Origin of the sequence: Murimonas intestini (assembly GCF_024622195.1) — a bacterium.
Lineage (GTDB): Bacteria > Bacillota > Clostridia > Lachnospirales > Lachnospiraceae > Murimonas > Murimonas intestini.
Window position 1 is genome coordinate 1 of the sequence record NZ_JANKBI010000020.1, and the last position, 108009, is coordinate 108009.

At 44.0% G+C, this 108009-nt stretch carries 84 protein-coding genes, 1 pseudogene and 3 CRISPR repeat arrays; of the genes and pseudogenes, 13 read left to right on the forward strand and 72 right to left on the reverse strand.

Annotated features, from left to right (window positions below; all coding sequences use genetic code 11):
* Positions 1-791: 791 nt before the first annotated feature.
* The 12 genes and pseudogenes from NSB28_RS25035 to NSB28_RS21190 form a co-directional block, all read right to left on the reverse strand.
* Positions 792-1223, reverse strand: a pseudogene (locus NSB28_RS25035) (lysine--tRNA ligase); the annotation flags it as partial.
* A 187-nt stretch (positions 1224-1410) separates the two neighbouring features.
* A complete protein-coding gene (locus NSB28_RS21140) occupies positions 1411-1821 on the reverse strand; it encodes a HEPN domain-containing protein (RefSeq protein WP_257497796.1) in 411 nt (136 codons plus the stop codon).
* Positions 1814-2149 carry a nucleotidyltransferase domain-containing protein gene (locus NSB28_RS21145; RefSeq protein ID WP_109748500.1) on the reverse strand — a complete coding sequence of 112 codons (336 nt, stop codon included), beginning with the start codon at positions 2147-2149 and terminating at the stop codon, positions 1814-1816. The genes NSB28_RS21140 and NSB28_RS21145 overlap by 8 nt, the downstream gene beginning before the upstream one ends.
* 85 nt (positions 2150-2234) lie before the next feature.
* Positions 2235-2468 carry a nucleotidyltransferase domain-containing protein gene (locus tag NSB28_RS21150; RefSeq protein WP_257497797.1) on the reverse strand — a complete coding sequence of 78 codons (234 nt, stop codon included), beginning with the start codon at positions 2466-2468 and terminating at the stop codon, positions 2235-2237.
* A gap of 234 nt (positions 2469-2702) precedes the next feature.
* Positions 2703-3585: a CRISPR direct-repeat array (repeat unit 31 nt; unit sequence ATTTCAATCCACGCCACTATGCAGTGGCGAC).
* Between the two features lie 189 nt (positions 3586-3774).
* Positions 3775-4065 carry a CRISPR-associated endonuclease Cas2 gene (gene cas2 / locus NSB28_RS21155; RefSeq protein ID WP_109748501.1) on the reverse strand — a complete coding sequence of 97 codons (291 nt, stop codon included), beginning with the start codon at positions 4063-4065 and terminating at the stop codon, positions 3775-3777.
* 8 nt (positions 4066-4073) lie between these two features.
* Entirely contained in the window at positions 4074-5105 is a 1032-nt protein-coding gene (cas1c, locus tag NSB28_RS21160) for a type I-C CRISPR-associated endonuclease Cas1c (RefSeq protein WP_109748502.1), read from the reverse strand.
* Positions 5102-5767, reverse strand: a complete 666-nt coding sequence (gene cas4, locus NSB28_RS21165) for a CRISPR-associated protein Cas4 (protein ID WP_109748573.1) — start codon at positions 5765-5767, stop codon at positions 5102-5104. The genes cas1c and cas4 overlap by 4 nt, the downstream gene beginning before the upstream one ends.
* Complete coding sequence (gene cas7c / locus NSB28_RS21170) at positions 5767-6657, reverse strand: type I-C CRISPR-associated protein Cas7/Csd2 (protein WP_109748503.1); 891 nt, start codon at positions 6655-6657, stop codon at positions 5767-5769. Before cas7c ends, cas4 begins: the two co-directional genes overlap by 1 nt.
* Position 6658: 1 nt before the next feature.
* Positions 6659-8440: a type I-C CRISPR-associated protein Cas8c/Csd1 gene (gene cas8c / locus NSB28_RS21175; protein ID WP_109748504.1), complete on the reverse strand. Its 1782-nt coding sequence runs from the start codon at positions 8438-8440 to the stop codon at positions 6659-6661.
* Positions 8437-9096 carry a type I-C CRISPR-associated protein Cas5c gene (cas5c, locus tag NSB28_RS21180; protein WP_109748505.1) on the reverse strand — a complete coding sequence of 220 codons (660 nt, stop codon included), beginning with the start codon at positions 9094-9096 and terminating at the stop codon, positions 8437-8439. The genes cas8c and cas5c overlap by 4 nt, the downstream gene beginning before the upstream one ends.
* 119 nt (positions 9097-9215) lie before the next feature.
* A complete protein-coding gene (cas3, locus tag NSB28_RS21185; protein ID WP_109748506.1) occupies positions 9216-11345 on the reverse strand; it encodes a CRISPR-associated helicase Cas3' in 2130 nt (709 codons plus the stop codon).
* 264 nt (positions 11346-11609) lie between these two features.
* A CRISPR array of direct repeats spans positions 11610-14175; the repeat unit is 31 nt; unit sequence ATTTCAATCCACGCCACTACGCAGTGGCGAC.
* A 208-nt stretch (positions 14176-14383) separates the two neighbouring features.
* The gene (locus NSB28_RS21190; protein ID WP_109748574.1) at positions 14384-14620 is read right to left on the reverse strand and encodes a kinase; all 237 of its coding nucleotides are present in this window, start codon (positions 14618-14620) and stop codon (positions 14384-14386) included.
* A gap of 578 nt (positions 14621-15198) precedes the next feature.
* Here NSB28_RS21190 and NSB28_RS21195 point away from each other — a divergent pair.
* Entirely contained in the window at positions 15199-15960 is a 762-nt protein-coding gene (locus tag NSB28_RS21195) for a Fic family protein (RefSeq protein ID WP_109748507.1), read from the forward strand.
* Between the two features lie 373 nt (positions 15961-16333).
* Here the strand turns inward: NSB28_RS21195 and NSB28_RS21200 are convergent, their stop codons facing one another.
* Positions 16334-16612: a transglutaminase domain-containing protein gene (locus tag NSB28_RS21200; protein WP_257497815.1), complete on the reverse strand. Its 279-nt coding sequence runs from the start codon at positions 16610-16612 to the stop codon at positions 16334-16336.
* A gap of 621 nt (positions 16613-17233) precedes the next feature.
* Here NSB28_RS21200 and NSB28_RS21205 point away from each other — a divergent pair.
* Positions 17234-18097: an AraC family transcriptional regulator gene (locus NSB28_RS21205; RefSeq protein ID WP_109748508.1), complete on the forward strand. Its 864-nt coding sequence runs from the start codon at positions 17234-17236 to the stop codon at positions 18095-18097.
* 6 nt (positions 18098-18103) lie between these two features.
* On the opposite strand, the gene NSB28_RS21210 is transcribed toward NSB28_RS21205, so the two are convergent.
* The 13 genes from NSB28_RS21210 to NSB28_RS21270 form a co-directional block, all read right to left on the reverse strand.
* Complete coding sequence (locus tag NSB28_RS21210) at positions 18104-19429, reverse strand: MFS transporter (RefSeq protein ID WP_109748509.1); 1326 nt, start codon at positions 19427-19429, stop codon at positions 18104-18106.
* 376 nt (positions 19430-19805) lie between these two features.
* Positions 19806-20831, reverse strand: coding sequence for a ribosome small subunit-dependent GTPase A (gene rsgA, locus NSB28_RS21215; protein ID WP_109748510.1), 1026 nt, complete (start codon positions 20829-20831; stop codon positions 19806-19808).
* A gap of 416 nt (positions 20832-21247) precedes the next feature.
* Complete coding sequence (locus NSB28_RS21220) at positions 21248-22609, reverse strand: putative ABC transporter permease (RefSeq protein WP_109748511.1); 1362 nt, start codon at positions 22607-22609, stop codon at positions 21248-21250.
* A gap of 104 nt (positions 22610-22713) precedes the next feature.
* Positions 22714-23790, reverse strand: a complete 1077-nt coding sequence (locus NSB28_RS21225) for an FUSC family protein (RefSeq protein ID WP_109748512.1) — start codon at positions 23788-23790, stop codon at positions 22714-22716.
* A gap of 99 nt (positions 23791-23889) precedes the next feature.
* Entirely contained in the window at positions 23890-24333 is a 444-nt protein-coding gene (locus tag NSB28_RS21230; RefSeq protein ID WP_257497798.1) for a MarR family winged helix-turn-helix transcriptional regulator, read from the reverse strand.
* A 166-nt stretch (positions 24334-24499) separates the two neighbouring features.
* Positions 24500-25438 carry a N(4)-(beta-N-acetylglucosaminyl)-L-asparaginase gene (locus NSB28_RS21235; protein ID WP_257497799.1) on the reverse strand — a complete coding sequence of 313 codons (939 nt, stop codon included), beginning with the start codon at positions 25436-25438 and terminating at the stop codon, positions 24500-24502.
* Between the two features lie 29 nt (positions 25439-25467).
* Complete coding sequence (locus NSB28_RS21240; protein ID WP_109748514.1) at positions 25468-26190, reverse strand: glucosamine-6-phosphate deaminase; 723 nt, start codon at positions 26188-26190, stop codon at positions 25468-25470.
* Positions 26191-26241: 51 nt separating this feature from the next.
* The gene (locus tag NSB28_RS21245; RefSeq protein ID WP_109748515.1) at positions 26242-27624 is read right to left on the reverse strand and encodes a family 4 glycosyl hydrolase; all 1383 of its coding nucleotides are present in this window, start codon (positions 27622-27624) and stop codon (positions 26242-26244) included.
* 56 nt (positions 27625-27680) lie between these two features.
* Entirely contained in the window at positions 27681-28820 is a 1140-nt protein-coding gene (locus NSB28_RS21250) for a uroporphyrinogen decarboxylase family protein (RefSeq protein WP_109748516.1), read from the reverse strand.
* Positions 28817-29890: a dienelactone hydrolase family protein gene (locus NSB28_RS21255; protein ID WP_109748517.1), complete on the reverse strand. Its 1074-nt coding sequence runs from the start codon at positions 29888-29890 to the stop codon at positions 28817-28819. Before NSB28_RS21255 ends, NSB28_RS21250 begins: the two co-directional genes overlap by 4 nt.
* 10 nt (positions 29891-29900) lie before the next feature.
* Complete coding sequence (locus tag NSB28_RS21260) at positions 29901-30791, reverse strand: carbohydrate ABC transporter permease (RefSeq protein WP_109748518.1); 891 nt, start codon at positions 30789-30791, stop codon at positions 29901-29903.
* 11 nt (positions 30792-30802) lie between these two features.
* Positions 30803-31747 (reverse strand): ABC transporter permease, encoded by a 945-nt coding sequence (locus NSB28_RS21265; protein WP_109748519.1) that lies wholly within the window; start codon positions 31745-31747, stop codon positions 30803-30805.
* A gap of 152 nt (positions 31748-31899) precedes the next feature.
* Entirely contained in the window at positions 31900-33600 is a 1701-nt protein-coding gene (locus NSB28_RS21270; RefSeq protein WP_257497800.1) for an extracellular solute-binding protein, read from the reverse strand.
* Between the two features lie 231 nt (positions 33601-33831).
* On the opposite strand from NSB28_RS21270, the gene NSB28_RS21275 reads away from it, so the two are divergent.
* The gene (locus NSB28_RS21275) at positions 33832-34785 is read left to right on the forward strand and encodes a helix-turn-helix transcriptional regulator (RefSeq protein WP_109748522.1); all 954 of its coding nucleotides are present in this window, start codon (positions 33832-33834) and stop codon (positions 34783-34785) included.
* A gap of 7 nt (positions 34786-34792) precedes the next feature.
* Here NSB28_RS21275 and NSB28_RS21280 read toward each other — a convergent pair whose 3' ends face one another.
* The 13 genes from NSB28_RS21280 to NSB28_RS21340 all read right to left on the reverse strand — a co-directional run bounded on the left by NSB28_RS21280 (position 34793) and on the right by NSB28_RS21340 (position 48246).
* Positions 34793-35419, reverse strand: a complete 627-nt coding sequence (locus tag NSB28_RS21280; protein WP_109748523.1) for a flavodoxin family protein — start codon at positions 35417-35419, stop codon at positions 34793-34795.
* A gap of 129 nt (positions 35420-35548) precedes the next feature.
* Positions 35549-36601, reverse strand: a complete 1053-nt coding sequence (locus NSB28_RS21285) for an RpnC/YadD family protein (RefSeq protein WP_330665418.1) — start codon at positions 36599-36601, stop codon at positions 35549-35551.
* Between the two features lie 439 nt (positions 36602-37040).
* Entirely contained in the window at positions 37041-37757 is a 717-nt protein-coding gene (locus NSB28_RS21290) for a FadR/GntR family transcriptional regulator (RefSeq protein ID WP_109748524.1), read from the reverse strand.
* Positions 37758-37768: 11 nt separating this feature from the next.
* A complete protein-coding gene (locus NSB28_RS21295) occupies positions 37769-38890 on the reverse strand; it encodes an alpha/beta hydrolase (RefSeq protein WP_109748525.1) in 1122 nt (373 codons plus the stop codon).
* Positions 38871-41042, reverse strand: coding sequence for an ADP-ribosylglycohydrolase family protein (locus NSB28_RS21300; RefSeq protein WP_257497801.1), 2172 nt, complete (start codon positions 41040-41042; stop codon positions 38871-38873). Before NSB28_RS21300 ends, NSB28_RS21295 begins: the two co-directional genes overlap by 20 nt.
* A 1-nt stretch (position 41043) precedes the next feature.
* On the reverse strand, positions 41044-42033 hold the full coding sequence (locus NSB28_RS21305) for an ADP-ribosylglycohydrolase family protein (protein ID WP_109748526.1): 990 nt from the start codon (positions 42031-42033) through the stop codon (positions 41044-41046).
* 117 nt (positions 42034-42150) lie between these two features.
* Entirely contained in the window at positions 42151-43587 is a 1437-nt protein-coding gene (locus tag NSB28_RS21310) for a type 2 periplasmic-binding domain-containing protein (RefSeq protein WP_109748527.1), read from the reverse strand.
* Complete coding sequence (locus NSB28_RS21315; RefSeq protein WP_109748528.1) at positions 43584-43847, reverse strand: hypothetical protein; 264 nt, start codon at positions 43845-43847, stop codon at positions 43584-43586. The genes NSB28_RS21310 and NSB28_RS21315 overlap by 4 nt, the downstream gene beginning before the upstream one ends.
* A gap of 85 nt (positions 43848-43932) precedes the next feature.
* Complete coding sequence (locus NSB28_RS21320; RefSeq protein ID WP_109748529.1) at positions 43933-44802, reverse strand: carbohydrate ABC transporter permease; 870 nt, start codon at positions 44800-44802, stop codon at positions 43933-43935.
* 13 nt (positions 44803-44815) lie between these two features.
* A complete protein-coding gene (locus NSB28_RS21325; protein WP_257517605.1) occupies positions 44816-45742 on the reverse strand; it encodes an ABC transporter permease in 927 nt (308 codons plus the stop codon).
* Positions 45743-45760: 18 nt separating this feature from the next.
* Complete coding sequence (locus NSB28_RS21330; RefSeq protein WP_109748530.1) at positions 45761-46081, reverse strand: DUF4387 domain-containing protein; 321 nt, start codon at positions 46079-46081, stop codon at positions 45761-45763.
* Positions 46082-46102: 21 nt separating this feature from the next.
* Positions 46103-47488 carry an acyclic terpene utilization AtuA family protein gene (locus NSB28_RS21335; protein ID WP_109748531.1) on the reverse strand — a complete coding sequence of 462 codons (1386 nt, stop codon included), beginning with the start codon at positions 47486-47488 and terminating at the stop codon, positions 46103-46105.
* Between the two features lie 206 nt (positions 47489-47694).
* Complete coding sequence (locus NSB28_RS21340; RefSeq protein ID WP_109748532.1) at positions 47695-48246, reverse strand: TetR/AcrR family transcriptional regulator; 552 nt, start codon at positions 48244-48246, stop codon at positions 47695-47697.
* Between the two features lie 243 nt (positions 48247-48489).
* Here NSB28_RS21340 and NSB28_RS21345 point away from each other — a divergent pair, with 243 nt between their 5' ends.
* Positions 48490-49461: an alpha/beta hydrolase gene (locus tag NSB28_RS21345; protein ID WP_257517606.1), complete on the forward strand. Its 972-nt coding sequence runs from the start codon at positions 48490-48492 to the stop codon at positions 49459-49461.
* A gap of 15 nt (positions 49462-49476) precedes the next feature.
* Here the strand turns inward: NSB28_RS21345 and NSB28_RS21350 are convergent, their stop codons facing one another.
* A complete protein-coding gene (locus NSB28_RS21350; protein WP_109748533.1) occupies positions 49477-51759 on the reverse strand; it encodes a bifunctional diguanylate cyclase/phosphodiesterase in 2283 nt (760 codons plus the stop codon).
* Between the two features lie 260 nt (positions 51760-52019).
* Here NSB28_RS21350 and NSB28_RS21355 point away from each other — a divergent pair, with 260 nt between their 5' ends.
* Positions 52020-53486, forward strand: a complete 1467-nt coding sequence (locus tag NSB28_RS21355; protein ID WP_109748534.1) for a GntR family transcriptional regulator — start codon at positions 52020-52022, stop codon at positions 53484-53486.
* 9 nt (positions 53487-53495) lie between these two features.
* Here NSB28_RS21355 and NSB28_RS21360 read toward each other — a convergent pair whose 3' ends face one another.
* From NSB28_RS21360 to NSB28_RS21380, 5 genes are read right to left on the reverse strand one after another with little or no spacing between them, the layout of a single operon-like run.
* Positions 53496-55499 carry an ADP-ribosylglycohydrolase family protein gene (locus tag NSB28_RS21360; protein WP_109748535.1) on the reverse strand — a complete coding sequence of 668 codons (2004 nt, stop codon included), beginning with the start codon at positions 55497-55499 and terminating at the stop codon, positions 53496-53498.
* Between the two features lies 1 nt (position 55500).
* Positions 55501-57225: a hypothetical protein gene (locus NSB28_RS21365; protein ID WP_109748536.1), complete on the reverse strand. Its 1725-nt coding sequence runs from the start codon at positions 57223-57225 to the stop codon at positions 55501-55503.
* A 35-nt stretch (positions 57226-57260) separates the two neighbouring features.
* Positions 57261-58106: a carbohydrate ABC transporter permease gene (locus NSB28_RS21370; RefSeq protein ID WP_257517612.1), complete on the reverse strand. Its 846-nt coding sequence runs from the start codon at positions 58104-58106 to the stop codon at positions 57261-57263.
* Between the two features lie 5 nt (positions 58107-58111).
* Positions 58112-58999, reverse strand: a complete 888-nt coding sequence (locus NSB28_RS21375; RefSeq protein WP_257517607.1) for a carbohydrate ABC transporter permease — start codon at positions 58997-58999, stop codon at positions 58112-58114.
* Between the two features lie 29 nt (positions 59000-59028).
* Entirely contained in the window at positions 59029-60411 is a 1383-nt protein-coding gene (locus tag NSB28_RS21380; RefSeq protein ID WP_109748539.1) for an ABC transporter substrate-binding protein, read from the reverse strand.
* 235 nt (positions 60412-60646) lie between these two features.
* Here NSB28_RS21380 and NSB28_RS21385 point away from each other — a divergent pair, with 235 nt between their 5' ends.
* Positions 60647-61408, forward strand: a complete 762-nt coding sequence (locus NSB28_RS21385; RefSeq protein ID WP_187374163.1) for a response regulator transcription factor — start codon at positions 60647-60649, stop codon at positions 61406-61408.
* On the forward strand, positions 61405-63186 hold the full coding sequence (locus NSB28_RS21390; protein WP_109748541.1) for a sensor histidine kinase: 1782 nt from the start codon (positions 61405-61407) through the stop codon (positions 63184-63186). Before NSB28_RS21385 ends, NSB28_RS21390 begins: the two co-directional genes overlap by 4 nt.
* On the opposite strand, the gene NSB28_RS21395 is transcribed toward NSB28_RS21390, so the two are convergent.
* The 8 genes from NSB28_RS21395 to NSB28_RS21430 form a co-directional block, all read right to left on the reverse strand.
* Positions 63183-64238: an amidohydrolase family protein gene (locus NSB28_RS21395; RefSeq protein WP_109748542.1), complete on the reverse strand. Its 1056-nt coding sequence runs from the start codon at positions 64236-64238 to the stop codon at positions 63183-63185. The two genes, NSB28_RS21390 and NSB28_RS21395, sit on opposite strands and share 4 nt — an antisense overlap.
* Before the next feature lie 12 nt (positions 64239-64250).
* Positions 64251-66314 carry an MBL fold metallo-hydrolase gene (locus NSB28_RS21400; protein ID WP_109748543.1) on the reverse strand — a complete coding sequence of 688 codons (2064 nt, stop codon included), beginning with the start codon at positions 66312-66314 and terminating at the stop codon, positions 64251-64253.
* A gap of 74 nt (positions 66315-66388) precedes the next feature.
* The gene (locus tag NSB28_RS21405; protein ID WP_109748544.1) at positions 66389-67654 is read right to left on the reverse strand and encodes a hypothetical protein; all 1266 of its coding nucleotides are present in this window, start codon (positions 67652-67654) and stop codon (positions 66389-66391) included.
* Between the two features lie 29 nt (positions 67655-67683).
* Entirely contained in the window at positions 67684-68637 is a 954-nt protein-coding gene (locus NSB28_RS21410; RefSeq protein WP_109748545.1) for an ABC transporter ATP-binding protein, read from the reverse strand.
* 19 nt (positions 68638-68656) lie between these two features.
* Positions 68657-69667, reverse strand: a complete 1011-nt coding sequence (locus NSB28_RS21415; protein ID WP_109748546.1) for an ABC transporter ATP-binding protein — start codon at positions 69665-69667, stop codon at positions 68657-68659.
* 48 nt (positions 69668-69715) lie between these two features.
* On the reverse strand, positions 69716-70600 hold the full coding sequence (locus NSB28_RS21420; protein ID WP_109748547.1) for an ABC transporter permease: 885 nt from the start codon (positions 70598-70600) through the stop codon (positions 69716-69718).
* The gene (locus NSB28_RS21425; RefSeq protein ID WP_109748548.1) at positions 70593-71564 is read right to left on the reverse strand and encodes an ABC transporter permease; all 972 of its coding nucleotides are present in this window, start codon (positions 71562-71564) and stop codon (positions 70593-70595) included. Before NSB28_RS21425 ends, NSB28_RS21420 begins: the two co-directional genes overlap by 8 nt.
* 76 nt (positions 71565-71640) lie before the next feature.
* Complete coding sequence (locus NSB28_RS21430; protein ID WP_109748549.1) at positions 71641-73212, reverse strand: ABC transporter substrate-binding protein; 1572 nt, start codon at positions 73210-73212, stop codon at positions 71641-71643.
* A gap of 379 nt (positions 73213-73591) precedes the next feature.
* Here NSB28_RS21430 and NSB28_RS21435 point away from each other — a divergent pair, with 379 nt between their 5' ends.
* Both NSB28_RS21435 and NSB28_RS21440 read left to right on the forward strand, forming a co-directional pair.
* Positions 73592-74491, forward strand: a complete 900-nt coding sequence (locus NSB28_RS21435; RefSeq protein WP_109748550.1) for a LysR family transcriptional regulator — start codon at positions 73592-73594, stop codon at positions 74489-74491.
* A gap of 45 nt (positions 74492-74536) precedes the next feature.
* Entirely contained in the window at positions 74537-75403 is an 867-nt protein-coding gene (locus tag NSB28_RS21440) for a LysR family transcriptional regulator (RefSeq protein WP_109748551.1), read from the forward strand.
* A gap of 20 nt (positions 75404-75423) precedes the next feature.
* Here NSB28_RS21440 and NSB28_RS21445 read toward each other — a convergent pair whose 3' ends face one another.
* Positions 75424-77229 carry a hypothetical protein gene (locus NSB28_RS21445; RefSeq protein WP_109748552.1) on the reverse strand — a complete coding sequence of 602 codons (1806 nt, stop codon included), beginning with the start codon at positions 77227-77229 and terminating at the stop codon, positions 75424-75426.
* Between the two features lie 383 nt (positions 77230-77612).
* Between NSB28_RS21445 and NSB28_RS21450 the strand changes: the two genes are divergently transcribed.
* A complete protein-coding gene (locus tag NSB28_RS21450; RefSeq protein WP_109748553.1) occupies positions 77613-79181 on the forward strand; it encodes a hypothetical protein in 1569 nt (522 codons plus the stop codon).
* A 94-nt stretch (positions 79182-79275) separates the two neighbouring features.
* Here the strand turns inward: NSB28_RS21450 and NSB28_RS21455 are convergent, their stop codons facing one another.
* The 9 genes from NSB28_RS21455 to NSB28_RS21495 form a co-directional block, all read right to left on the reverse strand.
* On the reverse strand, positions 79276-80688 hold the full coding sequence (locus tag NSB28_RS21455) for an FtsW/RodA/SpoVE family cell cycle protein (RefSeq protein WP_257517608.1): 1413 nt from the start codon (positions 80686-80688) through the stop codon (positions 79276-79278).
* Positions 80685-81020: a PadR family transcriptional regulator gene (locus NSB28_RS21460; RefSeq protein ID WP_109748555.1), complete on the reverse strand. Its 336-nt coding sequence runs from the start codon at positions 81018-81020 to the stop codon at positions 80685-80687. The genes NSB28_RS21455 and NSB28_RS21460 overlap by 4 nt, the downstream gene beginning before the upstream one ends.
* A 167-nt stretch (positions 81021-81187) precedes the next feature.
* A complete protein-coding gene (locus tag NSB28_RS21465; protein WP_109748556.1) occupies positions 81188-82636 on the reverse strand; it encodes a response regulator transcription factor in 1449 nt (482 codons plus the stop codon).
* Positions 82602-84410 (reverse strand): cache domain-containing sensor histidine kinase, encoded by a 1809-nt coding sequence (locus NSB28_RS21470; RefSeq protein WP_109748557.1) that lies wholly within the window; start codon positions 84408-84410, stop codon positions 82602-82604. Before NSB28_RS21470 ends, NSB28_RS21465 begins: the two co-directional genes overlap by 35 nt.
* Positions 84411-84454: 44 nt before the next feature.
* Positions 84455-87748: a hypothetical protein gene (locus NSB28_RS21475; protein ID WP_109748558.1), complete on the reverse strand. Its 3294-nt coding sequence runs from the start codon at positions 87746-87748 to the stop codon at positions 84455-84457.
* Positions 87745-88581 carry a carbohydrate ABC transporter permease gene (locus tag NSB28_RS21480; RefSeq protein WP_109748559.1) on the reverse strand — a complete coding sequence of 279 codons (837 nt, stop codon included), beginning with the start codon at positions 88579-88581 and terminating at the stop codon, positions 87745-87747. Before NSB28_RS21480 ends, NSB28_RS21475 begins: the two co-directional genes overlap by 4 nt.
* On the reverse strand, positions 88581-89444 hold the full coding sequence (locus NSB28_RS21485) for a carbohydrate ABC transporter permease (protein ID WP_109748560.1): 864 nt from the start codon (positions 89442-89444) through the stop codon (positions 88581-88583). The genes NSB28_RS21480 and NSB28_RS21485 overlap by 1 nt, the downstream gene beginning before the upstream one ends.
* Before the next feature lie 136 nt (positions 89445-89580).
* A complete protein-coding gene (locus NSB28_RS21490; protein WP_257517609.1) occupies positions 89581-90888 on the reverse strand; it encodes an ABC transporter substrate-binding protein in 1308 nt (435 codons plus the stop codon).
* A gap of 394 nt (positions 90889-91282) precedes the next feature.
* Positions 91283-92478: a CRISPR direct-repeat array (repeat unit 31 nt; unit sequence ATTTCAATCCACGCCACTACATAGTGGCGAC).
* Positions 92479-93034: 556 nt separating this feature from the next.
* Positions 93035-94192, reverse strand: a complete 1158-nt coding sequence (locus NSB28_RS21495) for a M20 metallopeptidase family protein (RefSeq protein WP_257517610.1) — start codon at positions 94190-94192, stop codon at positions 93035-93037.
* Between the two features lie 122 nt (positions 94193-94314).
* Here NSB28_RS21495 and NSB28_RS21500 point away from each other — a divergent pair, with 122 nt between their 5' ends.
* Complete coding sequence (locus tag NSB28_RS21500) at positions 94315-95187, forward strand: LysR family transcriptional regulator (RefSeq protein WP_109748562.1); 873 nt, start codon at positions 94315-94317, stop codon at positions 95185-95187.
* 193 nt (positions 95188-95380) lie between these two features.
* Here the strand turns inward: NSB28_RS21500 and NSB28_RS21505 are convergent, their stop codons facing one another.
* A complete protein-coding gene (locus NSB28_RS21505; protein ID WP_109748563.1) occupies positions 95381-95959 on the reverse strand; it encodes a DUF1349 domain-containing protein in 579 nt (192 codons plus the stop codon).
* Positions 95949-97148 carry an MFS transporter gene (locus NSB28_RS21510; protein WP_109748564.1) on the reverse strand — a complete coding sequence of 400 codons (1200 nt, stop codon included), beginning with the start codon at positions 97146-97148 and terminating at the stop codon, positions 95949-95951. The genes NSB28_RS21505 and NSB28_RS21510 overlap by 11 nt, the downstream gene beginning before the upstream one ends.
* 323 nt (positions 97149-97471) lie before the next feature.
* Here NSB28_RS21510 and NSB28_RS21515 point away from each other — a divergent pair, with 323 nt between their 5' ends.
* Entirely contained in the window at positions 97472-98458 is a 987-nt protein-coding gene (locus tag NSB28_RS21515; protein WP_109748565.1) for an AraC family transcriptional regulator, read from the forward strand.
* Here the strand turns inward: NSB28_RS21515 and NSB28_RS21520 are convergent.
* The 6 genes from NSB28_RS21520 to NSB28_RS21545 all read right to left on the reverse strand — a co-directional run bounded on the left by NSB28_RS21520 (position 98423) and on the right by NSB28_RS21545 (position 106630).
* Positions 98423-100009, reverse strand: coding sequence for a response regulator transcription factor (locus tag NSB28_RS21520; protein WP_109748566.1), 1587 nt, complete (start codon positions 100007-100009; stop codon positions 98423-98425). The two genes, NSB28_RS21515 and NSB28_RS21520, sit on opposite strands and share 36 nt — an antisense overlap.
* Before the next feature lie 5 nt (positions 100010-100014).
* A complete protein-coding gene (locus NSB28_RS21525; protein WP_109748567.1) occupies positions 100015-101805 on the reverse strand; it encodes a cache domain-containing sensor histidine kinase in 1791 nt (596 codons plus the stop codon).
* Positions 101771-103501 carry an arylsulfatase gene (locus NSB28_RS21530; RefSeq protein ID WP_109748568.1) on the reverse strand — a complete coding sequence of 577 codons (1731 nt, stop codon included), beginning with the start codon at positions 103499-103501 and terminating at the stop codon, positions 101771-101773. Before NSB28_RS21530 ends, NSB28_RS21525 begins: the two co-directional genes overlap by 35 nt.
* A 4-nt stretch (positions 103502-103505) precedes the next feature.
* Complete coding sequence (locus NSB28_RS21535) at positions 103506-104345, reverse strand: carbohydrate ABC transporter permease (protein ID WP_109748569.1); 840 nt, start codon at positions 104343-104345, stop codon at positions 103506-103508.
* Positions 104346-104349: 4 nt separating this feature from the next.
* The gene (locus tag NSB28_RS21540) at positions 104350-105231 is read right to left on the reverse strand and encodes a carbohydrate ABC transporter permease (protein ID WP_187374167.1); all 882 of its coding nucleotides are present in this window, start codon (positions 105229-105231) and stop codon (positions 104350-104352) included.
* Positions 105232-105292: 61 nt separating this feature from the next.
* Complete coding sequence (locus NSB28_RS21545) at positions 105293-106630, reverse strand: ABC transporter substrate-binding protein (RefSeq protein ID WP_109748571.1); 1338 nt, start codon at positions 106628-106630, stop codon at positions 105293-105295.
* Between the two features lie 211 nt (positions 106631-106841).
* On the opposite strand from NSB28_RS21545, the gene NSB28_RS21550 reads away from it, so the two are divergent.
* The gene (locus NSB28_RS21550; RefSeq protein ID WP_109748572.1) at positions 106842-107624 is read left to right on the forward strand and encodes a class I SAM-dependent methyltransferase; all 783 of its coding nucleotides are present in this window, start codon (positions 106842-106844) and stop codon (positions 107622-107624) included.
* A 150-nt stretch (positions 107625-107774) separates the two neighbouring features.
* On the opposite strand, the gene NSB28_RS21555 is transcribed toward NSB28_RS21550, so the two are convergent.
* Complete coding sequence (locus NSB28_RS21555) at positions 107775-107930, reverse strand: J domain-containing protein (protein ID WP_257517611.1); 156 nt, start codon at positions 107928-107930, stop codon at positions 107775-107777.
* Between the last annotated feature and the right edge of the window lie 79 nt (positions 107931-108009).

Genomic DNA, 108009 nt, shown 5'->3' on the forward strand with positions numbered 1-108009 from the left:
GAATTGTCATATCTTAATTCTTACCAAAAAGGAGTCATTTTTTTCAAAAGACACAAGTTTATTTACACTACCATCCACGCCACTACATAGTGGCGACAAGATAAAGTCCATATTCACCTCTGAAAATAGTTCTAATTTCAATCCACGCCACTACATAGTGGCGACGCGGAATACAAGGACACAGGGGAAATTATAAAGGATTTCAATCCACGCCACTACATAGTGGCGACAGCAAAAACATCCAAAAATCAACTTCAACATTTGTATGTTTTCTGTAATTTTAACACAAAAAGTTCTTCATTTAAAGGTTTTTATTTTATTTTTCTTGCTCTGCACCAACAAAATAACACATTTTTTGGTGCGAATCCCCCTAGGATTTTATGTTCACTTAAGATTCGCACCAGAAAACAGCGCTAACATATACTTAGAACTTCAACCTTTCCACCTGTATACGGCACTTTCCAATATATCCGCTTCATACAGTCATCTTTTCCAAGGATTGTCTGATCACATCAAGATCAGATATAGATATTATAATTCATCTCATAATAATCAATAATCCAACACACTGTAACAAAACCTCCCCGAGGCTAACACTGCAATATATATAACCTTACTGCCGCTATGTGATATGACAGTAGGAGTTAAATACCTCTCATCTATTTATGCATATATTATCGTGCGAAGCATCCCCGTCTATAGGATCTAAATTATGAGATGCATGGAGGTCTATACCTTTTAAGAAAAAAGCCGCGGAATATATTCGTTCCATGAACTTTTCTTGTATTTCTATACAACTTTGCTCCAGCCGAAATCCTGTCATCTGCCATCAATAAATTCAGACCTTCTCTTCCATCTTCCTCATAAACTACTGAAATCAACATTCCTCATAAATCAATTCCCATTATTGTTTTTTTGCGGCAGATTTATGATTGCGATACAAGTTTTCCAGCCAATTCTTGCTGGGCGTAATACTCGTGAATACCGCTTAAAATCATGCCTTCAACATCCGTCCAATCACCAAGAACGAACTTCAGAAGCTTCTCGCTCTTCGCTACAGTTACGCAGGCCTTTACCTTAACAGCTCTGAGATCCAACTTACTGAAGGTTTCAAAATCTAACATCTCTTCAAAAAGCGGTTCGATTTTTACGTTAGAAAAATCAATCTTCTCCGGCGCTTTCTCATCCTGCGCAGCAACTGATTTTTCCGGTGCGGCAGCCTTTTAGAAGCGTCAGCTCCACCGCTGCTCTTCATTGTCAGGAGACTGGGAACACCTTATTCAACAGATCTGTGTTGTCCTCTAAAGGTCTGTTTTATAAGGAATCAGGTATTCTCAGAGACTTTATAAGTCTATTGAAACCTACAACATTTTATACCAGTTGGTACAAAACTGGTACAATCGTGTTGTACTATTCCTTCAACAATTCTTCGATATATTTACTGAGTAATCTAAATATATATTCAGCATTTGCAATTTGTTCTTCTGTATCTGATCTGCTAGCGAGAAACATGTCATCATAATCCGATGCGTTCCTTATTGTAAATGCAGAGCCTATCATTTTAGATACTTCAATTGGGAAAACCCCCTCTTTTATATATCTTCTGCGAAATTCTGCAATGACACCGCTATGTTTACTGGAATCAAAATTATCAAAAACTAATACAGCTCTCATAGCATGAAATACCGTATAATATGCTCTATTATTTGCTATGCGGTAATTGCCGGAATTAAACAACAAATATGCTGCCTCCAAATCTTCTTTCGCCCGCTCTATACGATATTTTGCATAATCTTTTTGCAACGAACTATATTCAGGCAATCTGAACACCCTCTTTCTGTACATTCTGGTAGAACTTAGATACTGGCATATACTTCTGATATATTCTGTAATTTAGGAAAACAGGTGTCAATACAACATCATAATCCCAATCAAGTTTATCCGCCACATCTAAAATACGCTTTCTCTCCAGACCAATTGTTTCTTGCGGAACATCCAGCAGAACCATAATATCAATATCGCTGTCCTGTTCATAGTCTCCACGAGCACATGATCCATATAAAATAATCTTATATAATTTTTCTCCATAGATTTCCTTTGCTGCCTCTGAAAACTTAGCCATCACTTCTTTAATCTTTTCTTCCGTCATATAGTCACCGTCCCTACCTGTTTTTAATCTACTTTATGCCATTTGTACACATTCCATTCATCGCATATATCGCTGATACGCTGCATCAAATAACTTCACTCCCTATTTTTTCAACATTAACAGAGAATGGATATATCTGTATCAACTTATTAGAATACTCTTCTCTTTTTGCTATGGCCTTAATGTCAATCTCTGAATCCCTTGTATAATCACTTCTGGCATAAGTCCCATACAGAATAAAAGATTTTAAATACGTTCCATATATTTTTGTTAATGCTTCTATATATTGGTTAAGTAAGGGCTGAATTGTTACTAGCATAAATTTCTCCCATCATAATAATTTGTAGTATTCAGGCAAACCGAACACCCTCTCTCCCCACTCTGGCTTATCCCATACCCCTAAAATGCGTTTCCTTAACAATCCAATCGTTTTCTGTAAAATACTAAGCAAAACTATGATATCAATATCGCTGTTCTGTTCATAGTTACCAAGGGACACATAAGCCACTACTTAATGGCAATCAGGTGCAATTAAAGCTCCTATGATGATGACGATTTAATCCACGCCACTACATAGTGGCGACCTGACAAGTATAATTGTTATGATTCTCTTAAATCAATTTCAATCCACGCCACTATGCAGTGGCGACCGGGTAGGCCCTCGTGGAACTATGTGAAGACTATCATTTCAATCCACGCCACTATGCAGTGGCGACGTGGCGCGTGCTGCACAGATAAGAAAACCAATTACCATTTCAATCCACGCCACTATGCAGTGGCGACATCGCTACACGAATCTCTTTTGATGTAAAAAATGAATTTCAATCCACGCCACTATGCAGTGGCGACGGCAATTAATAATACCAATGTCTTTTTAGAAGTAATTTCAATCCACGCCACTATGCAGTGGCGACCTTCGTGTTCAATGGTTGCCTTGAACAGTTCAACATTTCAATCCACGCCACTATGCAGTGGCGACTATAAGTATTGGCATTTGTTTCCCAACCCGCCGGATTTCAATCCACGCCACTATGCAGTGGCGACAAAACAGTTTATCCGGCTATACCTTCCCTGAAGAGATTTCAATCCACGCCACTATGCAGTGGCGACTATTTCGTCCCTTGTACCATAATGTCATAGTCTTTATTTCAATCCACGCCACTATGCAGTGGCGACAAGTTCAATGGCCCTGGTGAAGCAGTATACAGGAATTTCAATCCACGCCACTATGCAGTGGCGACGTTTCTAGATATTCGCAGATTAATAGAGTACAAGATTTCAATCCACGCCACTATGCAGTGGCGACGAAACATGCTGATGCTGATACGAGCACTGGCAGAATTTCAATCCACGCCACTATGCAGTGGCGACCCACAAGCCTGCGTACATAAAGGTTTATGGTTGGATTTCAATCCACGCCACTATGCAGTGGCGACAGCAAAAATGCACAAAAAACATTCCTCAATATGAATACTTTTTATACATACATCTAATTTTCACAGCTTTTATCCAAATCCTGCAAGCCTTTGCTTATTTTTTCTTGATCATTTTTATCAAATTTTAGAATTCTTTGGTGCGAATCCCCTGATAATTTTATGTTCACTTAAGGTTCGCACCAGACTCTTTTAGAATATCAAAGGTTTATCAACTTCTACTCCCTTGTTTACTCCTATATGTTCTACCTTAGTCTTATAATGATTACCTAGGTAATAAAACCTAAGACTGTCTACCTCTTCATTGATTATATCCTTTAATATTGATTTTAACATTATACACTGGGCATTGTCCAGTATACATTCAAAAACAGAATTCTGCACCCGCCTGCCATAATTCACGCATTGTTTTGCAACTTTCCTTAAGCGGGTTTTACCAGCTGAAGTCTCCGTATTCACATCATATGTAATTAGTACCAGCATAATATCGCCTACTTCCAGAAAAATGGGGGATATTCGTCAATATCTCCGCGAAGATACCTTGCAAGTAACATTGCCTGGCAAAACGGTATCATACCCCATTCTATTTTTTCATTCAGGTAAGGATGAGTTATAACATCTTTTTTCTTATTTTGCCACTCCGTCAAAAGAGTTCTCCTGGCATCATCCTTAATAATGACTGCTCCATCCTCTTTCTTAGAAAAATCTTTTCCTGTGAGTATTTTTTTATTAATAATAGTCAGCACAAAGCGATCAGCCAAAACTGGACGCAACTCTTCAATTAGATCCAGCGCCAAAGATACTCTTCCGGGACGGTCTGTATGCATATAACCAACATATGGATCAAGACCAACTGTCTCTAAAGCAGATGCTATCATATTTGTGAGTAATGTATACACAAACGACAACATTGCATTAACATTATCCATAGGAGGTCTTTTGTTTCTGCCCGAGAAATTAAAATCTTTCTTCTGCTGTAGAATCAGTTCATTAAAAACTCCAAAATATACACTTGCTGCCTCACCTTCATAACCTCTTAATTGTGCTACATCCTGACATGATTTAATGCTTTTAAGTGACTGCTGCAAAAAACCTGAAGCTTTCTTTACTCTTTCTAAATCTATCTGCAAACCGTGATCTCTTGCTGCCCTTTCCAAAATCCATCTGGCATTAAATACTTTGCCCAGAATACAGTTTCTTGCAATGCCCAGGCTGATTTCTTTATCATTGGATATTTCGTATTGTCTTTTTCGAAGGGTTACATTTCCTCTGACATCCCCTGTCACTCTAGCCAAAAATCTGCCTTGCGGAGTCATAAAGCAAAGTGATATATTACGTTCTGCGCAGCCTCCCATCAATGCCGGGCTTACGCCTCTGTAACCAAAAGACACTATTGCTTCCAGATTATGGAGCGGAATACGCCCTTTCTCCTCCTCCTTATCCCAAATCACAACATTTTCTCCATCCAATGAAAGATAACTGTCAGGTGAAGTAATGTATAATGTATTCAACAGTTTTCTCATTCATCATCCTCCGCTATCATGTTCTGGATGTAATCCTTTACCGATTGTGCTTTGCCCAGCTTAGGAAGGCATATATCCCTCAGAGAACAGGCATTACAGCTTTTAGACCATTTTACCTTTGGTGTATACCTGCGTTCAAAAAGCTGGTGCATTTCCTCAAAATTACCTCTTACCTTTTCTTTCAGATCAGCTGTAAACAAAACCTGCTCCCTGCGGCGGATCTCTCCATAGTATAAAGCACCCTCTTTAATTTCGGTCTGGAGCATTTCTTCCAGGCACATGGCCTGTGCAGTTAATTGTAGAATATCTATTTCTGTATCTTTTGGTCTACCCCTTTTATATTCTACCGGATATACCTCAAACATCCCTCTGTGTCCATGAAGAGGCACCCCATTTTCCGCTTTTCTGAATTCAACTATATCGCATACACCGCTAATCCCCATTGACCTTGAAAAGACAGGCAGACCTCTGCTTATAATAACATCATTTCTTTTCTCCGACAGATAAGGATCATGCGCCCTTTTATGCAGCAGTTCTCCCTCTACAGTATGCACATTTTCTTCCCACTGCTGCTCAATATGAATCAATGCCCACTGCCTTCTGCAAAATGCAAAATGCTGTATACCAGAAAGCATCAGAAAATCGTCCTCTTTATATTCCATCATATTTTTCTCATTATCTCTACAGTATCAGGAATCAAATCTTCATGGATGGTTACTGTATAGTCTGCATATTTTCTTGAATACATAACGTTTTCTTTTCGTTTAACTTCAACTGCATCAAAAAGCTTATACGCCGGGCAGTCCCCCAGTTCTTTACTATGTTTAAATACAATCAGCTCTCTTACTGCCATTTTTCCACGAGCTGCTGAATGATCATGTTCAAACATATTGATAATAGCTTCCCACAAAAGCTCTAAATCTTCTTCTGAAAATCCTGTCACCTTCCTGGCCAGATTTGCTGATATGTACCCTTCAACTCTATATAAAGCATATGGAATAATATTTTTTCGGCCCATCTCGGTTTTCTTATTCTCCGCATCCTGTTCTGTTGTAATAGCTACCCTCGTGATTGTCACTTCCTGACTTATGATGGGATCGATACTTCTGGCAAATCCCAACTGTACCGGACCTCTGACTTGTCCGCAGTTTAGCGATGCTTTTACAAAGGTAGTCATGACGGCGCCAAATGTCCGGATGTCAAAAAAATTCTGGCACATATAATCCCTTATCTTTACATCAACATCAGGATCTTTTTTCTTTAGTTCCTTGATTCCTTTATCATCCGTTTTCAAAAACTGATATGCCAGATTATCACTTCTGTTCAAAGGAACTTCCTCTTTAATATAAATCTTATATCCGTCTTCATCTTCTTTCACCGTCTGAACATAATTCCGGATTTTTCGTTTGAGGCACACATCTGTCACAATTCCATACCCGCTTTCCGGGTCTATTCTCGGAAGATTTCCCGCATCGGGATCCCCGTTTGGATTTCCATTTTCCACATCAAATAGTACAACAAATTCATATCTGTTTTTAATTATTTCTGACATTTTATGCCTCCTCCTTTTCCTTCTTTTCATATAGTTTTTGTGTCTGGTGATAGTATCCAAGCACAAACAGCCCCTGTTCCTCCAAAGACAAACGCCTCGGATAGGCATTAATTACACTGCCGTCTTCTACCACTATTTTATCCTGAAGCTCACCCAGCATAGTTTCATAGTAAATCTCTTTTCCTTTACTGCTAATCTTTTTAATATGGCTGTTTTTGAGTTTAAATAATATGGGAAAAATGGTTGCCGGTGTTGCTGATGCTGAGTTAAAATACCTGTCTTTAATTGTTGCATTTATCTCTGGATTTGCATCTTTCTGTATTTTCTCAAGTACAGCAAAAATTCTTCCAAGTGTATAAGCTATATTCGTACTGTTTTCGTTTAATGCCACTGTCACTTCCCCCTCTTCTAATCTTTTATTTCTCAGCAAATATGCCTTAATAATAGCCGTACGTCCCCGCGTAACTTTATAAATATGCAAATCTTTATTGTCCTGATCTGCACGGATCCTGCCCATAACCGCCTGATAAACAGAGTCCGGGTAACGGCTTCCGGAAACGACTGCCCTGTATACTGCCCCGGCCATATTAGCGGAAGGTTTTTTATCCCTGGATTTCTTATTGACTGTTTCCTGCAGCATCCTCCAAATCCCAAGATACTGTATTCCATCCACAGCTGTTTTGACAATCTCCATTCTTTTATAGTGCTCCCGAAGATTTTTTAAAATATTGCCAAAACTGTCCTGATAAAAAAAGCGAACAGCAATTCTTGCCGCATTTGGAGACAGGCCCAAAATATAAAATCGCTGATCCATTGATATATTTTCCTCAGCCTCACCAATATTTATCGCCTTTCCAGAAACCAGATTTTTAAAAATACCATCCACAATTTCCTGATTGTCAATTGTCGGTTCAGAAACTGCTGCAAAAACATTCTGGCATGCTTCTTTTCCATCTTCTGACCAATATACAATCATCGTGTCGCCGATAGAGGTGGCATGTTTTTTATCAGCCAGAAGATAATTAAGTGCCGTCGTATAAGCATAGACTGCAAAAGTGCTGACAGGTGCATTAAAGCTCTGTTCTTTTCCAAAAGATTCAAATGCCGGCGCATTAAACGAAACAAGTGCCGCACCGCTGGACTGAGCCCCCGGAACTCCTTTGATAGTCCCGTGGATTCTGGCTATTTCCATCCGCTTTCCCGTTACTAAGCAGATTCCCTCTGCACCTTTTTCCGATTCTTCCAGGTATACATTCCATGCATTTTGTATATCTTCATCATCCTGTGCATAAACATCATTAATTGAAAAAATCAAATTTCCCCCAGCCAAAATATCATCCAGATATGGCTTTAATATAGGATTCTCTCCGGCTTTTCCAGGATCCCATTTTTCGAAATACCTGCGTACTGCCGCTGCTGAGTCAGAGCTTACATTTTTCAAAATCTGAATATGCTTTTCTTTTGCATGTTCAAAACATTCTAAAGACCGCTCCGGCTTTCCTTTTTTATCTATACCTAACAGATAACTTGAATTATCACACAAAAAATTTGATAAAACACCTGAAGATCTTGGCACCATTTCAGGAACATCCAAATTCTGCGGAACTTCAACAGATTTTTTCCCTCTCTGTTCTGGCTTCTTAAGTGGGATAACACCCAAAAGTTCTCCATCCCCGGAGATATCTAAAGCAAAAGAAATTTTTGCTTTACACCAGCCTGGCCGTAGTACATCGCCTCTCTTCTCCAGGATTTCATAATACTGTACAAGTGACTGTAATATCATCGGATCACCTCACAGTCCCTCACGTCCAATATTCCATTCTTTAATATTGCCCTGAAAAACATAGGCTGTATATCATTAGGATTTGAATAATCAAAGTCATAAAGCATAAATCCCAAGTCTTTTTCCACATCTGGATACGCTGTTTGAATTTCCTCTTCTTCATACGCGTCAAAATAAACCGGAAATTCTCTGCACCCAAAATATGGCGTATGGTAACACTTTCCATTTCTCAAACGTCGCATCATCATATCCTTAAATTTCCCCGGATTATCTGACTTATTAGCATTATCTGTCATATCAAAATGTGCTTCAATAATATATTCCACATCTTTTAATAACAACGACGCTCTTTGTACTATTTCATCCCTGGTACTGATAAAAAGTGGTTTGGCTGAACCATTGATTGCACTTAAGACATTTGATGCAAGCACTTTGCTTTTTACCTCGTTTCGTCTGATGCTGGTAAACTGAATTGGTTTCATTACATATATTTTATCTATTACCCAGCGCATACCCGGATGCCATAGAATTGCCTCCAGTATACCGCGTGCTGCTGAAGGCGTAATCATATCATAACTGCATCTCTCTACTTTCATTTCTGGTCTGGAGAATAATGCCATATCCCCCCAGACCCTGACCCGTACTCCCATACTCATGCTCCTCCTTTCCAGAATCAATATTATTTCAATCCACATAATAAGCTCATATCAGTGGCGGATTTCTCCCTTAATATATTGAATCCTATAGATAAAGAATAACGTTTTTAAATAGTTCATCAAAACATCACTGCATCCCCTCTGCTCACTTCCATCTTCAATCCAGATTCTTCCGTATAATCCGCTTCATTTCTTAACAAATAATAATTTGTATCCAGATTTTTTAAAAGTCCGGCACCGTTTAGATTTTCAAAATCATTCTTATAGATATTTATGCAATACTGACCTGCTTCGCGCATTAATTCACGAGATTGTTCTCCCCTTTGTATTCTTTTAACTATCTCTTTTGCCTGTTCTTCCTTGTCTATCAAAATAGTCACCGTATTGCTTTCTATTAATTTAAACTGTTCTGCCACTGATTTAAAAGGAAAGCTGTAACTCTTCATACCATCTTCAAATTGTTTCACAATATACTTAACATCTAATCCTGAGCCCTTGTAATAATATAAAAGTTCAAAATATTCCTTAATTGCATCTAAGGATGAAATATCCTCATATTTCCTGACTATTTTTTTAGCCATCTCAATCGGCAATTTTAACTCTGCCGGTACTCCCATGCTGTCATCTTCTATTGTAAATACAATTGTCTGGCAGGCATTTTTATTCTTCTTTCCTTCCCTGTTACATCTTCCTGCTGCCTGAATTACAGAATCCAGTCCTGCAAGTTCACGGTATACTGTATTAAAGTCAAAATCTACCCCTGCTTCAACCAGGCTCGTAGCAATAACGAGGCATTTCTCTCCTTTTTTCAGACGACTGCGGATAGTATCTAAAATCCTGCTTCGATGTTTTGGATACATAAATGTTGATAAATGGAATATACCTTCACCACTCAAATTTTCAAAGATTCTCTGCACACGTTTTCTATTATTAAGAATACAAAGTGCCTGATGTTGATGTTCAAACTCTTTTATGAGACTTTCTTCTGTATATTCACCTTTAAAGATAACTTCTGTCCTTTTGAAAAATTGATACTGTTCTTTAACATCAGGGCAAATTTCCACTGCTTTTAACTGACTGATAAAAAAGTTCTGGAGTGCCGGCTGGGTAGCTGTACAGATAACCGCCGTACAATGATAATTCCAAACCAACTCATTAATCGCCTGTATACAAGGCTTTAAATAATTTACAGGAAGCATTTGTGCTTCATCAAATATAATTACACTTCTCGAAATATTATGCAGTTTCCGGCATTTTGAAGTCTTATTATGATACAATGATTCAAAAAACTGAACATTTGTAGTGACCACAACTGGCAGGTCCCAATTCTCCGCTGCCAACTGTTTCAATTCCAGTTCTTCCCCGTCCTCATATACAACATTACTGTGATCTTCCAGAACATTAAAAACTCCCAGTATTTTCTTAAATATCAGGGAGTTTTGTTCTATTATACTTGTATAAGGTATTACATATATAATTCTATCCATATGATTTCGTACAGCATGTTTCAGGGCAAAGGCCAGCGAAGAAATCGTTTTTCCGCCGCCAGTGGGCACCGTTAAACGATACAATCCCTGGGCACCGTCTCCCTTTTCCATACATGTGCGAAGAATTTTTGTTCTTCTTCCATTGACTGTATTAGAATCATCATTTTCCAGCCAAGGCTTTACATAATCCAAAAGTTTCTGTAACAGAACCTCCATAGAATCATATTTGCCTCTGACAATCCTGCCATCTGACATAAACTCTTCTGTATCAAGATAATCTGCATCTACCAGGCATGAAAACAACATTCTGATAAAAAACGACACACTATATCCACCATTTCCAATAGGTTTTAATGGAATATCATGAAACGCCGGAATCTCTATTTCTTTGTGAAAATCCTCATAGTCCTCTATATTTTTGGCCATTCTGCCATAAAATGAAGATGAGGCATCTCCTTTTGTTCCACCATCGGGCAGGCCTGAATGGTGCCCTGCTACACAATATGCTGCCAATATATTACCATTACTGTATAATTCCTTTGCTCCGGCAGTTGCATGGTCTACCTTTATACCACAATTCAAAAGCCGCTTTTGGAATCCTTTACTGTACTTTCCAATGTCATGTACTAAACCACATCCATATCCCCACTCCCTGCAATCAAAACTTGAGGAAAACTCACCACATAGAATAGCTGTACCATTTAAATGTTCACATACTGACTGTTTTCTTGCTTTATCTTTGCTAATATGTGCTAAATACATAGACTCCTCCCACACTTTATTCAGTTATCAAGTTACACGACTCATTCATTTTTAAGTATAGCACTCTTTTGGTGATTTTCAACTATTTTTTGACTAATTTCCTTATGTTTTTGTATCTTTTTGTATCTTTTTGCATTTATCATGATGTACTTTCAGATAATATCAATCTTTTGCAGTAAAAGCATCACTTTATACCAACAGGTTTAGTCCCTATCTATATAGTGGCGACTCGGAACTCCGAAAGTTATGCCTTGCCTTATCAATATTTCAATCCACGCCACTACGCAGTGGCGACATTCTGGCTCTATGCCATTAAATCCAGCCTCAAAATTTCAATCCACGCCACTACACAGTGGCGACGTTATTGGAGCACTTGGTTCATTTGCTTGCTCAAAATTTCAATCCACGCCACTACACAGTGGCGACAACGCAAAGCCGCCAGAAGACCCTTGTGAGGTTATTTCAATCCACGCCACTACACAGTGGCGACGGTGCTCAGGACCCTGATCGGCGTGGAGACATTGAATTTCAATCCACGCCACTACACAGTGGCGACCATTTGGGACTTGACCCGGAAGAAGTGAAAGACCATTTCAATCCACGCCACTACACAGTGGCGACGATCCTAAAATCCTGCTCTCATCATGGTTTAGCAATTTCAATCCACGCCACTACACAGTGGCGACAGGGTAGCCGCTATGATTCCAATATGACTACAACGATTTCAATCCACGCCACTACGCAGTGGCGACTAAAAAGGATGCGGATATTCTGGACACTAAGCTATTTCAATCCACGCCACTACGCAGTGGCGACTTTCATAAATGCCCATCAGACATCCTTCCTTTCATTTCAATCCACGCCACTACGCAGTGGCGACGGCTTTTTCACCTGTAAACCCCATAGCCAAAAGAATTTCAATCCACGCCACTACGCAGTGGCGACTTGTTTCCCCATAATACCCTTTTACTTTATTTTTATTTCAATCCACGCCACTACGCAGTGGCGACGAGAATACACTTGCAATGCTTGATCTATTACGTATTTCAATCCACGCCACTACGCAGTGGCGACGAAAATGATGAAGAGTTTTTAAAGCGTCAGCAAATTTCAATCCACGCCACTACGCAGTGGCGACTTGGTGATGACATTGGGGACGATTTTCTACAGGGATTTCAATCCACGCCACTACGCAGTGGCGAATCGAAGTTCCTGCTGATATGCTGGACAAGATAACTATTTCAATCCACGCCACTACGCAGTGGCGACATGATTTCGATAGGAAACTACGAGATATTATGATTATTTCAATCCACGCCACTACGCAGTGGCGACGCTCCGCATCCACACGCGACTGTTTCTGACCGTGTAATTTCAATCCACGCCACTACGCAGTGGTGACTGTTTGAAATTGTTATGCCGCGGAGACTTTATAGAATTTCAATCCACGCCACTACGCAGTGGCGACTGGAGGTGTCGGCCCCTGGGTCCGCTGGGAGCTGATTTCAATCCACGCCACTACGCAGTGGCGACGTGTAGTAGATCAGGATAGTTTTGATAAAGCCATATTTCAATCCACGCCACTACGCAGTGGCGACAAATTATATCTGATACAGCCTTTACACCTTCAACATTTCAATCCACGCCACTACGCAGTGGCGACAAAATTACCGGTAAAGGTAAAGGCGATGATACAATTTCAATCCACGCCACTACGCAGTGGCGACTACACCTACGCCAATAAAATGTGCTGTGGTATTTATTTCAATCCACGCCACTACGCAGTGGCGACGCGTAGCGAACTGTTGGAATAACCTGGATCTGCATGATTTCAATCCACGCCACTACGCAGTGGCGACCTGAAAGTTAATATAACACAGAAAAAGGATTTTATTTCAATCCACGCCACTACGCAGTGGCGACTATAATGCTTATCAGTTGACGTTTGACGACTATATTTCAATCCACGCCACTACGCAGTGGCGACATGTGGTATATACCAGTGGATTGCGTCTGATTTATTTCAATCCACGCCACTACGCAGTGGCGACTCTATATGAGCGCAGGAAAAAGATATTGGAGGGATTTCAATCCACGCCACTACGCAGTGGCGACCTTTTATCATCAAACCGTTAGGTGCGGATAAGGTAATTTCAATCCACGCCACTACGCAGTGGCGACTTTAGGGTATTGAGGGTATCGGATGTATTGAGAATTTCAATCCACGCCACTACGCAGTGGCGACACTCAACGGCACATGTCCCATTAAATGTATAGAATTTCAATCCACGCCACTACGCAGTGGCGACGCTCTTACAGAGTGTACTCCCAAACCTCCCAGATATTTCAATCCACGCCACTACGCAGTGGCGACACTCAGCAAAGACATAAAGAAAATGGTGCAGGAAATTTCAATCCACGCCACTACGCAGTGGCGACCTAACGCATTTTTGAATGCATCATTAAGTATAGCTATTTCAATCCACGCCACTACGCAGTGGCGACTTGGTTGTAGTTATTACATTATATCTAATAACAAATTTCAATCCACGCCACTACGCAGTGGCGACACTTTGGAGCAAGGTACAACCAGAGGAACAAAGAATTTCAATCCACGCCACTACGCAGTGGCGACCGCCTGTGTGGCAGTCTGGTTGCCAATACGCACTATTTCAATCCACGCCACTACGCAGTGGCGACAGTTACTGATGTGCTCGATAAAGCTATTGACGGTATTTCAATCCACGCCACTACGCAGTGGCGACATCATTTTCTTTTATAATTTCCTTAACTCCATATATTTCAATCCACGCCACTACGCAGTGGCGACGGCAAAAATGCATATATTCCTCCTGGAATATAAATACGTTTTTAGTATTATATCACAATACTTCTGCCTTTTTCAACCAATTTCATCCTCCAAGATTAAAAAATCATATCCTTAATACCACAAAAAAGGTGCGAATCCCTCGGGAATTTTATGTTCACTTACTATTCGCACTTCACATCACATAGCGTTTTGCTTTACGATAATACTGTTATTTCCATTCTCCCAATATCTTAACTATTTCGTCCTCATATTCGCCCAGAAGCTCTTCGTCTTTTCCTCCCTGACGTATATTCGTCTCAACTCCCCATTCACCATCACGGAATTCCCAGATATGATATCTCAAACCTCTATATCCAAAATCCAGGCTGCCGCATCCTTCTATTTCTGTATACTCAAACTGAAGATTCATTTTCTTTAACGTATTCTGTACTTTTATCAATCTCATAATTATTACACTCCTTTTTCTTTTAAGGGCAATAAATCTGGATATACTCAGATATCTGCTCATCTTGCATTCCTTAAATTTACAATTATAATTTTATTCCGCTAAAATTGTCCTATAAGTGATGTACCGACATTTTTCCCAGTTTGTTGATATTTTTTCGCATTTTCGCCGATTGATATCCCAGCCCTAATACAGTATACTATTATAATCCGGCAGATTACGGATGGGCGTGCTTCGCACGATAATGTATACACCTCCGTGCATCCCATAATTCAGATCCTTACGGATAGGCGTGCTTCGCACGATAATGTATACACCTCCGTGCATCCCACAATTCAGATCCTTACGGATGGGCGTGCTTCGCACGATAATGTATCCTTAATTCTTCTAACGACTAAATATTCTACCACAGACTGGCGTGGATTGAAATCCATCGTTATCCCTGACCGTAAAGGCACCCGCGTGTCGCCACTGCATAGTGTGGAGTATCAAACTCATAATGCAACAGGCAGTGGTACATGCCTGATTTTTACCCGTTGCCTGCGTAAATAATACTCTAAAGAAAGGACGAAATCAATATGGCTCATTTACAGGAACTGTTAAATAAAACTGATTTTTATAAGGATATAATCGCATCAGCTTCTGATGATAAAAAGGCGGCACACGATTTAAATGACTACTTTCGTTCAGAAATTATCTTCAACAGTAATTCTCTGGACGGCAGCAGCATTACACTTTCCGAAACCCGTTCGATTCTTGAAGGCAATACATCGAAGGACAGGAAAACACCACTCTCTGACGTCTCCTTTTATGCCGTTACCGGATTTAGCCAGGCATATGAATATATGCTGGAGCTCTCAAAACAGGATGATCTTACAATCACAGATGAAATTGTAAGAAAAATGCATCTGCTTTTTTATCAGAACACAAACCCTGTTCTGGCCGGGAATTACCGTACAAAAATGATTCCCGCTTCCACATGCGGGCACTGTTCCCCTGAACCCGATGACCTTCCCAGACTCATGTCTCATTTAGGAGACCAGATCTTATCTTCACAGACTACTCTGCATCCGGTTGAACTTGCCGCCATGGCACACAAACGTCTTGTAGATATCTGTCCATTTGATACGGGAAATTTACAGATTGCAATGTTACTGATGAACCTTATTCTTATCAGATCAGGATATTGTACCGTGATTATTCCTGCGTCCAGAAGGGATGATTATCAGAATGCTCTGTCTGCATCCCGAAAATCTATTGATATGAATCCTTTCTCTATATTAATTGCAGAATGTACCATTGAGTCCTGTATGGAATATTGCAGGCTGCTTGATATGTAACTATTATGATTCCTCATATTCTCATAATCAGAGAATTTACTAAATAGCGGTGTTTTTCAAAAATCTCTGTTTTATCCGGGCAATAACTGTCCGGATAAAACCAGGAATGATCTTGTCACGTCTTTTATCCGGCGTATGCTCTCTGCTCCGCTTTTAGTTCCACGCTAACTGACACAATAGTTTTCCTGCGGCCAAATTCTTTTTACTAAAATGCTGCATCACATTCCCTTATCGAAATGATCAGCCGGCCCTTTTCTCTTATGCGGTATCCGCTATGATTCCCTGATCTTTTCACGTTCCTGTTCATCAGATGCCTTCACTCTGAATGTAAATATTATTTCTATACCATTTATCACTGGATTCTGAAAGTCTTTTACGGCAACTCCATATCCGCAAAAACTACATGTCTGTAATCAAACAGTACCTCCAGCCAGCTGTGAAGAATGCTGGCCGGAGCGCTCTTATAGACAAATCCTGTCATTGCACCTTTCTGCAGCTTTTTATTAATAGTAAATCCACGAATACGGCAGGGTACTCCAACAGCACACAGCAGCGCTATAAACAAGGTTCCCTTAGTATTACACTGACCATAGCCATCCAAAAAGACACGGTCCGCCGGAACAGAATCGCTGCAATTATAGCCAAAGTGGATCTCATCTCTTACAAGTTCATATGTGGCATTATTTTATCAAAATCATTCATTTCCCGCCATTGCCTGTCAACTATCAGCTATCAGCCTTTGAATTGATTTTGATGAAAAGTTAAGCATCATTGTTTCCTTTAAACGAATTTTTTCACCCTTGACTCATTTTCTTACGGCCTGTACAGTAAATGCACCGACCCGCTGAATACTTACGTGTAATTCATAAATTCACCCTTTTTCTCTTACCTGTGCTATCATTGTATCAAATCAAAGGTCCCTCTGCAAGCAGACGGAGTACCAAACTTGTATTATACTCTGTGATATAGGTTACTGTTCTCTTCCGTGACCAGTAACTGATATAGTACAGTTAAAAATATAATCCCGGACAAAAAAACAGTGATAATGACAGGAAAAGTCCACGCTTATCTTCTATACTTATACCAGATGAGAGGCAGACTATAATATAAATATCGTAACTATTCAGTACCTTCACAGTTACATGCAAAAATCCATTTAAAATCACCTTCGGCGATGGGATTTTTGCACCCTGAATCATTTTCTTACGGTCTGTGCAGTAAATGCACAGACCTGCTGAATAGTTACTAAATATCAATTAAATGGAGGAATCATATGGACTGGTTGGAAGCAATGAATGAATCTATTGATTATATGGAAGGACATCTTCTTGATCCCATCACTCCTGAAGATGTAGCAGCACACGTAAATATTTCAGGTTTTTATTTTCAGAATGGTTTTAAGATCATAACCGGCATGACTATCGGCTCTTATCTCAGGAACAGGCGCCTGTACCTGGCCGCGCTTGATGTCATTTCCGGAAATGAAAAAATTATTGACCTGGCATTTAAATATGGTTATGAGACTCCTGAAAGCTTTACTAAAGCTTTCAGCCGTTTTCACGGATGTCCGCCCGCCCAGTTAAAGAAATCTCCGTCTAAGATCCAGATATTTCAGCCTCTTCTCATTAAAATCTCAGTGGAAGGCGGTAATAATATGAATTACAAAATTGAAAAATCTGAAGCTTTTAAAATCATCGGTATGGAGAGGATATTCTCATATGAGAACTCGTATACAGAAATCCCTCTCTTCTGGACGGAGTATTATACAAAATACTCTGAGACTTACAATAAAAAACTTGGGGGTTCCTGCAGCATATGGAAATATGGAGTGTGCATAGAAGACCCGGCAATGAAAAACCAATTTGCATATATGATCGCCGGTGATTATCATAATGAAGAAATTCCGGAAGGCCTCAAGGTAGTTGAGATACCGGCGCAGACCTGGACAAAGTTTGAATGTAAAGGACCCTTGCCTGTATCCCTGCAGTCGGTAAATACCCGTATCTTCCATGAGTGGCTCCCGGGCAATCCCAAGTATGAGATAGCCGCCGGATATAATATTGAATTGTATACTATGGGAGACACTTCTTCTCAGGACTATATCAGCGAGATCTGGATTCCTGTGAAAGAGAAGTAAACTGCACTACCTTTTCTTTTTTCTCCGGAGCAGCAAGACTGCCATAATTACTCCTGCATTATTTAACAGGTAGGCAGTCTCTGCTCCCAGCCAGGATGCCATGAAGCCAGTCCAGGTGATTCCCAGAGGGATCAGAAGGTTGGCGGAAAAAGACAGCAGTCCAAAAAACCTCCCCTGATAGCTCAATGGTATCCTTGTCTGAAAATAAGATGACAGCGGCACATTTACACATGAGGTAATAATTCCTATTACCATTTCCAGAATCATAAAAACAATAAAATATAACGTTTTATCCGGATAAAGTATTATGGCAAATATACTGACAAGGCTCATACAGAATGCGTTAGCCAAAAATAACGTATTCATGTGTCCAAACAGCTCCAGTCTGTGGTTTTTAAATATGAAAATGCCGGCCAGGAGCGTGCCTGTTATAAATGAGGCCGTGCTAAAACCATATAACTTTTCTGATATATGATATCTCTGTATTAAAATACCCGGGAAAATTATTTCATTATCATTTGCCACAAAGAAATTTAACGTCATTACAAGAAGAAACAGTGCCAGGATCTCCTTGTTGCCCAACACATAACTTATCCCTTCTTTCAACTCTCTCCTGACATTACATTTTCCAGATTCTTCACTTGAAACCTCTCCCCATTCTGTTTTTCTGCATTCGTCTGCCTTTAATCCTGCCCTCCTGTCCTTCCCGCATGTGTCTCTGCTGCGGTTTGGAGGTATGTATTCGATCCGGCATTCCTGGAGTGCCGAACATGCATATAAGACTGCTGACACAACAAGCACCGTCCTGAATCCCATTATCCCATATACAAGGGTCCCCACTGCCGGAGCGATCATTGAGACTGCTGTATCGCAGAAACTTTTCAGTGCATTATATTTCTGCATCGAATCAGAATCCAGCAGCTCCGAAAACATTACCTTTGAAGCGATATCAAAAAAGCTGGCGCAGCCCTTTATAACCATCACTCCGGCCAGCAGCAGAATCAGATAGCGGCTTTTCGTGCCGCACATCACGGCCAGTCCTGTATAGATCAATGAGGTACATAAATCGCAGCATATGATCAGCTTCTTTTTATTCACTCTTTCCACCATTACTCCTAAAAACGGAGTTATTATGATTGCCGGAATACTGGCTATTGTAAAAAAGCCGCCTGATACTGCCAGACTGTCTGAATATCCAAGCACAAATAGAGGCAGGGTTATAAGAAAAAATGCTTCACCAAAGGCTGAAGTACTTCTGCCCAGTATCAAGCGCTTTATATTCACATTATTATCATTCTTTATATTCCTGCAGTTCCCCTGTTTAGAAATCATATCATCCCTCACATTCTAACCATTTTTATTCTATATTATATCATTAAACGCATTTTGTCTATATATAAATAAACTATTTTTATATATGTTTGTTAATTCAAACTTTTTCCATCTGCATAATTGAGCCGTAACCGGGACTTCTGCATAATAAATGGGCTGAATACCACACATGTCACATGCCGGTATCCAGCCCAGTTCCTCTGGGCTGCTGTCCCAAAGTCTGCTTTACACTAATTTTCCATTATTATACTCATAATGATTGTCGCATTCATAATCCTTCACGGAAATTTCAACAACATTCTGGGGTTCTTGCTGCAAGGCCCATGCCATGCAGTGCAAGATTACACATCTGCATCTATTCAATCCGTGTATTTACTTAATTACCGCGCTTTTTTCTGCTATACGCTTTATTGTGCTTCTGCATATCGTGAAAATATCCTGCCTTATTATTCGAAAATCTGGCTTCCCGCTTCAGCTTACAGTAGCTTGCCCACCTGCTCTCAGGCAGATCTCCGCTCTCCAATGCTTCCCTTACTGCACACCCAGGTTCTGACTGATGCCTGCAGTCACTGAACCTGCATCTTTCAAAATACTGCTCTACATCTGAAAAGCTCTGTCCCAGGCCCTTTGACACATCCCACATACCAAGCTCACGCATGCCTGGAGTATCAATAACCATCACACCTGATTTCAGCATAATAAGCTCCCTGTGTGTGGTTGTATGGCGGCCACGGCTGTCTTCCTCCCTGATCTCCCTTGTTTCCATTATCTCTTCTTTTGCAAGGGCATTTACAAGACTGGATTTTCCAACCCCTGAAGATCCCAGAAGCACTATAGTCTTTCCCGGCTTCAGATATCCCTCTAGTTCTTCCATGCCATATCCCGTTCTGGCACTTACCGCCACTATTCTTACCCCTGGTACTGTTTCAGCTGTCCTTCTTTCATATTCGGAAACCTCTTCTGTCAGATCTGCCTTTGTCAGCACTACCACAGGCTCCGCTCCTGACTGCCAGCTTTCTGTCAGATAGCGCTCCAACTTCCTGATATTATAGTCCTTATTCAAAGACTGTATTATGAATACATAATCAAAATTTGCTGCCACAGCCTGTTCTCCATGTCCTCCTGAAGAGGGGTCAAGACGCGTAAAGTACGATCTCCTCGGAAGTGTCCGCAGTATCCTGCTGTCACCTGAATCATTGTACTCAATCAGAACAAAATCCCCGACAGTAGGCCACGTTTCCGTACCATTGTAATAATTAGCCGCTTTTACCCGTCCAAATCCATATCCGTGTTCACTTACTAATTCATAACGCTCTTTATGCACTGCTGTGATACGGGCCGGTATTCCTCCATCCGTAACATCGGTGTTTATATCCGCGTATCCAAAATCCCTTATATTCATTTTCTAATCCTCCAAAGTTATTATATTACCTGACTTGTCTAAAAAAAGGCAGAAAAATACCGCGCTAAAGCAGCCTGATGTGGCTGTTTTAACGCGGCAAAACCGCACAGACAAAATATCTGCATGCAAACATGTCCGCATAGCACGCTGCCAGCGGAACTAAACAGTATTCACGAAAGGTTACTTATTACAGCACGGCCTGGCTGCCGTTCTGCCCTATTCACTTTTAACCGATTGCCACCTCTGCCTCTGCATATCTTGTCATAATGAACTCCTCCTTTCGACTGCTAAAAATTTATTTCAGTATATCATATCCCCCCATAAACAACAACTAATATTTTGTCCATTGTAACACGATCTTATTACTATTTACAGGCCGCTTGTCAATTTCATCATCACATGTACTAAGGGATGGATTACTCCTGAACTATCTTAGCATTTGGATAAATCCTTTCCATCCTCTCATCAGGAAAGTGACGGTCCAGGAAATCATCCAGGCCTGACAAACCACTGTTATTTCTATTCTGCTGCCCTTCCTGCACAATATCTGACGGCTGTGTATTTCTCACATTATATCTTGCAAGCGCAAGAGATGAGACTGACATGTTAAATATCATAAAGACTGCCAAAAGATTACACATTATTTTTCCAAACCGTACAGGCAGACGCTCTATTAATCCTGACAGATGCGGATAGACTTTTTTAATCCAGATGACAGACGCTATCCCCCAGAAGAAACAGTAAAGAAGGTTGATCCTGCCTCCCAGATTAAACATGAAATCACTGTAATCCCAGAATACTGTTCCAAAAACCAGTTCTGTAAAGACACTGCATATGTATTCATAAGCGCCGCCTAAAATAGTCCCGGCTGTAAAAATATATCCGTCACTCTTGTCCTTGTAGCGGTAAAGCACGGCAGTCAGCAGCATGCATCCGATTCCCCATACTATACTGAACGGTCCATAAACGACACTGCTACGGCTCATCAGCTTCCCCGATGTCAAAAGGCAGAAAATCGTCTCAATGATATCACCCAGAAATGCACCGATAAAGAACAGGCATATCAGCTTGTAATATCCGCATCCCTCAGCGAATACCTTCTGCTTTTCCTCTTTAAGGGCTTTTTCCTTTGCCAGCTCTTCCTCATCCAGATTGGGGAACGAATCCTCCATACGCCTCTGGATATACCTTGTGATGGAATTTTCCAAAATACCTGATATACTTTTAAGATTCTCTGTAATATCAGATACGCGCTGCAGTTTCTTCTGCAGGCCCCAGATCGCCAGGGAGGAACCTACTGCATCCAAAGCCAGCAGGCCTATGAGCACAGATACAAGTATCACTCCCGGCAGATGCGGGATTATCCTGATGATCCCCTGCAGGAATGGATTTACAAAGCAGACAAGAAGGACCGCTGAAATTCCCCAGATAACAGAATATCTCAGACAAATGTATCCGTCAAAGTTGAACTTCTGTCCGGAATAGTCCCACCATTTCCGCCCAAATATCTTCTCCAGCAAAACACCCGTAAAAAATTCCACCAGTGAGGCGAGAATAGCGCCTCCCAGAAACAGGAAGAACAGGCTGTCCTTCAGCTCGGGCAGAAAAATGGCAAATGCCACCGCACCTGTCCCATATATGGGACACAGCGGTGCCGTGACAAACCCCCTGTTTACGAATTTTTTTCTCTTTGCAGCTGCGCTGCACACCTCCAGACACCAGCCAACAAAGGAATATATCAGATAAAACCATACCAGCTCATATAAAGAGTATACCATGTTCATCTCCTTTCTTTTATTCCACTTCACATTTTATGCCCATATACAGCTCAAAATGGCACGCAGTTTTGCTGTATTTAAATATTCAGGATAAACTCACCAGCCTATACTGTCCCTTTCAGCACATCCCTGTCATCCGAAAATTTAACGAACCATGCAGCAACCTTCTGAAATACTGTATTGAAAAGTAAGGAATACAGAGACGCAAACACATTCGTCCCTATCCTCAGTATAAGAGCTGCCTCTAAACCAAATATACTTGCCGCCACCGCCAGCGCCCCAAATGTATTAAATACTGTCTGCCACGCATAACCGGCCGAATAGCCTACACCGATCCCTCCTATCAGCCCGATAAACGGATATATGCTCTCAGGCAGTATCCGATACATCAGCAGAAAGATAAGGCATCCAAGAATATTAAACGGGGCCCGCCTCTTTACCCTGTACTCCATGTCTTTTGCAAACGGAAGCATTACGGACATAGAAGCAATACCTACCCACATAATACGCGGCATATGGAGCAATGATGCGATCAGCATCGCTGTCGATACCCCCAAGGTCAGTCTCAGGTACCAGCCTGAACGTGTGGAACGCAGATCAAACTCCCTGAACAGGTCAAAGAATTTTCTCTTATACGTCCTGTCTCTGTGATCTATATAAAATACAACGGCGCAGACTACAGCCCCTGCTGCCAGTCCTGCAAGCCTCATATAGTAATCGTGTCCTGTCACATCATAGCCCTGCAGAAGAAGGTATCCCAGTACAAAAGTAGACTGGTTTGACATAAGTACATTATGGCATCCCAGCACCATGATCCCAAGAATACAGACCACATTTACAAGAAAGCCCCAGTACGGACCTGCCATGTTAGATATTCTCGGACCTGCCGCCAATATCCCAAAAATCAGAAAGACTGCACATACCCCGTGTGATGTCCTGATCCCAAAATCCACCTGCCTCAGTACCATCAGCGCCAGAAGTACGGTGACGCCCGCCACACTGTTGGCAGATCCGAATATGCTGCTGTAGAAAGTGACTACCGCAATACAAAAGGCCACAACAAGATATACCTTCACATTATAGATCAATATATGCCTTCGTCTCTCTTTCTTGTCTTCAGTACTTTTAATCAGCTGCTTTGACCCGGCTGAATTCAATTGTAATTCCTGATAAAATGTCAAAAAAATTCCTCCTTCTATTATTTTTTACATTATCGTGCGCAGCACGCCCATCCGTTAGGATCTAAATTATGGGATGCACGGAGGTGTATACATTATTCTTTATACACTGCTTTTTTCAATCATACTTTCATTTGCCTTATAGATCAGCTCCATCAGCTGGTTAAAATCCTCTTCTCCCAGATTTCTCTGCAGCTCATAGATAGGTCCCAGGTAGTAATAGCACATGCTCTCCAGCTCCTGCCTTCCCTCATCCGTGATTTTAAGGAAGTAGCTCCTTTTATCCTCCCGGCTGTACTGCTTCTCCACCAGTCTCTTTCCTGTAAGGCTGTCTATCAGCCTGCTGACTATTGTCTTACTGACTCCCATCGCATGGCTCAGTTCCAGCGGCGTTAATGGTTCCAAAGCAAGCGCTGTGCGGAACAGCATATCTACTTCCTGTGCAGATGTCAGCGCCCCTTTCCGGGCCTTCCTTACATACAGGCTGGAAAACAATCTGACAGCCCCCAGCTTCTCCATAGCCTCCAACCACTTCTCATCCTTCACAGCCACTTCCTCCCTGACTTATTATATTTAATCAGTTTTTAGTTTACTTTGTAAACTACATGGTATAATACTATTAAATTACAGGAAAGTCAACCATAAATACTTAATTAATTTCATATCCGATAACAAAAATATGCTGGCGGGACAGAGGCGCAGACACAGTGGTCTAATCGCCTCCATATTCTTCCCACCTCACATCATCCGCCCGCATGATTCTCCTGTTTCCCCTGGTGTTTACTGCTGCCAGCACCTCACACTTTCCTGAACTGCTTCCGGCTGTGAACGGAAATATTTTCAGATTTGTGGCTGCTCCGATATTACCATTCTTATCCATTGCTATTACAGACATGCTTCCAGCTTTATGATTTCTGCTTTCCAACTGCCTGATATGATCATCCAGGGCCTCCTGGCAGGCAGATTGGACATCCTGGCCTCTGCGCATTCTTCCCACAATTTCATAAGAAAGACAGCCCTTCATGATATCTTCTCCCACGCCAGTAGCAGCAGCGCCTCCGGACAGGGAATCCACATAAAAGCCTGAACCTATAACAGGGCTGTCTCCCACACGTCCCGGATGTTTCAGAAAGAGGCCTGATGTAGATACTCCGCAGGCCATCCTTCCCATATCATCCCGGCCAATGATACAGACTGTATCGTGCTCTTTATAGGCCTCCAGCGGATTTTGCCCCTTTCCGCGAAGTATTGTATTCTCATATTTTATTTTGGCTGACGAGGCAAGCATTTCGCAAATTGTAAATCCGTTACTCCTTGCAAATTCCACAGCCCCTTCCCCGGCCAGAAAACAGTTTCTGCGGTATTTACTCAGCCTGTGGGCCACTTCAACAGGATTTTTGATATTCCGGACAGCCATAACACCTCCTGCATCCAGTGTTTCCCCATCCATAAAAGCAGCGTCCAGTTCAACTGCTCCATCTTCATTCGGCAGTCCCCCATAGCCTACAGAGCTATATGCTTCATTATCTTCCACATTTTTTACAGCTTCAATAACTGCCTTACAGATATCTCCATCTTTCCTCAGCAGTTCCATTCCTTCCCTTACTCCATCTATGGACATTTTCCAGGTAGCGATCATGTTCCATCTCATACTTTGTCCTCCCCCAGTCAGAAAGTTCATTACTCTAAAAGAGTACCTGCTTCATCATCAATAATAATTGTGACATGTTCATGGCGGCGCAATACAGATGCCGGGACCATTTCTGTAATTTCGCCCTCTATGGCTGCTTTTACTGCCCAAGCCTTGCTTTTTCCCGATGCAGCCAGCACAATATGCCTGGCTGCAAGGATATCCTTAATCCCCATAGTATACATCTGGGTAGGAACCTGTTCATCCTGAAGGCCAAATAACTCTTTTGTCGCCCTCATGGTAGAGGCACAGCTGTCAGCTACAAATAAGGCAGAGTTAAATGAAGTACCCGGCTCATTGGCGCCTATATGCCCATTTGTCCCAAGGCCCAGAAGCTGGATATCTCTTACATATTCTCCAAGTATTTCACCATACCGTTTCAGCTCCAGCTCCTGATCCGGTGCCTCCCCATTCAGCCCGTATATTTCCCCTGGTTTTACAGACAAGCGGCTATAGAAATGGTTATCCATAAAGGCTGATACGCTGTATGGCATATCACGCCTTCCTACATATTCGTCCAGATTCAGGCAAATGCATTTACTTATATCAAGTCCCGCGTTGACTGCGTCTGCAAGCTTTTCCAGAAATTCTTCAGGTGTTTTCCCTGTGGTAAAAGACAGCACAGAATCGGGTTTGCTCCTTATCTGGCCGGCAAAGATCTTTACCAGCATATCAGACATATCATGATAATCTTTTACTCTTATCAGTTCCATTTTTCTTTGCCTCCACTCTTATAGTCCATTCCAAATGTCAGTATTTTGTAACTATTCAGTATAATACCCCAGATATTTAGAAGTTCCCCTAACCATTCCCTCAAACAACTCTTCAGCCTCCTTTATCGGCAGGCAGACAAGAGCCTCGCTGGCAAATGCTTTAAAGGCAGGTTTGAGGGACTGTTTCATACATGCCTCTACGACTGCATTCTGTGTATAGATATGGGGCCTTGTCAGCTCCATTATGTTCTTTTCCATGTCTCCTGTTACTACAGGCCTGACACTGTTGCATGAAAATACTGCATTTGTCTCTACTACCACACCATCTTCTATATTTCTGATCTGTCCGCGGTTGGGCATATTTACATTAGTAATGTAAGAGCCAAGTCCCGCTATGGCTTTCATCTGGCGTACCCCTTCTTCCCCGGATGGCTCTATTTTTACTTCTTCTTCGCCGGAGACTCTTTTTCTGCTTTTCTCCAGCAGCTTTTTCAGATTTTCCTTCCTCCAGCTGACCGGTGTCAGTGAAAATTTATATCCTTTTACCACCTCCGGATCCTTCAGGTACCAGCCCGGACAAAATTCTGCCAGATGCCTGTCGCCTGCTGCGGCTATCAATCCAAATCTTCTGAATAAATCAAACTTAACACAATTGGCATTTGCAAAGTAGCTGTTCAGCCAGCTCCTGCCCTCTTCATACTCCAGACCGTCACGGTATTTGTCTGCTGCCTTTGCATAGAGAGGAAACAAATCTTTTCCTTTATACGCCGCTTCTTTTATCCACGTAAAGTGATTCAGGCCCTGTACATTGACTTCTATCTCACGCCTGTCTATCTTATCCACCCCGTATTCTGTTTCCGCCAGATGTGCAAGCAGCTCCTGTGTCCCAAATACTTCATGGCAGCATCCGAATGCTTTTATGTCCGGAAAAACTTCATACAGCATCCTGACACAAGCCCCCATAGGATTTGTATAATTGATGACCCATGCATCAGGAGAGACTTCTTTTATGGCATTGGCAATCTCCACATACATAGGCAGTGTCCGAAGTGCCCTGAATATCCCACCCGGGCCGGCGGTGTCACCTACCGACTGATATATTCCATATTTTTCCGGGTAATGAACATCGTATTCCATTTCCTCAAATGTACCAGGCAGGATAGAGATAACAACAAAATCTGCCCCCTGGAGTGCTTCCCGCAGATTCCCGCAGGCATGGTAACAGAAATTCTTCTCTCCCCCCGCTTCCTGAAGGCGCTCTCCTATTATTACATTGTTCCGGGCCGCCTCTATATCAATATCATACAAGGTCACTGTGCCGCTCATCTGGTCTTCTACAGCCAGATCACTCATAAGATTCCATGCCCAACCTCTTGAGCCTCCCCCTATATAAGTGATCTTCACATCTTCTGCTCTATCATTTTTGATATACATCCCTCTGCTCCATTTCTGCCCCTCGGCCCAATCTCTAAGAATATATTAATTAGTGCTTAATACCATCCTCTTTTTCTCACCAGCTCCAGCGCATGCAGATAATTCTCAGTCCTGGCCCCATACTGCACGGAATTTGTAGAACCGAAAATATATCCGCCCCCCGGCATGAGCAGCTCCAGGTTCCCGCATACTTCCCTCTCCACATCTTTTAGAGTACCGGTAATTAATGTCTCACACTGTACTCCTGTCCACATGGTAAGCCTGTCTCCGTATTTTTCTTTCACAATCTTATTATCCATGCCTGCGCTTACCTGAATAGACTGATATCCTTTATATCCTGTCTTTACAAAGTCATCCATGATTTTCCAGATATTGCCGCAGCAGTGATAAAAAGGTATCATACCGGCATCTGTAATCTGTGTATTTACATGTGTGATAACTGGCATAAAAATTTCCCTTATACTGTCCGGATTGTAAATACACCCTGTATTCATCCCGAAATCCTGTCCCTGCATCATGATATCCACACCTTTTTTAGCACAGTGTTCAATCAGTTTCTGGTTATATGCGTAGCAGACCGGCCTCAGCTTTTCTATTTCTTCGGGAACGGATGCCGTAAGCATTAGATCTGAATTGAAATTGCCGCCAAAAGAACGGAATAACGGAGTATAGATATCAATGCTCCTGCACAATATTGCCCTGTCTTTTCCAAAACGGTCACAGCAGTAGTCTATCAGCTCATACTGGGAATCATCTATCGCCTCTACAGCGGCCATTGCCTTTTCTATATCCTCTTCTGTGATTTCGTCTTTTCCTTCCCGTTCTGTCACATCCATGATGGAGTCATTGCTGGCTGCATATTTATAGATATTCCCATTCCTGTCTTCCCATGTCCCCGGCGCTATTTCCTTTGGCTTTTCATCCACATGGTGATTCTTAGACGGAACCAGTTCAACCGTAACAATATCATAATCCAGCTTCTCTATCAGCGCCGCATAATCTTCAATCATGCTCCCCACTACCTCATCCCGGCGGTTATCCCAAAGTGCCAGCGTCGTATCCCGGCGGTTACGCCAATATGTATGTTTTCCTATGATTTTTGAGACATGGTCGTGGTCGATCCCCCATTCCCCGACAGGCACCCTGTCCGGCTCTTCATGTCTAATCGTCTTTAAAACCCTTTCTTTTGATGTCATTTTCCTTCCTCCATCTTTGGCGGCATGTGGGATATCATCCACTGATACGCCTTATCTCCATGCCATTTATGCTCACCTTCAAAAATGTCATGATACAGATTATCTTCTTTCCCGAAAAGCTTCATTGCTTTTCTTACTTTTTCAATCTGCGGCAGGACATTTCCCAGACCATCTTGTCCATTCAGAGAATCTTTGTTCCCAGTCTCTATGAGTACAGGCCTTGGACTTATTAATGCCCCTATATCCCCTATATCCGCAGTCTTCCAGAGATTAGGGACGTAATTACAATGGCAGTTATAATTAATCAGCAATGACTGCAGATATCCATAGAAATATCCGCTGATTATGCAGCACTCAATCCTGACATCCATGGCTGCCAGCATGAGAGACTGCATACCACCGCCTGACAATCCTGCACATACCACATGTCCGTTTACACATTCACATGAAAGTGCAAAATCCGCCAGCCGCATCAGATCCCAGACCCACATGCCAATTACAGTCTGCCCCAGTGACATCGCCATCACGTTCAGATATGCACAGGAAGATGACAGCAGCTTTTCCGGTTCATCCCCCTGGTCGTATTTTTCCCGCCTTTCCCCGAATCCCCTTGCGTCAGGCGCGAACACGATATAACCCCTTCTGGCAAATTCTTCACCATAATTATAGTTGTAATCTTCTATTGTCCCGGCGACTGCCGTTTTTTCCCGCACACCGGCTACAGCCTCCTTGCCGCAGCTTGAATGCCCATGACAGGCAATCAGGGCCGTCCTTTTTTCCCCTTTGTACACGCCGGATGGAATCAGCATATAGAACGGCATTGTGATATCCTCTTCCGTATCTATCAATATCTTTTTTCTCACATATCCATCACACGCAATCTCTTCTGCTACCCTGGGTCTGGGAGGGCATAGTGTCATCTGGTCCGTTCCCATCAGTTCGTTTAGTTTTAACCTGAGAGATTCACTCCATGCCCCAAACTCAGCTGTATCTGAAGCGATAAATTCATGGGTGCGCTTTGTATTTGCGAAAATCCTTTCGAAATGTTCCTGTGCCGTATAGTATTTCATGCCTTCCTCCTTATTCTTTAATAGAACCGATCATGACACCCTTGACAAAATATTTCTGGACAAATGGGTAAACAGCCAGGATCGGAAGTATGGTCACAATGATGACCGCATATTTTAATTGCTGGGTAGCAAGGCTGCGTTCAAAACCTCCCATTGATGAGCCTCCCATTGATGACTGGGTATTAGATAGAATCAATATCTTTCTTAAATACATCTGGATTGGGTGCAGCTTTGCATCCGGCAGATACATCATTGCCGCAAAGTAGGCGTTCCACTGGCCTACTGCATAAAACAAGGTCATCACTGCAATGATCGGCTTTGACAATGGTATAAATATCTGCGCGAACACCCTGTATGGAGATGCTCCGTCAATAGAAGCCGCTTCTTCCAGTGTCTCAGGAATACTCTCAAGGAAACTCTTGCACACGATCAGATTCCAGGCACTGATCAAATACGGAAAGATACATGCCCATCTTGTATTATATAATCCAATCTTATTGATAAGCAGGAACATAGGTATCATCCCGCCGCTGAAATACAGCGTAAACATAACGAAAAGCATCAGTTTTTTTCTCAGGAAAAATCTTCTCCTTGATAAGGGATACGCCGAGATCATCGTCAGGATCACACTGCTTATTGTCCCCACCACGGTATACCAGAGGGTATTTCCATAGGCTCCCCAGATCTCTTTATCTTCAAATACCAGCTTGTAGGCCTGGGTTGAAAAACCCTTCGGCAGGAAAAATATATCATTTACGGCCACATGCTCCGGCCCGCTGATGGACATACTCACTGTATATACCATAGGATATAGTGCTGCAAAAGTACATATAATCACAAAAATATATACACATACCATGAAAACCCTGTCATTCGTATTCTGCTTTTTTACTTTCTTCATAGGTTTCCTCCTTACCACAATGAGGTGTCACTGAATTTTCTGCTAAACCAGTTGGCCCCTACGATAAATACCATATTGATAACAGAATTGAACATGCCGATCGCTGTACCAAAACTATAATCTGCCTGCACGATACCTCTTCTATATGTATAAGTAGAAATCACGTCGGCTACCTCATAAGTTGAGGGCGAATACATTAATATGATCTTTTCAAATCCCACACTCATGATATTGCCCATATTCAATACAAGCATAATAATGATCGTCGGAATGATACAGGGCAGCGTTATGTGCAGCATCTGCTGAAACCTGTTCGCCCCGTCCACTCTTGCGCTTTCGTACAGGGCAATATCCACTCCAGCCAGTGCTGCCAGGTATATAATGGAGTTCCATCCAAACGTCTGCCAGATATTAGTAGCAATATATAAAAACCTGAAATATTTTGGCTCAGTCATAAAGCTGATCGGGTCTTTTCCCGTTATCATAGAATATATCTGGTTAATAATGCCTGTGGTAGGTGATAAAAAATTACTCAGCAGCCCTACTATAACCACTATGGATATAAAATACGGCATATAGCTGATTGTCTGGACAACCTTTTTAAATTTTCTGGATCTTATTTCATTTACTGCCAGTGCAAAAACGATAGGAAACGGAAAGCTCCAAATTAACGAATACAGTCCTATTAAAAAAGTATTTTTCAAGAGTCTTGGAAAAAATGGATTTTTAATTACCTGTATAAAATTATCAAGTCCCACAAATGGAGAGCCTGTAATTCCCAGAGCCGGCTTGTAATCTACAAATGCCAGCAGCAGACCTATCATTGGCAGATAGGCAAAGATTAAAAAGAATAAAATCATTGGAATACACATTACTAATAAATGTCTGTCTCTGTAGATAAGCCTCTTCAAAGGTATTTTAGGCCCCTTTACTGCTGTCTCCCGTGCTTTTTTCATATCATACCCCTTTCTGCGTAATCAGGAACACAACTGCACACAGCTGCGTATCTCCAAGGGTTCCCACATGGGAATCCCATGTGGGAATAAAGTCCGGAGCGCACATGCGCTCCGCTTTAAACCCTGCTGTTTTTTTGTATATCAGGACATGATCATCCTTCTGTTCCCAAAAACCTTTCATAGGCAGTCTGATGAACTTCCAGCAGCTCCCCAAGCCCATAGGATTCCACTGTTGCCACATAATCTTCAAAATTATCTAATGACTCTTTTCCTTCTATGAATTTAATAGCCATCTCATCACAATATGTCTCTATATTTGTTTCATATTCTGACCTGATAGAGTTCTCTTCATCAGTAAATGGAAGGGCTGCCTTCGTCCCATTGTTCGGGAATGGCTGTACCACCTGATCTGCTGTAAAGCTGTTTCCAAATTCAATGATTTCAGGCTGGTCTGCCCAGAGTACTTCATATCCTTCTTTTGCCTGAGGATAAGGCAGCTGGCCCCATGCTCCCAGAGAACGAAGATATTCCTGCGCTCCGATTCCGTCCGAATTATTTGTAGCCGTTTCTGTCAGAGTGATCTTTCCATCATCAGACTTTGCATAGCTGACACCTTCGATACCAAAATTAGTCAGGGCAACACCCTCTGCTGACAGAGTCTGGAAATCCAGCCATTTCATTGCCAGTTCCGGATTCTTACAGTCTTTAGAAATCGCTGCTGTCTTCCAGACTGACCACCTGTTAACAATCAGGGATTCGCCATCCGGATTTTGGATTGGTTTTACGGGCACCCAGTTGGCATCATCCACTCCTGCTGTTTTTAAATTCGCATTATATGTACCTATATTTGACATCCAGTCACTGCACAGGGCGCCAAGCAGGTCCCTGTTAATTTTTTCTGTTGTCCTGTCATACGCTGCCATTGAGTATTCGGGATCAAGAAGGCCCTCTGCATAAAGCTTATTCAGGAATTCCAGGGTTTTCTTAAATTCCTCTGTAGTATCCTTAAAATAGATTTTTCCTTCATCATCCACATCCCAGCGGCACTCTGCATTGCCGGAACGGTATAGTCCAAATGCTTCCCCAAAGCGGTAGATATCACGTACATTAAATGTGGCAGTAAGAGGGATCTCATCTGCTTTTCCGTTCCCGTTTGGATCCTGTGTCTTAAATGCTTTTAAGACATTATACCAGTCGTCAAGTGTCTCCGGCATATCAAGGCCCAGCTTGTCCAGCCAGTCCTGGCGTATCATAGAGACATTCAGGCAGAGGTTTGCCCCCGGATCTGTCAGTTCTCCTGTTTCCATTTCCTCCGCTGTATTTACAAACCCTTCCCCGAAGCCAGGGTAAGCATATATATTCCCATCCGCAGATGTAATACCTGACCTCACAACAGGATATTTATCCATGAGCTGGTTCAGATAATAAGCATTTTCTTCAATCAGGTCATTCAGCGGCATTGCGATCCCATCATATCCAAGCTGGTCTGCATTAGCCTCCCATGGAATCACGAATATATCCGGAAGGTTCTGGCCTGATGCCAGCCTTGTCCCCATTACCTGGTCATAATCATTGATCGGTATAACTTCCCAGTTGATCTTGACTCCCGTAAGTTTTTCAAATTCCTGGTAAACAGGCAGGTTATCATTATAGCTTTTTGTTGCATACCAGTTATCCATTGTAGCTATGGTCAGTGTCTCCGTACCTTCTTCTGCCAACGGCAGTACAGGTTTTTCCGCACGGCTCCCTGCGGCCTCTGCCCTGATGGAAACACCCCCAATTCCTCCGGCAGCCACCATGCTCAGAGCCATAGTCCCGGCTATAATGCCTGATAATCTTTTGTTCTTTCTCATTTGAATACCTCCTCTTTGTTTTGCATTTTGCATAGTTTTTTCCCCGCATACATCTCTTTTTTGTTCATCTTGTATACGTACATTATATTAATATTTTCACTTCCTGTCCTAACGTATCTTGCATATATTCCCATTATTTAACATATATTGACATATTTTCTTTATTGTTAAAATATGTTATACTTTTGATAAGTTTTTTATCTGATAACCATTTTTTGAAAGGACATTTTCATGGAGCGTACACCTGATAAAAATAAACAAATCCAGAGCTTAGCCCCCGGAAGTGGTATAACACCAGATTATCATGACCTGGTAAGCAATTTTGAATTATCGTACAAAGCCACTCCTTCCACTGAGCAGCTGACTTCCCTGATCCATTATCATGAGTGTTTTGAGCTGATCCTTTATGTTTCTGCAGATATAGAGGCATATATTGACGACACCCACTATAATTTGCACACTCATGATGTATTAATCGTCCCTCCCAGAAAGCTCCACAAAATTGTCTATCCCCAACCCCAGAATTACATCCGCTATGTATTTTATTTTACAGGAGAGCATATAGAAAAAGCCTTTGACTCCCACAAGGCATCAAAGGCTCTTAACTTGTTTATGGACCAGACTTATCAAAAGGCATCTCTGTCTGTACGTGAATTTCTCCGTATTAATTATATTATGCGGAATATGTATGAACATATTTCTGAGGATCAAAAACAGGATATGCATCTGCTTAATACATACTCATCTTTAATCCTGCAGGAGCTGTACATTATTTTTGTCAGCCGTCCCCCTGCTGATACGACTAATAAAATACTATCTCCGGTGGAACAGATTTTGAAATATATAAATGATCATTATTCAGAAAATATTACTTTAGAAGAGCTGGAAGAAAAATTCTATCTAAATAAATCTTATATCTGCAGGATCTTCCGCAAAACAATGGGGATCTCCCTTATTAATTACATACAGCATAAGCGGATACTGGAGGCCCAGCAGATGCTGCTGACTACTGATGCCTCCATTATAAATATCAGCCTGGAATGCGGTTTTAGTAATCTGCAGCATTTTTACAGGGTCTTTAAAAAGATGACAGACCTGACCCCCAATGAATACAAGAAAAACCAGTCCCGCACGAAACTGGGGCAGCCCATACTCCTGCAGTCATTCAAAGAACAACAGACATGACCGCCCTTTACCGTATAAAGTTTGTCCTGAACGCCCTCTCAGCATTGGGAGCTTCAAAGCCTTTTTCCCGTCCTGCCTCTATACATTTCAGCAGCCACGCCATATTTCTGCCCAGATTACGCATAACCTGAAGGCCCTCCTTGTCCTGATGGACTTCCTCAGGTGTGTTTCCGTGGACCATATTCCAGTAGGAAGAAGATACTACAGGCATCTGTGCAATAGTAAAATACTTATTCAGCACATCCAGTGACGCTGTCGTACCGGCTCTTCTTGCTGAGGCCACAGCCGCTCCCGGTTTATGTGCAAATGCAGATGAGCCTGCATAAAAGAGCCTGTCAAGAGCAGACAGTACACGGCCGCTGGGATGAGCATAATACACAGGAGTTCCAAATATAAATCCGTCAGCCTGCTTTGCTTTATCCAGGATCTCATTTATACTATCATCATAAAATACACAGGCTCCATCCTTTTTTGAGCATCCTCCGCACCCTATGCAGTCACGTATGGGCCCATTTCCAAGCTGTACGATCTCTGTCTCAATTCCTTCTTTCTTCAGTACCCCTTCTACCTCTTCCAGAGCGGTGTATGTACACCCATTCTTGTGAGGACTGCCGTTTAACAACAATACTTTCATTTTCAAAACTCCTTTCTTTTATTATATCAAACATCTCTTCATTATATCACTCAACATCGTCCTGTCCACGGCCTCCCTGTCACCTGTTCCAGCATTGTACACACATAGATCTGGCCGTCATACGCTGACTTATCTGTTCTTTTCTCCGCTGTTTTCTCTGATGTCTGCTAAATATTTATATACCTCTTTCTCAAACTCCTCAACAGACACGGCCCGCGCTGCCAGCCTGTTCCAACGCTTCAGGATCTCATAATCTTCCTGGTCTCTTATTATATTTTCCAGTTCTTGAGGCACTTCACCATACTCACTCAGCAGTTCCAGTATAATTTCCTGTCTTCCTTCAAGTCTGCCTTCTTCCCTTGTCTGCCTCATATGTTTCTCTTCATCGTACTCGAAAATACTCACACTCTTCGCCTCCGTTCTGTTATTTCGCAGGAACTCTGCAAGTACATCACTCTCAATGCACTCTTTAATTGACCTCTCAACAGCTTCTTCAAGGCCCATTACTTTTGCATACCCTCTCACCTTATCCACGTAAATACTATAATCTCTTAATGTTTTACATTGCTCCATCAATCTTTTATTGTGGCCGGCATTAATATTAAGCATAATCGCCTTCAATTCCAAAAACACTTCTTTATCCTGCATTTCATAGATATCTGAGAGCTTTAGAATCTGCCTGTCTGGCTGCTCAGAAAGACCATTATAAAAGATAACAAAACATGGCGTCGGCAGTTTAATTGGCTTACTGCCGTACAAATTAAAATCCTTAATCATTTTTGAATATATATTTGAAATATACATCAGATATCTTAGTGGCAGATTAGGATTATACGTGGACTGATGCTCATAAAGAGCCAGTCTTGAATCAATAAGAAAAGACAGATCATTGCGCATTGACATATAAATAGCATTTTCCAGCGTATTGATAGTCAGTTTCTCAGGATCATCATACCATGTTCCATTCACTGCATTATACAGTTCTAATAACTCCTTTTTACTGCTGAATATCATCTCAAATAGCCTGGACTTATATGTCCGGTTTAGAGGTAACTCCTTATCGCTGTACACCACTCCAGTTGACGTCTCCTCTAAATAAACACATTGTGTTTTATTTTCTGCTGGCCGACATGTATTCGATGCCTCATTATAAGTTACACTTTCCTTGCTTTCTTTTTTCATATTATAGCCTCCTTTTCTCTGACAGGAGGCTGCAAGGCTGAATTTCTGCCCTTTCGTTGTAAAACCTCTCTGCCTATTAATATTGGATTTTATAAGCATTGAGATTTCCTTAGATGCCGGTAGGCAGAAATGATATCAGATACGGCACAGCCGCAAGATAGAAATTGGAACAAAATGCTTTGACTATATTTTACCACAGGAGTATTGTCAGCGCCAGATATATTTATATATTCTGAACAGGAACAAGCAGGGTTACTGTTCACTCCGTGACCAGTAACACGCTCCGCGATGCACAGAAACGGCAAAAACTGCCGTTTCGCGCTGCAACCCTCGGGATTTTCGTGCAAATACGCACGAAAACACCTCGCGGGATAGTGACGTGTGAACAGGAACAAGCAGGGCACCCAAGCGCCCCGCTCATTAGATGTTTTTTTTGTAATTATTCAACAGTGCTGTGAATATTCCCATTACTTTCTGTTTCATTAGCCGCCGCATGTTCCTTCACTTTGTAGAGGTGATAGTTCATCCTCTCTCTGGCCTTTTCTGTATCGCGTTCCATGATCGCCTCGACGATACGTCTGTGCTCTTCATTGATTTCTTCTAAACGTTTTTTCTGTCTGCTGGATTTTGTCTTTAATTCATCGATGACATCATAGTACATGTCAATAAAATTGACAAAGACAATGTTCCTTGACAGCTCTGCCAGGCGGTAATGGAAGTAGTAATCCGGTGAATGCTCACTGCCTCTCTCCACAGGATTCTGCACCAGCTCCATCAGCTCTTCTATCTCTTCATCGCTGGCCAATGCTATGACCTTTTCAACCACCTTAGCCTCAAAGCTCTCCCTCACCTCAATCAGATCCATTACAGTGGCCTCTTTTACCGATATTTCCCTGCTCCCGCGGATCACGTCCATCACATCCTGGGCAATAAAAGTACCCTCTTTTGGCTTCCTGTAAATTATCTTGCGGGCCTGCAGGATGGTAAGCGCCTCTCTTAATATCCCCCGGCTCACTCCCAGGCTGAATGCCAGCTCCGGCTCGCTGGGCAGGCGCGCTCCAGGTTCAAGCTCTCCGCTCTTTATATTATCCATAATCTGGTTTATAACTTTATCCGACAGCCTTTCATTCGGTATGGATGAGAATTTCATGCTCATCTCTCCCTCCTTTATTTCAATCTTCTTTCCTGAAATACCATCTGCAAAAAATCAAAAGCACAATTTCTCCAGACGTTCCAGTCATGGCCGCCCTCATACATTTTCCTGTAGTTTTTTATCCCGTTCTCCTCACAGAAGCGGTCATTTTCCAAAAAATAACAAAGGCCCTCATCTTCTGTCCCGATAGCTCTGAAAAATAACCTCATATCTCTGTTAAAATCATCTTTTTCCCGCAGCAGCTGTTCCAGATGAAGATTATAGTAATCGTCCAGGAAATCATCCATAAAGCCGCTGAACAGGCCTGCCCATGCAAAGCTCTCCAGATGGGTCATCACTGTAATGCTGGTCTGCTTTGATCCCATGGAGAGTCCTGCCATGGCCCGGAATTCCCGGTCCTGCTTTACACGGTATTTCTTTTCAATAAATGGGATAATATCCTCCATCAGCTGCCTGGTAAACATGGCCTTACAAAGCTCGTACTGTCCCGGCTTTCTTTCCAACACTGTCATGCCGTTTGCCATCACTATGATCATGGGCACTGCTTTTTGCTGAGCCAGAAGATTATCCATGAGAAAATTAATCTTTCCATTCCATAACCAGCTCAGTTCATTTTCACCGTTCCCATGCTGCAGGTACAGAACCGGATAGCTTTTGCCTGTCTGGCTGTATCCTGGCGGTGTATAGACAGTACATGGCTCCATCCGTCCCGAAACTCCTGAGTAAAAGATCTCATGACTTACATCTCCGTGCAAAACCTCCTTACAGCCAAGCCATTCGGGGAGCGGTCCGATATCAAGACAGTTGACCGGCCTGTTATCCTCCACTGTAATGCCCAGATACGGACTTAATATCTCCACTCCGTCTCTGCAGACCACAGCCCTGTAATAACCGGGTCTGAGCGGGATATCAGCCTCATACCAGCCCTGGTCTTTTTCTGTAAGATTTACAAGCTTGCCTCCTGCCGCCAGCCTTATGCTTCCTGCATCCTGCATATGAAGCTTTATATACGGCTTCCCGTCCGGCCTGTAGCACAATCCCTGGATCAGAGCTTCCTCATGCGGCTGTATTTCCATCACTCTTCTGAAAGAGCAGGCCTGTCCATACAGAGCCATATCATTTTCCCATGGCTGCATCCGTCTCCTCCTTCAACATATCCTGCGGTTCTTTCTTATTTTTGCTGTCCCATGTCTCCACAGAAAAGTCTCCGAATAATGTCCTGCCCATAGTCAAAGAACCGCATCCATACATGCCATATGCATAGCTGTCGTCCCGGACCTTCAGCGCCTCGGTTCCATCAATCAGCAATCTGATCTGTCCGCCCTCCGCTTCCGCCTGGAGCTCATAAGTGTGTCCAAACTCCCACTGGAAATCTGTCTCTGCAAGCCGGACAAATCCAAAATCATTTTTGTAAACTGCAGCTTTGCCTTCTTCAGAAAATCCCGCCGCGTATCCTCTCATAGCTCCCTGGGCTCGTATCAGTATCAGATGGCTGCTGCCGCATACAGGTGTAACCTCTGTCCTTACCCGGCAGTCCTTCGCATAATAATTCCCGGCGTAAGCAAATGCCTCACCGCACCTCATAAGAGATAATCTGCCCTCATCTGTCTCCCATGCCCCGTGGTCCACTGAAAACGGTGTAACTGTACCAAATTCTTTTCTCTGCTTTCCCATAGAGATCGTATAACAGCTGTCTCCCCCAACAGAGAATTCATCCAGATATATTGCCCCCAGTGTCTTTGACTTGGATGGGGAATATCCTTCAATGACTACACCCACTTCATCGATCAGGTCCCCCTCTGTATCAGGTATGATAAATGACACCTCTGTCCAGCCGCCGTCCTTCAGCTGGATGTACCCCTGGAGATGTTCCTTCTTATCACTCATGGTGCGTATATACGGCGCCACCCCGGGACGCTCCCAGCCATTCCACTGCTCCAGGTAAATCTGCATACTTACCCTCTGTCCTGAGTACACTGTAGGTGAAAATACAGGACTGTAGCGCTCATCTGAAAATTCATCCCTTCGGTAAAAGGGCTTATAATACAGCTTGCACTGGTCACCCCTGGACATGCGGTCCACAACGACTTTTAGAGAACCTGTGCCTTTATATGCCCGTTCTCTGGAGTGAAATGCCCTGCAGTAAAAGGGATCAGACAAACGCATATTGTGTGTGGAGCCTGGCAGTTCAAAATCAAAGCGGAGCTCCCCGTCACAGATACTCTGCTTCAGTTCTTCCGGCGGCGTTTCACGGTTTACCTGGTATCCTAAAAGAGCCACCTCTTTTGCAAAGCTTGGTATATCCAGAATATTCAGATACCCTGAAATTCCGGATAATACAAGCCCATCATTAACAGGTTCCCTATAGTGTGCCGGAAGGCCGTCAGTTCCGCACATCACGCCTAATACAGTACCCACGTTTCCAGCATTACAGTCCGTATCCCATCCGCACATAGCGGCAATCTCCACCGTCCTGGCAAAGCTGCCCCTTCCATACATCATAGCCAATATACACACGCCTGCATTCGGGATAATGTGGCACACGCCCTTGTATTTATCGTATCCCCAGTCACGCATGAGCATCTCATGGCACGCCCGGAAATCATCGGGATGCCTCTTATAGAATTGTATGACCGCACGGGCAACTGACGCATATGTGCTGTCCGCGGGAATCTGTCCCAGCCCTGTCTCAATAATATGCTCAATATCCCTGGAAACAAAAGCCTCAGCTATGCAGGCGCAGAAAAATCTGGCGCCGTTAAGCCCTTCCCCGTCGTGGGACACACTGGCGGCAATACTTCCATATTCAGCTGCCTTCCCGGGATTTCCCGGCCAGCACAGCCCCCAGGTATCTATAAAGATCTGACCTCCGATCTGCTCCGCCAGCACAGAACCATTCTGCAGGGCAGATCCCGACCTGGGAGCAGGGATCCCGTTTTTCAGATTCAGATATGCCGTATGCTCCGTGCTTACGCCATAACCGCCCCACCAGAACATACCCACACCTTCTCTGGCATAATTCAGCCAGGCATTCGCCACATCCTGAGGCACCAGCTCTCTGTCTCTGGCATCATCACGGAGGGCCCTCAGAAAATAGACAGGCCCATTTGCATCGTCATCTGCTGCAAAATTCTTATATTCTTTTACATAATCTGTTATATCACCATACGTATCCCTGATCCTCTCATATGTCCAGATAGTGGGTTCTACCGGAGCTCCCAGACGGATACCTATATTCATACCTGTTATACCAGAATATACCTTTTCCAAATAACTTTCAAGTATCATATCAGCACCTCATCAATTCTGCGATCCGCTGTGCATACTGGAATATGTCTATCCCCTTTGTAAATTTCAGGCATGTTCCTGAAGGATATCTTGTTTTTTCCAGCCATCGCTCCGGTATGCTCTTTGCCCCGTATCTGGCCCCCAGGACCGCACCTGCCACCGCGCCGATCGTATCAGCATCCCTTCCAAAATTCGCCGCCAGAAGAAGGCCCGATTTAAATGAAGAGCTTTCCAGGCGCAGGCATCCAAATACTTCAGGAAGAGCCTCCGCCACTGTAGAACGGTGTGTGGAAAATAATTCATTGTGAAGCGGCATCCAGGCATCTGCGATGCTGCCTTTTGCCTCTTTTATGATCCTGTCCGCCCGCAGAAGCGCTTCCCTGAACCATGAACCTTCCGGGGCTGTCTTTAAAACGGCATCCCAGATCTCATCCGTGGAAGCGTCCACCATGGCCAGGGATACTGCCGCAGCCACTGCCTGCGCTCCCCAGATACCGTCATTATAATGGCTGACAGATGCATCTGTCTCGGCCAAATGTGCTGCCTTTTCAGGATCGCCGGCACAGTAGATGCCGATTGGCCCGCTTCTCATAGCTGCCCCGTCGCTCTGATGATAAGGATTGAATTTCCCTGATAACGGAGGACGCAGCCCTCTTCTCAGATTATTGCAGGCCTCCACCTCACTGACTCCGCCTCTCTTCAGCTCATCTTCTGTGGCCACGTGCTTAAGCCACATCTCAACTACATCCTCAGAAGTAAAATCTCCGCCTCTTGAGATGATCGTTTCCGCCACCAGCAGGGCAAATTCTGTGTCATCCGTACTCCAGGAGGCGCCTTTATTAAAATCTGTAGTAAAACCATAGTCCCTCTGGTTCTCCGGCATCCTGGCCGCATCGCCAAAGGAATCCCCTATAGCAAGCCCGCAGAGTGCACCTGTGGCTTTGTCTGTTAATAATTCTCTGTCTGCTAATAACTGCTGCCTTGTAATCATGTGCTTCTCCTCATTTTGGTCAGAGGCCGCTGCAAAATGCAGCAGCCCCTGTTGACCCTGGAATTATTTTCTTATGATCTGTGCATTTACTGCACAGACCTGCCAAATAGTTACCTTTTAATTAAGAACCGTATTGGCATATTCTGTAACTGCTGCCCCGCCTACACTGTTCCACTCTTCTACAAAAGCGTCCCAGTCAGCCTCTGTCTTGTTGCCGATAACAAAATCTGCCATAAATTCTGCCGCCTTTGTCTCTGCCGCATCCCAATTTACAATATGCTCTTCAGGGATTACAAAAGCATTATCCATAGAAGAATATTTTGCTGTCAGTTCTGCTGAAGAAAGGGCTGCGTCAGACCAGTATGGTGTCTCAGGATCCATAGCCGCCAGATCAAAATTCTGGAATGTTTCAAAGAAGTTGGCATACCAGTTGTCGTGGGCCGGAAGCAGTGTATACTTTCCGTCTGCTTCAGTATAATCAGCGTCCTTTGTTCCCAACAGGTCTAATACACGGCCAGGTCCTGATACTGCAAAGTCCAGCACCTCAAATGCCAGGTCTTTGTTTTCAGAAACTGCACTGATCGCGAAACCTCTTGACTCTTTACTTACATCCAGAGGAAGATATCCCTGAGCTTCACCCTTTGCCGGAGGCAGTACTGTCAGCGCTGCGCCATCGCCGTTTGCCGCCTTCTGGTTGCTGTTGTAAAGGTCAATTACAGCTCCCTGGTTTCCGCTGATGATAGCTGTGTTGTTGCCGTAGAAATCATTTTCTTTTACTTCCCAGTTGGCATTCAAGTAATCCTGGTCAATAATTCCTTTTTTGTATAATTCAGCATAATATTTCAGCTGCTCCAAAGATTTATCGCTGACTCTGCCGTACACATACTGTCCTGAATCATCTTTTATCCAGGTAGTTGTCAGGCCGAAAGCCTGGTCAAACATAGCATTGATCCCTTTTAAAGAACCGTCCAGGCCCCATACTGCTTCATGGTCTGTCTTCAGCTCTTCAAAAAGTTTTGTATAATTGTCGATCGTCGGGTCTGCCAGAACCGCTTCTGCCGTCTCACACCCTTCCAGAATGTCTGTCCTGATAACAGGCACCGGTGTCAATGCAGGAGTTACAAACAGCAGGTACGGATAATTCGCAAGCCTTTCCTTTTGGAAATCCTCCAGAGCGTCTTTTACATATTTTGAATTTTCAATATAGGGCGTCAGATCCTCCAGCACACCCTGGCTTGCAAACACCTGATCACCGCCCTGGAAATAAATGAGGTCCGGGATATCCCCGCCGCTCAGCATTAATGCCAGATTATCAGAATAAGTACCGCTCTGCATCTCCACTACTTCCAACTTCGCCGGAATGCCTGCTTCTGCCAGAGCCTTGTTATATTCGTCAAACCAGACACGCTGCCTCTCATCCTCCATTGAGATGCCTTTTAAAACAACGCGTAAAGTAGTTACATCTTCTGCCGCTTCCGCTTTTGCCCCTGCTGCTGTAAATACACTTGCTGCCATTGATAATGATAGTAAAGCCGCCATCCATTTCTTTTTCATCCTTTTTTCCTCCTTGTGATTTTTAATATGTATATCTTCTCCGGTTCCAAAATCCCGGAAATGATCTCATTTTCCCGTACAAAACTCTCATCCTTCTCCCAGAGCTCCTCCAGGTGCAGTTCCCAGTTTTCATCCTGGTATCTCTCTATACAGAACAGAGGCCCTGTGACCGTTTCCCGGGATGCATTATATACGGAATAGATCTCTGAAAGTCCATTATCATTGTAAAAAACATTGACATAGACCTCCTCCTGTAACACCGGATACAGCCCCCTTCCATGATCCTGTGCATGACCCTGTAAATATAATCAGCCTCCGGTACCCGGACCTGACCGTCCATGCCTGTCACTCTTTCACACCTCCCGCCATCACTCCGCCTGTATAGTACTTCAGGATAAGAGGGTACATTGCCAGTATAGGGACCATAACGATCACTATGGTGGCTGCCTTCAGGGAACTGATGTTGAGCGAGGTGAGGTCCACATTTGCATATGAAGCGATAGCTGTGGAATCCCCATTGACAACAAACTGTTTTAAAAATACCTGCAGCACAGTGGTGTCCCTCGTCTGAAGGAAAACGCTGCTCTTGAAATATTCATTCCAGCGGACTACAGCATAGAACATTCCCACAGTCATAAATACAATCTTATTCAGCGGAAGGAAAACCTTAAAAAATACAGTCAGCTCTCCCGCCCCGTCTATCTTGGCTGCCTCAATCAGCGCTATGGGTGTTTCTTCAAAAAACCGCATCATAAGGATCAGGTAATATACATTTACTGAATTGTAGATAACCATGACCCAGATATTGTTCAGCAGATGCAGATTCTTAACCACAAAATACTCCTGGATAATGCTCGGCTCAAAAATCATCATGACGATAAAGAATACCATCAGAGGCTTTTTGAAAGGAAGCCCCGGCCTGGTCAGAGCATAAGCTGCACTCCCGGTGATCAGGAGGCTTAAGAATGTTCCTGCAAGTGTAATGAACAAGCTGTTCAAAAATGAGCGTATAACAAGCGAATTCGAAAATATCAGCTTATAATTGATCAAATCTACTCCGCTCGGCCAGAACTGCCAGCCCGTCATGTGGGGTACCTGCCTGGGATCAGAAACAGACTTTGCCAGGATATTCAGTATCGGTATCAGAATAACCAGCACCATAATCAGCAGACAAACGCGGATCACCACCGGCCCTGCCTTTAATCTTCTTTTCATGCCTTTTGCCTCCTTACCATGCTCCTTTGCCAGTCAGTCTCTTAGAGATAAAGTCAGTTGCCAGTATCAGTACAGTTCCAATAATTCCCTTAAAAAGACTGGCAGCCGTTGCGAAGGAATACTGTGTATTTACAAGCCCTATCCGGTACACGTATGTATCAATAATGTCAATGCGGCTGAGCACTGCGTCATTTGAAAAGTTCAGGATCTGGTCCAGGCCCGCGCTCATGATAAAGCCTACATTCAGTATCAGTACTGTTACCATCGGTATCGCCAGAGCCGGCAGTATTATATGCTTTACCATCTTCCATCTCCCTGCCCCGTCAATAGCTGCCGCATCGTAAAGTTCCTTGCTGATGCCCAGGATTGCGGATAAATAAATGATTGAATCCCAGCCGACGCTCCTCCACATTTCCGAGCCTGTCAGAATGGGGATGATAGCATTTTTATTTACCATGAGATTTTTATACTCGATCCCGAACATTCCCATGAGGCTGGATACCACACCTCCCTGGGAAAAAGCATCGATCCAGATACCAGCTATGATGACCCATGATAAAAAATGGGGCATGTACGATATTACCTGGACAAACTTTCCAAATCTGGATCTCCCCACTTCATTTAAAAGAAGTGCAAAGATCACAGGAAATGGAAACAGCAGAAAAATCTTGATACTGCTGATCAGCAGTGTATTTTTCAAAATATTCAAAAATGAAGGCGTCTCAAACAGCATCTTAAAATACTTCATTCCCACAAAGGTATTCTCACCAACAATCTTATAATCGTAAAAGGCAAGCTTCATACCCACGATTGCGGTCACCCGGAAGAAGATAAAGTATAAGAGTGCCGGCAGAAGCATCAGATATATCCACTTATATTTCTTTACCCTCTGCCACGTGGAAACCTCACTTTTTTTCCTGATCTGTAATTCCTTTGCCACAATATCCCCCCGTTCCCTCTACAGTTCTACCTTCATCTGTGCCAGCGGCGCATGCTGCTGTGCCCCATACACATCCCTGTCCCCACAGGTCCCGGAAGAAATGCTTCTGTCATAAGTGATCTTGAAACCCAGGGCCGTATCAAAAAATACGATTTCCTGGATCCTGGACTCTTCCATTTTATAAAGCATAGCTATGTGCTTTCTGGTAATCAGACCGCTCTCTTTTATTTTCTTATATATCTTTTCATCATCAAACAGAACGTCCAGGGTAGTCTGGAACGGACCGCTGTTTTTGGAACGGATGACCTTTGCCAGGTCATATAATCTGTATTCTGCCATATCTTCTCCTATCTGCGTACCTTAATATGGAACGCTGCTCCATTCAGGATATTCTATCGGGAATAGCTGCTCTATCTCCTCACCAGCGATTTCCATCAGATGATATACAGAAAATTCATATACCGGACCAAAGGGGATATCACTGGGTGCAAATGGAAATGCCAGATTCCCTGCCGTGGATTTTCTGCCCGGATAACCGTAGTGGAGGAAGGTCGAACGCAATGTGCTGCATATCATATTTGCCAACTCCTGAGTATCAGCTATGACTTCAAAGACAACGCCTGCCTCATGCCCTTTTTCTTCGGAGAGTGGCTCTGCATCTCCCATGACACCGTTTATTCCATAATTCAGGAAATGGATCTCATAGCGTCCCTGATCTATATCCTCATAATATTCTTTTGTCTGCTGCTCCACCTGCTGCTCCACTTCCTCCAGCATGGAGAGCATGATGGGGTCCCGCACTCCTGCTATGACAAATGTCCTGTAAGCCACCTGGACCGCTCCTTCCAGCTTGACCTGGTATTTAGGGGCCTTCTCGATGCGGCTCCCTGTCACCATAACACTCCTGTCATCATACTGTTCAAACCTGCATTCCTTCAGATTCATGACCACTCCGGGCCCATGGAGCAGATAAGGATGCTCTTTCTCATAAAATGTATGTGCGGCTACAGACAGGGAAGTACATTTTCTGTCATCCGACAGTGGTTTAATGATAAAGCCGTCTTCCCTGATGGTACCCATCATACAATCCTTTGTCGTCCCCGGCACTGCACACAGGGCTGCACACTCCAGGATCTTCCCCGCATGATAACCGTATTCCAGGGGAAGCCCATAGTATTCTGCTACTGCCGCAAAGGGGCTGGGATCATAGGCCCGTCCGCAGATGATCAGCTTTGCGCCTTCCCTCAGGGCCTTCACTACAGGCTCATGGCCCATCTGGGCGACAACACCGCTTGAATTCTCCAGTCTCTCTTTTGTGAGCTCCTTTACAAGATTTCCCAGCTGTTCCACCTTTCCTGCTTTCATTTTCTGCCAGATAAACTCTTTCGGGATATCTGCCCAGATAACTGCTGTCTTAAGGTTCTCCAGGTGGTGTTCCTTTATAATAGAAGAAATAATGTGAAGTGTCCTCTCTACATGCACCCGTCCCCCGGCTCCGCCCGCGGAACCCACAATTGCCGGAATTCCTGCTTTTGCCGCCTCAGTTATGATCAATTCCAGATCCCTCCTGCTTGCTTCATCGCTGACAATGGCCACTCCCTTGCCCAGCTTGTGCGGACCGGCATCCGTACTTCCGGCATCTACTACAATTGCGTCCGGCTTTTCTGCAATTCCATTCATAAATGACTGCTTTGGAAATCCATATCCCAGTATTCCACAGGGTGCTAATATTTTAATCTCCCTCATGCTCATCCTCCGGATGCCGAAACTGACGCCCCGGCATTTCTACCGTTCTTGTTTATTTGTTTAACAATTATATTATAGAGCTTTTAGTAGATATTTGTCAATAATAATGGATTTAATTAATATTTTTTGTCACTTTTCACATATATTTATATATAATATTAGCTTTTCAGGATTTTCTTTATGTAATCTGACCAGAACTCCTCATGTCAGTTTCCCTGCTGTTCAGGACAATTTGTAATTTTAAATAAACTGACTATTTCCTCAGCCGAATCTTGCATTCCTCTTTGGAACCATACCTCTATCCAGCCATATAAACTATAAGCAACAAATGCTGTTGTGTATGCCTCTATTTGGGAATGGTCTGCTTTAGGGCCGCATATATCCAATATGACATCCTTAATCAAATATATTAAATGCCTCTTGCTTAGTAAACTATAAAAATCTTTATGTTTCTCTAAATGCATAAAGATGAGACCGACCAGCTTACTTAATGATTTATCACTGCCCTTCTCATATTCATCTTTCCATTCCGAAAACAATTCTTTTATATGCATTGTTAAAATATCTTCTTTACTTTCAAAATTACGATAGAAAGATACTCTTCCAACTCCTGCATATTCGCATAATCCACTGACAGAAATATCATTAATTGAGTTATCTTCCAATAATGACAAAAGTGCATCTGTTATGTGTGTGATAACATAAGTATTTCGTCCTTCATTGCTACACGGTGATACAGTCTTTGCAGTCTGTTTCATTTTCTGCCCTCCTATTGACATTAAGTATAATCGTAGATAGAATCAAATTGATGATACATTTGTTTCATCACAGTAACATTATACTACATTTAAAAAGAAAGAGGTTATGATTATGACGCTTATGCAAAAACGAATATTAATATTATTAGTGATTATTATCATTGCGGCAATATTAGGGAGGCTGACTGTCAGAATATTTATGAATCTCCTGCTGGGAGGTTCATTGTTTGGAGGTAACTTTCTGTGAAAAGTAAAAATAAAAAAAAGAGGGGTTGCATTATGTGGGGATTTATTTATGTATCAGTATTTTTGATCGTTTTTGTTATCTCAATAATTGTTAAGATATCATATCACCCTGGATTAAAAGATTACTCTGTTAAGTGGGACAGCTCAATGGGAACTATTTATACTGATATTCCTTATGGGGAGAACAATGCGAATAGATTTGATATTTATGTTCCGGCAGATAACACTAAGAAAACATATGGATTAGTTGTTTATTTACATGCAGGAGGTTTTACCACAGGGGATAAAAGCGATGATGCAGAAATGCTGAAATGGTTATGTTCTAAAGGGTATGTGGCAGCTGGGATAAATTATACTCTGCGCGATGAAAAGCATCCCCAGGCAAGCGTTTATTCTCAGTCAATGGAGATTAAACAGAGTATGCCCTATATAGCAGAAAAATCAAAGGAACTCGGCTATCCAGTTGACAAAATGGCAATATCCGGCGGCTCTGCAGGAGGTACGCTTGCACTTTTATATGCATATCGTGATGCAGATACATCTCCCATCCCTGTCAAAATGGTCTTTGAGCTGGCAGGGCCTGCCAGCTTTCATCATGAGGATTGGAAAAATTATGGACTGGACCAGAATGAGGAAGCTGCAGCAAACTTATTCAGTATCATGTCTGGAAATAATATTACTGTTGATATGATAGAATCTGATGACTATGATAATGAGATCAGGGACATCTCAGCCTGCATGTGGATAAATAATAATTCTGTGCCTTCAGTAATTGCATACGGCGTTTATGATAAAATATGTCCGTTTGATTCCTCAAGACACCTTATAAATGCTTTAAAAGAAAATAATGTTCCCTATGATTATTTTGAATTTCCTCATTCAGGTCATGGATTACAAAACGATGATAAGATATATATTCAATACATGGAAAAAGTTTGTGAGTATTTGGATCGGTATCTGGGGAGATGAGGAATGCCTTCACAGTTACATTTTTTCAATAAATTCCTCAAACTCAGGAATCGGAAGAGGCCGGGAATATATATATCCCTGCACCATATCACAGCCCACGGCGCGCAGGTAGTCAAGCTGCTCCGGTTTTTCTATTCCCTCTGCAACAGTCTGGACATCCAGGCTTTGGGCCAGTTCTATCAGGCATCTTATTACTTCCTTCGCCTTTGTGCCGGAGGTATTGATAAAGAACGATCTGTCCAGTTTTATAGTGTCCACATCAAATTCCTTCAGCAGGCCAAGTGATGAGAAACCTGAACCGAAATCATCCAGTGAACATAAAAATCCATACTGGTGCATCTTCCGGATGCTCTCCTGCACTATTTTAATCTGTTTATTGTCAAAGAAGATGGACTCAGTCAGTTCAAATTCAATGATCCCCTGAGGTATCCCATATTCTTTCGCTATATCATAAAAACGCTTTAGTGTTTCCGCAGTCCTGAAATGCTGTCTGGAAAGGTTAACCGATACAGGAAGCAGTTTTCTGCCCTCATGGATCCACCTTTTCAGCAGTTTGCAGACCTCCTTAAATACATAGAGATCCAGCTCGCATATTTTCCCGTTTTTCTCAAACAGAGGGATAAAATCACCCGGCAATATCATTCCCCTCTCCGGGTGCAGCCATCTGACAAGGGCTTCAGCGCCCGCTGCCTTTCCGCTTTTCAGTTCTGTCTTGGGCTGCAGGTATACCTGAAAATCATGGTTTTTCAGAGAACTTTCAAACAGTTCACTCAGTTCCAGCTCTTTCTTCAGTTTTTCAGTAAGCCCGTTGTCATAGAATCCGCATTTCTGCTGTACGTCAGGATCCTGGCTCTGATAAGCCAGCCTGGCCCTGTCCTGAAGGAGGGTGATCTCCATCTCAGGCTCCTCCACGATGCAGGCCCCCTGCCTGAAGGAAAGCTGGCAGCAGGGCAGCTGCGTATCCCTGAAGGAATTAATGTCCCGGATCAGACTGTCCAGCCTGCTCTGGATCAGCTCCGGCTCATGCTCATTTATACACAGGAAAAACTGGTCAGATTCCACCCGGGCCGCAAATTCCCCTCTCCCGGTATCCATATGGCGCTCTGCATTTTGATAAATATAACTGAGAAAGCCGTTTCCCGCTTCAATACCGAATCTCTCATTGATCAGCTTGAAACCTTTCACATTCAGCAGGACTACAGCATATGTAAATGGTTCCATCGATTTAGACAGTTCCCGGTACTGCATCTGAAATGCCGCATTATTTGCTCCTCCTGTGACAGGGTCCGTGAATGCTATTTTTTCCAGCTGCCGCCTGTGTTCATTATAAAAGCGGTATACGGCAAACAGGAAGAGCGAGAAAACAAGTATCGTTATTCCCACGATAATAAAAGACTGTAAAATATACTGGTCAGCGCGGCCTGATATGATATCAGCAGGAATGATGGTGAGCAGGACCCAGTCATTTACGCCCAGTGAGTTATATGCCAGATAAAGCTCTTCCTGTGTCCCTGCTGTGAATCTGAGTGTCCCGTCCCTGCCTTCAGTCATATCCTCCTGTATTTTATGGATTCCTGATGATGTGTCCGTTCCGGTTTCATTTCTGAATATATTATCCAGTTCCATAAAAGAATCCAGCTCTGTAGGAGCTATCACTACCTGGCCGCTGCTGTCCGTTATGCAGCCAAGAGCATTGCCGCAAAAGCTTTTGGAGGCAATCATCTTCTGCATATTCTCTTTGCTCCTGCCTCCTGCCAGCACTCCAATGACTTCTCCCCGGACCCGGACGGGTGCCGTATAAATGATATTGCTCCCTCCCATATAGCTGGCGCTGACCTTTCCTTTAAATGAAGCCTGTACAGCTTCCGTATCTGCCAGGCCTTCAAGTTCTTCCATCGCTGGCTTTCCCATCCCAGCCTCTCCAACTTCAAATACAGATCTGCCACGGCTGTCGATCATCATCAGGAAAGAGAACTCCAGTATCCCAGCCTTCCGTTTAAGGAATTCCCCAATCCCTGATTCTTCCCCTGCATCTATGATCTCACTGACTGAATCGGATATAATCTCCAGATCCTCCATCTTATGTTCCATTGTGTATCTGATATCTGAAGTCATCTGGGCAGTCACGTCATGCAAATATTCTTTTGTTGTGTCGTTTAAGACCGTCCTCAGCTGTGCAGCGCTCCATATGGAGGCTGTAAATATAACTGCCAGGATTACTGTCAATAATGATATCTGCACTCTGCGGCTGACAAAATGCCTTCCCTGTCCATAAACTTCCTTTGCTGCCTTATCCATTCCTCTAATATCTCCATCTGCCTTAAAAACTTCAGTGTTTCTGTTCAAAGCTCATCAAAAACGTGCAAAAATCCCTCCGGTGAAAGCTATTCTGAATTGATTTCTGCATGTAATTGTAACTATGAAGGTATTGAACAATTACTAATATTTTAAGATATACAGATTTAAAAGACAATAATAAATCTGTGTACGTTTACATATAGTACACAAAAAATTGTATCTGTGGTACAATATCACCATCACAAATCAGGAGGATTCAATTGGAACAGAAAAAGACTTTATTTGATTATCTCTATCAGAATTTGATCCATCAGATAAAGACAGGCTATCTGCCGTATGGCGCTGCTCTGCCTTCCATCAGCCAATTATGCCAATCATATAACGTAGGCATAAGGACAGTCAGGGATGTGCTGGATAAACTGAGAGATGAAGGTTTTATACATTCAGAAGAACGGAAAGCATCCAGAGTCATATATATGCCCTCCCCGTCAGACCAGGGCTGTGATGCCATAAGTTCTGTCCTTTCCCAGAAGGATTCTGTCATGGATGTCTATGAGACAATGGCGGTCTTAATGCCCCCTCTGTTTGCATTCTCTGCCCGCGCATGCAGTGCTAAAAGCATGGACCGCCTTTTTTCTCCGCTGGAACGTGCTTCAAATAAAGACTCTGTCAGTCTCTGGCGCATCTGTTCCTCTATTCTCCATGGACTGCTGGAATCATCGGGCAATCTGTTATTCTGCGATATCTATACTAGCCTTGAGCTTCATACAAGAATGCCGTTTTTTCTGAACCGCCATGAAGCGATGGCTTCCATAAACGAGTATGCAGATCCCAAAAACATCCTCACCTTAATGAATACATTAAAACTGCGCAATGACGAGGAGATAGTACGTGGCTTCAGCATGGCCTACCGCTCCGTGGCAGGATCCATAGATAAATATCTGGACACCCTCTCCCAAAGCTGCGGGAGCAAACCTGAAAGCAGGGAGAGCACTTATTTCTGGAATCCCGGAAAGGGCAGAGATCATTACTATGTCCAGATCACACGCGATCTGATCGATAAAATCGGCACCGGAATATATAAAAATGCCAGCTTCCTCCCTTCGGAGGGTGAGCTGGCCGAACAGTACGGTGTCTCTGTCTCAACTGTCAGACAGGCTATCTCTTCCTTAAACCAACTGGGCTTTACTAAAACATATAATGTCAAAGGCACTCAGGTAACACTTTTTAATGATCAGGCAACCCATGACTGCATGAAGATCAGGGTATATAAACAGGACACCCTCATATATTTAAGCGGCCTCCAGTTCATGGCGGCCGCAATAAAGCCTGCTGCACTCCTGGCCTTCCCCCATATTGATGAAAAAATGATGCTTTCACTGGCAGAAGATGCCCGCAGGCCGGGAGCCATCCCTCTCGACTCCATCGTAAAGTGCATAATCAGCCTGACAGAACTGCCCCCGCTGCAGCTCATACTCAGCGAAGTATCAAAACTGCTTCACTGGGGCTACTATTTTTCCTTCTTTAATACCTGGGAATACGACTCTGCCGCCCTGAACAGAATAAGTCTGGATGCCTTAGCCAGCCTGCAGGCCGGGGATGCGGACGGCTTCGCCAGGCGGCTGTCTCTCAGCTACTGCCATGCTTTTGAAATGATCCGGGACTTTATGGCCGGATGCGGGCTGCCTAAAGCTGGCAGGCTCCTAACGCCGGATATGTGGACATGACACACCTGTTCATAAATGATCTTCCCAGGGAAATACAGTCCTCCTTATATCCAGGACCGGCATGCCATGGTTTTTAGTGCAGACTTCACTCATGCCCCCGATGGTGAAATGGCTTTTCTGCCCCTCTTTGAGAGTAATGTCATTCTCCAGCTTTATAAGGATCTGGTTCATGCCTTTCTCAAGCCGGGTGACTTTGTAGTTAGATCCGTCTCCCTGCGCTCCGCCGTTTCCCAGATTTGCCCGGAGGGGGACCTGCATGACAGTCCGGTGAAGCAGTTTTCCGTTTAAGAACAGCTTCATACGGCCGTTATTTGGAACTCCCAATACGACATCCCGCTCTTCTCTGCTGTATATATAATGAAGAGCATAGACTATTCCCTGTTTTTTGAAACAGGCGGACAACTCTAAATCATTCCCTGTCCTCCACACCTCCCTGAATCCTTCCGGCTGTGTTTTAAACACCTCTTCTTCATTAAGCCCGCAGGCTTCTTCCAGATGCTTTCCTTCATAAAGTTCTGATACCAGCCATCTGCTGCCGCCAAGGAGGACCAGGGGAACTGCCGGGACTGCAGGCCATCCCTCTGTCTGGAATATGATATATCCCCTGTTGCTGTCCCTGACTGCGCCCGCCGCTGCACTCACTTCTATCTCAAGCCTTGTCTCACCCCAGGCTTTCAGGACAAACTTCTCCCCGTTCTGTCCCTTGCTTTTCTCTCCCCTGCCATTTGCGCACTTTACAAGCTCTGCTGTGAACCCTTCCGGCATGCGGAAACAGACTTCTATATTCTTTTCCACAGGATGGGGGTTGCTCAGTACGACCGTCAGCTTTGAAGCTCTGTCCCCTGTGACAGCAGCATCTTTGTCATAACGCACCTCAGCCTCCAGAGTACCCAGGGGATAAGAGAGCGCATTCGGCTTATAATCCTCCAGCCACGGCAGTTCTAGTGGCGGTATCTCTGCATCCTCATTATACTCCCCGCCCTCCGGGCAGGGATCATCAGTAAACTCTATCCCGCACCCCCAGTATCTTGTGACCTTCTCAGCTTCACGGCACACCACATCTGTCAGCTCCCGGATATCTGTAGGTGCAGTCAGATTGCGGATACCTCCTGTAGACATATTTGTCGCTATTTCATATCCCAGGGGCGCTATCCATTTTTCCGGCAAGGCAGATGCCCCTCCGATGATTCCCAGGACTGCGCCTAAGGTAGCTCCTGTACAGTCCGTATCCCACCCGCAGTTTACTGCCTTACAGATGGCATCCCCGAAATCCTTCCCATACAGCCATCCAATGGTCTGGAATCCCAGATTCAGCGGTGAATACTGGGCTATGGGGTTATAAAAAGTATTCATTAAGTCGTTTCTGTTGTCCTCATATGCCATGCCCTTTTTATAATTTTCAATACTCCTTCTTACGCTCCTGTATGTGAGGCTTGTCTTTGGAATAGAGGAAAGAGCAATTTCCAGCAGCCGGAATTTGTCATCCATTATAAATGCAGCTGATTCCAGCACAGCATTAAATATCTCACCGTAAACAGATTCTCCTCCGCCATGGTCTGCGATGGCATCCTGCCAGGCGTATCTGGCGGCAGTCTTCATGCACCCGGGAGCCAGGCAGGCCCATATCTCTGACCGGATAGGGCTTCCCATACAGTCTTTAAAAGCATTATTATGCCAGCCGCACACAGGAGGCAGCAGACCCTTCTGCATATTTTCTTTACTCAGCCCATATTCGTCAAAATTGTAGGCAATACAGTCCATCCAGGCCTGTGCCATATCCGCCGGAGTGATTCCCGGACCTTTCTGCAGGATGAGCTGAAGCCATATCAGCTGCAGTTCCAGATCATCATTTGGGATCCCTCCCTCAGGAAGCAAAGGATACCAGTCCACATGATACATTTCTTCTCTGCCGAATTTTTCTTCCAGAGGTTCCCCCAGAGTTCCGCCGGCATTCTTGCCAAGCCAGCACCCCATCACCTTATCATGGTACACCGCCCTGTTTATTCTGATCATCTCAGCATCTTCCCCCTTTAAGTCCTGCGTCTGCCGCCATTCTTTTCAGCGCGTCTGTATAAAATTTTACCCTCTCAGGATTCAGCTGGGCGTCATAGGGGTATTTCAAAATAAAATCATTCTTCAAGAGTCCTTCCCTGTACTCTTCCATCTCCTTTATGGTCTGTCCGAGCAGTTCCCCTGCACTTTTATCCTCTGCCAGGATGGCATCTTTGTCCACCTCAGCGGCATATCTGCCGAAGCAGTATCCTCTGGCAGTCAGCCTGAAGCCTCTCACATACCAGCGCATAAATTCAAAATGCTCTCTCAGGTCCTCATAAGCTTCCTGCCTGAGTCCCATGCTGCTTGTACTCACTCTGTCTGCCAGCTTCTCGCAGCGCAAAAGCGCCTCATCCTTGTCTGCTAAAATACGCTGCACATTTTCCGGTGTCATATCAAGTGCGTCCTTCTTCTGGGGATCCCACTCGCTCAGGCTGTGGTGAGTCCCGCCGATAAAGGTAAACTGATCTGGCGTCAGATGCATACAGCTGTCATTGGAAAACAGGCATCCATTGACAAAATTTGTCTTTTCCACTATAGGCCAGGTCTCGTCCATCAGCTCCCGGATCTTTTCAATACATTTTTTAAGCTCCCCGGGCAGCAGGCCCTCTTCCAGCATATCTTCCCCCTCAAGCCATTTCAGATAAATATCCTCCTCACTGATCTCTGCATTTTCTGCATAGGCTGCTATCGCGTACAGATTGACAAGATTGGGATTATCAAAGCATGTCCAGTCCTGCACTCCCTCCCAGTCCGTTCTGGCTATAAATCCTGTCACGCCGTGCTCACTGGCATATGCCAGTCTCCTCTTTATATCTGCCAGCATGGCTGACGGCTGTGCACCCCATCCAAAAAACTGTCCGTTCACATCATATTCCGTGATCTGGGGGTGATCATCCACATGTCCCATGAGAGGATTATCCGGAAAAGTCGGATAGAAATCATGGGGTGTATTCTTCAGGGACAATATAATGTCGTCCGGCATGGTATTGAAAGCCTCACGGAACCGCTCCTGCTCCTCCTTTGTATAAATAAAATCTCTTATGATCAGTTTCCTGCCTGCCTCGTGAAACGGCTGGTACATTGCCATGATCATATTTTTGTACCAGTCCACCGGATCCAGTTCACGGCAGCGTTCACAGCCGCAGGCAAAGGTATTGCTGATGGCAAGCCTTGCTTCCCCCGTGCCTATAGAACACACGATTCCAGCCAAATCAGGCAGCGCCAGAAAAAGTTCTTTATATTTGTAAGGAAGGAATTCCCTGTACCAGAACGGGTCGCTTGGGCAGATTACTCCATCTTTCATCAGCTCCTTTTTATATTTCAGGATAAAGTCTGAAAACCACAGTTCCTTATTCTCAAAATAAATCTCAACGCCGGCTTCCTTTGCCTCTCTTATCACATGGTTCATATAATCCCTGCGGTTCAGGTTCAGGTTTTCCCTCAGCGCATGATTTAAAATGGCGTGGTCCACCTCCAGAAATGCACCGTAGTAGCTTTCCGGCTCCCCTGAGCCTCCCAGGAATTTTGCCGGGAATACGATCTTATCCTCTATGCCCGGTTCATGAAAAACCAGCGCATTCATTTTATTTTTTACACAGAAATCCAGCCTTCTGCGGATCTCATCCAGGTTCCATATCTGTGTAGAATCATGCAGTTCCATAGCTCTGAAAACAAAATCACTCATTTTTTCTTCTCCTTGTCTTAATATAATCTGGTCTTTTATCCCTTCAGTCCTGAAGTGGCAATTCCCTCCACAAAGTACTTCTGAAGACAGAAAAACATAACTACAAGCGGGATAATAGAGAGAAAGGCCATTGCCATTATCTGATTCCATTCGGCCGTGGAGGCCACATCCAGCCCCAGCCGCAGAGCCAGGGACAATGGATATTTTGATACGCTGTTTATGTAGATCAAAGGATTCATAAAATCATTCCAGGTCCATATTGTCTGAAATATGCAGACAGACATAAGCGACGGCTTCAGCACTGGCCCCAGGATAAGTACAAGCGTCCTGAACGAACCGCAGCCGTCAATCTTCGCCGCCTCGTCCAGTTCGGCAGGAATACCCCGCAGGAATTGTACCTCCTGATAAATAAAAAACGGATAGCAGCCCAGTGCGGCTGTTGCCCAGAAAGGCATGTAGGAATCCAGCCAGTGCAGATCCCTGTATAACAAATACCTGGGTATAATAAGCACCGAACTTGGCACCATTAATGTAGACATCATCAGCATAAACAGTACCTTGTGTCCCCTGAACCTGAATCTGGCGAAGCCATATGCCACCAGAGTGCTTGATATTACCGTCAGCGCCACTGTGGGTACTACCATGATCAGCGTGTTTATGAAGTAATCCGCAAAATTGTACTGCCCTGTTGATATCCACCCTTTTATAAACCCTGCCGGGTCAAAAGATTCCGGCAGCAGTCCTGTCCCCGTATAAATCTCCTTATTTGTCTTAAATGCTGCAAAGAACATCCATATCAGGGGATATACCATACAGAGCCCGAATGCCAGTACAAGCAGGAATGCAAAAATCCTTCCCAGTTTTTTCTTTTTTTCCCTCACTGTCTTCATCCCTGCTTCCCCCCATCATCTCCATAGAATACCCAGTATTTCGAGGTAACAAAGATTATGCCCGTGATCCCCACCAATACAAGAAACAGGATCCATGACTCAGCGCTGGCATACCCCAGGTCTGAACGGCTGAAAGCATCCTTATAGATTTTCAGTCCCATAAGGTTTGTGGACTTAATGGGCCCTCCTCCTGTAACTACATAGGCGGATGTGTAATTCTGCAGCGCGTTGATTATCTGCATAATAATATTAAACAGTATAATCGGGCTGATCATAGGCAGGGTTATCTTGAAAAACATCCTGATTTTTCCGGAGCCGTCAACTCTTGCAGCCTCATACAGGTCTGCGGGGACCTGCTTTAACGCCGCAAAGAACAGAACCATGGAGGAACCAAACTGCCAGATCTCAATCAGACTGATGGTAAATAATGCATACTTGGGATCTCCCAGCCAGTTTACTGATATGCCGAACAGATTATTGATGATGCCAGTCTTCATAAACATGACCCTCCACAGCGCCGAGATGGCTACACTGCCGCCCAGTATGGACGGCAGGTAATAGAGGGTCCTGAAGAAACGTATCCCTTTCATCTTCATATTCAGGATCATGGCAACGATCAGTGCAAAAACCAGCTTCCCCGGGACTACCATCAGTATATACTTTAAAGTCACTCCCATAGATCCCCAGAAATCAGCATCCTTTTTAAACATCCTTATATAATTATCCAGTCCTGTAAACTGGTAGCTTCCCCCCAGCTTAATATCTGTCAGGGAATAAGCAAAGGACCTGACCAGGGGGTAAAGCTGCAGCAGCAAAAATCCCAGGATCCACGGCAGTATATAAAGATAGCCCTGCCATTCTTTTTGTATCTTTTTCCGTCTCATATTCATGCCCCCCAAAGCAGCCTATAATATCAGCCGATTCTTTCCAGAGCCTCTTCCATCAGCCCCATTGCCTCTTCTGTGATCTCGTCAATACTGCCCTGTTTATATGCGATCTTTTCTGTTGCATCCTGAAGGATCTCGATGATCTCAGCAGGCACACTCAGGTTCTGATTTGCAGTGGCACTTTCCTGGGCTTTCTCCACGGCTTCTGCAAGCACCGGGTCCAGATAACCGTTATCCTCACATATCTTTCTTCCATTAGCTGTAGCCGGGATAGAACGGCAATCCTTTAATACGGCTGCTGCCTCATCGCTGTTAAAGAAATAATCCAGGAATCTGGCTGCTTCCTCCGGGTACCGGCAGTTTGCCGCCACGCCTATGAGCTGGGCCGGCCTGAACAGGATACCGCTTTCCTTTGCATCTGCAAACTGCGGGATATCCATGGCTGCTGCACTGTCCTGAAAATCATAATAATTGCCTGTCACATTTGACGTTGCCGTATAGGTACATCCCAGATCATGGCTGATCCACTTTGGATTTGTATTTACCTGCGTATCATACGGAGCGCTGTCCGCTGCCGGTTCCGCCACATTTTTATCATAAAAGTCATTTATGACAGTAAATACTTTCTTTAAATCCTCTTCCGCAAAATTAAGTTTATTAGTATCCTGGTCTATCAGTTCTTTGCCGGTGATCTGGGCCATCAGTGCATAGACACCTTCTTTACCCAGTGTGGTTATATCGATATTAAACAGATACTGTTCTTCATTCTTGCTGTGGATCGTCTCCCCTGCGCTGATAAAATCATCCCAGGTCCTGATGTCCTCCAGTTTGATACCTGCTGCTTCAAGCACCGATGTGTCTGTCAGCCAGATGCCTGCATTGACCCCGGTAGGAAGTCCAACCATCCTGCCGTCATAATAGGAAAAGCTCTTTAGGAAATTCTGGTCAAAGTCCGAAGTATCCAGCTGTGCGCTGTAATCATTCAGATCTGCAAATACTTCTCCCATTGCCATCAGATCTCTTGTCATGGAGGCATCAAACTGGACAATATCTGCAGCCGTACCGCCCGAGACCTGAGTTGTCAGCTTCTCAAAATATCCGTCATATCCGCCATACTCAGCTTCAATCTTTACATTCGGATGAAGCTGCTCATATTGCTCAATGACTGCCAAAGTGGCCTCATGCCTCGCATCCGATCCCCACCACATAAATCTCAGGGTAATATCATCCTGTCCTTCCGCATCTGCCGCCTCTGTCTCACCACTGCTCTTCACCAGTTCATTACTGCTCTCTTTTAATTCTGCTCTCTCAGCCTCACTTCCGCTGCCCTTTTCACAGCCTGCTGCAAACACAGTCATGCCTGCCAGCAAAGCTGCCATACCCAGAGCTGTTAATCTTCTGCCATTCATCCCATTTCCCTCCTTGATCTCTGTCGTCTGTCAGTTTCCATTACAATTTTCTCCGGAAAACATATTTTTCTGAATATATTCAGTTACTCCATCTGGATATATTCAGATTACCATCCATGGAAATAATTGTATAGGCATCTGGCTTGACAAAACATTCCATCCTATGCTTAAATACTCTAAAAAGGTATCCGATTTTCACAAAAACACTCATATAATTACTGCGGAGGTATACATAATGCTGAAAATTGTCATTGTTGAAGATGAAACAAACATCCGCGACTGTCTGGTGCATCTGTTTCCATGGGATTCCCTGGATGTCACTGTATCGGCCAGCTTCTCCAGCGGAGAAGAGGCGCTATCTTATCTGTCAGACCACAGTGCGGATATCCTTCTCACAGATATCCGCCTTCCTGAAATGAACGGGCTTGATCTGGTACAGGCGCTCAGAATATCTAAAAATCCCATTTCCGTCATTATCCTGACTGCCTACCGCCACTTCGATTATGCGCAGCAGGCCATCCGCTACAATGTAGATGATTTTCTTCTAAAGCCAATTAAATACAATGAGCTGACTGCTTCCATCCTGCGCATCAGGGAATCTCTTGAAAATTCTCTGTCAAAGCCTGCTGCCGCTCCTGACGAAGACGCATCCTACCATGAAAAGATCATCTCTTCCTCCAAACACTATGTGGCTGACCATCTCACAGATGTCACTCTGGAAAATACAGCACTTTCAGTCAGTTTAAGCCCCGGTTATTTCTCACGCCTTTTTCACAAGGTTACTGGAAGTACCTTCTCAGATTATGTGACTGCCTGCCGTATGGAAAAAGCCGCAAAGCTTTTAAAAGAGATTGATTACAAGACGTATGAAATATCTCTCCTTGTAGGGTATGACAATCCCAAAAATTTCACCAGGGCGTTTAAACAGTATTATCAGATGACTCCCAGGGAATACCGTACACGTACAGCTGCTCACACTCAAGAGGATAAGCCATGAAAAGAAAATATTTTCTCCACAAATTTATCAGATATTTTCTCCTTTTCAGCCTTCCCATACTTTTTATGGGAATTATGCTCTGTGTTTACTGTTCCGTCAAAATCAAAGACGATATTAATCTCCAGGCACAAAGCACCTTCCACACAGGTACACGGCTGATGGAAGAGATCATGCAGACAGGGGATGATACTGCTGCCATGTTTAATAACAACTCCACTGTGTCCCTGTCCCTCTATAAGATCCTGAACCGCAGTTCACTGAATTATAAAGAATATGTGGTCAGAAGCGTCGTATTTTCCATTCTCGAAAACGCCAGGTCCAGCAACAGCCTCGTTGAATCCGTATATATATACCTTAACAATAGCCAGGGGAATTATTTCCAGACTGATAAAAAGACAGTGGCTCTCTCAGATTCTCCAGACCAGGAGTGGCTGGATATATTTAATAAGACGGATAGCTCCACCCAGAAATGGGTGGTCAGAAGAAAAATAAAGAATTATGAATTTGAAAACTCTCACGAATGTGTGTCGATCTTCAGAAGGATCAAAAACTATGATGGAGTACTTGTTATCAATTTAAATGCATCAGCCCTGTCCAGTCTGCTCTCCTCAATTGAAAACTATGCCAATGAAGCAGTTCTGGTGGCTGACGGGGACGGACAGATACTGTTCTCCAATCCTAATGCAGCCCTGATGGACTCCGGCTCCTGCACAGATTTCATAGGTCAGATGGACATAAAAGCAGGTTCTGCTGACAGCTTTTTAAGTACAGTCCGTTATGAGGGGCGCAGGTATATCATGACAAAATTTTATTCTTCAGGATACGGCCTTTATTTTCTGTCACTTGTACCAGTAAAAGATATCTATCAGCTGCTGTATCAGATCATCTTTTCTGTCCTTCTTGGCATCCTTATGGCGGCAGTATTCTGTCTGTTATTCAGTTTTTATCTCACAAACAAAAATTTCCGCCAGATTGAAGATCTGATCGAAATCCTGAGTGCTGCGGAGGCAGGCACATATACCTCCTCCCTACCCGGATTTTGCTATGAAAATGCCAGAAAGCTGGATGAGTACAACCTGATCCTCAATCAGGTCATTCACACTTATGTCCGCAACAATGCACTCACTATGGAGCTGAAAGAGGCTGAGCTGCGCAAGACACTTCTGGAGCTGAAATCTCTCCAGCTGCAGATAAACCCTCATTTTTTCTTCAACACTCTTCAGTCAGTAGACATGGAGATCATGAAAAAGGAAGGCTACGGCTCACCTGCCAGCCAGCTGATAGAGAATCTTTCCGGTATTCTCCGCTATGCCCTGGAAGACTCTTCTTCCCCTGTCACACTCAGGGAAGAGATACAGTCCTGCAAGGATTATTTTGCTATTCAGCAGTTCCATTATCCGGGCCGTATTGCCCTGTTGTGGGATTATGACGGTGAAGTTTTAGATTTCTCCGTGCTCCGGCTGCTGTTTCAGCCTCTTGTGGAAAACAGCATCCATTACAGTATCCTCACTCCCCGGGATACATGTGTCATCAGGATCAAAATATACCTCAGGAAGAACCGTCTGTATTTCCATGTTCTGGATACCGGAGCAGGAATGTCAAAACAAAAGCTCAGTGACCTGAGACAGTCACTGGATTCACCTGAGGGACAGAAGCGCGGCATAGGAGTGAAGAACACCCATAAACGCCTGATCCTCTCCTATCCCGGCAATAAAGGGCTGACCGTCATCAGCCGGGAAGGGAAAGGGACATGCGTCAGCTTCTCCATACCTGTTTAGGATAAAGGCTGCGCGATCTTATATATATTCTCTGCGTTCTTGCCTGTGATCAGTTCCTTTTCCTCTTCAGAAATATCCAGCTTCTGTATAAAATCAATGCCCTCTGTGAGCCATTCCTGCCTCACCGGGTAGGATGTGCCGAAAATGATATGGTCAGCTCCCAGGATCTTTACAGCGCATTCCAGCAGATCCTTTCCCCAGGGCTGCGCATGGGACAATTCATAATAAATGTTATCCCTGATCTGGTCACAGTAACGGTTTGTATCAGTGTCAAACCGTTTTACTGTATCCTCCGACACAGCAGGTGTCTTGCGGAACATACTGTCACGGTAGGCAAAGAAAGAGCCTCCCAGCATGGAGTGGACCAGTTTCAGGTTCGGGCACTCATCAAACAGCCCGCCAAAAACTTCTCTTGCAATGGCAGTTGTCTGGTCTGCACACCGTCCATAGGACCTGCGCAGATTATTATACTCATAGATGGAGGAATAATCTGCCGGGACGGGGGAATGGTGCACATAAACGGGCAGGTTCAGCTCATTCACACTGCGGAAGAACGGGCGGAAGGATTCATGGTCCAGATACCGTTTCCCGTAATGCGAAGAGATCTGCACACCAGTCATACCAAGTTCCTTAACACAGCGTTCCAGCTCATAGATCCCCTCTTTTCCCGCAAGAGGAGGCACCGCTGCCAGAGCTGCCAGACGTCCGTTGCTTCTCTTTACATGCTCTGCCATGCCGTCGTTAAATTTTCTGCATAGCTCCATACTCAGCCATGCGTGGCAGCAGGGTATCTTCAGGAGAGCCTTGTCCACCCCTGCCTTATCCATATCTGCCAGCTGCTGCTCCAGAATATATTCTCCCTGTACATAGTTCAGGTTCTGATATCCCTTTGGTTCCTCGATAACCACCTGTTTTTTGTCTGTTCCGGGTATCTGCTCGCACTTCCCCCAGATATCCAGGTCATTGGGGATACAGTGCATAAATTCACTCATCAGGTCCTCATCGGTAAATAATGCCTCAGGTATCCAGTACATATTTGCATCTATTATCATCGCTCTTCTCCTTTAAACCGGTATTTCTGCAAATACCTTTCTCACGTCATATATTACCTTAAGGCCTGCATGATCCATAACTCTCCTGAACGGAAACTCTGCCGGATCATCCTGATGCCTGTCAGGTGCATGGGGCAGACGTCTGTCATAGATCACCTGTCCGGATGCCGCCTCCTGATCCGTGTCCGCCGGCCTCTGTTTTCCGGGCGTCTCCAGTGGTCTGCCCTCATGTCCTGCCAATATATAATCCATATTTTCCGCCAGACGGTCCATGAAGCCTGCATCTGTCACTCCAGGCCCTGTACATAAAAGCCTGATCTCATCTCTGTGCTCCTGCAGGCGTTTTAAATGATTTCTGAACGCTTCCACACTTCCGTTCATAGATTTTCCAAAAGGCATTCCCAGTTCATCTCCGCAGAATAATATCCCTTCTTTATTATCCAGAAAAGCCAGGCTCCCTGCAGCATGATCCGGTATCTTAAATGTCACCAGGTCCCGCCCGCCCAAATGGAAGGTGTACCCCTCATCAATGACCTCCACCGGATAATCTCTGGGAAACTCTATCCCTTCAAAGCTGGGGAAGGGGATTGTTGCCAGTTCTTTTGTCTCCGCAGACATATAAGCGCAGTCAAAATAACAGTTATTGGCAGTATGGTCAAAGTGGTCATGAGTATTGGCAATACGCCTGACCGGCTTGTCTGTCAGACTCTGGCAGTATGCCCTGATATTGCCGCAGCCGTATCCTGAATCGATCATAAGCGCTTCATCTTCCCCTTCCACCAGATATGAGTAGTCCCCATCACTTAAGATCCGCCATGTTCCGGGTGCAACCAGCTCTGACTGGTAATAGGGCACATCCATGGGTGTGAGGGTACCGTCTTCATTCTTAAGCATCACATCATGCCTGCATGAAAAATCAATAGGATTCCGGCACTGGGAAAACAGCCAGTCATGGATTGCTTCCAGCCCATATGCATGGACCCAGGTATTCACATGACATGCTCCGGGAAATACATCTGCACCCTCAGGCAGCACACTGTCTTTTTCATACCAGGTAAAAATAATATTGCAGCCCTTCTGCACGATACGACGCATAGCGGCATTCTGCTCTTCTTCCGGCATCCTGGCATCCACAGAGCCTCTGCTTACACGCCCGCCCTCCTGTTCGATCCTTTCCATGCACGCACCCATTACAGGGAATGCCTTCTCGTCCTTTTCTGAGACAAGGATCCATATATTTTCTTTTTTAACTGCTCCCATGGTATCAGGATTCCACTGGCCGGCAACCAGGAAACAGCCGGCAAAAAAACCGGGATTCCTGATCAGCAGTTCACATAACATCATACAGCCCATGGACTGGCCTGTTCCATATATCCTCTTTTCATCGACCGGAAAGACTGTGAGCAGATGTTTCACAAGCTCTGTCACAGCATCCGCCTCCCAAGTCACTGTAAAATCATCCTCCGCTGTTTTAGAAGGAAACTGCGGCGCCAGCACAAAACACGGATGGCGCTTCTGTTCCTCCGTCTGGGCCCAGACGGCCGCACCATTCCCCTGTGCCAGAGGTGCACACACGTCATCTGAGCAGGAGCCTGCATCATGCATAAACAGCACCAGCGGCAGCTTATGTCCCGCAGCGCTCCCCTGGGGGATATACAGGTTATAATTCAGTTTCTTATCTGTGCCCGGCACTTCAAAAGTATACTCCCTAAATTCGTCCGCCGTCAGATTAATTGTTCTGCTGCTTATATACCATCTGCCCCCTGTCTTTACTTTCACACGGGCTGCCGCAACACATGTCCTGGCCTTTCTTCCTCTTCCCGTCATCCTGCAGGTTTTGGCATCCGGATCATCCGGTGAGAGTTCCAGCACTGCAAAGCTGCCATTGTCTGACGGTTTTCCCGCCATCCCGGCTTCACTCACGTAAGCGTCTGTTATAGTACGGCCCTCCACCTCAAAATCTTCCATTTTAATATCATTATTACTTAATTCCCTGTCATAATGCAGCACAGCTGCCACAGTCTTCTGTCCGTCTCCATATATCCTTGTTACGGCTGCTGCTTCTAAAAGTTCCATGGTCCGCTCCTCTCTTTGTCGCACATTTTTGCACCTTTTAACCGTTTTCTTACCCCGCCGGCCAGTTACAAGTCTTATATCTGCGTTTTACTTGCCGCCATGCGGTCCAGCAGTTCTGTTGCCTGCCTTGTCAATTTTTCAGCCGCCCCTCTTCCAAAAGGGGAATTCATGGCCTCATACGTGAGCCTGTCATAAGATGTGCGGTCCGCCATATACTTGGCGCCTCCATTTACCATTGTGCACACAAGCGTATGTTCAAAAGGTGAGCATGCCTTAACTGCCAGGCCGCTGACACAGTTCAGTTCAGGCTTTACCCCCACCAGAGCAAGCTCCCCTATGCGCATCACTTCTATCAGCACCTCTGCTTCTCCATTTGCTGTAAACGGATATTCTCTTGTTGGGTGGAGCTTTTTTAGATCCCGTTCCATCTCTTTACCGGGAACTCTGAAGGTCATCCTTCCTATCTCGGCTTCTTCCTTCACATCCTGTGATTTTATCCTGTTTGCAATATGGCAGGTTACTTCTCCCAGCATACTGCCAAGACGCTCACAGATCCCAAAGCCTTCCTCCTGGCGGTCAGTGCGGATCCGCTCACCGTATACAAATGTCTCACTAATAGCCCTCTCTGCGGGGGCCTGATCACCTGCCGCGCCCATAAGGAAAAGCCCCACTGTCCCGCTGTCATACTGTTTTTCAATGTAGTCACTGGCAACCCCTGCCACATCGGGAGAAACTGCTTTTCCACCTGCGCTCAGAGCAGAGCCGTCCAGGACAGACGACTGGATGCCATAATGGAACAGGATGGCCAGCGGACTTTTATCTTCCCTGTCAAACCTCACAACTGAGACTGTCTTATCTGCAAGTCCGGGTCCTCCTTCTCCGATCCACCATCCGTCTTTTAACTCCACATCCCGGTTTGTATTAATATCGCAGTACCCTGAGCCAAATCCCGCCGTCACAGGCTGCAGTTCTGCAAATGCCTGCGCTGCCGCTTCCATGGATGCGTTGTAAATGCACTCACGGTACTGCGCTTTTTTCTCAATTTTTTCTTCCTCTTTCAGCACGGAATCAGGCAAGAGGTGAGGGGCAGAAAATGTATGGGTCACACAGATCCAGATGCCCTCTTTTTTTACTCCATACTTTCTGGCGATCATATCCTTTAGATCCTCCGCCCCCTCATTTGGCAGGGAAGTGATCTCTATAGACAGAATCACCAGTGTACGTCCACTTTCTATTACTAACGCCCGTGCGTTTAATGTCTTATGTACAACTGCAAAATTTTCGATTTCCAGATAATCATCCTTTAAAATAATTTCTGATTTTCCTGCGCCTGCTCTCATATCCCTTCCTCCTAACTCTTAGTGTCATGTCAGTTGATTTCACCCAGACGGCAGCAGGATACAAAATGATCCCTGGATATCTCCTGCAGCTTCTGGGGCTCCCTGCACTTCTCTGCCGCGTAGGGACAGCGTGCTGCAAAACGGCACCCGGGCTTTGGCTCAATAGGTGATACGATCTCACCCTGCAGGATGATCCTCTCTTTTTTATTATGGATATCCACAGACGGAATAGCGGAAAGCAGCGCTTTCGTGTATGGGTGCCGCGGATTTTCAAACAATTCCTTTGATGTGGTGGTCTCTACCAGCTGTCCCAGATACATTACACAGATATTATCCGAGATGTGCTTTACAACAGAAAGGTCATGGGTGACAAACATATAAGTCACACCGGACTTTTCCTGCAGATCCTGCAGGAGGTTTAATACCTGCGCCTGGATAGATACATCAAGTGCAGAGACCGGTTCATCACATACCACGAAGGCCGGATTTAACGCCAGTGCCCGGCCGATGCCGACGCGCTGTCTTCTCCCCCCGTCCAGCTCATGGGGGTAAGCATACCGCAGGCGCTCATCCATGCCGACCATCTCCATAATACGATCCGTTTCATCCTGAAGTTCACCTTTTTTAAATTTCCCTGTCAGTTCCAACGGTTCCCGTATTGTCTCCTCCACTGTCATACGGGGATTTAAAGATGCAAAGGGATCCTGGAATATGATCTGCATCTGTTCTCTCAGCTTGTGCATCTTGTGCTTGCCCACGTGGGTGATATCCTCCCCCTTAAATATGATCTGGCCGTCTGTACTCTCATAGAGATGGATAAGCGTGCGTCCAAGAGTGGACTTACCGCATCCGGATTCTCCCACCACACCCATTGTCTTTCCCTTTCCAATGGAAAAGGTTACATCATCAACTGCGTGAAGCATTCCCTTGGGCGTATCAAAATATTTTTTAAGATGTTTTACTTCCATTAAAGTTTCCGACATCATAATTCTCCTTTCCGCCTCAGTTATGGCCCGCTCCGGGCGCCTGTACCGCTTCCATTTGACGGATGCAGCGGCAGATATGGGTTCCTCCCAGGCTTTTTAGTTCCACGGCGGCCTTTCTGCACTCTGCCGCCGCATAGGGACAGCGGGGTGCAAATGCACATCCCTCCGGCAGATTGCTGGGGTCAGGCGGCATACCCGCTATGGGTGAAAGCCGCTCTACATCAGAATTGATATCCGGCAGAGAGCCAAAGAGTCCCACCGTGTACGGATGCCACGGATGATCAAATATCTCTTCCCTGCTTCCGTATTCCACCACCTCACCTGCATAAACTACTGCCACGTTATCACACACCTCAGCCACGATCCCCAGGTCATGGGTGATCATGATCATGGCTGTATTTAATTCCTGCTGCAGATTTTTAATAATATCCAGCACCTGTGCCTGAATAGTCACATCCAAAGCCGTTGTGGGCTCGTCCGCCAGAAGCAGGTCCGGGCTGCATGCCAGAGCCATGGCAATGACCACCCTCTGCTTCATTCCTCCTGAAAACTGGTGCGGATAATCCCTGTATCTGGACCCCGGTATCCCAACCATCTCCAGCATCTTTTTAGCCTTTTCTTCCGCCGCTTTCCCGGATACCTTCTCATGCAGCGCTATCCCCTCAGCGATCTGGTTCCCGATACGCATGACAGGATTGAGCGCTGTCATTGGATCCTGGAAGATCATGGATATCTTTCTCCCCCGGATCTTCCGCATATCATCATTTGAGAGGGCCAGGATATTTTTCCCTTCCAGCAGGATTTCTCCTCCGTCCACCTGTGCAGGCGGCTCCGGCAGAATACGCAGGATCGATTTCGCTATCGTTGTCTTGCCCGCGCCTGTCTCCCCCACCAGTCCCAGTGTCTCTCCCTTTTCCAGCGAAAAGGAGACATTGTTTACCGCATGGATCACTTTACCTTCAGAAGTATAGTGAACCGTCAGATTCTTTACCTCAATAAAAGGGGTTCCCTTTTTATTTGCATTCACGATATCATCCTCCTATTTCGTAACTGTTTCGGTGTTCCCACAGTTACACTATTTCTTTAGTTTCGGATCCAGTGCATCCCTCAGTCCATCTCCCAGCATGTTCAGGGACAGTACCACAAGAGCGATGGCAAGACCGGGGAACAGCACCATATGAGAATAATCCCTCATATAAGTCCTGGCAGCTGAAAGCATGGCGCCCCACTCAGGTGTGGGCGGCTGTACGCCAAGCCCTATGTAGCTTAAAGAGGCGGCCATGAGGATCGTATTGCCGATTCCCATTGTAACTGATACGATGATAGGTGATATGCTGTTGGGAAGTATATGTTTTATGATCAGCCGCGGCACAGAGCAGTTGATCGTCTGTGCAGCTTCCAGATATTCCATTTTTCTGACTCCCATGATAGAACCTCTGAGCAGCCTGACTGTCATAGGTATCCCCCCGATGGACAGTGCAATGACTGTATTCATAAATCCGCTGCCAAGACACGCTGAAATGGCAATAGCCAGAAGGATGCCCGGTATAGCCTGCAGGATATCTACCAGACGCATGATAACAGTGTCGGCCATGCCTCCAAAATATCCGACTACAGAGCCGATCGCCATACCTATGACAGTGGAAATGATCGTAGCCAGGAAGCCTAATGACAGAGATGCTCTGGCGCCGTAGAGCAGACGGCTGAAAATATCCCTGCCCATCTCATCTGTACCGCACAGATGCTTTAAGGACGGACCTGCAAACCTCTCCGCCATATTCATTTCGTCATAATTGTAGGGCATGATCCAGGATGACAGGATTGCCAGAAGAAATAAGATCAGGATGATCACAAAGCCGGCCATGGCAAGTTTATTTTTGCTCAGGCGCTTCATCACAAGACTGAACTGGCTCTCCTTTTTTTTACGCACTTTTACTGATACTGCTGCACTATTAGCCATTTGCTTTCTTCCTCCTTCTCCAGCTCTTCTGCTGCCCTTCATACTGGGCCTTGATACGCGGATCCACATATGCATAAATAACATCTACAAGAAGCATGATCAGACTGAATAAAGCTCCAAGGAACAGAACTCCTCCCATAACAATAGGATAGTCACGGTTGTTGATCGCCGAGGTGGTGTACATGCCAATACCCGGAATTGAAAATACCGACTCAATGACTACTGTCCCGCCCAGCATCATTCCCATGCCATTTCCCACTACCGTGATGATGGGGATCAGGGCATTGGGCAGCGCATGCTTATAGAGGATCTCTCTCTCAGACAACCCCTTTGCCCTGGCCGTCACAATATAATCAGAACGGATAACTTCCAGCATGCTGGACCTGGTCTGCCTTGCCTGGGAAGCGATGCCCGCAAATGCATTCGCCACGCACGGCAGTATGAAATACTGCAGCCCGCCGACGCCATACGGAGGAAGCCAGCCCAATTTTACAGCAAAGAAGAGCACCAGCATCATAGCCAGCCAGAATCCCGGTATTGATACACCCGCCAGTGCAATAACCATGCATATCCTGTCTGCCAGGCCATTCTGGTGCACTGCCGCCGTGATCCCAAGCGGAGTTCCGATTACGATCTGCAGAAGGATACAGATAAATGCAATAGTGGCTGTGTAAGGAAGGCGGTATAATATACCGGACATGACAGACTGATTCTGAAAATAAGAATCCCCCAGATCAAAATGCAGGAAGACCTGGTTCAGATAGCTGAGAAGACGGACCATATAAGGCTGATCCAGCCCCATCTCCGCACGCTTTTCCGCGATCGCGGCAGGTGTGGCGGAGTTGCCCAGAATGGATGCCGCCGGATCTCCGGGGCAGAAATACATGATAGTAAAGATAACAATCGAAATTCCAAGCAGTACAGGAATCATCCACAATAAACGCTTTATAATATATTTCCACATAAGTATGAAAACCCCTTTCCTCTCGCGAAATGAAGGGAGCCTCAAAAAATTTCGAGGCTCTCTTCACCTTCAAAGTTTATTCAGCATATACGCATGCACCAGGAAGGATCTGCTTTCTTGAATCCAGCGCCACATCACTGATCTTCTCAGAATGAACGATGTTGATCGTACCCTGCACAACGCCGTAGCCATAGCAGGTCTCTACCAGGTAATCATGGACCGCATCAATCGTTTCCGGACCGTAGGTTTCAACATTTAAGCAGGCCTCCATCAGTTTCTGCAGTTCATCGTCCTGTACAAAGTTGGCAGTTCCGCCTGTAACCTCCTGATAATCTCTGGCATCCCAGCAGAGTTTCCACTGATTGACAATATAATCGGTAGATCCTGTTGTCTTCAGCAGCACATCAAAGGCTTCCGGATTATACTGTTCCTGCTGTGCCATCATCTGGTCATATCCCAGCAGTTCTACATTGACACCGATCTGTCCCCAATAGGCCTGAAGCATCTGGGCAAGCAGTTCCTGGGCGCCTGTATTTGTATACATCAGTGTGAGGGCTGAGCCATCATAGCCGGACTGGGCCAGGTACTCTTTTGCTGTGTCCACGTTATAGTCAAAATACTCTTCATTGTCCCACTCAGGATTATAATCAGGATAGCTGGAATTTCCAAAATCCTTGATGGCTGCGCCGTTTCCGTTGAATGCTCCAATATTCAGACCCTCTTTATCGATCGCATAGGCCATAGCGAGCCTCAGGTTCTTGTCGTCCTTAAATACAGAGTTATCAGACATGTTGTATTCAATATCAAAGGAAAGATTGTCCAGGATGATAGACACTGCATTTCCTTCTGAATACTCTCCGCCTTCATTAAATTTCGCAACATCCGTATCCGGCACACCATTGGAGATATCCACTGCATTTGTCTGAAGAGCTACTGTGTGCTGGGAAGCTTCTGTAATCACAGAAAACTTTATTTCTTCAGCGTTGTGGAGGCTGGTTCCGTGTACAAGAGATTCGTCTGTCTGCCAGTAATTGCCCGTATCCTTCAGGATCAGTTCTGAACCCGGAACGTAGCTCTCTACCAGATATGCGCTTGTCCCGACAGGAGTAGTTGCCATCTGGTCTTTAGAAGCTTCATATGCTGCCTGTGTCACGATCGCACATTCCAGCATGACATTTTCAAACTCTCCGATTTCAAGGGCCTTATTAAATTTAAATTCTACATTATAATCATCAATGGCTGTTACGCTCTCCACTACAGAAAGCTTTCCGTAGTTTTTAGTAGCTATTGCCGATTCAAAGCTGAAAACGATATCGGATGCTGTCAGCGGGTTGCCTGCCGCATCGTGGATATAATCATAAAGCTCTACCTTATATGTCTGGGCATCCACCTGTTCCCAGTTCTTTGCCAGAACTCCGTATACCTGTCCGTCTTCGCGTGTGATCATGTATTCATACACAGAAAACAACATTGCGATACGCCCCTGTGACATTCCTGACCACGGTCCCATATTTTCCGGGTCCGAAAGGATTCCTACAGTTACGGTATCTGTTTTCCCGCTGCCGGCCGCGCACACCGACATGCTTCCTCCTGCAAGGGTCCCCACCATACAGCCCACCATCATAAGTGCCACCAGTTTCTTTTTCATAGTTATTACCTCACCTTCTTAAAATTTGCTAAATGCTTTTGCATTTAAGTTTCTGTTCCGTATCATCTTCCAAACCCGTTCCTGTATTGCTTCTCTTTTGGTTCGTCAATTTGTATACTGAACTTCTATAATCTGATTATAATCGAATCATTTTACACAATCAATTCAAGTTAAGCCTCTATTTATTCCAAAACAGGATAAATCATATTTCACCATCTGCCTGTTTTATTCATTCTTTCGTCTATTTCACGGATTTTATGTCATAATTCATTTCACTTTGTACATATTGACAAATTCAACAAAACAATTTAGAATCGATATAGAATCTATAAGTCTACACTGTCTCTTAAAACAGCAATTACAAAAGAAGGAACGTCTAATGAAACTGGATCACATACATGAATTCGTTATATTAGCTAAATCCGGGAACTATCTGCAGGCGGCAGAAACCCTTTTTATTTCCCAGTCCACCCTGTCCAAACATATAAAATCTCTGGAAGCAGATTTGGGAGCTCCTCTGTTTGACCGCACTACCAGGAAGGTAAAGCTGAACAGCTTCGGCCAGACCCTGCTTCCGTATGCCATAAAACTGGATGAACTATATACAGAATGTTCTGCTGCCCTCAGCAGCCAGCTGGAGGACAGCAATTCCCGGCTCACAATCGCTTCTATTCCAGTGATGACACAGTACCATATCTATGACGTGCTCTCGGCATTCCAGACAAAAAACCCCCATGTCAAGCTGGATATCATCGAAGGGGATACAGTGCAGTCTGTAGAAATGCTTCGGAATGAGACATGTGATTTTGCATTTTTAAGGGAATTTGAGGATACAGAACATGAGCTAAACACTATTACCTTTGATACAGACCATATGGTAGCCGTACTTCCCACCTCACACCCTCTGGCCAGCAAGCCTTTCGTTACTCTCGAACAGCTCAGGGATGAGCGTTTTATCCTGCTAAATAAAGGTACCCTGATGTATAATCTGTGTATTTCCTCCTGCCAGGACGCCGGCTTTACACCTGACATCTCTTTTACCAGCCACCGGGCCGCAAACATCATGGATCTGGTCAAAAGGGGCATGGGAATCGCCCTGCTGACAAAGAAACCTACCTTGTCATACGCGGGTCCTGACATATCTCTGGTGGACATCGTCCCCTATATCAACACTGCCATCCAGCTGGCATATGTAAAAGACAGAAAACCTTCTATGGCCGGAAAACAGTTTCTGGGATTTGTGCAGAGCTGGGTACAGGGGGACAGCGGCTGCGAATAGATATGCCGGGATTCTTGGCTGCATTTTATAAATGGAGAGACGCTTATGGAAATTAATTATTTAAAGGAGTTTGTCATTCTGGCCAGGACCGGAAACTATCTGGAAGCAGCTGACTCCCTCTATATGGGACAGTCCTCTCTGTCCAGGCATATCAAGACATTGGAGGATGAGCTGGATATCCGGCTCCTGGACCGCACCACCAGAAAAGTCTCGCTCACGGAAGCGGGACGCCTTTTTCTGCCCTATGCAGAACATATTATGCTGCTTCAGGAACAGTATCAGGACGTACTGCTTGACTTCAAGAAAAACAATCATATCTCACTTTCTATCGGCTCGATCCCGTCCATGACCCAGTACCATATCACAGATGCACTGTTTCTCTACCAGCAGAAATACCCTGATTATTCCCTGGATCTGATTGAGGGGGACACGGTCCAGCTGATAGACAATCTTCAGAATGACCGGCTGGAGCTGGCCTTTATCCGCAGCAGCGCCAATGGACATCACGGCTTTGAACATATCCATTTTGCTGAGGATACCCTTGCTGCTGTCTTTCCGGCAGCACACCCGCTGGCCCGCAGGAAGACTCTGCACCTGTCAGAGCTGTCCGGGGAGACACTGCTTCTTCTGACAAAGGACACTTTCATGTACCAGCTCTGCATCAACTCCTGCAAGAGCGCCGGATTTGAACCCCACATCGGCTATACCGGCCTGCGCTCTGAAAACATGCTTGACCTTGTGGAAAAAGGGCTGGGGACTGCCCTTCTGACACAAAAGCCCATTCAGAAGCTGTCAAATCCCAATATTTCCATTGTAGAGATCATACCGCAGATCACCACCTACATAGACCTTGTATACCGGAAAAACAAAAAGCTCAGCGCAGCCGCTGAGCAGTTTGTAAGACTTATTTAATTCTGGCATATTAATTGCCCTTATTTTGTTCCTCCCTGGTATCCAGTGTTAATGAAGGTCTGCCACGGCCACCTCAGATATGTATCCCAGGCGCTTCCCAAAGCATAACCGGGTTTTGCTGTAACCCCCACTGCTTTGTCAGGCGTTCTTAAAGTATACTCCACGTTGTCGTATTCTTTACTGAAAGTAATGACCTGACCGTCCGCTTCTTTCTCTTCTGTCATATCTTCTCTTCTTGTGACATATGCCACCTGATTGATCACCGCTGTGCTGCAGTCCTCAGATGCATCATAGGAGATTGCTTTCTGCTCAGAATCCACCAGAATACCGTTTCCATTTTCATCCTCAGCATAATAATTTTTCGTTCCGCCTTCATCCACGTATGCCAGCCGGTAAGTCGGTGCATCGTATAACTGTTCCCAGGAATCAAATCCCTCCAGGCCGTAGAAGGTCCACGACAGAGTTCCTGAGAGTCCTCCGCTCAATGTATAATAAGCGTATACACTGGCGATATCATATGTGCAGGAAATCGTATCTGCACGGTACATCTCCTGATCCCATACAAGAGCATCCGTATTAACATCTACTCTTAAAGTGGTATAGACAGGTGTAAATGACCAGTTCATATAGTTTACTGTGATAACGGAGCGTCCCTTCTCTGATACTGCGCTGTAGTCTTTCCCTGCCTCCAGGACAAGCTCGTCCCCGTATTCGCTGCAAAGAGTCAGTGTAAAGTCCTCTGATGTCAGGCCAGAAGCATCAAATCCCAGAGGCCACACGGCATACAGTTCATCCGGGTACACATCACACAGCACAGGTATATTGTCTTCTGCTGAAGATGTCCACTTCGGCTGGCTCTCAGCAATAAGGCTTCCCCCTTCTACAGTAAATGTACGTCCGTAGCAGTAAACATGCAGAGGGATCTTTACATCCGACAATGGCAGCCCGTTATATTTAAGTCCGCTAAGACCGATACTGATATTATAATTTCCGTTTCCGTCGCCGCCCTGCTGTGACCAGCCTCTTCCTCCATCTACTACATCATAGCCACCATTGTCAAAAGAAATATCCTCTGCTGACATGGAATAAGTGTTTTCCCCATTTGTCCAGGTTTCGCCAATAGAGCCGGGCGTAAATACAAAATCTGAGACATAATAGCCGTCGCCATCCACGATCTCTATGACAGCTTCACTGCTGTCGATCAGGCTGTCATCCAGCCCTTCCCCGTCCAGAGCCAGTGTAACAGTATCCTCCTCAAGAATAAATTCTTTTTCCTTGCTGCCATCAATCTGTCCTATGACCTCTACCTTCGGAATCGTATAGCAGCCTGCCCACTCAGCTGTTGCTTTGTAGAATCCCTTATTCTCACCTGCCACCCACATACTGTCAGACGGCGGCAGCACATAGATATCACCTTTCCCATTGCTGGTAAAACCGCTGATCTTAGATGCATCTATGTTGATTTTCAGGGTATTTCCTTCTACTGCCGGCCCTTCCTCACCATTCTGGGTGAAGGCAATGCCCTCCGTATCGGTGAAAACAGGACTGCCCTCTTCATCCACCAGCCACGGCGTCACATCCACGTTGTCCGCCAGCGTAAAGCTCCAGCCTTCATTTGCCTTTAAAATAATAGTATAGACTCCTGTATCCTGTATATTTACCTCATCTGCATTCTCCGAATGAAAGTATGCATTTTCTGCAGCTGCATTTTCCTCAGCCGCCGCACCATCCCCGGCCGCCATGACGTAACTGCCGCCTGGCACCACCGATATTCCCAGTACTGCCGCCATAGCCAGTGCATATCCCTTATTTAACTTTCTGTTCATTTTTTTACCTCCTGATAATTTTGTGTTTAACTGCCGTCTTCTCGCCTTCATGCCTTATTTTTTTTTACTTTCCCTCCTTCTGTGCCTTTGTTTTTACAGATGTGAACCTGTCTTTACTTCCATAAATTCACATTGATTTTTGTTGTATATTTATTATATTTTCTGGTTTTTATTAAATCAATTCGTTTATTTCTTCCATTTATGCAGTTTAAGCATTAATATTATATATATCTCGCATATAGCATTCTTATAAAAGTCAAATCAGCGCAATATTGTAATGTTATTATGCAGTTCCTGCATAAATGCCTCACCTGTTTCGAATTGATTGCACAAATCCAAAAACCTATAATATATTTATCAAATTTTATTAGGGAGGTTATTACATGGCAAAAACAAAGACAATTCATTGGAGCGTCAAAACACTGATGGCTTCGGCGGCTTTCACTATTTTTATGGCACCTTCGGTCAGCTTCGCGGCTGATGTGCAGACACCAGCCCTGACAATCAAAAGCGATTTATACGGTGAAGCATTTACAGACGGGAATTCTACATTAAAAGCAGAAAACGGAATTGATGTGACTTATGACAGCAATACTTCTGCTGTCTTAACGCTAAAGCTGCCGGACGGAAGTGCAGTTGATGACAGGAATATAGACGTTACTGACGCACGTGTACGTGTTTCAGAAGGCGATGGATATAATGCTGATTTTCTTACACTGAAAGCTGATACCCTGGAAGGCAGCTGGACAGATGGTCAGCTTACTTATACACTGGAAAGCGGTGATTTAGAATGGAATAATGGCAGCTACCCTGTTGACAATGGAGGAATAGAATGGAGCGCGATCGGCGGCGACGGCAACGGCCACTACAATCTCACCTTTACAGTCAGCGGCATAAAATATAATGGTGAGACAATAGAAGACCAAAGCTTTCCTGTCCATATTTACATATATGGACGTGAATTTTCATCCAGAAAATCTCCTGATGGCCAGATAAAGACTATCGAGGAGCAGGGAAATGGGGCCGCCGGATATGATGATCTGGTACTCCCGGAGGCAGGATTTTCTCCCCTGGAAGCACAGCCTGATACAGATAATTCTGCTGTCTGGACATGGATCGGTGATGGAGAAAAGCCCATACTCTGCGATTATCTGACAGATAATTTTTATATCTCCTGGCCTGAAGGAACTGACGCTTCAGCGCTGGCAAACAGCGACATTACGATTACCCTTCACAGCAAATACGGTGATACTCTGGTACTAAATCCAGGTGAAGACTATTCCATTCAAACTGGTACAATGGAAACTCAGATCTCGGTTCCATATGTTTACTGGCCCTTCACACCCGTATACACTACTATGGAAATCTGTGTGGACACTCAAAATGTGACCGGCCCGGAAGGCGGGACAATACTCACAAAAACTTATGATATCGCCAGCGTATACACACATATGGTTCAGTCTGGCGGAGGAATGGACCGTGATCTGACTGTAGTGTGTTACCAGTTCTTCGGTCTTAAGAACCTGACCTCCTGGGAACAGGTCGTTTCCCCGGCCTCTTATTACTTTGCCTATAAAAGTTCTGACGCCGGAGCCAAAGATCCGTGGGAATATTACTATGCAGAAGACGAGAACGGAACTCCTTATATCACTGAAAACCAGGAAGAAGCCAAAACATCAGACGCCTGTGGCGCAGACGAAAAAAATCTGCAGCTGCTTGGCAATGTAGTATTCACCACAACTCATGACACTGATCCCCTGGAAGTGGAAATTGACGGCAAAGCTTATACATTTACAAAGGTTTACAGCGGCGGTAAAACAATACTCCCTGATAAAACTTTAGAACCTTCCGACGGATATGTGCTGACTCCGTCACAGAATTGGGATACCCACCAGCGCTGGGCATGGCTGTTTATAAATGGGCAGGGCTGGCTTGATGAAACTGTTGAATAGCAGCATTTGATCAGAACACAGAAAAGTCCCTGAGAAACTGAACTTCTCCCAAAATAATTCTTTTTATGGGTAATTCGGATTTCTCAGGGGCTTTCTATGAGCTGTGATTCTGAGGTTTTCCTGTATAATGCTCCTGTAATATACCGGCCGGTAAAACATTTTGATAACGGTAAATACTCAGCAATAACCCCAAAAGTATATACGTGACAACTGTCCCGGCTCCGCCGTAAGAAATAAAGGGGGCATTAATCTCCGTAGGAATTATCCCCAGATTGTTTATGATATAGGCAGCTGTCTGAAGCAAAAAGGCAGCAGAACACCCTGCACCCATTATCATTCCCAGCTGGTTTTTCTGTCTGAGCGAGATCCTGAAAAACCTGAAGAAAACAAATATTACTGCACCAGCCAATGCCGCCGCTGCCAGGATTCCGTAAAACGCCGCCACATAAGTCAGCATATAATAATTCCCTTTTCCAAGAACTGCCGCTGCTGTATCCGGCAGCTCCCCGGCTCCTATAAGCCTGCCGCCTGATAACATCTGATTCACAGGTTTAGTCAGATAAAATATATTCCCATCAGGATTTGTAATCCACTGTGTCAGCCTGCCTGCATACGCCTGCAGCCTGTAGATCTGATACTCATTTCCAAAACATTTTGCCAGTATATACAAAAAAGCCGGAAATAATGCTATAGCCGCCCACATTCCCCCTATAGTATACTTCCTGGAAACTCTGAACCAGCCGCGGGAAACTGCTGCTGTCAGGATAACAGCAAATGTCAGTAACAAAACTATGGTTGTCACGGCGCTGGGAATCCGTATGGAAATGAACAGAGCCGGAAGCATCCATAAAATACTCTCAAAAAAGCCCATATAGCTTTTGCCCCTGTTGTTATAAATGATCCCTGCATACAGCGGTATAAACAAATAGATAAGCATACTGATACTTACCTCTATACTTCCAACCGGTATCCAGTCCTGGCGTCCATTGACCTTCAGCCCTGCCGCCCACTGCCATAATATGATGGCCAAAAATAAAAAAACCGTGATTTCTTTTGACCTGAGCCCAATCCGGCTGTAATCCAGATAGCAGACTAATATCATTGCCGCCAGACCAAGAATGACTACGATCACAGTATTAGGAGTAATTCCGTCAATTATATACCGCACCGGGCTCCCCGGATAATTCACGTTATCCTGAAGCTTTGATAAATCCAGATGTACAAGATACTGCAGAACAAGGCCGAGAATACTTAATACACTCATCAGAGCAATCATCCCCCATGCCATTTTGGGACGGTGTATTGTATCCAATGCCACACCAGCCTCTATGGGATCCCCCATTTCCTTTACCGCCATTTCTTCTGCCTCCGCCTCATCTGCCCCTTCGCAGAGGTATTCCTGCTTCTGGTCTTCAATATGCGCCCGGATTTCTTCTGCCACAGCATGTCTGGCTTTTTTGCACCGTATTTGTTCTGTCAGTGTATTTATATATTCGTCTGTATTCATACGGCACCTCCCAGGTTGAGAACATTTGCCACTGCCTCCGAATATACCTTCCATTCCTCCTGTTTCTCAGACAATATCTTTCTGCCTGTTTTCGTGATCGAATAATATTTCCTTGTCTTTCCTGCCGCATCGCTTTCATAAGAATTCAAATAATTCTTATCCTCCAGTGTATGAAGCAGAGGATACAGGGTACCCGCCTTCAATTCAAATACATTCTGTGAACGGTTCCGCAGGACCTCGATCATTTCATAGCCATACATGTCCTTTTCAGATAAAAGCTTCAGCAGAAGCATCGCTGTGCTTCCTGACACAAGAGTTTTGTCAACTTTCATTAATAATCCCCTCCTTATATAGATTGCCGATATACTATCTATATAATATATCGGCAATCTATATATGTCAAGAAAAAATTCCCAGTGCCCTGTCTCATTCATATTTAGCGGTAATATTATCCCGTGACCAGTACATGCTGAGCCGTCCTTTTCCTTTACTTACTTTTTTACTTATTCTCTTTACTCAGGATCTTATATTCAGAGGGCGTCATCCCTGTACTCTTGCTGAAAATATTGCTGAAATAAAATGTCTCCACACCCACAGCTTCCGCAACATCTTTAATCAGTATATCAGGGTTTGATTCTATAAGCTGTTTTGCAAAGGCAATTTTCTTGTCTGACACATATTTACTGTAAGTGCAATGTGTATATTTCCTGAAGATCTTGCGGATATAAGGCTGGCTGACCCCATAGACCTGGCAGATCTCCGACAGGGAATAATTCTTCTCCATATTCCTGTCTATCAGACTGAGGATACTGCTGAAAATATCCATCTCCTTTTTCTCCGCCCTTGACCTCTGGCTGTCTGCCAGCTGCTCCCTGAACAGCTCCAGGACTGAATCCCTCAGCTCCTCATAGGAATCAGCATACCTGATGCCATCCAGTATCTCTTCCTGGAAAACTTCGCCCTCCGTGCTTAATATCCCCCCTTCACGGAAAACTTCTCCCAGCTCTCTCAGGCAGTACCTCATCCTGTACAGCGACTCTTCCTGTCCCTCCCATTCCTCAAACTGCTTCCTGACTCCTCTTAAGATCTCCTCCCAGTTCTGGGCCCTGATATTCATCCTGACTTTTTCTGACAGAGGAAGCTCTTTCACAGATACAGGTCCCTCTATCTGTTCCAGGCTATCATATGACTTTTTAATCCGCTTTCCCAAAACAGTCAGTTCCTGGACTTTATGGCAGATCCTCTTTACCTGCCGGATACCGTCCCCCCGGAAGACTGCCTGCTTAATTTCCAGTACTATGCATGTCTTTGCCCAAAGCCTGTTCAAAACCTTCCACACAGGAGGAGTCTTACCTGCTTCATAAAAAAGCAGAAGTATTTCCCTGTGAGTGACGGACAGTATATCCGGCAGCTCTGTATTAAACTGTCCGATCCATTCTCCCGGTCCGCCGCTCATGTAAATGGCCGTAATCCCAGCCTCTTCCCCTCCCAGTCCTTCCCGGAAATCCTTTTCACTTTTATAACGCAGCGCCTTTTCCAGACAATCCTGCCTTCTGAGACGCTCCTCCTCCTGAAACTGCTTTCTTACCTTACCAAGTACCTGTGAAAATTCCCCTGGTTCAATGGGCTTTGTGATATAATCCTCAATGTTCAGCCTGATGGCCTCTTTTGCGTACTCAAACATCTTGTAGCCGCTGATAATGATCATATATATATTCTGATCCATCCTGCGGACAGCTTTTAAAAGCTCCAGTCCATCCATCTGGGCCATACGGATATCACTCAGCACAAGATCTGCCTTACAGCCTGATCCCAAAAATTTCAAAGCGTCCTCACCGCTCTCACAGATCCCCGCCACCTCAAAATCCTCTTCCTGCTCCACCAGAGCCTTTATAAATCTGGCTGTCGGCGGCTCATCCTCCACAATCAGCGCTCTGATCCTTCTCATCTTCTTCTGTCACCTTCCTCTTTATCATCAGTAAAACTCTGAAACCTCCTTCCTCCCTGTTTTCCAGTGAATACCTGAAATCTTCCCCCAAAAAGAAACTCAGCCTCATGATAGTGTTTTCCACACCGATCCCGTCTTTCATTTTTTTAATCTGTTCAGATACCGGAGTATTTTTATGTTCTTCTATCCTCTCCTTCAAATGTTCCAGTTCTTCCTCCCCCATACCTCTTCCGTCATCCATCACAGAAACAGCCGTCCATTCTCCTTCCTGTCTGCAGGATATGAGTATATGCACTACCCTCTGCTCTCCGTTATACGCATGTTCAAATACATTTTCCACAAATGGCTGCAGAAACAGCCTTGGAACTTCCACATTTTCCAATTCCTGTCCACATTGTATCCTGTATTCAACATGGTGTTCAAAACGCAGCTTCATCAGTTCCAGATATCCTGTTATATTTTCAATCTCCATGCCAATAGTGCTTGCACTATCATTTTTGTCTGCTATGGAATACCGCAGAAGGGATGACAGCCTCAGGCATGCTCTATATATCCGCGGCTGACGTGCCTCGCTCCCCATTATGCCAATGACATTCAGAGTATTATATAGAAAATGAGGATTGATCTGGGCCTGAAGCGAACTTAAGCGCTCCTGGATCCGCAGTGTTTTGCTCGCTATTTCCTTCTGTATCATCTGATCCAGATGTCTTTGCATATCCTGGTACCCTTCATACAGATAACGGATCTCATCATAAGACGGCGGGACTGTATTCTCTTCCCCCGCATTCAGGTTTTCAAGAGTCATACTGGACATCTGGGCTGTCAGAACCTTCAGAGGCTTCGTCATTTTTCTGGTATAATAGCATATAAAAAATACAGTCAGTACCAGAAGTCCTATCCCCTCCACTAAAAGGATACATATCTCCTGCAGTGCAGAGGCATAGATCTCCTTCCTGGGTGATATAAGAACTGTAGTCAGTCCATTCAATTCCTCTTCCCTTATCACCAGATAATCTTTCTCAAGCAGACTTAAATCTGCCGTCTGATCCTCTGTCCGTACAAGCTCTGAGGGAAAGCCTGACGTGGAATATACTGTTTCTCCCTGGCTGCTGTCAAAAAGCAGGACCTCTGCCCCTGACTGCTCTCCGATCTTAAAAATTTCATCCAGATATTCTGCCTCCACCTGTATACACAAATATCCCACCACCTTCCCGGGATCCCGGATAGCTCTTGCCAGTGTCAGCGTCTTCCTGTCATCCAGCGGTATCTTATGCCCGTTCACCGGCAGGATAAGACTTTTCCCATAATTAGTTCTGGCTGTCTCAAGCCATCCGATCCCCTCCAGCTCTTCCCCCGGCAGGCGGTACCTGCAGTTGTAGTCTACATTGTATTCTTCACTTTTTATATAATAGCCCCGGTCCGTAAAAAAGATAACACGGTACAGAGAATCCTCAATAGCGTAGGAACAGCACTCTGACTGTATTCCTGAATAGTACTGCTCCTCCTTCACCAGAGTATTATGAGGATAGTTAAGTCCCTTCGCGCTGAACATGATATTGTTCACCAGGTGGACACTGAGAAAGGACATATTATCCATAAGGGACTGGATCTGGGCTGAGATGAGGCGGGCTGATGATTCAGCCTTCTCCTCTACAATGTTTTGAGAATTTTTAACTGTATTTACAAAGAAAATACCCAGTATCACAGCAAGAGGCAGTATGGCGGTCCATAGATAGGACACCATAAGGCTTCTAATAAAACTTTTCTTTTTCATAGGACCCCTGCTTTCAATTGGACTTTGTGATGGGATGTATACAGCTATTTATCATATACAAATATCCTGGGAGCTTTCAGAATACCAAATGGTTTCAGACGGTATTCATAACACCACTCTTTTCCCTGTGTCCTCCATGTCTTTGGACCAAAATAAGTTTCACTTGTGCTGCAGTTATGCAGTTGGCCAAAGGTATTGAACCTGTTTCCGAAACACCTGACTGATAGGTGGTGTTTCCCCTCCTTTACCTCTCCCAGCGGTATGATATACGGCTCTCCAAAGACCCAATGAGGCTTTTCCCCATCCAGGGATGCCTCAACCAGGGCTCCGCTGTATTCCCCTATTTCCAGTTCTGCTGCCCCTTCCGGAAGCTCTAATTCCTCTTCATAGATGATGTTACCCCCATAGAATGGAAATCCCTGGCAGGAAATATCACCGTAACCAATGCTGGCCGGTATTTCTTCCAGACTGGCCCGGCTTCCCCAGACTCTCACCCCGAAATCTCCCAGCAGATAAAACCATTCCAGGTCTGTCAGTTTCCCAAAAGGAATCCTGCATTCCAGGATGTTTTCCCCGCTCTTTAACACGCCAAGCGGTATCTGTATAATGGAGGTATCTACAAATGTTCCTTTTCTTATAAAGGGAACCTTAGCCTGATTCCAGAAGATCTGTGTATCCTGCGTTCCCTCCAGGGCCAGGTTTACCTCTTTTCCCTCCACTTTAGAATCTATCCGGAAGCGCAGGCTTACTAAATGTTCTTTCGCATCTTCCTCCCGTAAAAGCCAAGGCTGCGGAAAGCTGTCTGTTCTTTTCCTGTATCCCAGTTCCTCACGGATTTTATCGTCTATCTTAAGGATCTCTTCTCTTTCTTTCCACTCACCGCCATCCAGACGGTACTCTGCCATATCCAGCAGAAGGACATTTTTCCCCCTGACGCCCCACTTGCTGCCGTCAGACTGGCGGCTGCCAGGCTCCTTATTTTCTGTACTGCAGCATAACCCCAAGTCCTCCAGACGGTAAGCAGTCTCTGATTTCAGGTAACGCTCCAGCTTTTTAACCCGTTTGACACTTGCCGCCTCTGCCGCTTCTGTCTCCGCTGTCCCCTCCTTTGTTTTCTCTTCACAATTCTTTCCTGTCAGCCGGAGCAGGACTGAATCATGTTCAAAAATTTCCAGTTCCAGATATGTATTCCTGCCGTCTGTCCAGGTATCTGCCTCCTCAATTGTCCCATGCAGGGCATCATACAAGAGGACCTTATAGTTTCCCGCAATCCGCAGCCTGTAATGAACATCATCTGCCTGATATGCGTCCACAGACCTGGTCTTCTTTCCGCCCTCCTTACCCTGGGCAATGAAAAGCCACTTTTCACCCTGATCCTCCCGCAGCTGACATAGGAAACGCTCAGCACGGATCCCGTCCCGGTCCAAAATATCTATCTGGCGTACCTCCTCCAGCTTACCAAGTATCTTCTCCTTCTCATAGCCCAGCCGTGTATACCGGGACAGCTGTTCCTCAGGCGCTGTTGAAGCCTGCCCGTCCATATATCCGGGCAGCTCTCCCAGCACAAGTATTTCCCCTCCTGAACTTCCGAAATCTCTTAATACCTCAAGTGTACTTTTCCGTATTGTGGTAAGTTCCGGCACAATCACTGTTGTATAATCCATCTCTCCCACGCGAAGAAAACCATCTGCAGCTTCTGCTCCAATCTCCGGAAGCAAAGCCTCTGAGAGAAAATCAAAGTCTATCAATCCAAACAGCAGCCATCTTGTCAGGTCCTGGAACTGCTGCTCCAGAAGTTTTCTCTTCCCTGCCGTCTCCCTGAGCGGCCCCATCTCCATAAACATACTTTCAATTGGATGAATGACTGCCACATGAACAACCGCCTTTCCCCTCGCCATAGCCATTCCCACCCTGGCAAAGTAATCCTCCAGAATAGAATACCGTTCAAACCACGGTGAATGTCCGTCAATAGGCGCGGGATAATCACGCTTTGACTCTCCTCCCATATACATCCACGCCAGATGCGGAACTCTCAGAGAGACTCCCAGTGCAGCCTGCCAGTCTCCCTGAAGCTTATGTCCTCTGAAGTCAAAATCCCAGTTTGTCACGCCGTAGAGTTCACTGACAGTTCCACCTCTTCCCATCTGCCTGGCCACGCTCTGGGCCTGCTTGGCAGTAGTATATTCACGGGCATCCGCCAAAATATCGATCCCCGGCATTTGAAAATACTTATAGGAACGCATGGCATCACCCACACTCCGAATCTGGCTTTCCAGGCTTGCCTCTTCCATCAGATGTCCTGTGAGCATGATGTTATGAGCCTCACACCATTTTCCAAGTACCCCGCAATAATTCCGGGAGAATTCATCTGCTGCCAGATTCAGATAACGGTAGCGGATACAGCTGGTCCTGCCGTCCTCCAGATTCCAGAAAATTTCCGGCAGACGGCCGAGAAGGCTCTCTTTGTACAGTTCCTGAAAATCCCTTTCCATACGGTCTGTGTAGGGGATCCCCACCTCCTCCGGGACATCTCCTTTTCTGAGACTCTGCATTTTTGTAAACTGGGGTTCGTCTGTAAAAATGGAAGGGACTGTCCTGGAAAACTCCTGTCCCAGGATCTTATAATAAGGTTCATAGCTAGTCTCCAAAAATTTCCCGGTGGCCTCAGGATTTAATGTATCCACATATGCCTGGTTATTAAACCAGGGCAGCTTATCCGTCACTACGAGATATGCATACCAGAGCTGCCCCTGCTCCCCTCTGCCCACTGACGCTTCTTTGCCCTTCATGGCCTCTTCACTGGCTGCAATCCGCTTATATCCTGCCAGTTTTCCATTTTTTAGTTCAATCTGATAGACTCCAAGCAAAGTAAGACAGCCATTTTCCGTCAGGCGGTTGCTGGGAGCCAGTCCCCTGTCATACTTTCCCTCCTGATGCATATGAGGGGAAAACAAAAGATACCTGGCCCGGTAAGCCTCGTACTCTGTCACCCTTCCGCCTCCATATCCCGAAGGCCATTTGTCCTCATCATAGAGGTATACCTGCATCCCTTTTTCACAGGCGTAACTGTGACAATGTTTCACTGCTTCTAAAAATTTTTTTCCCAGATATTCATCCTTCAGCCCAATCCTGGAGTGGATATGAAATCCCCCGAATCCCATTTTTTCAAAATCATCTATCTGCTGTTCCATAAGCCCATTATCCAGAATCCCATTCCAGCCCCAGAAAGGTGCGCCTCTGTATTCTGCCGGCGGATTCTTATATAGGAGATCATAATCTGTGCTGTTTTCCCTGCCGTATTGCTCTCTATACTTTTCTTTCATTATATTTCCACTCATCCTTTCACGGCTCCCGATGTCATTCCCTCCATCATCTGCCTGTTCAATATCAGATAAACAATGACCAGCGGTATGGACACAACTACGATCGCCGCAAACAGATGACCATAGTCTGTATCAAACGCTGATTTCAGCCCATAGATACACAGCTGGACTGTCTGGCTGCTGGACCCTGACATATAATACTGGGGATTTTGAAAATCATTATAGACCACGATGGACCGCAGTATGATTACAGAAGCTGTGATTGGCTTTAATAACGGAAATATGATCCTGAAAAACAGAGTGAGCGGCCCGCATCCGTCCACAATAGCTGCCTCGTCTACCTCCTTTGGCAGCGTGGCAATGAAACCTTTATACATCATAGCAGCAAAAGGAAACAGTGTCGCTACTTCCACGAGGATCAGACCCGGAAGTGTATTGGCCAGATGCAGCTTGCTCAGCACCCAGTCGGTGGGGATTATAGACGCTGGCACGATCAGGCCCGCCACAATCAATTTATCCGATACAGCGCTGAACTTTCCCTTCCTCCTCTGCATAATAAATGCCGTCATAGCGGATGTGAGGACAAGGATCAGGATCGACCAGAAGGTCAGCACCAGACTGTTTACAAATGCATTAAAAAATGCCCCTTTTCCATACTGAAAGATATAGATATAATTTTCAATGATATTCCATTCTTTAGGAAGCGCCAGGTTCAGGGCCGAGGCATCTGTTTTAGTCTTAAAGGAATTCACAATTATAAAATAAAACACCAGCCAGTGGGTGACAATGGTCATGGCCACGAGGAAGATCTCCAGAGCCCTGGAGAACACCGTTCTTCTCTTTACCATTATAACTCAGCCTCCTTTTTTCCCACATAGGAATTTAATGGAAATACAATGATTGATACCACTACAAACATAATCACGTAACCTGCAGTAGCCAAACCATAATTTCCTCTTGCAAACAGCTTATAAATCGCTGACCCCAGCACTTCCGTAGAATATCCGGGCCCGCCTCCCGTCATGGCATAGATCAGATCATAGGTGCGGAGTCCCCCAATAAGGGAAAGTGTCAGAACTGTATTCATAGTGGGAACAAGAAGAGGCAGAGTGATCTTCGAAAAGATCTGCCTGGGAGAAGCTCCGTCAATGGCGGCTGCTTCGTAATAAGCGGCAGGTATGGCGCTGATGCCCGCCACATAGATCAATATGGCAGTTCCGATCCCTTTCCATATATCCACTGCCACACAGGTGAACAGTGCCCATGCGGAAGATGTCAGCCATTTCACAGGTTCCATCCCAAAGGCTCCCAGCACCTGGTTAACAATCCCCCCTGAAGACAAGAGTTTTTCAAATGCTATAGCTACAACTACATTGCCAAGAAGAGTCGGGAAAAAAAGCATTACTTTCAGATATCCTGCACTCTTTATCTTTTTGCACAGATACTGTGCAATGAGAAGTCCCAGCGCTACTTTTACAAAACAGGTGACAAACGCATAAATTGCAGTATTGATCAGGGAAGCTTTTGTGTTTGCCATTGTAAAAAATGTAACAAAATTCTGTACTCCCGTAAAAACAGAAGTTTTCAGATTCCATGTAGTCATAGAAAAATAAAATGATGCAAATGTCGGGATGACAAAAATCACAACATATATAACAATTCCAGGAATTGCCAGCCATCCCGTATAAATTTTCTTTTCGATCCGGCTCATAAGATCCTCCTTTTATTAAGTGAAATACATTTACACAATCCGCCAGCTCAGAAGAAAAGGACCGGATACCTCTGATTTTATTCCGGTACCCAGTCCCACTTTTTTATCCAATCTGTTTTCTGGCGCTTGTCCGGCTTTACCAGCCTTCTAAGCCCTTCTGCTGGGCATCAATAGCGTTGTCGGACTCTATTTCGCTGATTGCCTCCTCCGGAGTATATTCACCTGTGCCTACCATTGTCAAAATTGTAGCCATATTCGGACCTTTAATATCGCAGAAATACTCCATGACCGGAGTAGATGCCTTTTCCGACCATACCTGCGCTTCTATAACTGCTCCGCTTACATTCTCCGGCATCTCTACCCCATTCAGCATAAAAGCTCCTGTAGGTATCGTCTTGGTACAGTAAATGTCCACTGCATCCTCAGTAGTCAAAAACTCCAGGAGCAATTTAGCCAGCTCCGTATTTGGTGAATTCTTGCTGATACACCAGGCCGCCGGCATCCAGGTAGCCACCCCCTGTTCCTCCCTGCTCTCATCAGGCAGTGGGAAAAATCCTATATCTTCCCTGGCATCCGGATTAACTGTCTCCACGGTAGACATAATATTGGTACGGCAGAAAATATGGACTGCGCTTCCCTCAGTTACAGCCGTAGCTGCATCCTCCCAGCTTATTTCCAGCGGATTGTCATTCTGATATCCCGCCTCCCAGATCTCATACATCTTGCTCAGGCCCCTCATATAGGCATCTGATTCATGGAGCTCAATTTCTTTTTTCGTATACTGCTCTGTAAAAACGGGATTTTCTTTCTGTACATAGTAATATTGTGACAGAAAAAGTATCTGGGCGCCTGAGGCATTACTGTATTGTGACATGACCGGATCCTTATCTGTTTTTTCCCGGATGACCCTGCAGTTTTCCATAAATTCTTCCCATGTATTTGGAATCCCAAGTCCCAGCTCTTCATAAACTTTCTTATTGTAGAAAACTCCTGCCACATTTGATGGACTGCAGGGAATCCCGTATATCTCCCCTGTTCCCTCATCTGTCACAATATTCAGGTAATCTCCATTGACCCGCTCCGTGATCCAGTCCTCTCCTGACAGATCATAGCAGTTTTCTTTCGGTGACATGGCATCCAGCTTGGCTCCCACTGAGTTCATCCAGATATCCGGAAGGTTTCCTGTAGCTGCCCTGACAAGAAGGATACTTTCCATCTCATCCGCATCACTTGACAGTCTCTCCACTTCTATTTCACACCCGTATTTTTCCTCAAAGGCATCAAATTGTGCCTGAAAAGAATCCGCATTGCTGTCTGTCACACTGTGGGCAACGTGCAGAGTCACACCTTCATAAGATTTATCCGCCGCTTCGCTGGCATTGACAGGAAGCGCTGCCTGCAGAGCCAGAACTCCTGCCGCTAAAACTGCTAACTTTTTCTTCATTTGCCTCTCCTCCATAAAATCATATAAATTATTAGTATCACATCAAAAACTTCCCGGTTAGAAAGAGAAAAATAATGGCCACTATTTTATTACCCCTGATACTCTTGGGAGTTATTTAAGATGTTTTAATTATACTTCCCCTCCTGATTTCAGTACATAGAAAATCAGAAAGGAAGACATGGAAAAAAGGAATTTTGAATATTTAAAAGTGAATTTTTTAGATGTTTTTGTGCAGTATGCCAAATTTGAACTTCGACATTTCTACAAAAACAGCAGACAAATAACAAAGCCGGAATAATCTAAATAATCCTCCGGTTCTGTCATTCTTTGAATTGCCGTGCTTATACTACATAGTGGCGACGTCATACAGGATGGCAGAGTATTCTTCTGTTGAATTTCGATCCACGCCACTACATAGTGGCGACTTGTTATATGGATAGTGTGGAGGTGAGAGAGTGATTTCAATCCACGCCACTACATAGTGGCGACATTGCCAAAATTATCATCAAAGATATTGCAACGGATTTCAATCCACGCCACTACATAGTGGCGACAAAGCTGTTTATCAAACATCGACCGTTCCAATAAATTTCAATCCACGCCACTACATAGTGGCGACTCGATAAGAATATTAACTTTAGGGGTATGGAGCGATTTCAATCCACGCCACTACATAGTGGCGACCTCACACAAGAAGGAAATAATGTAAGTCCTACGATTTCAATCCACGCCACTACATAGTGGCGACATCGCTATCTTTGCAAATTCTATTGATGTGCTCAGATTTCAATCCACGCCACTACATAGTGGCGACATGATCGCACCGGAGACCACGAGGGAGGGGATCCATTTCAATCCACGCCACTACATAGTGGCGACAATAAAGGGAGGTCATGCAGAGGTGCTTAATGGATTTCAATCCACGCCACTACATAGTGGCGACTTTATAGTAAGGTCTGAAGTATCCCTGTTTAAAATTTCAATCCACGCCACTACATAGTGGCGACAGGATTCCACTCACCGGTTTGCAACAGACATGGATTTCAATCCACGCCACTACATAGTGGCGACCTGAGGAGTAAGCTCAGTATTGTCAACGTAGGAATTTCAATCCACGCCACTACATAGTGGCGACGAGAGTCATTAGTGGACTTTCAAACTTTAAAATATTTCAATCCACGCCACTACATAGTGGCGACGACAGTTTGTGGGCTATTGCGGCCAGCCAGTTAGATTTCAATCCACGCCACTACATAGTGGCGACTGGTTGGGCTTAATGTAAACGACATTAACCTACAGATTTCAATCCACGCCACTACATAGTGGCGACGGAGGACGAGTGGAGTACAGAAAAACTCACAGAGATTTCAATCCACGCCACTACATAGTGGCGACAATGGGGATTATGTTCTTCAGCCGATCTCTTGTATTTCAATCCACGCCACTACATAGTGGCGACTTTACTTTTAATCAATGCAGACAGTGATACATCGATTTCAATCCACGCCACTACATAGTGGCGACATGATTACACTGTACAGTGGCACTCCCGGTAGTGGATTTCAATCCACGCCACTACATAGTGGCGACAGCAAAAACATCCTAAAATCAACTTCAATATTTGTATGTTTTCTATAATTTTAACACAAAAAGCTCTTCATTTAAAGGTTTTATTTCATTTTTCTTTCTCTGCGCCAACAAAATAGTACATTTTTTGGTGCGAATCTCCCGGGGATTTTATGTTCACTTAAGATTCGCACCAGAACGCAGCACTAACAAATACTTAAAACTTCATCCTTTCAATCTGCATACTGCACTTTCCAACATATCTGCCCCATGCAGTCATCTTTGCCACCTATTATATGATCACATATAAATCAAATATAAATATTGGCATTCATCTATAATAATTAATAATCTAATACACTGTAACAAAACATTCCCTGGGTTAATACTGCATATATTACCCCAAACTTAAAATAGAAAATCCGATCATCTGCGAAAATACAGTATTTAAGGACTATTCATCAATAAAAAAAAGCAACTATTTTATCACGATTTTATTATGATTGAGTGAGCCTTGATAAGACGAAAATAAGGGAGATTACACATATGAAACCGTGTATCTCCCTTTCAATTTTATAAGCTATTCCCAGTCCATAGCTACACACGCATATACCGCAGTTTCGATTGGTAAAACTTGTTCGTTGAAACATACTTTAGGATTATGATGTGCATAAATATTATCTGAATCTACTTTAGCTCCTATCATAAAATAAGAAGATGGGACTTTATTTGCAAACACTGCGAAATCATCAGAACCAGTTGTGTGCAACCCAGATACCATATTAAATTCGGTATTCATAGAATTTAACGCCTTAGCAATTTTCATATTTCTTTTTTCATCACAACAGAGTACGGGTATATCTGTTAAAACATCTACCTTACTTTCTGCATGAAAAGCATTGGAAATATTATTTACTATTTCCTCAATTCTCGTAATTAAGTATTGTTTTATTTCACTATCAAATGTGCGAAGTGTTCCTTGCAAAATAGCTGTTTCCGGAATAATATTATTTGCTGTTCCAGAGTTAAATTGTCCTATTGTCAAAGTTACTTCTTTACCAGGGGGACATTCGCGTGCAATTAGCTCTTGCAATGCCTGATAAATATGAACTCCAACATTGATAGGGTCTATTCCATTCTGGGGCATAGCACCATGTGTACCTTTTCCCGTTATTGTTATCTTAAAGCCAAAGACAGATGTTCCTGTCATAGTTCCATAAGCGATTGTTCCTACAGGAATAACGGACGCTACATGAGTTGCAAAAGCTGCGTTTACTTTAGGATTTTCCAATACTCCTTCAGCAATAACTGCCTTAGCTCCCTCGAACGTTTCTTCTCCAGGCTGAAATAATAGTTTTATTCTTCCTTTTAAATCTTTCTCGTGTTTTTTTAAGATTTTGGCAGCTCCTAACAATGCGGTCGTATGTATATCATGTCCGCAAGCGTGCATATTACCATTTTGCGAAGCAAAAGACAATTGGCTTTCTTCATTCATAGGAAGTCCGTCCATATCTGCTCTAAGAAGTAAACATTTATCCCCTGTACCTATATAACCAATAACACAATTTCCGTTGATTTTTGTTTCAAATGGAATATCCCATTCTGTTAATTTTTCTTTCACAAAAGAAACTGTTTTAGGAAGTTCAAGTCCCAATTCAGGTACTTTGTGAAGTTCTCTACGCCATTCTATAAGTTCATCATACATTTCTTTGCTTTCAGCATAAATTGAAGAATACATATTTTCACTCTCTTTCTTGAAATTCTTACGACAATTATTTTATCCCTTTTTCATATGTTTGTCTTGAAGTATAATTTTATATCTGTTATAACATATACATTATAACTGAAAGGAAATAAAACATGGAAATACACCATTTAAAACAACTTATTACTATTTCTCAATGTGGTTCAATTAACAGTGCCTCACAAAGACTGTACATTTCTCAACCCTCACTAAACAATATCGTAAAACGATGTGAGCAAGAATTAGGATTTACAGTCTTCATGAGGACACCAAAAGGAGTTAAATTAACAGAAAAGGGGGCAAAGTTTGTTGAAATAGCCCAAAATATTATTGCAGAATATAAAAAAATAGAAGCATTGTCCTCCACTAATAAAACGGTTTCGATTTCATTTATTTATTTATCATATATTCTTGAAGCACTTCTTAAATTTCAAGAACAGGGATTTTTACTTTCTGATATGCTTCGCAGGACAGAGCCATTTGAAACAATAAATGATGTCGTATGTCAAAAAGTTCGTCTAGGAATTATGCCAGTATATCAAGCAGATTTAAACGGATTTGCCGAGGAAATAAAACAATATAATTTGCAGTATCGTATGCTTTTTGAATCCGTACAAATATACGCTATTGTTAGTAAGACTCATTCTCTTGCTTTCAAAAAAAGTATTTCCATCAGTGAAACCCTTGAATATCCTTTAACTTATTATACAGCAGTATTGGAAAAATCTGTACTTAGAAATATATATGACTCTAAGCGTTCTCTAAAAGTACTGAATAGAGATGAATTATTTTTAGTACTGAAAAATAACAAACATTTTTCTCTTTTAACCCTTACATCTAATTCAAAAAATCCAGAATTTTGTTATATTCCAATAAGAGATAATGAGTTCAAAATGAATATATGTGCGATTTTTCTTTCTGATACTACACTTGCTAAACAAGAAATTGAGCTGATTGAATTTTTAAAAAATACAGTACATTTCATATAATTTTGGTTTTATTATAAGTCTTTGATTTCTTATAAATCTTAAAGATTAGCGGCCTGTCTGCTCCAATTCTCTTGTTTGCTCCATATGCACTTTCTTGGTTTTATAACTAACTCAGGATATTAAAAAGCGCACCGTCGTTTTTAATACATACCAGGTTTATCCCAGACATCAGAAGGTATAAAAAGACATATCCTTACATATTCCCATTTCTTATATCACCTAAACTCGTATTGACTAACAGTATCTCTTCAAACGAACGCATCCCGCCTTCCCCCATCGGTGACTGCGCTTCAAAACCAACTTTTATAGTCTTACTCATGGGCAGCCAGGTAAGGCGGGCCATTTTGTAAATCTTTCCATCCAGTGAGTAATGAACCGCAAAAATATCATCCTTTCGCGCTAACTGCAGCCATACCTCATTTCCTTCTACATTAATTCCATTTGCATCATCTGATTTTCCATTAGTCATAACAGTCACAACAGAATGGGTGCCCAGATCCGTGTACTCAAAACACGCTTTTGCCCATAGCCTCTCATGATCCAATGCAAGCAGCACAGCGGCATCATAGGTGGATACAAAATCCAGACCGACCTTTGCTCTGAACAGAAAATCACCTGTCACTTCTTTATATAAAAACGGTGCTGCAGCTGCAACATTACCTGTTATAGGATTTACAAAATAATTAGAACCTGAAGGAGCATATATTTTGATCCCTTTTTCCTCTTTTTCACATCTGCTCTCACACAGCCACTTTAAATCATCATATTTCATTTTCTTTCCTCACTTTCCATATTTTCTTTATATTTCCGTAGAGAATACATAACAACATTATTATGGGGAAAAGACTTCCTGCTAAAATCCCCAGTTTCATATCTCCCCCGTATCTTCCTGTCACAGCGCCCACAAGTCCGGGACCTGCCGCGCAGCCTATATCTCCTGCCAGTGCCAGGAGAGCAAACAGTAACGTTCCTCCCTGTCTCATTGCGGAAGAAGCAATGCTAAAGGTACCCGGCCACAGCAATCCAACAGAAAAGCCGCACAGGGAACAGCCTAATATATTCAGCAGCGGTGCCTGCGGTATGGATATCAGCAGATATGCCATCACACATCCCAAACTGCTGTATAATATTGCTTTTTTTAATTCTATTTTTTCACTGCACTTTGCATACATTACTCTTGAGAGCCCCATCAGCATTGCGTAGGCCATTGTCCCGGTAAGATCACCCACATTCTTCGGTACAGCTAAGGTTCCTTCAAGAAAAGCGGAGAGCCACTGGCTTATGCCATTATTGCTTGCCCCTGAACATACCATCATCAGTATCAGCGGCCAGAAAACCGGCTTATGGAATAAAGAACTCAAGCTGTCCCCTTTCTCTCCTTTGCTTATCAGAGGGAATATGGGGCAATCCACAAATAGGATTATATTTAATGCTGAGAGTAAGACCCACAGCCATGTAAGAATTCTCCACTGCTGGATTCCAAATACCGCAAAGAATATAGTAGATAAAAGGACTACTGCCATATGCCCCCAGCAGTAAAAGGAATGAAGCAGGCTCATGTGCTTCTCTTTATTTTCTAATGGCAGTGCCTCAATGATGGGACTGATCAGTACTTCAAGCAGACCTCCCCCCGCTGCATAACATATGACTGCCCCAAGCAGTCCTGTAAAAGCATCCGCGGTCAATACAGGAAAAAATGTAAGTCCGCCCAGCCCGGCTGCAGCTGCAATATGCGCCAATACCGCAGAAGCCCTGTATCCAATCTTGTCAATAAAAAATGCCGACGCCAGATCCATCAATAATTGGACCACAAAATTTACAGTGATAAGCAATGTCATTTCTGTCATAGACAAAAGATATTCCTTTTGAAATGTCACTAACAGCAATGCTGCATAGTTATTGACGATTGCCTGTATGACATACCCCATATAACAAGCAAGAACTGTTTTTTTATATTTCACCCATCCTCCTTTACTATTTCCTGCAGGATATATTTAAATGACTTATTTAAATTACTATTCTATAGAATAATATAATGTAACTATTCAGCAGGTCTGTGCATTTACTGCACAGACCGTAAGAAAATGATTCAAGGGTGCAAAAATCCCATCGCCGAAGGCGATTTTAAATGGATTTTTGCATGTAACTGTGAAGGTACTGAACAGTTACAATATAATTATATAACCTTTTTCTCTTATTTAAATAGACTTTCTTCTCTAAATATATTACAATATTCCCATAACCTGTCCATAGAGGCTCAAAAGCATGACTGGAGGAATAAATAATGACACCAGAAGTATTACAGATCACAGACCACAATTTCATGGATATTCTCGCCCAGGGCAAAAAGGAATTTCCCCTCCAGTACTATGTAGATGAGTTTGAAAAATATCCGGGCAGAATGATACCACTGCACTGGCATCCCGAAATAGAGTTCTATGTTGTATCCGGATGTACACTTCAAATCCAGCTGGGACAGACAACTATTACTCTAGGAGAAGGGGACGGCCTGTTTATTAACTCCAATGTTCTTCATTCTTTTTCTCCGATAGATTCCGGGAAGTCTGCATGTCCTAATATCGTGTTTTCACATGAACTCCTGGCCCCCTATGGGAGTATCATTTATCAGAAATACATGCAGGATATCTTAAAAGATGAAGAAATACCATACATTCTCCTTCATCCAGACTGCCCCTGGCATAAAAGCATCCTGTCTCTTCTGGATAAGACGTTTTCATTGCTGCAAAAATACAGCCCTCCTTCTGATTTTTATGGTCAATTCCCATATATCGGATTTCAAAATGCTGATGTGCAAAGTCAATGTTATGAAATGGAAGTTCAGACGCTGTTAAATAAAATCTGGCAGATTATCTATATAAACAGATTTGATATTCCAAAATCAGCTGTTAAAAAAAACAACCATCTGCTGCAGATAAGAATGCAGAAAATGCTTGCTTTTATTCATGATAATTATGCAGAGCCAATATCCCTGCAAGATATTTCAGGTGCCGCAGATATCAGCAAAAGTGAGGCTTCCCGCTGTTTTCATTCGTATCTGCGCGAGTCACCCATAAGCTATCTGCTCAATTACAGACTTGAGAAGGCTAAAAATATGCTTCATCAAAGTGATTGCACAATCCTTGAGATCTCAGAAAAATGCGGCTTCGGATCTGCAAGTTATTTTTGCAAGATATTCCGCAGAGAGACAGGAATCACTGCTTTACAATACAGGCAGCTAATTGCCGCTGCTGTACCGGCAGGACGAAGGTGACATACCATAAAGCTGTTTAAATTTCTTAGAAAAATAGAACTGGTCTGAGTATCCTACCGTCTCCGCTATCTCCTGGATGGGAATCAATGTATTCTTTATAAGATATATTGCATTTTCCATACGCACATGATTAATATACTGCGAAATGCTCATTCCCGCTGTCCTTTTAAAGGTTATTCCCACGTAGTTTGCATTGAGGCTCAGAATATCAGCTATCCGCTGTACCCCCAGTTCTCCGTCATTATACTGCTTTTCCACAATATCTTTTACCTTTTTGACGATCTGGTCTGCCGATACATACTGTACGGTGTCTGCCATTCCTGCCAGTTCTTCAAAAAGACGCCTCATCTCCTGCCGGCAGCTGCTGATATTTCCGTTTTCAAGAAAGGCTCTCTGGACAGATGAGATTTTTTCTGCCATCTCTTTGTACATAGAATCCGGAAGATACTTTTCTGCCATACAATATGCCAAGTACAGCATTCTCTTTATAAGCACATCAAGCATATCAAGAGAAACAAGCTCTTTTTCCAAAGTATCAAAAAATTCCTCTAATGCAGCCAAAATTCCGGCACGGCTGCAGGGCTCCAGATTTTTCTCCAGCTTCTCCATACAGACCTGCAGCATACGTCTCTCTTTTCCGCGGATTTCTTCCTCATCACAACAAATAATACATGTCTCATTTTTATATCCGGGCATGGAATCATAAAAAAGCTCTTTCCTGATAGAAGCATATGCCTTCCTAATATTATCCGGGGTACCTGGAAAAGGCTCTGAACAGATCACCCATTCCCTGCACATCGGCTTTTTCTGGTAAACAGCCAAATGATCCTCTATCCTCTCCTTCAGCTGCCCGGCATCCTCCCCCTCTATCACTCTGAATATCCTTTTAAATTTATCTGTGATGTTCAGGCATATACGCCCCTGGATATGGTTCTGAGGATGAGGACCTGCCTCATCCTCTGTAATTTCAAATAATGCATTTTCATCAGCACGGCAGTTCTCACACAGAAGCATATAGGAACCTGATTCCACGATCCCGTAATTTTCCAGCATTCCCTGGAAAATAGCTTCATCCTCCTGTCCCCGGTTCTCTAAAAGCATCTGGCTTAAATAAGCATTTTCCAGTTTATCTTTATCCGTGCGCAGTTCCTGCACAGCTATTCTCTCTCTGTGCTTGGCATCCAGTTCCTCCCTGATCTTCAATACTGTCCCGCTCATCTCCTGCTTATCCACAGGCTTCAGCATAAAATAGCTGACGCCAAGATTTACAGCTCTTTTCGCATATTCAAAGTAATCATAGCCTGTCAGAATAATGATCTTTAATTCTGAATTTTCCTTCCGAATCTTCTCTATAAGCTCCAGGCCGCTGATATCAGGCATAGAGATATCCACTACAGCTAAATCCACCTGATTTTGCTGAATATAGGAAAAAGCCTTTTCCCCTGACCCAATCTCCGCTTCCACCTGAAATCCATGGGCTTCCCAGTCAATACATCTGCAGACCCTTCTGCGGATGTAATATTCATCGTCAACAATGATCACTCTGTACATACTATTTATGACACCTCATTTCTTGGAAGGATAATCTTTACAATAGTCCAGCGGCCTTCCTCGGACTGAACACTCAGCCCATACTTGCTGCCATAGTGGAGCTTGATCCGCTTATCTGTATTTTGTATGCCAAAACCATCAAAATCTTTATCATTATTTATCATTGACTCATTTAGCTGCTGAACCTTTTTGGGCGGGATGCCGCACCCATTGTCCACCACTTCAATGACACATGTGTCACCTTTTACACATCCCTGTATAATTAAGTCAAAAGTATTATCCCGCTTCTGGAACCCATGCACAATTGCATTTTCCACAATTGGCTGCAAGATCAGTTTAATACAGTTTTGTTTTTTTAACTCCTCTGAAACTATGATCCTGTATCTGAACAGATCAGGAAAGCGCTCTTTTACAATATCCAGGTATTCTTTCACGATCAAAAGCTCAGATTCAATTCCTGACTGCTCCGCCTCACTTCTGAGCACACGCCTGTAAAACTTTGATAAACAATTTAATACAAAAATGGCCCTATCCTTCTCTTCCTCCTCTATCATGCCACAGACTGTCTCCAGTGTATTATATAAAAAGTGCGGATTCATCTGCATCTGTATATAATTGATCTCAAAAATACGTTTCTGCCTCTCGATCTCAATATTATTTGTCATAAGCCTGTCCAGCTTCACGATCATGTCATTGATCTGGTTACATAAAGCTCCCATGTCGCCCTCCGGAATCTCTTCAATCCGGACCTGACAGTTTCCTTTGCTCACTTCCTCTACTACCTGTCCCATATCCTGGATAGGCTTTGTCAGCTTTCTTGTCATAAACCGGATGAATACCAGAACGCTTAAAATCAAAACTACCTCCATCACAGCCAGGATAACCACCAGCTTAAAGGTATTTTTCTTGATTTCTTTGTCCTGGACAGTGGCAAATATATTCCAGCCCATAGACTCATACGGGTAGCTCAGAAGTATGTATCTTTCACCGTCATACTTAATATGGTCCACTTTTTTAATCTCGTCAGCCTCCAGACCACCAAACGGCATATTCTGAAGACTTTGGTCTAAAGCACTTTCATCTGTGGAGGATATTATTTTTTCCTCCTTATTCACTACAAACACATTCATATATCTCTGCAGGTTTTTTCCATAATAGCTTTTCATCTGCCCGCGGTTTACGCAGATTTCCAGTACCCCCATCAGTTTGCCGCCATAGCTGTACACCTTTCTCTGAAAAGCCAGAAAAACCTCTGTTTTCCCTTGTCCTGTTAAATTACTGTATGAGATCCAGCGTGACAGATCCTCTGAATCAATCAATTCTCCTGCCGAAACCTGCTTTTTCTCCATATATTCTTCCGGATCATCCTCCGCATTTCCGCTAAAATATTCTCCTTCCACTGTATAGAAATTAATCTCGTCATAGACATCCTGCGAAGCAGTCATATACATAAGCAGGTTAGTAATTCCCATGACCCTCTGAAAGTTCTTATATCCCATATCCTCCGCATCTATGGAGATTGCCTCCTGGTACTGCTGGTTCAGGGTCACATAGAGAGCTTCCTTTTCAATCTCTTCCACAAAGCCCTCCAGAGAATTTACAACTGTATTTAAATCCTTTTTTGCATTCTCATATATCTCTTCCTCCAGCATCTGATATGAAAATCTGCCGATAATAATTCCAAAAAAGACGAGCACAGCCAGGGCCGTCATAAAAAACGTCCAAAACATACGCCTCTGATAAGTTTTTCTTGTCATCCGGTCAACTATCCTCTTCCAGGTAGGTAATGTATACATAGTAAGCTCCCTGCTTTTTCCCGTCCATGTTTATAAAACCAGCTTCTATCCTCATAATCCCCTCTTCACAGATGTCTGTCTGAAATTCCACTGACTCCAGATCAGGCTGTACAGAAGCCTCATACTCCTTATCCTGCAGCCTCACATATGCCTTGGCGGGGCAGAATTTAACTGCCTCCTGAAGGCTGTGATAAGGTGCCAGCGCCTCTTTCTCTTTTGGGGTAAGCTGCTGGGATATAGCCTTGGCTGCCTCCCTGGGCCACCGGCAGACTTCAATTTTATAATGACCTGTCCGGCGCACATCCACACACCAGCTTCCCGTAACAGTGAATACATTAGCCACCATTACCTGACTCCATGCCACATCCCCGTCCAGATCCATTGCATTTAAGCAGACTGGATTTTCCTGGGGGCACCCTGCATATATGGGACTGTTTACTTTTCTGCTGCCCTCTGTCTGTTCCCACCATTCCAAATGGGCCTTTCTCAGCTCCCTGACCACCTGCGGATTCTCTGCCGCTACATTTCTATGCTGGCCAGGGTCTTCCCTGATGTCATAGAGTTCTTCCCCTCTTATGAGGCGCCATCTGGGCGTTATCACAGCGCACTCCCACACAGCCGGCTCTTCTGTTCCCTGATGGAATTGTATGAATTCCAGACGTTCCTCAAACCCTTTCTCATCCTCCAGGATTTCTGCAAAACTCTGTCCATCCCACAAAAGCCCTTCCGGAACAGAAAGATGGCAGAGCTCTGCCAGTGTGGGGACTACATCAATATGCAGGCACATCTGTCTAATCCTCCGGCCTCCGAAAAATCCCCCGTTTTTCCATCTCATCATGAAAGGCACCCTGTGGCCGCCATCATAATAAGAAGCCTTTATCCCCCTCATGCCCGCATTATAGCCCTTCACTATAAATTCCTGATCATCCTGCAGCCCGCAACCTGAACTGCCGTTATCTGTCATAAATATCAGGATGGTGTCATCCAGTATCCCTTCCTCATCCAGCTGCCTGTACAGTCTTCCGAAATTTTCATCAATATTTGTTATCATGCCGTAGAAATCAGGTTCTACTATCTCCGGCTCATCCCTGTAAAGTCTGGAATAGCGTTCTTCTACCAGGAATGGGGCGTGGGGCGCATTGGTGGAAATATAGGCAAAAAATGGCTCCTGCTTATGTTCATGTATAAACTTAGATGCCTCATTAAACCATACATCTGTGCAGTATCCTCTGTAATCCACAGGCTCTCCATTCTTAAAGTAAGTATCATCAAAATAATTATTTCCCCAGAAATCCGGTGTCTGTCCAACTCCGCCGCCTTTGTGGGCCACTACATACTGAAATCCCCTGTCCTGGGGACGGTAGGGATAATTATCTCCCAGATGCCACTTACCAAACATCCCCGTGGCATAACCGCTGTCCCTGAAAAGCTCTGCAAGCGTTACCTCATCCGCATGGAGTATGGAGCGTCCCCAGCAGGTCGCCCAGACACCATTTCTCAGAGGGCGGTTTCCCGTCAGAAGCGCCCCTCTGGTAGGCGCGCACAATGGCGCCACATGAAAATCATCAAATACTGCGGCCTCCCCGGAAAATCTGTCTATATTTGGTGTCTTTATATAGGGGTTCCCATTGCAGCCCAATTCTCCATACCCCTGGTCATCAGTGATCACCAGGACTACATTTGGTCTTTTTATCATTTTATCACCCTTTCACTGCCCCGGCAATCATTCCCTTTTCCACATTTTCCTGGCACAGAATATAGAAAATAACGATTGGAAGCATAGAGATCACAATAGATGCAAATATCCAGCTCAGATTTACCTGATAATCCCCTTTAAACGCCAGCAAAGCCACTGAAATAGTCTGATACTCCTTCTTCGTCAGCAGTACACTTGCCAGCGGCAGCTCATTATAAGTAGATAAAAATGCCACAATGCAGGATGTTGCTATTCCAGGTTTCGATATTGGGACAATGATTTTCCATACTATCCCGCGCAGACTGCAGCCATCAATAGAGGCAGCCTCATCAATCTGGGAATCAATTCCCTGGATATATCCGCTCATCAGGAAGCTGGACATAGAGAAATTCAGGCCTGAATATATGATAATCATATACACCATGCTGTTCTGTCCGCCTACCAGGTTACTCATCTGGACAATAGGAATCAGTGCCCCGTGAATGGGGATCATCAGTGCTGCCAGAAAATACATGCTTAATACAGAGCTGCCTCTGATCTTTTTCCTGGCTATAATATATGATGCAGGTATTACACAAACCATCATAAGCCCGATAGAGCATACACTTAAAAACAGTGAATTAAATGTCGCGCGTATAATTCCCGCCACACTGTTCGCCTTTACATAATTATCAAATCTCCATACTTCCGGAAAACGTATCATAGATTCCCAGATCTCATTATCATCCTTCAGAGATGAGATAATAGTAAAATACAGCGGAAAAATAGTAGTAAGCAGCCATAGAAAAGCCAGCGTCCAAAAGATTATTTTTCCTGCGCTTATTTTCTTTCCAATTTTATTCATATCATCAGTCCTTTCTGCATGCCCGTAATACTCCATTGATTACAACGGTTATAAGAAGGCTGATAAGGACCGTGATTACACCAATGGCATTTGCATATCCGAATTTTCCATAATAAAATGCGTTTTTAAAGAGTATGGTGGAGAGCACTTCTGTAGAATTTCCAGGTCCGCCCCCTGTGAGTGCCACTACCAGGTCATAAATCTTAAATGCGTTCATCAGAATCAGAACTACGGATATCTGGATAGTGTTTCCTATAAGAGGCAGGGTTATATTAAAGAATATCTGTCTTCTGCTGGCCCCGTCCAGTTTAGCCGATTCTGTCAGGTCATCCGGTATTGCCGCCATTGCTGAGGAATACAGCACCATATGCAGCCCTACGTTGCACCATATAAGAACGAATGCCACAGCCCAGATAGCAAGCTGCATATTACCCAGTACATTTACCTTTTCATTTCCTCCAAACAGCTTTACAATCTGTGCAAAAGGCCCCTTCATTGGATACAGTATAAAAGTAAACATCAGACCCACAGACACTTTATTAATGATAACCGGCAAAAAATACGATACCCTGACAAAACGCAGTCCAAAAAATTTTTTCTGGATGACAGAAGCCAGAAACAGTCCGATGGGTACTATTCCCACAACACTTGTGACCATGATGATCACTATATTTTTTAAAGCTATATGAACGCTCTCATCCTGAAAAAATGAGGCATAATTTTTCAGACCCGCAAACACATAGGGTGTTGTATACACACCGTTCCACTCAAAAAAGGAGGTATACAGCATATTCAGCAGCGGATATGCCACAACTGCAGAATACAGAATAAATGCCGGCAATATAAGCGGCAATGCCCCTTTATTTTTCTTTCCGTTATTACTCATATTCTTCTCTTTTAAAAAGGGGCTTTTGTCAAATAATTTCAACAGCCCCTTTTTACCCCCCTTATTTATTGTTTTGATAATTATCAAGTTCTTTCTGGATGGCGGCAGCAATCTCATCCGGTTCTCTTCCGGCAAACAAGGTCTGCATCTCATTGCGCACTACATCCTGTGTATTAGGCATCTCAAAATACACATCCAGTTCATCACAGCCGCCGCTCTTCTTTGCAAAGCTTTCCATATATTCCTGCATCAGGCGCTCTGTCCCCTCTTTATTTATCTCTACATCCATAGGAAATACGCCGCCCTTCCAGAGCTCGTTCTGTTCCTTATAAGTCTCTTCCTCAGTCATGAACTTTAACAGCTTTACAACGGCATCATATTTGGGGCTGTCCTTGTCTACTGTAATGGAATAGGCATCTCCCATGGAAATATACCACAGATTCTTATTTTCCGGATGCTCTTTAAAATATGGCATTCTGGTAACCTTAATGGAATCATAGTCCTTTGAACTTTTCATCTGGGGGATCACTACGCTTAAATCCATCATCATTGCCGCCTCCCCGTTTATAAACCGTGCTTCATGGGCTGTGGCATCATCCGAAATAGCAAACTCCCCAAATACACCCTGGTCAATAAAGCTCTTGAAGGTATTGATGACTTCCATCATCTTATCTCCTGTCCATTTCTCTTTTCCTGACACCAGATCATCTTTAAATTCCATCCCCCACATCTGGAGCGCCAGCAGTGTATGCCAGTGACAGACACGCCCTTTTGTCTTGGCTCCTAATGCCATGGGAATATAGCCATTCTCCTTCAGGACAGGCGTCATCTCCAGGACATCTTCCCAGGTTTCCGGCGTTTTAAGTCCGCACTCATCCAAAATGCGCGTATTTACATAGAGCATATTTGCTAAAACCTTCGTCGGAACTCCATAAATACCATCGATCCCCCTGGCGGAATAATTAAAGCTTTCATAGATTCCATCTCCTGCCGGCCCATTCCAGTCCTCTGCTGAGATAATGTCTGAGATATCCTTTACCACACCGCTCTCCACCCACTCTGCAATATCGTTATTTCCGTAGTTTGTAAAGATGTCTACCGGCTTTCCTGATGCAACAGTGGATTTCAGTTTTGTCTTATAGGCATCCAGCTCCACCACAGACAGATCCTCCACCTTAATATCCGGATTTTCCTCCTGGAATTTAGCCAGCCTTTCCATATAATATTTGGAATCCGGTTCCTCCTCATTGGCAAATCTGGACATATAAGTGATCGTAATCTGCTCCTTAGCCTCACTGCTGCTCTCTTTGGCGCCCCCGCCGCTCTGCTGCTGACAGCCGCCCAGTAACAGACATGCCGCCATACTCAGCATCATACATTTTTCCAGTTTTCTTTTCATGTTCTTACCTTCCTCCTTTTTTCTTATTGTATCATGTCGGAATATTAGTGTTAATGAACGAATGACAGACTTTATGGATAAAACATTGTATCTGTTAGAGATATTTATTTGTAAAGATAGTACTGATCATTTTTTCGTGTTAAAATAGATCTGACCAATATTTTACTGAAGAACAATAGTTACTGAACCATTGACGAGTAAGAGGAGATAAATGTTGAATAATAAAAATTATTATAAAAAAGAAACCGCAAAAATATGGGATGATATAAATGAATGCCTGCTTTCTAAAACAACAGCGATCAGCCATGATGATTATTTACGGGCGCAGGCCGGAGAACTGAAAGTAAGTCTGGCCGGGGTAAAAATAGTTCCAAAAGCGTGGTTTCCTGCCTTAACTGGAAAAGACGTACTGGCATTAGCAAGCGGCGGCGGCCAGCAGGCACCAATCTTTGCAGCTCACGGTGCAAATGTTACTGTAACAGATTTATCCGGGAAACAGCTTGCAAATGAACGATATGTTGCGGAAAGAGAAGGTTACTCCATAAATATTGTAAAGGCCGATCTGTCAGAAATTTTCCCTTTTCCAGATCATTCATTTGATTTAATATTTAACCCAATCTCAAATTGTTATGTTGAATCTATTCAGTCCGTTTGGGATGAGTGCGCAAGAGTCCTCCGCAAAAATGGAGTGTTAATGATGGCATTTGTCAAAGAAGAATTTTTCATGTTTGAACCAGACTATAAAAATGAAGATTTTCTGATTTCCAGACATTCATTGCCTTTTAATCCGTATAAAGATCTGTCAGAACAATCAAAAAAGAAATTCATAGAGGAACACCGGCCGTTTGCCTTTAGCCATTCCCTGACTGAGCAAATAGGCGGTTTAATAAAAGCTGGCTTTGAAATAACAGACATTTATGAAGACTGTGATGGAGGTGGTCTATTCGATAAATATATGAATTCTTATGTTGCTGTCAGAGCAACCAGAAAATAGATCAAATTGAATCAAAGCAAACCAGGACAGGCCATGACCTGTCCTGACAAAGCTCTGCTGCCCCACCATATTTACTACTTATTAAATGATATCCCAGTATAACTCAAAGTAAATAACTTAATGTTTCGCTGGGAGTTATATTAGTTACAATCAGTATGATAACTTTTCATATGCTGCATCGATTTCCTCTTGTGATGCAAACGGTTCTAATCCAAGCTCTTCCCATGTAGTTCCATACGGAGCACCGCCGCTTGTATATCCGGCTATGAATGCAAACGTATCATCAGAATCAATATAGCAATCCATTAGAGGGCGTAAAAATTTCTGTGTCTATAAAAAATGATGTTTTCTGGTAAGAACCAGATATGTAGAAATTTCTTGTCGA

Bases quoted from the DNA above. Each gene is read 5' to 3' on its own strand.
- NSB28_RS21145 (WP_109748500.1), bottom strand. From the start codon at position 2,149: ATGACGGAAGAAAAGATTAAAGAAGTGATGGCTAAGTTTTCAGAGGCA.
- NSB28_RS21150 (WP_257497797.1), bottom strand. From the start codon at position 2,468: ATGCTAGTAACAATTCAGCCCTTACTTAACCAATATATAGAAGCATTA.
- cas2 (WP_109748501.1), bottom strand. From the start codon at position 4,065: ATGCTGGTACTAATTACATATGATGTGAATACGGAGACTTCAGCTGGT.
- cas1c (WP_109748502.1), bottom strand. From the start codon at position 5,105: ATGAGAAAACTGTTGAATACATTATACATTACTTCACCTGACAGTTAT.
- cas4 (WP_109748573.1), bottom strand. From the start codon at position 5,767: ATGGAATATAAAGAGGACGATTTTCTGATGCTTTCTGGTATACAGCAT.
- cas7c (WP_109748503.1), bottom strand. From the start codon at position 6,657: ATGTCAGAAATAATTAAAAACAGATATGAATTTGTTGTACTATTTGAT.
- cas8c (WP_109748504.1), bottom strand. From the start codon at position 8,440: ATGATATTACAGTCACTTGTACAGTATTATGAAATCCTGGAGAAGAGA.
- cas5c (WP_109748505.1), bottom strand. From the start codon at position 9,096: ATGAGTATGGGAGTACGGGTCAGGGTCTGGGGGGATATGGCATTATTC.
- cas3 (WP_109748506.1), bottom strand. From the start codon at position 11,345: ATGTATTTAGCACATATTAGCAAAGATAAAGCAAGAAAACAGTCAGTA.
- NSB28_RS21190 (WP_109748574.1), bottom strand. From the start codon at position 14,620: ATGAGATTGATAAAAGTACAGAATACGTTAAAGAAAATGAATCTTCAG.
- NSB28_RS21195 (WP_109748507.1), top strand. From the start codon at position 15,199: ATGGCTCATTTACAGGAACTGTTAAATAAAACTGATTTTTATAAGGAT.
- NSB28_RS21205 (WP_109748508.1), top strand. From the start codon at position 17,234: ATGGACTGGTTGGAAGCAATGAATGAATCTATTGATTATATGGAAGGA.
- NSB28_RS21210 (WP_109748509.1), bottom strand. From the start codon at position 19,429: ATGATTTCTAAACAGGGGAACTGCAGGAATATAAAGAATGATAATAAT.
- rsgA (WP_109748510.1), bottom strand. From the start codon at position 20,831: ATGAATATAAGGGATTTTGGATACGCGGATATAAACACCGATGTTACG.
- NSB28_RS21220 (WP_109748511.1), bottom strand. From the start codon at position 22,609: ATGGTATACTCTTTATATGAGCTGGTATGGTTTTATCTGATATATTCC.
- NSB28_RS21235 (WP_257497799.1), bottom strand. From the start codon at position 25,438: ATGAGATGGAACATGATCGCTACCTGGAAAATGTCCATAGATGGAGTA.
- NSB28_RS21240 (WP_109748514.1), bottom strand. From the start codon at position 26,190: ATGGAACTGATAAGAGTAAAAGATTATCATGATATGTCTGATATGCTG.
- NSB28_RS21245 (WP_109748515.1), bottom strand. From the start codon at position 27,624: ATGTATATCAAAAATGATAGAGCAGAAGATGTGAAGATCACTTATATA.
- NSB28_RS21250 (WP_109748516.1), bottom strand. From the start codon at position 28,820: ATGACATCAAAAGAAAGGGTTTTAAAGACGATTAGACATGAAGAGCCG.
- NSB28_RS21255 (WP_109748517.1), bottom strand. From the start codon at position 29,890: ATGAAATACTATACGGCACAGGAACATTTCGAAAGGATTTTCGCAAAT.
- NSB28_RS21260 (WP_109748518.1), bottom strand. From the start codon at position 30,791: ATGAAGAAAGTAAAAAAGCAGAATACGAATGACAGGGTTTTCATGGTA.
- NSB28_RS21265 (WP_109748519.1), bottom strand. From the start codon at position 31,747: ATGAAAAAAGCACGGGAGACAGCAGTAAAGGGGCCTAAAATACCTTTG.
- NSB28_RS21270 (WP_257497800.1), bottom strand. From the start codon at position 33,600: ATGAGAAAGAACAAAAGATTATCAGGCATTATAGCCGGGACTATGGCT.
- NSB28_RS21275 (WP_109748522.1), top strand. From the start codon at position 33,832: ATGGAGCGTACACCTGATAAAAATAAACAAATCCAGAGCTTAGCCCCC.
- NSB28_RS21280 (WP_109748523.1), bottom strand. From the start codon at position 35,419: ATGAAAGTATTGTTGTTAAACGGCAGTCCTCACAAGAATGGGTGTACA.
- NSB28_RS21285 (WP_330665418.1), bottom strand. From the start codon at position 36,601: ATGAAAAAAGAAAGCAAGGAAAGTGTAACTTATAATGAGGCATCGAAT.
- NSB28_RS21290 (WP_109748524.1), bottom strand. From the start codon at position 37,757: ATGAGCATGAAATTCTCATCCATACCGAATGAAAGGCTGTCGGATAAA.
- NSB28_RS21295 (WP_109748525.1), bottom strand. From the start codon at position 38,890: ATGCAGCCATGGGAAAATGATATGGCTCTGTATGGACAGGCCTGCTCT.
- NSB28_RS21300 (WP_257497801.1), bottom strand. From the start codon at position 41,042: ATGATACTTGAAAGTTATTTGGAAAAGGTATATTCTGGTATAACAGGT.
- NSB28_RS21305 (WP_109748526.1), bottom strand. From the start codon at position 42,033: ATGATTACAAGGCAGCAGTTATTAGCAGACAGAGAATTATTAACAGAC.
- NSB28_RS21310 (WP_109748527.1), bottom strand. From the start codon at position 43,587: ATGAAAAAGAAATGGATGGCGGCTTTACTATCATTATCAATGGCAGCA.
- NSB28_RS21320 (WP_109748529.1), bottom strand. From the start codon at position 44,802: ATGAAAAGAAGATTAAAGGCAGGGCCGGTGGTGATCCGCGTTTGTCTG.
- NSB28_RS21330 (WP_109748530.1), bottom strand. From the start codon at position 46,081: ATGGCAGAATACAGATTATATGACCTGGCAAAGGTCATCCGTTCCAAA.
- NSB28_RS21335 (WP_109748531.1), bottom strand. From the start codon at position 47,488: ATGAGGGAGATTAAAATATTAGCACCCTGTGGAATACTGGGATATGGA.
- NSB28_RS21340 (WP_109748532.1), bottom strand. From the start codon at position 48,246: ATGAAACAGACTGCAAAGACTGTATCACCGTGTAGCAATGAAGGACGA.
- NSB28_RS21350 (WP_109748533.1), bottom strand. From the start codon at position 51,759: ATGGATAAGGCAGCAAAGGAAGTTTATGGACAGGGAAGGCATTTTGTC.
- NSB28_RS21360 (WP_109748535.1), bottom strand. From the start codon at position 55,499: ATGATCAGAATAAACAGGGCGGTGTACCATGATAAGGTGATGGGGTGC.
- NSB28_RS21365 (WP_109748536.1), bottom strand. From the start codon at position 57,225: ATGAGTGATTTTGTTTTCAGAGCTATGGAACTGCATGATTCTACACAG.
- NSB28_RS21375 (WP_257517607.1), bottom strand. From the start codon at position 58,999: ATGAGACGGAAAAAGATACAAAAAGAATGGCAGGGCTATCTTTATATA.
- NSB28_RS21380 (WP_109748539.1), bottom strand. From the start codon at position 60,411: ATGAATGGCAGAAGATTAACAGCTCTGGGTATGGCAGCTTTGCTGGCA.
- NSB28_RS21385 (WP_187374163.1), top strand. From the start codon at position 60,647: ATGCTGAAAATTGTCATTGTTGAAGATGAAACAAACATCCGCGACTGT.
- NSB28_RS21390 (WP_109748541.1), top strand. From the start codon at position 61,405: ATGAAAAGAAAATATTTTCTCCACAAATTTATCAGATATTTTCTCCTT.
- NSB28_RS21395 (WP_109748542.1), bottom strand. From the start codon at position 64,238: ATGATAATAGATGCAAATATGTACTGGATACCTGAGGCATTATTTACC.
- NSB28_RS21400 (WP_109748543.1), bottom strand. From the start codon at position 66,314: ATGGAACTTTTAGAAGCAGCAGCCGTAACAAGGATATATGGAGACGGA.
- NSB28_RS21405 (WP_109748544.1), bottom strand. From the start codon at position 67,654: ATGAGAGCAGGCGCAGGAAAATCAGAAATTATTTTAAAGGATGATTAT.
- NSB28_RS21410 (WP_109748545.1), bottom strand. From the start codon at position 68,637: ATGTCGGAAACTTTAATGGAAGTAAAACATCTTAAAAAATATTTTGAT.
- NSB28_RS21420 (WP_109748547.1), bottom strand. From the start codon at position 70,600: ATGGCTAATAGTGCAGCAGTATCAGTAAAAGTGCGTAAAAAAAAGGAG.
- NSB28_RS21425 (WP_109748548.1), bottom strand. From the start codon at position 71,564: ATGTGGAAATATATTATAAAGCGTTTATTGTGGATGATTCCTGTACTG.
- NSB28_RS21430 (WP_109748549.1), bottom strand. From the start codon at position 73,212: ATGAAAAAGAAACTGGTGGCACTTATGATGGTGGGCTGTATGGTGGGG.
- NSB28_RS21435 (WP_109748550.1), top strand. From the start codon at position 73,592: ATGAAACTGGATCACATACATGAATTCGTTATATTAGCTAAATCCGGG.
- NSB28_RS21440 (WP_109748551.1), top strand. From the start codon at position 74,537: ATGGAAATTAATTATTTAAAGGAGTTTGTCATTCTGGCCAGGACCGGA.
- NSB28_RS21445 (WP_109748552.1), bottom strand. From the start codon at position 77,229: ATGAACAGAAAGTTAAATAAGGGATATGCACTGGCTATGGCGGCAGTA.
- NSB28_RS21450 (WP_109748553.1), top strand. From the start codon at position 77,613: ATGGCAAAAACAAAGACAATTCATTGGAGCGTCAAAACACTGATGGCT.
- NSB28_RS21455 (WP_257517608.1), bottom strand. From the start codon at position 80,688: ATGAATACAGACGAATATATAAATACACTGACAGAACAAATACGGTGC.
- NSB28_RS21460 (WP_109748555.1), bottom strand. From the start codon at position 81,020: ATGAAAGTTGACAAAACTCTTGTGTCAGGAAGCACAGCGATGCTTCTG.
- NSB28_RS21465 (WP_109748556.1), bottom strand. From the start codon at position 82,636: ATGAGAAGGATCAGAGCGCTGATTGTGGAGGATGAGCCGCCGACAGCC.
- NSB28_RS21470 (WP_109748557.1), bottom strand. From the start codon at position 84,410: ATGAAAAAGAAAAGTTTTATTAGAAGCCTTATGGTGTCCTATCTATGG.
- NSB28_RS21475 (WP_109748558.1), bottom strand. From the start codon at position 87,748: ATGAGTGGAAATATAATGAAAGAAAAGTATAGAGAGCAATACGGCAGG.
- NSB28_RS21480 (WP_109748559.1), bottom strand. From the start codon at position 88,581: ATGGTAAAGAGAAGAACGGTGTTCTCCAGGGCTCTGGAGATCTTCCTC.
- NSB28_RS21485 (WP_109748560.1), bottom strand. From the start codon at position 89,444: ATGAGCCGGATCGAAAAGAAAATTTATACGGGATGGCTGGCAATTCCT.
- NSB28_RS21490 (WP_257517609.1), bottom strand. From the start codon at position 90,888: ATGAAGAAAAAGTTAGCAGTTTTAGCGGCAGGAGTTCTGGCTCTGCAG.
- NSB28_RS21495 (WP_257517610.1), bottom strand. From the start codon at position 94,192: ATGTATTCTTCAATTTATGCTGAAAGCAAAGAAATGTATGATGAACTT.
- NSB28_RS21500 (WP_109748562.1), top strand. From the start codon at position 94,315: ATGGAAATACACCATTTAAAACAACTTATTACTATTTCTCAATGTGGT.
- NSB28_RS21505 (WP_109748563.1), bottom strand. From the start codon at position 95,959: ATGAAATATGATGATTTAAAGTGGCTGTGTGAGAGCAGATGTGAAAAA.
- NSB28_RS21515 (WP_109748565.1), top strand. From the start codon at position 97,472: ATGACACCAGAAGTATTACAGATCACAGACCACAATTTCATGGATATT.
- NSB28_RS21520 (WP_109748566.1), bottom strand. From the start codon at position 100,009: ATGTACAGAGTGATCATTGTTGACGATGAATATTACATCCGCAGAAGG.
- NSB28_RS21525 (WP_109748567.1), bottom strand. From the start codon at position 101,805: ATGTATACATTACCTACCTGGAAGAGGATAGTTGACCGGATGACAAGA.
- NSB28_RS21530 (WP_109748568.1), bottom strand. From the start codon at position 103,501: ATGATAAAAAGACCAAATGTAGTCCTGGTGATCACTGATGACCAGGGG.
- NSB28_RS21535 (WP_109748569.1), bottom strand. From the start codon at position 104,345: ATGAATAAAATTGGAAAGAAAATAAGCGCAGGAAAAATAATCTTTTGG.
- NSB28_RS21540 (WP_187374167.1), bottom strand. From the start codon at position 105,231: ATGAGTAATAACGGAAAGAAAAATAAAGGGGCATTGCCGCTTATATTG.
- NSB28_RS21545 (WP_109748571.1), bottom strand. From the start codon at position 106,630: ATGAAAAGAAAACTGGAAAAATGTATGATGCTGAGTATGGCGGCATGT.
- NSB28_RS21550 (WP_109748572.1), top strand. From the start codon at position 106,842: ATGTTGAATAATAAAAATTATTATAAAAAAGAAACCGCAAAAATATGG.
- NSB28_RS21555 (WP_257517611.1), bottom strand. From the start codon at position 107,930: ATGGATTGCTATATTGATTCTGATGATACGTTTGCATTCATAGCCGGA.